Annotated in this window: 100 protein-coding genes, 1 tRNA gene and 1 riboswitch (2 of these 102 running past the window's edge); of the genes, 44 read left to right on the forward strand and 57 right to left on the reverse strand. The window is 64.9% G+C overall.

Annotated features, from left to right (window positions below; genetic code table 11):
• On the reverse strand, positions 1-1,478 hold the 5' portion of the coding sequence (locus AC3RCJ_RS17565) for a methyl-accepting chemotaxis protein (protein WP_492958396.1). It extends 184 nt beyond the left edge of the window; 1,478 of the gene's 1,662 nt are visible here — the first part of the coding sequence; the start codon lies at positions 1,476-1,478; its stop codon lies off the left edge, out of view.
• 219 nt (positions 1,479-1,697) lie between these two features.
• Positions 1,698-3,098, reverse strand: coding sequence for a purine-cytosine permease family protein (locus AC3RCJ_RS17570; RefSeq protein WP_492958394.1), 1,401 nt, complete (start codon positions 3,096-3,098; stop codon positions 1,698-1,700).
• 179 nt (positions 3,099-3,277) lie between these two features.
• On the opposite strand from AC3RCJ_RS17570, the gene AC3RCJ_RS17575 reads away from it, so the two are divergent.
• The 3 genes from AC3RCJ_RS17575 to AC3RCJ_RS17585 all read left to right on the forward strand — a co-directional run bounded on the left by AC3RCJ_RS17575 (position 3,278) and on the right by AC3RCJ_RS17585 (position 4,774).
• The gene (locus AC3RCJ_RS17575) at positions 3,278-3,889 is read left to right on the forward strand and encodes a hypothetical protein (protein ID WP_492958392.1); all 612 of its coding nucleotides are present in this window, start codon (positions 3,278-3,280) and stop codon (positions 3,887-3,889) included.
• Positions 3,886-4,320, forward strand: a complete 435-nt coding sequence (locus AC3RCJ_RS17580; protein WP_492958390.1) for a hypothetical protein — start codon at positions 3,886-3,888, stop codon at positions 4,318-4,320. The genes AC3RCJ_RS17575 and AC3RCJ_RS17580 overlap by 4 nt, the downstream gene beginning before the upstream one ends.
• Before the next feature lie 202 nt (positions 4,321-4,522).
• Positions 4,523-4,774: a hypothetical protein gene (locus tag AC3RCJ_RS17585; protein WP_492958388.1), complete on the forward strand. Its 252-nt coding sequence runs from the start codon at positions 4,523-4,525 to the stop codon at positions 4,772-4,774.
• A 143-nt stretch (positions 4,775-4,917) separates the two neighbouring features.
• Here the strand turns inward: AC3RCJ_RS17585 and AC3RCJ_RS17590 are convergent, their stop codons facing one another.
• On the reverse strand, positions 4,918-5,160 hold the full coding sequence (locus tag AC3RCJ_RS17590; RefSeq protein WP_492958386.1) for a hypothetical protein: 243 nt from the start codon (positions 5,158-5,160) through the stop codon (positions 4,918-4,920).
• 176 nt (positions 5,161-5,336) lie between these two features.
• Between AC3RCJ_RS17590 and AC3RCJ_RS17595 the strand changes: the two genes are divergently transcribed.
• Genes AC3RCJ_RS17595 through AC3RCJ_RS17605 form a run of 3 tightly spaced genes read left to right on the forward strand, consistent with a single transcriptional unit; the run spans position 5,337 to position 6,915 of the window.
• Positions 5,337-5,666: a hypothetical protein gene (locus AC3RCJ_RS17595; RefSeq protein ID WP_492958384.1), complete on the forward strand. Its 330-nt coding sequence runs from the start codon at positions 5,337-5,339 to the stop codon at positions 5,664-5,666.
• On the forward strand, positions 5,663-6,025 hold the full coding sequence (locus tag AC3RCJ_RS17600) for a helix-turn-helix transcriptional regulator (protein WP_492958382.1): 363 nt from the start codon (positions 5,663-5,665) through the stop codon (positions 6,023-6,025). The genes AC3RCJ_RS17595 and AC3RCJ_RS17600 overlap by 4 nt, the downstream gene beginning before the upstream one ends.
• A complete protein-coding gene (locus AC3RCJ_RS17605) occupies positions 5,911-6,915 on the forward strand; it encodes a tyrosine-type recombinase/integrase (protein ID WP_492958380.1) in 1,005 nt (334 codons plus the stop codon). The genes AC3RCJ_RS17600 and AC3RCJ_RS17605 overlap by 115 nt, the downstream gene beginning before the upstream one ends.
• Positions 6,916-7,005: 90 nt before the next feature.
• Here the strand turns inward: AC3RCJ_RS17605 and AC3RCJ_RS17610 are convergent.
• From AC3RCJ_RS17610 to AC3RCJ_RS17625, 4 genes are all read right to left on the reverse strand, one after another.
• Positions 7,006-7,080, reverse strand: a tRNA-Val gene (locus AC3RCJ_RS17610).
• Positions 7,081-7,159: 79 nt separating this feature from the next.
• Positions 7,160-7,876 (reverse strand): DNA polymerase III subunit epsilon, encoded by a 717-nt coding sequence (gene dnaQ, locus AC3RCJ_RS17615; protein WP_492958378.1) that lies wholly within the window; start codon positions 7,874-7,876, stop codon positions 7,160-7,162.
• 103 nt (positions 7,877-7,979) lie between these two features.
• Positions 7,980-8,417: a ribonuclease HI gene (gene rnhA, locus AC3RCJ_RS17620; protein WP_298405753.1), complete on the reverse strand. Its 438-nt coding sequence runs from the start codon at positions 8,415-8,417 to the stop codon at positions 7,980-7,982.
• Positions 8,410-9,186, reverse strand: coding sequence for a class I SAM-dependent methyltransferase (locus AC3RCJ_RS17625; RefSeq protein ID WP_492958376.1), 777 nt, complete (start codon positions 9,184-9,186; stop codon positions 8,410-8,412). The genes rnhA and AC3RCJ_RS17625 overlap by 8 nt, the downstream gene beginning before the upstream one ends.
• A 19-nt stretch (positions 9,187-9,205) precedes the next feature.
• On the opposite strand from AC3RCJ_RS17625, the gene gloB reads away from it, so the two are divergent.
• The gene (gene gloB / locus AC3RCJ_RS17630) at positions 9,206-10,015 is read left to right on the forward strand and encodes a hydroxyacylglutathione hydrolase (protein ID WP_492958374.1); all 810 of its coding nucleotides are present in this window, start codon (positions 9,206-9,208) and stop codon (positions 10,013-10,015) included.
• A 198-nt stretch (positions 10,016-10,213) separates the two neighbouring features.
• Here the strand turns inward: gloB and aceB are convergent, their stop codons facing one another.
• Positions 10,214-11,812 (reverse strand): malate synthase A, encoded by a 1,599-nt coding sequence (aceB, locus tag AC3RCJ_RS17635; protein WP_492958372.1) that lies wholly within the window; start codon positions 11,810-11,812, stop codon positions 10,214-10,216.
• A 216-nt stretch (positions 11,813-12,028) separates the two neighbouring features.
• On the opposite strand from aceB, the gene AC3RCJ_RS17640 reads away from it, so the two are divergent.
• Complete coding sequence (locus AC3RCJ_RS17640) at positions 12,029-12,940, forward strand: LysR family transcriptional regulator (protein WP_492958370.1); 912 nt, start codon at positions 12,029-12,031, stop codon at positions 12,938-12,940.
• Between the two features lie 334 nt (positions 12,941-13,274).
• On the opposite strand, the gene AC3RCJ_RS17645 is transcribed toward AC3RCJ_RS17640, so the two are convergent.
• From AC3RCJ_RS17645 to AC3RCJ_RS17665, 5 genes are all read right to left on the reverse strand, one after another.
• Positions 13,275-13,478: a cold-shock protein gene (locus tag AC3RCJ_RS17645; protein ID WP_010398811.1), complete on the reverse strand. Its 204-nt coding sequence runs from the start codon at positions 13,476-13,478 to the stop codon at positions 13,275-13,277.
• Positions 13,479-13,776: 298 nt separating this feature from the next.
• Positions 13,777-14,139 (reverse strand): Hpt domain-containing protein, encoded by a 363-nt coding sequence (locus AC3RCJ_RS17650; protein WP_492958368.1) that lies wholly within the window; start codon positions 14,137-14,139, stop codon positions 13,777-13,779.
• A 24-nt stretch (positions 14,140-14,163) separates the two neighbouring features.
• Entirely contained in the window at positions 14,164-14,814 is a 651-nt protein-coding gene (gene upp, locus AC3RCJ_RS17655; protein WP_492958366.1) for a uracil phosphoribosyltransferase, read from the reverse strand.
• A gap of 184 nt (positions 14,815-14,998) precedes the next feature.
• The gene (locus AC3RCJ_RS17660; RefSeq protein ID WP_492958364.1) at positions 14,999-16,678 is read right to left on the reverse strand and encodes an isovaleryl-CoA dehydrogenase; all 1,680 of its coding nucleotides are present in this window, start codon (positions 16,676-16,678) and stop codon (positions 14,999-15,001) included.
• A gap of 194 nt (positions 16,679-16,872) precedes the next feature.
• Positions 16,873-17,043, reverse strand: coding sequence for a hypothetical protein (locus AC3RCJ_RS17665; protein ID WP_492958362.1), 171 nt, complete (start codon positions 17,041-17,043; stop codon positions 16,873-16,875).
• A gap of 1 nt (position 17,044) precedes the next feature.
• Between AC3RCJ_RS17665 and AC3RCJ_RS17670 the strand changes: the two genes are divergently transcribed.
• Positions 17,045-18,784 (forward strand): putative bifunctional diguanylate cyclase/phosphodiesterase, encoded by a 1,740-nt coding sequence (locus AC3RCJ_RS17670; RefSeq protein WP_492958360.1) that lies wholly within the window; start codon positions 17,045-17,047, stop codon positions 18,782-18,784.
• Positions 18,781-20,277, forward strand: a complete 1,497-nt coding sequence (locus tag AC3RCJ_RS17675; RefSeq protein WP_492958359.1) for an HDOD domain-containing protein — start codon at positions 18,781-18,783, stop codon at positions 20,275-20,277. Before AC3RCJ_RS17670 ends, AC3RCJ_RS17675 begins: the two co-directional genes overlap by 4 nt.
• A 207-nt stretch (positions 20,278-20,484) precedes the next feature.
• Here AC3RCJ_RS17675 and aroC read toward each other — a convergent pair whose 3' ends face one another.
• Positions 20,485-21,579: a chorismate synthase gene (aroC, locus tag AC3RCJ_RS17680; protein WP_492958357.1), complete on the reverse strand. Its 1,095-nt coding sequence runs from the start codon at positions 21,577-21,579 to the stop codon at positions 20,485-20,487.
• Positions 21,580-21,999: 420 nt separating this feature from the next.
• Here aroC and AC3RCJ_RS17685 point away from each other — a divergent pair, with 420 nt between their 5' ends.
• Positions 22,000-24,261, forward strand: coding sequence for a putative bifunctional diguanylate cyclase/phosphodiesterase (locus AC3RCJ_RS17685; RefSeq protein WP_492958355.1), 2,262 nt, complete (start codon positions 22,000-22,002; stop codon positions 24,259-24,261).
• Positions 24,262-24,336: 75 nt separating this feature from the next.
• On the opposite strand, the gene AC3RCJ_RS17690 is transcribed toward AC3RCJ_RS17685, so the two are convergent.
• Together AC3RCJ_RS17690 and AC3RCJ_RS17695 are read right to left on the reverse strand one after the other, a co-directional pair.
• On the reverse strand, positions 24,337-24,783 hold the full coding sequence (locus AC3RCJ_RS17690) for a CBS domain-containing protein (protein WP_010398828.1): 447 nt from the start codon (positions 24,781-24,783) through the stop codon (positions 24,337-24,339).
• A gap of 208 nt (positions 24,784-24,991) precedes the next feature.
• Entirely contained in the window at positions 24,992-25,615 is a 624-nt protein-coding gene (locus tag AC3RCJ_RS17695) for a 2OG-Fe(II) oxygenase (RefSeq protein WP_492958353.1), read from the reverse strand.
• Between the two features lie 361 nt (positions 25,616-25,976).
• Here AC3RCJ_RS17695 and AC3RCJ_RS17700 point away from each other — a divergent pair, with 361 nt between their 5' ends.
• Genes AC3RCJ_RS17700 through AC3RCJ_RS17715 form a run of 4 tightly spaced genes read left to right on the forward strand, consistent with a single transcriptional unit; the run spans position 25,977 to position 31,555 of the window.
• Positions 25,977-27,287 carry an O-acetylhomoserine aminocarboxypropyltransferase gene (locus AC3RCJ_RS17700; RefSeq protein ID WP_492958351.1) on the forward strand — a complete coding sequence of 437 codons (1,311 nt, stop codon included), beginning with the start codon at positions 25,977-25,979 and terminating at the stop codon, positions 27,285-27,287.
• A gap of 1 nt (position 27,288) precedes the next feature.
• A complete protein-coding gene (locus tag AC3RCJ_RS17705; protein ID WP_492958349.1) occupies positions 27,289-28,101 on the forward strand; it encodes an alpha/beta fold hydrolase in 813 nt (270 codons plus the stop codon).
• 23 nt (positions 28,102-28,124) lie between these two features.
• Positions 28,125-29,522, forward strand: a complete 1,398-nt coding sequence (locus AC3RCJ_RS17710; RefSeq protein WP_492958347.1) for a PoNe immunity protein domain-containing protein — start codon at positions 28,125-28,127, stop codon at positions 29,520-29,522.
• Between the two features lie 29 nt (positions 29,523-29,551).
• Entirely contained in the window at positions 29,552-31,555 is a 2,004-nt protein-coding gene (locus AC3RCJ_RS17715) for a DUF6630 family protein (protein ID WP_492958345.1), read from the forward strand.
• A gap of 79 nt (positions 31,556-31,634) precedes the next feature.
• Here AC3RCJ_RS17715 and AC3RCJ_RS17720 read toward each other — a convergent pair whose 3' ends face one another.
• Positions 31,635-33,011, reverse strand: coding sequence for a YihY family inner membrane protein (locus AC3RCJ_RS17720; protein ID WP_492958343.1), 1,377 nt, complete (start codon positions 33,009-33,011; stop codon positions 31,635-31,637).
• 67 nt (positions 33,012-33,078) lie between these two features.
• Here AC3RCJ_RS17720 and wrbA point away from each other — a divergent pair, with 67 nt between their 5' ends.
• From wrbA to AC3RCJ_RS17765, 9 genes are read left to right on the forward strand one after another with little or no spacing between them, the layout of a single operon-like run.
• Positions 33,079-33,687 carry an NAD(P)H:quinone oxidoreductase gene (gene wrbA, locus AC3RCJ_RS17725; protein WP_492958341.1) on the forward strand — a complete coding sequence of 203 codons (609 nt, stop codon included), beginning with the start codon at positions 33,079-33,081 and terminating at the stop codon, positions 33,685-33,687.
• Complete coding sequence (locus AC3RCJ_RS17730) at positions 33,687-34,097, forward strand: DUF2069 domain-containing protein (RefSeq protein WP_492958594.1); 411 nt, start codon at positions 33,687-33,689, stop codon at positions 34,095-34,097. Before wrbA ends, AC3RCJ_RS17730 begins: the two co-directional genes overlap by 1 nt.
• Positions 34,094-35,509 carry an FAD-binding oxidoreductase gene (locus tag AC3RCJ_RS17735; protein WP_492958339.1) on the forward strand — a complete coding sequence of 472 codons (1,416 nt, stop codon included), beginning with the start codon at positions 34,094-34,096 and terminating at the stop codon, positions 35,507-35,509. The genes AC3RCJ_RS17730 and AC3RCJ_RS17735 overlap by 4 nt, the downstream gene beginning before the upstream one ends.
• Positions 35,506-35,934, forward strand: a complete 429-nt coding sequence (locus AC3RCJ_RS17740) for a DUF4124 domain-containing protein (RefSeq protein WP_492958337.1) — start codon at positions 35,506-35,508, stop codon at positions 35,932-35,934. The genes AC3RCJ_RS17735 and AC3RCJ_RS17740 overlap by 4 nt, the downstream gene beginning before the upstream one ends.
• Positions 35,922-38,528 carry an ABC transporter permease gene (locus AC3RCJ_RS17745; RefSeq protein ID WP_492958335.1) on the forward strand — a complete coding sequence of 869 codons (2,607 nt, stop codon included), beginning with the start codon at positions 35,922-35,924 and terminating at the stop codon, positions 38,526-38,528. Before AC3RCJ_RS17740 ends, AC3RCJ_RS17745 begins: the two co-directional genes overlap by 13 nt.
• On the forward strand, positions 38,528-39,604 hold the full coding sequence (locus AC3RCJ_RS17750; protein WP_492958334.1) for a lipocalin-like domain-containing protein: 1,077 nt from the start codon (positions 38,528-38,530) through the stop codon (positions 39,602-39,604). Before AC3RCJ_RS17745 ends, AC3RCJ_RS17750 begins: the two co-directional genes overlap by 1 nt.
• Before the next feature lie 36 nt (positions 39,605-39,640).
• Positions 39,641-41,503, forward strand: a complete 1,863-nt coding sequence (locus AC3RCJ_RS17755) for an ABC transporter transmembrane domain-containing protein (RefSeq protein WP_492958332.1) — start codon at positions 39,641-39,643, stop codon at positions 41,501-41,503.
• Between the two features lie 2 nt (positions 41,504-41,505).
• Positions 41,506-42,180 carry a leucine efflux protein LeuE gene (gene leuE / locus AC3RCJ_RS17760; RefSeq protein ID WP_492958330.1) on the forward strand — a complete coding sequence of 225 codons (675 nt, stop codon included), beginning with the start codon at positions 41,506-41,508 and terminating at the stop codon, positions 42,178-42,180.
• Positions 42,181-42,207: 27 nt separating this feature from the next.
• The gene (locus AC3RCJ_RS17765) at positions 42,208-43,299 is read left to right on the forward strand and encodes a threonine aldolase family protein (protein WP_492958592.1); all 1,092 of its coding nucleotides are present in this window, start codon (positions 42,208-42,210) and stop codon (positions 43,297-43,299) included.
• A gap of 277 nt (positions 43,300-43,576) precedes the next feature.
• On the opposite strand, the gene AC3RCJ_RS17770 is transcribed toward AC3RCJ_RS17765, so the two are convergent.
• Both AC3RCJ_RS17770 and AC3RCJ_RS17775 read right to left on the reverse strand, forming a co-directional pair.
• On the reverse strand, positions 43,577-45,019 hold the full coding sequence (locus AC3RCJ_RS17770; RefSeq protein WP_492958328.1) for an OmpP1/FadL family transporter: 1,443 nt from the start codon (positions 45,017-45,019) through the stop codon (positions 43,577-43,579).
• Between the two features lie 159 nt (positions 45,020-45,178).
• Positions 45,179-47,962: a bifunctional diguanylate cyclase/phosphodiesterase gene (locus AC3RCJ_RS17775; protein ID WP_492958326.1), complete on the reverse strand. Its 2,784-nt coding sequence runs from the start codon at positions 47,960-47,962 to the stop codon at positions 45,179-45,181.
• Between the two features lie 159 nt (positions 47,963-48,121).
• Here AC3RCJ_RS17775 and AC3RCJ_RS17780 point away from each other — a divergent pair, with 159 nt between their 5' ends.
• On the forward strand, positions 48,122-49,096 hold the full coding sequence (locus AC3RCJ_RS17780; protein ID WP_492958324.1) for a thymidylate synthase: 975 nt from the start codon (positions 48,122-48,124) through the stop codon (positions 49,094-49,096).
• Positions 49,096-50,139, forward strand: a complete 1,044-nt coding sequence (locus AC3RCJ_RS17785) for an SMI1/KNR4 family protein (RefSeq protein ID WP_492958322.1) — start codon at positions 49,096-49,098, stop codon at positions 50,137-50,139. Before AC3RCJ_RS17780 ends, AC3RCJ_RS17785 begins: the two co-directional genes overlap by 1 nt.
• On the opposite strand, the gene AC3RCJ_RS17790 is transcribed toward AC3RCJ_RS17785, so the two are convergent.
• The 4 genes from AC3RCJ_RS17790 to AC3RCJ_RS17805 form a co-directional block, all read right to left on the reverse strand.
• Positions 50,136-52,421, reverse strand: a complete 2,286-nt coding sequence (locus AC3RCJ_RS17790) for a TonB-dependent receptor domain-containing protein (protein WP_492958320.1) — start codon at positions 52,419-52,421, stop codon at positions 50,136-50,138. The two genes, AC3RCJ_RS17785 and AC3RCJ_RS17790, sit on opposite strands and share 4 nt — an antisense overlap.
• A gap of 185 nt (positions 52,422-52,606) precedes the next feature.
• Complete coding sequence (locus AC3RCJ_RS17795; RefSeq protein WP_492958318.1) at positions 52,607-53,941, reverse strand: VWA domain-containing protein; 1,335 nt, start codon at positions 53,939-53,941, stop codon at positions 52,607-52,609.
• Positions 53,942-53,950: 9 nt separating this feature from the next.
• Positions 53,951-55,201 carry a TerD family protein gene (locus AC3RCJ_RS17800; RefSeq protein ID WP_492958316.1) on the reverse strand — a complete coding sequence of 417 codons (1,251 nt, stop codon included), beginning with the start codon at positions 55,199-55,201 and terminating at the stop codon, positions 53,951-53,953.
• Between the two features lie 87 nt (positions 55,202-55,288).
• Positions 55,289-55,864, reverse strand: coding sequence for a TerD family protein (locus AC3RCJ_RS17805; RefSeq protein ID WP_076571516.1), 576 nt, complete (start codon positions 55,862-55,864; stop codon positions 55,289-55,291).
• Between the two features lie 218 nt (positions 55,865-56,082).
• Between AC3RCJ_RS17805 and AC3RCJ_RS17810 the strand changes: the two genes are divergently transcribed.
• From AC3RCJ_RS17810 to AC3RCJ_RS17830, 5 genes are all read left to right on the forward strand, one after another.
• The gene (locus AC3RCJ_RS17810; RefSeq protein WP_492958313.1) at positions 56,083-56,847 is read left to right on the forward strand and encodes an alpha/beta fold hydrolase; all 765 of its coding nucleotides are present in this window, start codon (positions 56,083-56,085) and stop codon (positions 56,845-56,847) included.
• Complete coding sequence (locus AC3RCJ_RS17815; RefSeq protein WP_492958311.1) at positions 56,844-57,329, forward strand: dihydrofolate reductase; 486 nt, start codon at positions 56,844-56,846, stop codon at positions 57,327-57,329. The genes AC3RCJ_RS17810 and AC3RCJ_RS17815 overlap by 4 nt, the downstream gene beginning before the upstream one ends.
• A gap of 239 nt (positions 57,330-57,568) precedes the next feature.
• Entirely contained in the window at positions 57,569-59,821 is a 2,253-nt protein-coding gene (locus AC3RCJ_RS17820) for an Orn/Lys/Arg family decarboxylase (protein WP_492958309.1), read from the forward strand.
• Positions 59,822-60,090: 269 nt separating this feature from the next.
• Positions 60,091-61,470, forward strand: coding sequence for a sigma-54-dependent transcriptional regulator (locus AC3RCJ_RS17825; RefSeq protein WP_492958307.1), 1,380 nt, complete (start codon positions 60,091-60,093; stop codon positions 61,468-61,470).
• 33 nt (positions 61,471-61,503) lie between these two features.
• Positions 61,504-62,673 (forward strand): acyltransferase family protein, encoded by a 1,170-nt coding sequence (locus AC3RCJ_RS17830; protein WP_492958305.1) that lies wholly within the window; start codon positions 61,504-61,506, stop codon positions 62,671-62,673.
• Here AC3RCJ_RS17830 and AC3RCJ_RS17835 read toward each other — a convergent pair.
• From AC3RCJ_RS17835 to AC3RCJ_RS17870, 8 genes are all read right to left on the reverse strand, one after another.
• Positions 62,633-63,367: an amidohydrolase family protein gene (locus AC3RCJ_RS17835; RefSeq protein WP_492958303.1), complete on the reverse strand. Its 735-nt coding sequence runs from the start codon at positions 63,365-63,367 to the stop codon at positions 62,633-62,635. The two genes, AC3RCJ_RS17830 and AC3RCJ_RS17835, sit on opposite strands and share 41 nt — an antisense overlap.
• Positions 63,368-63,383: 16 nt before the next feature.
• A complete protein-coding gene (locus AC3RCJ_RS17840) occupies positions 63,384-64,034 on the reverse strand; it encodes a hypothetical protein (RefSeq protein WP_492958301.1) in 651 nt (216 codons plus the stop codon).
• Positions 64,035-64,068: 34 nt separating this feature from the next.
• Positions 64,069-64,911 carry a hypothetical protein gene (locus tag AC3RCJ_RS17845; protein WP_492958299.1) on the reverse strand — a complete coding sequence of 281 codons (843 nt, stop codon included), beginning with the start codon at positions 64,909-64,911 and terminating at the stop codon, positions 64,069-64,071.
• Positions 64,895-65,941 carry an aminotransferase class I/II-fold pyridoxal phosphate-dependent enzyme gene (locus AC3RCJ_RS17850; RefSeq protein WP_492964660.1) on the reverse strand — a complete coding sequence of 349 codons (1,047 nt, stop codon included), beginning with the start codon at positions 65,939-65,941 and terminating at the stop codon, positions 64,895-64,897. The genes AC3RCJ_RS17845 and AC3RCJ_RS17850 overlap by 17 nt, the downstream gene beginning before the upstream one ends.
• Before the next feature lie 20 nt (positions 65,942-65,961).
• Positions 65,962-68,100 carry a hypothetical protein gene (locus tag AC3RCJ_RS17855; RefSeq protein WP_492964661.1) on the reverse strand — a complete coding sequence of 713 codons (2,139 nt, stop codon included), beginning with the start codon at positions 68,098-68,100 and terminating at the stop codon, positions 65,962-65,964.
• 10 nt (positions 68,101-68,110) lie between these two features.
• Positions 68,111-69,475, reverse strand: coding sequence for a hypothetical protein (locus tag AC3RCJ_RS17860; protein WP_492964662.1), 1,365 nt, complete (start codon positions 69,473-69,475; stop codon positions 68,111-68,113).
• 4 nt (positions 69,476-69,479) lie between these two features.
• Positions 69,480-70,202: a hypothetical protein gene (locus AC3RCJ_RS17865; protein WP_492964663.1), complete on the reverse strand. Its 723-nt coding sequence runs from the start codon at positions 70,200-70,202 to the stop codon at positions 69,480-69,482.
• 63 nt (positions 70,203-70,265) lie between these two features.
• A complete protein-coding gene (locus tag AC3RCJ_RS17870; protein WP_492964664.1) occupies positions 70,266-70,838 on the reverse strand; it encodes a hypothetical protein in 573 nt (190 codons plus the stop codon).
• Positions 70,839-70,891: 53 nt separating this feature from the next.
• Between AC3RCJ_RS17870 and AC3RCJ_RS17875 the strand changes: the two genes are divergently transcribed.
• The 3 genes from AC3RCJ_RS17875 (at position 70,892) to AC3RCJ_RS17885 (ending at position 74,489) form a co-directional block, all read left to right on the forward strand.
• On the forward strand, positions 70,892-71,173 hold the full coding sequence (locus AC3RCJ_RS17875; protein ID WP_492964665.1) for a hypothetical protein: 282 nt from the start codon (positions 70,892-70,894) through the stop codon (positions 71,171-71,173).
• 75 nt (positions 71,174-71,248) lie between these two features.
• On the forward strand, positions 71,249-73,039 hold the full coding sequence (locus AC3RCJ_RS17880; RefSeq protein WP_492964666.1) for a DUF1800 domain-containing protein: 1,791 nt from the start codon (positions 71,249-71,251) through the stop codon (positions 73,037-73,039).
• A 10-nt stretch (positions 73,040-73,049) separates the two neighbouring features.
• Positions 73,050-74,489, forward strand: a complete 1,440-nt coding sequence (locus AC3RCJ_RS17885) for a DUF1501 domain-containing protein (protein ID WP_492964667.1) — start codon at positions 73,050-73,052, stop codon at positions 74,487-74,489.
• Here the strand turns inward: AC3RCJ_RS17885 and AC3RCJ_RS17890 are convergent.
• Genes AC3RCJ_RS17890 through AC3RCJ_RS17905 form a run of 4 tightly spaced genes read right to left on the reverse strand, consistent with a single transcriptional unit; the run spans position 74,486 to position 76,250 of the window.
• On the reverse strand, positions 74,486-75,340 hold the full coding sequence (locus AC3RCJ_RS17890) for a dioxygenase family protein (RefSeq protein WP_492964668.1): 855 nt from the start codon (positions 75,338-75,340) through the stop codon (positions 74,486-74,488). The two genes, AC3RCJ_RS17885 and AC3RCJ_RS17890, sit on opposite strands and share 4 nt — an antisense overlap.
• Positions 75,298-75,456: a hypothetical protein gene (locus tag AC3RCJ_RS17895; RefSeq protein WP_492964669.1), complete on the reverse strand. Its 159-nt coding sequence runs from the start codon at positions 75,454-75,456 to the stop codon at positions 75,298-75,300. The genes AC3RCJ_RS17890 and AC3RCJ_RS17895 overlap by 43 nt, the downstream gene beginning before the upstream one ends.
• A 3-nt stretch (positions 75,457-75,459) precedes the next feature.
• Positions 75,460-75,726, reverse strand: coding sequence for a hypothetical protein (locus AC3RCJ_RS17900; protein WP_492962986.1), 267 nt, complete (start codon positions 75,724-75,726; stop codon positions 75,460-75,462).
• Positions 75,723-76,250 carry a Spy/CpxP family protein refolding chaperone gene (locus AC3RCJ_RS17905; protein ID WP_492962988.1) on the reverse strand — a complete coding sequence of 176 codons (528 nt, stop codon included), beginning with the start codon at positions 76,248-76,250 and terminating at the stop codon, positions 75,723-75,725. The genes AC3RCJ_RS17900 and AC3RCJ_RS17905 overlap by 4 nt, the downstream gene beginning before the upstream one ends.
• 207 nt (positions 76,251-76,457) lie before the next feature.
• Between AC3RCJ_RS17905 and AC3RCJ_RS17910 the strand changes: the two genes are divergently transcribed.
• On the forward strand, positions 76,458-77,147 hold the full coding sequence (locus AC3RCJ_RS17910) for a response regulator transcription factor (protein WP_492962990.1): 690 nt from the start codon (positions 76,458-76,460) through the stop codon (positions 77,145-77,147).
• 2 nt (positions 77,148-77,149) lie between these two features.
• Positions 77,150-78,649, forward strand: a complete 1,500-nt coding sequence (locus tag AC3RCJ_RS17915) for a sensor histidine kinase (protein ID WP_492962992.1) — start codon at positions 77,150-77,152, stop codon at positions 78,647-78,649.
• Between the two features lie 26 nt (positions 78,650-78,675).
• Here the strand turns inward: AC3RCJ_RS17915 and AC3RCJ_RS17920 are convergent, their stop codons facing one another.
• The 5 genes from AC3RCJ_RS17920 to AC3RCJ_RS17940 form a co-directional block, all read right to left on the reverse strand.
• Positions 78,676-79,023, reverse strand: a complete 348-nt coding sequence (locus tag AC3RCJ_RS17920; RefSeq protein WP_492962994.1) for a FlxA-like family protein — start codon at positions 79,021-79,023, stop codon at positions 78,676-78,678.
• Between the two features lie 176 nt (positions 79,024-79,199).
• Positions 79,200-79,769 carry a dCTP deaminase gene (dcd, locus tag AC3RCJ_RS17925; RefSeq protein WP_034755486.1) on the reverse strand — a complete coding sequence of 190 codons (570 nt, stop codon included), beginning with the start codon at positions 79,767-79,769 and terminating at the stop codon, positions 79,200-79,202.
• 133 nt (positions 79,770-79,902) lie between these two features.
• The gene (locus AC3RCJ_RS17930; protein WP_492962996.1) at positions 79,903-80,703 is read right to left on the reverse strand and encodes an alpha/beta fold hydrolase; all 801 of its coding nucleotides are present in this window, start codon (positions 80,701-80,703) and stop codon (positions 79,903-79,905) included.
• Between the two features lie 58 nt (positions 80,704-80,761).
• Complete coding sequence (locus AC3RCJ_RS17935) at positions 80,762-81,469, reverse strand: HAD family hydrolase (RefSeq protein ID WP_492962998.1); 708 nt, start codon at positions 81,467-81,469, stop codon at positions 80,762-80,764.
• 21 nt (positions 81,470-81,490) lie between these two features.
• Positions 81,491-82,252: a sulfite exporter TauE/SafE family protein gene (locus AC3RCJ_RS17940; protein ID WP_492963000.1), complete on the reverse strand. Its 762-nt coding sequence runs from the start codon at positions 82,250-82,252 to the stop codon at positions 81,491-81,493.
• 151 nt (positions 82,253-82,403) lie between these two features.
• On the opposite strand from AC3RCJ_RS17940, the gene AC3RCJ_RS17945 reads away from it, so the two are divergent.
• Positions 82,404-83,327: a LysR family transcriptional regulator gene (locus AC3RCJ_RS17945; RefSeq protein WP_492963002.1), complete on the forward strand. Its 924-nt coding sequence runs from the start codon at positions 82,404-82,406 to the stop codon at positions 83,325-83,327.
• A 3-nt stretch (positions 83,328-83,330) separates the two neighbouring features.
• Here AC3RCJ_RS17945 and AC3RCJ_RS17950 read toward each other — a convergent pair whose 3' ends face one another.
• Genes AC3RCJ_RS17950 through AC3RCJ_RS17960 form a run of 3 tightly spaced genes read right to left on the reverse strand, consistent with a single transcriptional unit; the run spans position 83,331 to position 87,140 of the window.
• Positions 83,331-83,852, reverse strand: coding sequence for a GNAT family N-acetyltransferase (locus tag AC3RCJ_RS17950; RefSeq protein ID WP_492963004.1), 522 nt, complete (start codon positions 83,850-83,852; stop codon positions 83,331-83,333).
• A gap of 60 nt (positions 83,853-83,912) precedes the next feature.
• On the reverse strand, positions 83,913-84,677 hold the full coding sequence (locus AC3RCJ_RS17955) for a hypothetical protein (RefSeq protein WP_492963006.1): 765 nt from the start codon (positions 84,675-84,677) through the stop codon (positions 83,913-83,915).
• Between the two features lie 39 nt (positions 84,678-84,716).
• Positions 84,717-87,140, reverse strand: coding sequence for a DNA internalization-related competence protein ComEC/Rec2 (locus tag AC3RCJ_RS17960; protein ID WP_492963008.1), 2,424 nt, complete (start codon positions 87,138-87,140; stop codon positions 84,717-84,719).
• Between the two features lie 336 nt (positions 87,141-87,476).
• On the opposite strand from AC3RCJ_RS17960, the gene AC3RCJ_RS17965 reads away from it, so the two are divergent.
• A complete protein-coding gene (locus AC3RCJ_RS17965) occupies positions 87,477-89,462 on the forward strand; it encodes a helicase-related protein (protein WP_492963010.1) in 1,986 nt (661 codons plus the stop codon).
• Positions 89,463-89,465: 3 nt separating this feature from the next.
• Here AC3RCJ_RS17965 and AC3RCJ_RS17970 read toward each other — a convergent pair whose 3' ends face one another.
• The 14 genes from AC3RCJ_RS17970 to AC3RCJ_RS18035 all read right to left on the reverse strand — a co-directional run bounded on the left by AC3RCJ_RS17970 (position 89,466) and on the right by AC3RCJ_RS18035 (position 105,354).
• A complete protein-coding gene (locus tag AC3RCJ_RS17970) occupies positions 89,466-89,939 on the reverse strand; it encodes a T6SS effector amidase Tae4 family protein (RefSeq protein ID WP_492963012.1) in 474 nt (157 codons plus the stop codon).
• Positions 89,940-89,993: 54 nt separating this feature from the next.
• Positions 89,994-90,242, reverse strand: coding sequence for a hypothetical protein (locus AC3RCJ_RS17975; protein ID WP_492963014.1), 249 nt, complete (start codon positions 90,240-90,242; stop codon positions 89,994-89,996).
• A gap of 102 nt (positions 90,243-90,344) precedes the next feature.
• Complete coding sequence (locus AC3RCJ_RS17980; RefSeq protein ID WP_492963015.1) at positions 90,345-90,752, reverse strand: STY0301 family protein; 408 nt, start codon at positions 90,750-90,752, stop codon at positions 90,345-90,347.
• A gap of 68 nt (positions 90,753-90,820) precedes the next feature.
• Positions 90,821-91,207 (reverse strand): BPSL0067 family protein, encoded by a 387-nt coding sequence (locus AC3RCJ_RS17985; protein WP_492963017.1) that lies wholly within the window; start codon positions 91,205-91,207, stop codon positions 90,821-90,823.
• 143 nt (positions 91,208-91,350) lie between these two features.
• Positions 91,351-92,586: a PQQ-dependent sugar dehydrogenase gene (locus AC3RCJ_RS17990; protein ID WP_492963019.1), complete on the reverse strand. Its 1,236-nt coding sequence runs from the start codon at positions 92,584-92,586 to the stop codon at positions 91,351-91,353.
• Positions 92,583-93,389, reverse strand: a complete 807-nt coding sequence (locus AC3RCJ_RS17995; RefSeq protein WP_492963105.1) for a TatD family hydrolase — start codon at positions 93,387-93,389, stop codon at positions 92,583-92,585. The genes AC3RCJ_RS17990 and AC3RCJ_RS17995 overlap by 4 nt, the downstream gene beginning before the upstream one ends.
• 14 nt (positions 93,390-93,403) lie before the next feature.
• The gene (gene lolD, locus AC3RCJ_RS18000) at positions 93,404-94,129 is read right to left on the reverse strand and encodes a lipoprotein-releasing ABC transporter ATP-binding protein LolD (RefSeq protein ID WP_492963021.1); all 726 of its coding nucleotides are present in this window, start codon (positions 94,127-94,129) and stop codon (positions 93,404-93,406) included.
• A gap of 16 nt (positions 94,130-94,145) precedes the next feature.
• Positions 94,146-95,411 (reverse strand): lipoprotein-releasing ABC transporter permease subunit, encoded by a 1,266-nt coding sequence (locus AC3RCJ_RS18005; protein WP_492963023.1) that lies wholly within the window; start codon positions 95,409-95,411, stop codon positions 94,146-94,148.
• Positions 95,412-95,513: 102 nt separating this feature from the next.
• Complete coding sequence (locus tag AC3RCJ_RS18010) at positions 95,514-96,791, reverse strand: lipoprotein-releasing ABC transporter permease subunit (RefSeq protein ID WP_492963025.1); 1,278 nt, start codon at positions 96,789-96,791, stop codon at positions 95,514-95,516.
• A 105-nt stretch (positions 96,792-96,896) separates the two neighbouring features.
• Positions 96,897-98,177, reverse strand: a complete 1,281-nt coding sequence (locus AC3RCJ_RS18015) for a TolC family protein (protein ID WP_492963027.1) — start codon at positions 98,175-98,177, stop codon at positions 96,897-96,899.
• A gap of 11 nt (positions 98,178-98,188) precedes the next feature.
• Complete coding sequence (locus AC3RCJ_RS18020; RefSeq protein ID WP_492963029.1) at positions 98,189-99,511, reverse strand: HlyD family type I secretion periplasmic adaptor subunit; 1,323 nt, start codon at positions 99,509-99,511, stop codon at positions 98,189-98,191.
• Positions 99,508-101,661, reverse strand: a complete 2,154-nt coding sequence (locus tag AC3RCJ_RS18025; protein ID WP_492963031.1) for a type I secretion system permease/ATPase — start codon at positions 101,659-101,661, stop codon at positions 99,508-99,510. Before AC3RCJ_RS18025 ends, AC3RCJ_RS18020 begins: the two co-directional genes overlap by 4 nt.
• A 110-nt stretch (positions 101,662-101,771) precedes the next feature.
• Positions 101,772-102,443 carry a PEP-CTERM sorting domain-containing protein gene (locus AC3RCJ_RS18030; RefSeq protein WP_492963034.1) on the reverse strand — a complete coding sequence of 224 codons (672 nt, stop codon included), beginning with the start codon at positions 102,441-102,443 and terminating at the stop codon, positions 101,772-101,774.
• 97 nt (positions 102,444-102,540) lie between these two features.
• Positions 102,541-105,354 (reverse strand): SdrD B-like domain-containing protein, encoded by a 2,814-nt coding sequence (locus tag AC3RCJ_RS18035; RefSeq protein ID WP_492963036.1) that lies wholly within the window; start codon positions 105,352-105,354, stop codon positions 102,541-102,543.
• 432 nt (positions 105,355-105,786) lie between these two features.
• On the opposite strand from AC3RCJ_RS18035, the gene AC3RCJ_RS18040 reads away from it, so the two are divergent.
• The 6 genes from AC3RCJ_RS18040 to AC3RCJ_RS18065 form a co-directional block, all read left to right on the forward strand.
• The gene (locus AC3RCJ_RS18040) at positions 105,787-106,839 is read left to right on the forward strand and encodes a hypothetical protein (RefSeq protein ID WP_492963038.1); all 1,053 of its coding nucleotides are present in this window, start codon (positions 105,787-105,789) and stop codon (positions 106,837-106,839) included.
• Positions 106,836-108,536 (forward strand): single-stranded-DNA-specific exonuclease RecJ, encoded by a 1,701-nt coding sequence (gene recJ, locus AC3RCJ_RS18045; RefSeq protein ID WP_492963040.1) that lies wholly within the window; start codon positions 106,836-106,838, stop codon positions 108,534-108,536. Before AC3RCJ_RS18040 ends, recJ begins: the two co-directional genes overlap by 4 nt.
• A 191-nt stretch (positions 108,537-108,727) precedes the next feature.
• Positions 108,728-109,135, forward strand: a complete 408-nt coding sequence (fos, locus tag AC3RCJ_RS18050) for a fosfomycin resistance glutathione transferase (RefSeq protein ID WP_492963042.1) — start codon at positions 108,728-108,730, stop codon at positions 109,133-109,135.
• Positions 109,136-109,405: 270 nt separating this feature from the next.
• A riboswitch (cyclic di-GMP riboswitch) is annotated at positions 109,406-109,492 on the forward strand.
• Positions 109,493-109,571: 79 nt separating this feature from the next.
• The gene (locus AC3RCJ_RS18055; protein WP_492963044.1) at positions 109,572-112,190 is read left to right on the forward strand and encodes a S53 family peptidase; all 2,619 of its coding nucleotides are present in this window, start codon (positions 109,572-109,574) and stop codon (positions 112,188-112,190) included.
• Between the two features lie 141 nt (positions 112,191-112,331).
• Positions 112,332-112,769, forward strand: a complete 438-nt coding sequence (locus AC3RCJ_RS18060; RefSeq protein WP_492963046.1) for an antitoxin Xre/MbcA/ParS toxin-binding domain-containing protein — start codon at positions 112,332-112,334, stop codon at positions 112,767-112,769.
• Between the two features lie 2 nt (positions 112,770-112,771).
• Positions 112,772-112,864: the 5' end (the start) of an RES family NAD+ phosphorylase gene (locus AC3RCJ_RS18065; RefSeq protein WP_492963048.1), read on the forward strand. 606 nt of this gene lie beyond the right edge of the window; 93 of the gene's 699 nt are visible here — the first part of the coding sequence; its start codon is at positions 112,772-112,774; the stop codon falls past the right edge of the window.

The following is a 112,864-nucleotide window of genomic DNA, read 5'->3' on the forward strand; positions in this document are numbered from 1 at the left end:
TCTTCCACCAGCGCGGCGTTTTGTTGCGTCATCTGGTCCATTTGGCGGATGGCGCCGCCGACCTGCCGAATGGTATGGCTTTGCGCCAGCGTCGCCGCGTTGATCTCCTCGACGATGTCGCCGACGCGTTTGATAGCGTCCACGGTTTCCTGCATGGCGCCGCCCGCCTGCCCTGCCAGCACGGCGCCCCGCGCGACCTGCTCCATATTTCGGCTAATCATGTTTTTAATTTCCTTGGCCGCCTCGCCGCTACGGCCGGCGAGCGAACGCACTTCCGTCGCCACCACGGCAAAGCCACGGCCCTGCTCGCCGGCGCGCGCCGCCTCCACTGCCGCGTTGAGCGCGAGGATATTGGTCTGGAAGGCAATGCCATCGATGACCCCGATAATATCGCCGATCTGGTGGCTGAAATCCGAGATGCTTTGCATGGTACCGACCACTTGCCCCACCACATCGCCACCACGAATTGCCACAGAACACGCCGTCTGCGCCAACTGGTTCGCCGTCTGAGCGCTCTCAGTGTTGTCACGCACCGTTTTACCAAGCTCATCCATTGATGCCGTGGTTTCTTCAAGCGCGCAGGCCTGCTGTTCCGTACGATTGGAGAGATCGAGTGTGCCCTGGGCAATTTCCGCCGAGGCGCTGGCCAGGTTGTCACTGGCACCGCGCACACCTGCCACGATCCCAGCCAGACTGGCATGCATGCGCGCGATGTTTGACATCACGCTTACACTATCGCCTGGCCGAACCGTGATCGGCTCACCGAGATCGCCCGCCGCGATCTGCGCAGCATACCGGGCCAAATCACGCGGCTCGGCGCCCAATTCCTTGTGCAACACTCTCAACGAGGTCACGGCCGCCACTACACCGCTGATCAGCGCCAGCAGGAACGCCCCGCCGCTGATGCGCTTCGCTAACTGATAATTATTCTGCGTCGTATCACGAAGTCTCAGGTTCTCATCTGACTGGTATTGCACCAATTTTTTAAGCCTGGCCTGCAGCTCCGCCATGGCCGGCTTGGCCCTTGAAATCAACCAGGCACTGGCCTCGTCGCGCTTGCCTTGATTGATCAGTTCAATAAACCGATCAAAATCCGGCCCGGAACGGGCCCGCGTCCATTCGAGCAATCCCTTTACCTGCCGACCGCCTTCGGGATCGCCGAGGCTCAACACGCGCAACTCCTCGATCTCTTCCTTATAGACAGTGTACGCCTGACCGCCCGCGTGCACTGCCGCCTTCACCGCCGCGCTGTCATTTGTGATCATCGTGATCAGTGTCGATTCCACGCCAATATGAAGTAAATCCGCGAGGTTCTGTGTCAAATATAGTTTTCTATTGTTTTCGTTCACCACTAACTTCAGATTCGCGTTGGCTTCTTGTAACTGCCATAAAGTCAGCATACCGGCGACTAAAAACAGCACGACGGTGACACCAAGTCCCGAAACAAGCCGCGTGCGAATGGTCATATGATTTGACATGGATGCTCTCGAATTAAATGAACGATAGATCTTGAAGCAACATGCATCGCGGTTCGCCAGGAATCATTCAAGATTCCTGGCGAAGAGATCGTGCCCAAAGCAGGGAAGCGTGCATATCATGGTTTTCGCAGCGCCACCGGCGACGCTGTTTTTTCCACCACGCGCACACGCCAGCCCCGGCCCCTGCAATTGCTTCAGTACGCGATGTAAGGCGCCGGCTCAGCGCGGGCGGCGAAAAACAAACGCACGCAGTGCCGGATACAGAACCAGACAAGCGACCAGGGCGGTGAAGAATTCGACTGGCAAATGCTCCTTGAGCACATAGTGCGCAAGCGCCGTTGCGACGATGGTCGTGATCACGCCGGCCCAATTGACGGACTGGACGCCTTGCTTGAGCGCGGCGCTGCGGTCGGCGAAGAAGAAGTAATCGCAGATAATGATTGCGCTCACGCAGGTGGTCAGCACGCCGAGCAGAGTGATCCAGGCATTCACCAGCGCCAGCAACTCTCCGTACAGCATGACCAGGCCGATGATGTTCGCCAGAATAACGAACGTGACGCGGCCAGGACGCCAGCCGACGGTGGCGTCAAACAGATTGGACAACGACAGCGAGGCGCTATAGGTATTGAGCACTTGCGCCTTGCCCTGCGCGAGCACCATGAGCAGGCTGCCGATGACGCCGCCGAACACGATGAAGGCGGCGGCGATGGAATCGGGGCTCTCGAGCACCATCTTGTGCGCCACATCGGGGGCCATGCCCTTGGCGATATAGAACTCGACCAGGGCCGGCACGCCGGCATACATGAACACACCGCCGATGGCCACCATCACCACGTCCATGGCGATGTTGCCGATCAAGGCCGCGATGCCGATTTGCGACGAGCTTTTTGCATAACGGCCGATGTCGGCGTCAACCAACGCCAGGGCGCCGGCCGAGCCGATCAGGATGTTGACGGCAAAGATGAATTTACCAAGATCGCTATCGGCCCCCATCGCCTTCAGGACATCGGCGGGAAACTGGGAAGTGAACGACATCAGCGTGCCGATATCGGCCGTCGATTGCTCCATCACCCGCGCCGTCATGTAGACCAGGACCAACAAAAAGGCAACCAGCGTGATGGAAGACACCTTCGACACCAAGGCAAAACCATAAGCGGTCAGCAAAATCCAGCACACGGTGAGTATCCCGTAGATGATCACTTTCATGGCCAGCGTGTCCTCCAACCCGAAATAGAAAATCAGCCCCTTGTACAACAGGGCGTTTTCCAGCGCCAGGAAACCGATAATCATGAAAGAGAAGATCAGCGACGCGACGACCGAACCTTGATTGCCGAAACCGAAATAGCGGGCCAAAACCGTGCTTGACAATCCCGTCTTGTACGCCACATGTCCCGTCAACCAACCCATCAAAGCGCCGACACAGGTGACGAACAGGCCAGCGAGCATCGCGATCTGAAAGCCGGCAACGAAGGTGATCAGGGCACCGAAAAACAACTGCACCAGCGTGGTAGCGATGCCCGCCGTATTCCAGCTCAAGGTGAGCCAGTTCTGTCGTTCCCCGATAGGAACGCTCTCCAGAGCATGATCTTCCTTGTTGCTCTGTAATGTCTGCACTGCCATTGTTGTCTCCTTTTTCATTATTTTATTAAAGCGATCAGGCCGGCAATCGGGATTTGAGCGCGCTCAAATCGATCTCATGCAACCGAATTCAGTATAGTCAGGGGGTAAAATATTAGTCAAATAAATGGCGCTTAGAATTGGAATTAGTCTGGCAAATATCCTGCCCATGCGCAGACGGCATGGCGGCAGCTACGCGGTCAGCCGGGAGCACTCCAGATCTCGCCATCGCCGTCCAGACTCACCAATTCGACGCTACGGCTTTGCCCTGGCTCAAAGCGCAAAGCAGCGCCCTCCCCGAGATTCAGGCGCATCCTTTAAGCCTGCCAGTGCGGGAAAAGCAAGGCGTTGTTCACTTCGAAGAAATGGCATCGCGCCCCGACCAGCACTGGGCGCTCGCCCCGATGCTCCACCGTCAACTTGACGGCGGCCCGCGCCGGCGGGCGAGCGCTGCCACTCATGCTGCTTCCTTGGTAGTCGCGCTAGCAGGCGCCGGTCCGGCAAGCACCGCTGCGGATGTGGCGCTGCTTGAAGTATTCGACGCCAAGTTTTCCGGCGCCACCATGCTGCACGCATACGCCAATCTCGACGGCCGCCGCTTGGAGGCTGGAACGCAGTTCGGTAGCCGCCATAGCACCGGAAGCGTGGTCACCTTCAAATTCCCCGGCGGCGCGGGCGTGGCCCGCTGGGTCTTCGGCGACGAAGACGTGACGGTGGACCGCGATGACATTGCGGCTTTCTGCGCCTGGCGCGGCAAGCCCGCGCCGGAGTACCTGCGCGAGGTTCTGCCATGAGCCCACGCATCTACAAGAAGCAGGCCAAGCGCGCGGTGCAGCTGCTGCGCAGCCATGGCGATACGACGAAGTACATACCGTCGAGCGAGCCTGGCGTCACCGACGATCCATTTCCTTGGAAGCGTGGCAAGTGGCTGCGCCGGCACCGGCCAGCTGAATATGCCCTGTGGCAGCGCATCAGTGGCATCCCGGAATTTGGCCGTCAGGACTTTGATGGCGAGTGGTACGGGCATGATTCCCGGGTCGGCTGGGTGCGGCATTACGATCACGCCCGTTTGCCGGCGGATTACTGGGAAGGGCCGGAATGGGAGTCTGGCGGCAAGCCGTGGCCGCGCATGACCACCAGCGATCGCATGGGCATGTGGCGCTACAGCCAAATTGCGCCAGGCTGGCGGTGGCGCGGCGGCCGTGCTGTGCAGGTGGCGTCATGAAGCCGGCGGCCGCAGGGTGCGTGCATGGGGTGCACGGGGTCGGAAGTCGAAACCCTAGAGGTAATGCGCAATGACCGACAACGACGAAGTGCCGAACAGTGAACGCTGACCCGGCGCCGCGCGCGTGGCGGCGGCCCTGATCCTGATTTACGTGGCGGCGACCCTGGCGGGCGTCCTGGCCGCGACAACCTGAAAGGTAAATATGAGCAAGCTTATTGAATGGGCGCCGGTCGTGCGCGATGCCAACGGATCATATGCGCATCCGGACCTGCCGGCTATTGATGATGGCGACGTCGAGAATGTGAAGAAATGGCTCCATTCCCATGGGCTACTGATGCAGATGGTATGGATGGAGAGTGACGCGCCGGCCATGTTCGATAGCTACGGTGATGGTGATCCATGTGCAATTGCCGCCTGGCAGCCCGCGCCGCCATGCTTGCACGAGTTCCAGTGATTCCTCAAGGAAGCGGTGACTGCGCTCGGCGCCATCGGCCGAAATTTCGGCGCCGAAGCACGCTATCATCCAAGGCTGCACGCGGCCCTGGAATGAATCGGTGGGCGTTGCGCGGGCAGGTGGATTGCGTTGCTCGTTGTTGATCATTCTGCATGCTCCAAAAAGGTTACTTCACCGGGCTGGCGCGCTGTCGCGTCACCCATCAGGTAAATCACGGAAGACACACCACCGCCCAGCACCTGGGCGCCCATGGCGCGCAAGTGGTGCTGCTTGCCCTCGAACAGTACGGGCTGGCAGGTGTGGATCGCGCGCAGCACTGCACGGTCCAACTTGTAGGCGGCCTCGGCCGGGGTTTCCGGCGGCGGCGCTGGGTTGCGCCCACTCATTGCGCCACCGGCGCACGGCGGGCGAACCATGCCACCGGGCCGTCCTCGCTTTCGTGCAGAGCCAGCAGGAACCAGTCATCGCCAGCTGTGGTTGCACGGCCAGCGAGGCGCACCAGCTGGTCGACTATGTTTTCGGCCGCCCAGTCGGCGAGCGCGCGCAGGAAGTAGGCGGCGTCATGGTCACGCTAGCCGCCCTATGCCTGGCCCAGGGCCTGGATATGCATGCGGCCGGCGAGACTGAGCTGGCCAGGATCTGGACGAAGGTGGAGGTGATCCGCGCCAAGCAGGCGGCGAAGCCGAAGCGCTCACCGCTGCCGGCGGCTGCACCCCAGCCGATCATCGGGCGGCTGATGGATCAAATATCGGCGCTGCCTGTCCTGTGGGGCTTGAATGAGCCAGGCGCGCTGCTGCGCAACAGCGACGTATTCCGCGTACTGGTTGCTGCTGGCCGTGAGCAAGCCACCCCGGAACACGCTGCTGACGTGGCGGCCGGGAGCGCGCCATGAACATGAGCGAAGTCGAAATGCGCCACATCGCCGAAATGGTGGCGGCACTGGACAAGGCTGGCGGCAAGCGCACCGCCAACACGGCCGGCGAACTCAACAGGCAACAGATCTGCGCCGCACTCGGCGTCAGCGAATCTACGATCCGCCGCCTCGAGCAGGCCGGGCTGCCATATACACCGGTCGGTGCGCGCTCCAAGCGCTACGACCTTGAAGAATGCAAGAACTGGTTAAAGGAGAACAACCAATGTCCATCTGGGACGACAAGGACGGAAGGAAGCACATCGGCTTTATGGTCGGCGGCAAAAGATTTCACCATATCCTGCCGCAAGGCACAACTGCGCGTGATGCCAAGCGAATAGAAGCGGAAATGCGCGGCTCCGTGGCGCGTGCGCCAACAAAGCCCGTAATTATTCAGGGCGACCCACCCATGCTTGCCATTCTGGCTATCTATGTGGAGCACTCAAAAACTCTTCGTAGTGCCGAGACGTCCGAACATCACGCAAAGCGACTTGAGCCATGGGCTCGTAAGTATAAGGCAAGCCAAGCACAAGAATTCTCGGATCACGTCATCAAAGATATGAGCCAGAAGATACTGGACAAAAAGACTGGAAAAATGAAGCACGCATATGCACCCGCCACCATCAATCGCTCTCTGGCCTGCGCAAAAAAAGGACTTGCAATTGCGTGGCGCCAACGATTAATTTCCGAAAATTTCGGATTAAGAATTGAGAACGTGCAAGTGAACAACAAGCGGGAGGTATTTCTTTCGGTGGATGAAGTGCAGCAAATTGCTCAGCATTGCACGGCCCAGGTACAGGCCGCCATCTGGGCTGCACTTTTGACGGGCGCCCGCCGCGGCGAGTTGTTCCAAATTCGTGAAGAGGATATTGGCGTTGACACGATCACCTTGCCTTCGAGTCACACAAAGACCTTACGGGCGCGCGTAATTCCAATCATCCCCGCGCTGCGACCTTGGCTCGCCCACTTTCCGCTTGAAGTGAGTGTTGATGGGCTGAAATCCGCTTGGCGCCGAGCGCGCGTGAAGGCGCGTATGGAGCATGTGAACTTTCACGACCTACGCCACTCATGCGCCAGTATCATGCTCGGCCTGGGTGTAGACCTTTATACAATAAGCAAAATTCTCGGTCACAGCAATGTGCAGACGACTCAGCGCTATGCGCACCTCCAGGTCGATGCGCAGCGTGCTGCGTTGGATAAGCTATCGATGCTAGTACAAAACAAAAAATAAAATTACACAGGCTAATTACACAGGCACAAAAAAAGCCGATCACGCAATGTATCGGCTTTAATGTAAGTACTTGATTTTACAGCGAATTCTTGGTGGGAAGTGCAAGTTTCGAACTTGCGACCCCTGCAGTGTGAATGCAGTGCTCTACCCCTGAGCTAACCTCCCGAAGCGAGGCGAATTATCGCATAGGTATTGCGGCATCTGCAAGGGCTACGGCAGGAAATTTATCCTGCCGGACGCTTTCTCAGGCGGCAGCGGCAGGCGCGGTGACGGCGGTCCAGATGCATTGTCCCTTGGCTGCCTTGTCGAGGCCGGCGATGGTGGCTTCGTGGGCGGCGATTTCATCGGCGCTGGCGGGCTGGAAAATGACTTCGGCCAGGGGGACGATTTCCAGCACGGCGCCGTCGGCGGCCACTTCCACTTCTTCTTCCATGCTCAGGCTGTTCTGTCCGCGCGTCATGGCCAGGTAGACGTCGGCCAGCAATTCGGAGTCGAGCAGCGCGCCGTGCAATTTACGGTGGGCGTTCGAGACGCCGTAGCGGTCGCACAGGGCGTCGAGCGAGTTGCGCTTGCCCGGATGCATTTCCTTCGCCTGCACCAGGGTGTCGATCACGCCATGCACTTGCTCGTGGACCGGCGGCAGGTTCAGGCGCTTGAATTCCGCGTTCAGGAAGCCGATGTCGAACGGGGCATTGTGGATGATCAGTTCGGCGCCGGCGATAAACGCGCGGAATTCTTCCGCGATTTCCGCGAATTTCGGCTTGTCGCTGAGGAATTCCGTCGTCAATCCGTGGACGGCCAACGCGCCCTCTTCCGAGTCGCGCTCGGGATTGATGTATCGGTGGAAATTATTCCCCGTCAACATGCGGTTGTTCAGTTCGACCCCCCCGATCTCCAGGATGCGGTCGCCCGTGCGCGGGTTCAGGCCGGTGGTTTCAGTATCGAGAACAATTTGACGCATGGCAGATTCAGTCGTAAAAGCAAAAAGCGAAGGGCACAGTATAGCAAACCTGTGCCCTGCGATTGCGCCCCGCCCACTGTTTAGCGACAGGAATTTTTCACCGTCAGGCGCGCACGGTTTCCACGCCCAGGTTGGCCAACTCATCGGCACGCTCGTTGCCCGGATGGCCATTGTGACCGCGCACCCAGCGCCACTCCACTTCATGGACGGCCTGGGCCGTGTCGAGCGCCTGCCACAGGTCGACGTTTTTCACCGGGGCCTTGGCCGCCGTTTTCCAGCCGCGCGCTTTCCAGCCGTGGATCCATTCGCTGATGCCCTTTTGGACGTACTGGCTATCGGTATACATCACCACCTGGCATGGCCGTTTGAGCGCCGTCAAGGCTTCGATCACGGCCTTCAATTCCATGCGGTTATTCGTCGTATTGCGTTCGCCGCCGTAAATCTCTTTCTTGGCGCCATCGGCCACCATCAGCGCGCCCCAGCCGCCCGTGCCGGGATTGCCCTTGCATGCGCCATCGGCATAAATTTCAACCTTATCCATCTTGCTGTTCCCGCCTTTTATTCGTGACCGGTGCGCCTGCGGGCGCCGTCGCCGGTTTCCTGGTCCACGCCGGACCGATCAAACGCATCCCTTTGACGCGCTTGATTGCCTGCACTATATACACTGCCCCCAGATATGGCCACCAACGCGCGCCCGCCTTGTCCATGAAAGCGTTGCGGCGCAGCCATTTTTCTGTCCTGCAGGCAGGTGCGTAGCAGCCGAAGTGGCTTTGGCTGACGCCCATGTTCAGCAATTTTAACCAGTCTTTCATGCGCGGCATAGAGATCAGCTCGCCCGCCTGCGGCAGGTAGTGGCGTCCCGTGATTCGCCCCAGTCCCTGGCGCATGCCCCACAGGCTGGCCGGGTTGAAGCCGCAGACGATCACGCGCCCCTCGGGGATCAGCACGCGCTCGACTTCGCGCAAGACCTGGTGCGGCTCGGCGGCAAATTCGAGCACGTGCGGCAAGACCACGAGGTCCAGGCTTTGCGAGTCGAACGGCAGTTCGTCGAAGGCCGACACCAGGGTCAGGCGGCGCTCTTGCGGCGGAAGCAAAGGCAGGCGCGCATCGAGCAGCCATTTGTTCGGCATGCGGTTGGCGGCCAGGGCGTCGAGCTGCGGCAAGCCGATCTGCACGGCATTGTAACCGAAGATATCGGCCGTCAGGCTGTCGAGGCATTGCTGCTCCCACGCGCGCGCATACAGACCGGCCGGCGTTTGCAGCCAGCCATCAAGCGCTATAATGGATTTTTCGGATGCCACACTGTCCATTCAGTTTTCTCTTTTACACATGACATATTCCCCTGAACACGCTTTATCGGTACTTGCCGTGCCCGCCTTTGCCGACAACTACCTGTGGCTGATCCATGACGGCCAGCATGCCGCCGTGGTCGACCCCGGCGATGCGACGGCCATCCTCGATGCGCTCCAAGCCCATCAGCTGACCCTGTCCGCCATTTTACTCACGCACCACCACGCCGACCACACGGGCGGCGTGCCTGAATTGTTGCAGCATTTCGCCGTGCCTGTCTTCGGCCCGCGCAATGAGGCTATCACAGCCATCACGGAACCGCTTGCCGAAGGCGATGTCGCCCAGGTGCCGGAACTGGGCTTGCAGATGACGGTCATCGACGTGCCCGGCCACACCAAGGGCCATATCGCCTACGTGCGCCAGCGCGACGACCGCAACGGTGCGCCATGGCTGTTTTCCGGCGATACCCTGTTTGCCGGCGGCTGTGGCCGCCTGTTCGAAGGCACGCCAGGCCAGATGGCCGATTCGCTGGGCAAGCTGGCCGCCCTGCCTGACGACACCCAGGTATTCTGCGCGCATGAATACACCTTGTCCAATCTGCGCTTCGCCAGCGCCGTCGAGCCGGGCAACCAGCTTCTGCAGGAGCGCATCGCCATCGACACGGAAAAGCGCCAGCAAGGCTTGTCGACCGTGCCGTCGACCATTGCCCTTGAAAAGGCCACGAATCCCTTCCTGCGCTACCGCGAACCGGCAATTTTGACCAGCCTGAAGGTCGAGGGCAAGCTGGCTAGCGATGCTTCGCCCGTGGAAGCATTCGCGGCCTTGCGTATGTGGAAGAACAACTTTTGAGGACAGCTGACCAAACCTGCTGCGCGTCGGCATAGGCGGCCTGCGATGCTCAGCGTACTTCAAGTACGCTTGCGCTTCTCGGCCACCTCTCCCTTCCGCTCGCTACGGTCTTGTCAGGCGTTGCGGACTTCCATACAAAAATCCCGGCAGTGCCAAAAAGCATCTACCGGGATTTTTTATCGATCTATTTGATCAGGATCAGATTTCTTCGTACAGCGGCAGGGTCAGGAATTCAGCGAACGATTCCGAGGTCGACATTTCCTCAAAGATTTGTCCGGCGCGCACATAGGTCGGACCGTTGCCGCCTGGCGCATCGCGCTGCACCTTGGCCAGCTCTTCCGGAATCATGGCGCGCACCATCTCGGCCGTGACCTTGCGGCCGTCTTCCAGCACGCCCTTGCTGGAACGAATCCATTGCCACACCTGCGAGCGGCTGATCTCGGCCGTGGCCGCGTCTTCCATCAGGTTGTGGATAGGCACGCAACCATTGCCGGCCAGCCAGCTGCCCAGGTAATGGATGCCCACGTTGATGTTGTAGCGCAAGCCCGCTTCCGTGATCGGCGCTTCCGGCTGGAAGTTCAGCAGATCCGACGCCTTCACATCGATGTCGGGACGCTGCTTGTCGATCTGGTTCGGCTTGTCGCCCAGCACCTTGGTGAACTCGCCCATGGCCAGTTCGACCAGGCCCGGGTGGGCGACCCAGCCGCCGTCGTAGCCATCGGTGGCGTCGCGCGCCTTGTCGTTGCGCACGCCACCCATGGCGATGTCGTTCTTTTCCGGATCATTCTTGATCGGGATCAAGGCTGCCATGCCGCCGATGGCTGGCGCGCCCCGTTTATGGCAGGTTTTCAGCAGCAGCAAGGCATAGGCGCGCATGAATGGCGCCGTCATGGTGACCTTGGCGCGGTCGGCCAGGCAGAAATCCTTGTCCAGCTTGAATTTCTTGATGCACGAGAAGATGTAATCCCAGCGGCCAGCGTTCAGGCCCGAGCTGTGCTCCTTCAGTTCGTACAGGATTTCATCCATCTCGAAGGCGGCCAGGATGGTTTCGATCAGCACGGTCGCCTTGATCGTGCCTTGTGGCAAGCCCAGCTCGTTTTGCGTCATGACGAAGATATCGTTCCACAGGCGCGCTTCCAGGTGCGATTCCATCTTCGGCAAGTAGAAATACGGGCCGGCGCCGCGCGCCAGCTGTTCCTTGGCGTTATGGAACATGAACAGGGCGAAATCGAAAATGCCGCCGGAAATGCGCTTGCCGTCGACCAGCACATGCTTTTCATCGAGGTGCCAGCCGCGCGGACGCACGACGAGTGTCGCGATCTTGTCGTTCAGCTTGTAGGACTTGCCGTTTTGCTCGAGCGAAATCGTCTTGCGCACGGCGTCGTACATATTGATCTGGCCCGTGATCTGGTTATCCCAGTTCGGCGTGTTCGAATCCTCGAAGTCCGTCATGTAGCTGTCCGCGCCCGAGTTGAAGGCGTTGATGACCATCTTGCGCTCGACGGGACCGGTGATTTCCACGCGGCGGCATTCCAGCGCCTTCGGAATCGGCGCGATCTTCCAGTCGCCGTCGCGGATGTGCGCGGTTTCTGGCAGGAAATCAGGACGCTCGCCCGCGTCGAGGCGCTTGGCCCGCTCCACGCGCACGGCCAGCAATTGCTGGCGGCGCGGCTCGAATTCACGCGTCAGTTTGGCCACCAGGGCCAATGCTGCCGGCGTCAAAATCTGTGCGTAGCCGGGGGCGATGTCTGCCGTGATTTGCATGCCTTCGGGAAGTGCGATCGTGTTCTGCGTCATGAAGTTCTCCGGTTTTTAATAAATATAAGCAAAGATAATCTGGTGATCCAAGTATAAGCGCAAGGACTGCGCAAGCAAGCCGGACTGAGGCGCAAAAACACTCTGCCGGGCGGCGCGTTTGTTCTATAGTATTGCACTATAAGGCATGGAAACGAGATTAAAAATCACTTCATCTATGCGTTTTTATCACAAGTGACAATATAGCGAGCACAGCATATGGGCCAGTTCAGACAAATATCGACCTTCGTGGAAGTGGTGGCCAAGGGCAGCCTGTCGGCCGCCGCGCGCGCCGAAGGCATCGCCCCGGCCATGATAGGCCGGCGCCTCGATGCCTTGGAGCAACGCCTGGGCGTGAAACTGCTGCAGCGCACGACGCGCAAGCTGGCGCTGACCAACGAGGGCGCGGCCTTCCTCGAGGATTGCCAGCGCATCCTCGGCGAACTGGAAGAGGCGGAAGCGGCCGTGGCCGAGCGCAGCGTGAAGGCCAGCGGCCATTTGCTCATTTCCGCGCCGGCCGGCTTCGGGCGCCAGCATGTGGCGCCTTTAATCCCCTCGTTTGTCGCCGAGCACCGCGACGTGACGGTGTCGCTGAACCTGAACGACCGCCTCGTCGACCTGATCGGCGAAGGCATCGACGTGGCCATCCGCATCGCCAGCCTGTCGGACTCGTCCCTGGTGAGCACCAAGCTGGCCGGCAACCAGCGCGTGCTGGTCGGCTCGCCCGCCTATTTGAAACGGGCGGGCACGCCGCGCACCCCGGCCGACCTGGCGAAACATAATTGCCTGGCGATCAGCAGCGAGGGCAGCCAGCGGGGCTGGACCTTCCGCGAAAACGGCAAGAATGTCATTTTGAAGGTGGCGGGAAACATGGTGTGCAACGATGGCGAAGTGCTGCACGACTGGGCGCTGGCCGGCAAGGGCCTGGCCTGGCGCTCGATGTGGGAAGTGGGGGCGGAAATCGCCTCGGGGCAGCTGGTGACGGTGCTGGACCAGTTTGCCGCGCCGGGCAACGACATCTACGCCGTGTTTGCCCAGCGCCGCCACTTGCCGCTGCGCATACGGGCATTTGTGGATTTCCTGAGGCATTCCTACTCGCAGCCTGACTACTGGCGCGAGCGCGCTATCTGAAGATGCCGGACCCAAGCTGCTGCGCGCCGGTTTTACCTCCCCCGTCGTGACGCATGAGGGAACAACTTCAGCCCCCTGATCGTGCGTAGGTCGGCGTTGGTCGGCGTTGGTCGGCGTTGGTCGGCTTAGCGCAGCGTAAGCCGACACCACCAGCTCAAGCACCTCGCCAGCAGCACCATTGTCGGCTTACGCGCAAGCGCGAAGCGGACCGACACGGCGACGCAAGCACGCCAAAAGAGCGCGCAGGCCACGCAAAACCCATACCTCACGGAAATTCAGGCGAAAAAAAATCCTCGGAGACCGAGGATTTCTTTATTTCGTTTGATCCAGCGTATTAGATTGGCTGAATGTTCGAAGCTTGCTTGCCTTTAGGGCCAGCGGTCACTTCAAAAGAAACGCGTTGGTTCTCTTGCAGGGACTTGAAGCCGTTCGACTGGATAGCCGAGAAGTGAGCGAACAGATCTTCGCCGCCTTCGTCAGGGGTAATAAAGCCGAAACCCTTCGAATCATTGAACCATTTTACGATGCCAGTTGCCATTACAATTTCCTATTTCAGTTAAGTTGGGCTTGCGCCCGTTATATCGTTTGAAGCAAGAAAGAAATGACAGACAAACTGCACTACTACCTCGAATCCAACGATGCCCAATTATACCAACAAAACTGAGAAAAACCATTCTTTCGCAAAATAAACTTACGAACACTACTTTAATAGCCAAATCCCCGTCTTGCGGCGCCCTGTACGAGCGGCATGGAGACACTATATCCTAATCTGCGACGCAGATGCTTTGCGTTGTATCAAATGAATCATTGCAACCACAGGCCCTGGATATGCTCATTCAGGCACTGAAGTGGGTGGCGGCCGCATCGCTTGCCGCCCAGCGCAACAGCGCCGCCACCTGCCCGCTCAGCGGCGGCCACTCCGCCAGCACCTGGCCCGGCTCGTTCAACAGCAGGCGTACCTGTTGTTCGAGGCGCCGGCATTCCTGCCCCAGCGCGGCAAAGCCGAAGGTGGCGGCCGAACCGGCCACGGCATGCAGGGCGCGATGCAGCTGCGTCAGGGCATCCAGGCGCGGCCCTTCGCTGTCGCAACGTTCTTGCGCAGTAGCAATTGCCTGCATCAGGGACGGCACGCCGGCCGCATATTTGTCATTCAATGCGCGCAAACGCGCGCGGAAATCTGGATCGATCAAGGTTGCCATTGCGCTGGTCGCCGTGAACGTCTGTTACTTGGTGCCGAAGATGCGGTCGCCGGCATCGCCCAGGCCAGGCACGATATAGGCATGGTCATCCAGGTGCGAATCGAGCGCGGCGGCAAACATCTTGACGTTCGGATGGGCTTTCTGGAAGACGCTCACGCCTTCCGGCGCGGCCACCAGTGCCAGGAAGATGATCTGCTCGTCCGTCACGCCGCGCTTCTTCAGCACATCGACGGCATACACGGCTGAATTGCCGGTCGCCACCATCGGGTCGCACAGGATGAAGGTGCGCTCGTTCAAGTCGGGCAGGCGCACCAGATACTCCACCGGCAAATGGGTGGCCGGGTCGCGGTACACGCCGATGTGCCCCACGCGCGCCGACGGCACCAGGTTCAGCAGGCCATCGCTCATGCCGATGCCGGCACGCAGGATGGGCACGATGGCCAGTTTCTTGCCGGCGATGACGGGCGCATCGATGGTCACCAGCGGCGTCCTGATTTCGCGCGTGGTCAGCGGCAGGTCGCGCGTGATCTCATAGCCCATCAGCAGGGTGATTTCCTTGAGCAGTTCACGGAAGGTGCGCGTCGACGTGTCGTGTTCGCGCATGTGGCTCAGTTTGTGCTGGATCAGCGGATGGTCGGTAATAAAGAGATTGGGGAAGCGCGGATCTTGTTTCATATTATTGTTTTCTTTCTGTCAGGCGCGGCGGCATGCAGGCACCGCAAGCGCGCTGTGTGTCGATAAAATGATGGATTCCAGCATTATCCCAGCCTGCAGCCCCGCTGTGGATGGAATTTTAGAAATAATTGCATGCAAAAGCGGCTTTTTTCGGCCGCAATGCGCCTGCGGCCGTGCGTGCCGCTCAATATTCACGCAGCGCCCGCGCCAGGATGGCATCGCAGTCCGTGCCTGCCGGCAAGCGGCCATACGCCCCGCCCGGCGCCTGCACCAGGCGCGACTGCAGGAATGCCTGCGCGATGAACGGCGGCGCGTGGCGCAGCAGCAAGCCCGCCTGCACGGCCAGCACGATGCGCTCGGCCAGGCGGCGCGCGCCGAATTCATCGTCCTGCGGGCCGTCGAGATCGGCCAGCAGGCGGGCGCGGTAGCCGGCAAAGGTGGCCTCATCGTCGCCGACCAGCGCCAGCTCGGCCGCCAGCGCATCGCGCGCGGCGGGCGACTTGAGGGCGCGCAAGACATCGAGGCACATCACATTGCCCGAGCCTTCCCAGATCGAATTGACGGGCAGCTCGCGGTACAGGCGGGCCAGCGGCGCATCTTCCACATAGCCGGTGCCGCCCAGCACTTCCATCGCCTCGGCACCGAAGCCGGGGCCGCGCTTGCAAATCCAGTATTTGCCGGCGGGCGTGAGCACGCGCGCCAGCATCGCCTGCCGCGCATCGTGCTTTTCATCGAAGCAGCGCGCCAGGCGCAGCGCAAACGCCGTCGCCGCCTCCGATTCCAGCGCCAGGTCGGCCAGCACGTTCTGCATCAGGGGCTGCTCCACCAGCGGCTTGCCGAAGGCGGCGCGCTGGCGCGCATGGTGCAGCGCGTTGCACAGGGCGGCGCGCATGATGCCGGTGCTGCCCAGCACGCAATCGAGGCGCGTGTGGCTGGCCATTTCCAGGATGGTGGGAATGCCCCGCCCTGGCTGGCCCACCAGCCAGCCGTAGGCATCGGCGAATTCCACTTCCGACGAGGCGTTCGAGCGGTTGCCCAGCTTGTCCTTCAGGCGCTGCACGCGGATGGCATTGCGGCTGCCGTCGGGCAGGTAGCGGGGCAGGAAAAAACACGACAGGCCGCCCTCCTCGGCCTGCGCCAGGATCAGGTGGGCGTCGCATTGTGGCGCGGAAAAAAACCATTTGTGGCCGACGATGCGCCAGGCGCCGTCGGCCTGCTCGCCGAACAGCGCCTGCGCCTCGGCCGGCGGCACCGGCACGGCGCGCGTGGTATTGCTGCGCACGTCGGAGCCGCCCTGCTTTTCCGTCATGCCCATGCCGACCAGGGCGCCCCGCTTCTGCTCCACCGGCAGGGAGCGGGGATCGTATTCGCGCGAGAGGATGGCCGGCAGCCAGCGCGCGGCGACCTGTGGCAGGTTCGTGGCCTGGCGCAGCGCCGGCACCGAGGCATACGTCATCGTCACCGGGCACTGGCTGCCGTTTTCCAGCTGCCCCACTAATAGATAGGCGGCCGCGCGCGCCACCTGGGCGCCCGGCCCCGGCGCGGCCCACGGCGAGGCGTGCACGCCGGCGCCGATCAGGATGGCCATCAATTCATGCCAGGCCGGATGGAACGCCACCTCGTCGACGCGCCGCCCGGCGCGGTCGAACTGCCGCAGTTCGGGTGCATGGACATTCGCCAGCCGCGCCAGCGCCATCGTCTCGGCGCGCCCCAGCCGCTCGCCCAGGGCATCGAGCTCCTGCAGCGCCGCGCCGCCCCCTTCGCGCAGCAGGGCTTCGATCAGCGCGGGATCGCAGGCGAACAGGTTGACGTTCTCGAACGGCGTGGCCTGGTTGAAAACTTCATGCGTGTCAAAGGCATTCATGGCAGGTCTCCATCGCGGTTTGCTATCATGGCGCCCTCGCCGCGGCCGGCGCGCCGAAAAAGCCGTCTGCCAGCCAGACTAGCGCAAACGCCGCGGCGGGGCAAGCATGCAATATGAGCAAACAAAAAGGTGTTCCTGATTTTTTTCAGGGAAGACAGAGATATTTATAAAACCTGAAGTAATGTTGCTCTATTTCATGTAATTGGGTGCTTTTCAATGATACATTTCGTGTAGTTCGCGTTCCAGCCCGGCCATTGAAACAGCGGCAAGCGCGCGACGCCATGCGCAAATTGCAATATGTAATGATTTTGTTGGCACTCCCGCGATGCCGGGACGCCATCACTGATAAAGGTAAAAGCCAGCACGATGTTTTCCAGTACCCCATCCGCCGCCCACCGCGAGGCCCGCCACGAGTTGGATAACCTCATGGAAGAGGCGGGCGACATCGTGTTCCGGCTTGATGCGGACGGCGTGATCCTGTTCGCCAGCAAGCGCGCCGCCACCCTGTTTGCCGCGCCTAGCGGACTGGCCGGCCATTTGCTGCTGCCGCTGGCCACGGAAGCTTCGCGCGCCGCGCTGCAGGCCGCGCTCGAGGATGCACTGGCCGAGCCGGGGCGCCTGGAAGTGCGCCTGCAAACGCCGGACCAGGAAATCTGGTTCGAGCTGCGCCTGTCCTCGTACGTCAACCAGGCCGGCATCGCCGAGTTGCTGGTGGTGGGACGCGACACCTCGGCCCAGCACAATACGGAAGAGCGCTTGCGCCACATGGCCACGCACGATGCGCTGACCGGCCTGCCGAACCGCCTGCTGCTGTCGGACCGCATCCGCATGGTCATCGCCCAGGCGGCCCGCTCGGGCCAGGGTTTTTCGGTCGCCACCATCGGCCTCGATGGCTTTAAAAAGGTCAACGATGGCCTGGGCCACCCGGTCGGCGACGCCGTGCTGCGCCTGGCCGCCGCGCGCCTGCGCAAGACCCTGCGCGACAGCGACACCCTGGCGCGCGTGGGCGGCGATGAATTCGTCGCCGTGCTGCCCGGCAGCGCCACCGACGCGCAGATCAAGCTGGTGACTGGCCGCCTGCTGGCCACGCTGCAGGCGCCGTTCGAAGTCGATGGCCATACGATCTACGTGGGCGCCTCGGTCGGGGTGGCGATCTACCCGCTGCACGCGGAAGACGAAGTGCGCCTGGTGGCGCTGGCCGATGCGGCCATGTCGCGCGCCAAGGAAACGGGCAAGGCCCGCTGCCTGGTCTACAGCCCGCGCCTGAACGGCCCGTCCGAGCATGACATCTCGCTGGAAGCGGCCATGTTCCACGCCGTGCGCGAAGGCGAATTCCTGCTGTTCTACCAGCCCATCGTCGACGCGCGCACGCGCCAGATCCAGGGATTCGAAACCCTGATGCGCTGGAAGCACCCTACCCTGGGCCTGGTGCCGCCCGTGCGCTTCATCCCCATCGCCGAAGCCAATGGCCTGATCAACCTGCTCGGCGCGTGGGCCCTGAAGGCGGCCTGCGTGCAGCTCAAGCAATTCCAGGAAGTGGCCAGGCGGCCACTGTACATCTCCGTCAACATCAGCCCCCGCCAGTTCCGCAACGACAAATTCCTCGAGGTGCTGGACGACGCCATCGCCTTTTCGGGCCTCTCCGGCGAGCACCTGGTGCTGGAAATCACGGAAGGCACGCTGATGATCGACCCCGTGCATGCGGAAACCATCCTCGGCAAGATGACGGAACGCCGCGCGCGCATCGCCATCGACGATTTCGGCACCGGCTATTCCTCGCTGGCGTATCTGAAGCGCTTTCCGATTTCCGTGCTGAAGATCGACCGCACCTTCATCAAGGACTTGCCGGCATCGAGCAAGGATGCGGCCATCTGCAACACCATCCTCGACCTGGCCAAGCACTTGAACCTGTCGGTGGTGGCCGAGGGCGTGGAAACCGAAGAGCAGATGCACTTCATCGAATCGCGCGGCTGCCAGTACGTGCAGGGCTACCTGACGGGCAAACCGATGCCGGCGCATGCCGCGCTATCGGCCTTGAGCGAAAAAACCTATGCGGCGCTGGTGCCCACGCCGCCTGCCAATGAGCCGCGCGGAGGCGTGCAATGAACCCAGGCCACTACACGGCGCCGACGCAGCTCGGCAAGAACACCCTGGAACTGCTGTGGGCGCGTACCCGCCAGCAGGGCGACATGCCCGGCTTCGCGAAAGCCATCAGCGCCATCCTGGGCGCCATGCGCGGCGAGGACGACCACGCATTCGACATGACGCAAACGGTGCTGTCGGACCCTGTCCTCACGCACAAGGTACTGCGCCTGGCCAACAGCGGCATGTACTCGGCCTTCGGCCAGCGCGTCAACACGGTATCGAAGGCGGTACTGGTGCTGGGCATGGACGCCATTGGCCACCTGGCGCTGGGCCTGAAACTGATCGAGGAGCTGTCGCAGGCGACACCCGATTCCGTCAGCGCCCACGTGGAAATGGAAAAGGCCGTGCTGGCCGGGATGGTGGCGCAGCAGGTGGCCACCAGCGCCGGCAGCCTGCAGGCCGAGCAGGCCGTGGTCTGCGCCATGCTGCATACGCTGGGGCGCATGATGGTGACGTTCTACATGACCGACTTCTGGGCGCGCATGCAGGCGCACGCCGGTCCCGGCAACGAGGCGGCCGCCGCGCGCGAAATCCTCGGCCTGTCGCTGCCCGAAGTGGGCTATGCCACGGCGGCCCACTGGGGCCTGCCGCAACACCTGATCAGCGGCATGCGCCCGCTCGACCCGCCCGAGGACGGCACGCCCGTCAGCGGCGCCGACTGGATGGCGGGCCTGTCGACGATGTCGGCCCGTTGCGCCGACTCGCTGTGGCACGACGACGCGGCCGGCGCGCAGCAGGTCGATGCGCTGATCGGCAGCTATGCGGGCATGCTGGGCATCGCCGCCGAGGACCTCGGCGCGGCGGTGGAAAAGGCGAAGGAAATGGCCGCTGCCGACCTGTCGATCGCGCCGCTGTCGAAACCGGCCGAACGGCGCGCGCGCCAGCTGGCCTCGACGCGCATGCGCGCCGAAGGCAACCGCATCCTGATCGGCGGCCTGGCCGACCTGCGCGGCGCCATCGGCAGCGCCAGTCCCGGGCAAATGGTCTCGATGGCGCTCGAGACGCTGCACCAGGGCTTCGACTTTTCGCGCTCCGTGGCCTTCGTGCGCAACCACAAGGACCATTTGTATTCGGCCCGCATCGGCCTGGGCGAAGGCACGGCCGACTTGCAGGACCTGATGGTGTTTGGCGACGCGTATGAGCCGAACGTGTTCCATGCGGCGCTCAACAGCGACCGCGTGATCTTCATCGACAATGCGCGCGATCCGAAATTCGCGGCCAAGCTGCCGCAATGGTGGAAAGCCACGCTGTCGGAGGCGCGCAGCTTCGTCGTGCTGCCGCTGTCGGCCAACGGCCACCCCACGGGATTTTTATACGGCGACTGGGACGACAGCTTCCCGCCGATCCAGCTGAACCAGACGGAATTCAACCTGATCAACGATATCCGGGCGCTGTTGGTGCAGTCGGTGGAGATGCGCCATCAACTGGAGTTGGTGGCGAACAAGGTGGCATGAGAACACCTGACCAAACCTACTGCGCGTCGGTATAGGCGGCCTGCGATGCTCACCGTACTTTCGTACGGTTGCGCTTCTTAGCCACCTCTCCCTTCCGCTCGCCACGGTTTTGTCAGGTGTCGCAAGTGGCGTTGTTAAACGAGACAACGACCATCCAGGTCGCAGGTCGGATTGGGGCCGCAGGCCCGTCATCCGACAACATTCAACTTACTTCAACTTCGGCGTATTCACGCTGACATCGCCGCATTGCGCGCGGTGCATCAGGGCGTGGTCGATCAGCACCAGCGCCAGCATGGCTTCGGCGATCGGCGTGGCGCGGATGCCCACGCACGGGTCGTGGCGGCCGAACGTTTCCACCATCACGGGATTGCCCTCCTTGTCGATCGAGCGGCGCGGCGTGCGGATCGACGACGTCGGCTTGATGGCGATCGAGACGCTGACATCCTGCCCCGTCGAGATGCCGCCCAGCACGCCGCCCGCCTTGTTGCCGATAAAACCTTCCGGCGTCAGCTCGTCGCCGTGCTCGGACCCCTTCTGCGCCACCGAATCGAAGCCGGCGCCGATTTCCACGCCCTTGACGGCGTTGATGCCCATCATCGCATAGGCGATATCGGCGTCCAGCTTGTCGTAGATGGGCTGGCCCAGTCCCACCGGCACGTTTTGCGCGATGACGTCGATGCGCGCGCCGATCGAATCGCCGTCGCGGCGCAGCTGGTCCATCGCCGCTTCCATGCGCGCGATCAGGTCCGCATCGCCGCTGGCGGCAAAGAAGGGGTTCGCATGCACATGGTCCCAGGACTGGAACGGCACGGGAATGTCGCCCAGCTGGCTCATGCAGCCCTTGAAAGTGGTGCCGTACTGCTGCAGCAGCCATTTCTTGGCGATCGCCGCCGCGCCCACCACGGGCGCCGTCAGGCGCGCCGAGGAGCGGCCGCCGCCGCGCGGGTCGCGCACGCCATACTTGTGCCAGTAGGTGTAGTCGGCGTGGCCGGGACGGAAGCTCTCCGCGATATTGCCGTAATCCTTGCTGCGCTGGTCTTCATTGCGGATCAGCAGCGCGATGGGCGTGCCCGTCGTCACGCCCTGGTACACGCCGGACAGGATTTCCACCGTATCCGATTCCTGGCGCTGCGTCACGTGGCGCGAAGTGCCCGGTTTGCGGCGGTCCAGTTCTGGCTGGATATCGGCTTCCGACAGCGCGAGGCCGGGCGGGCAGCCGTCGATCACGCAGCCGATGGCCGGGCCGTGCGATTCGCCGAAAGTGGTAACAGTAAACAGTTTGCCAAAAGAATTGCCGGACATAATAGGAAGTGTGATGGACTGGAAAACCCAATTCTACCAGCCTGCGCGGCAGGCCACCCCGCAAATGCCCCGGCAAGGCCCGATATTCCCACGCCCTTATGGCCATTCCAGCATCTCGCCTTCTTTTTCATGTAAAAAACACAAAATATGAGTTGCAATCATGCAATACAAGAAATATTGCCCCACAGAATAGGCTTAAAAAAACATTTTGCTTATTAAATAGCTATATACTTGGATGATGGGCGAGCCTCGGCGACACTTGAGTGCTGCTTTTTCGATGCGCCCTGAGTGCATCAGAAATGGCCAGGGCTAGGCGCGCCGCCGAAGACAGTACGCAAGTACGGCGAGGCGGTGCAACAACGCCATGGACATTTCTGATGTGCTCACATCCCGTACTGAGTCATCCTGGAGAAGCTATACATGCCCGCACCGATCATCCCCCTTGATGCAAGCAAGGACGATCACGACGACCTGGTATTCCTCGATGAGCAACCAGCACCGCCGCAGGCGGTCGCGCCGCGCAGCGTGTGGCGGGTCATGATCATCGACGACGATGAAGACGTCCACTCCACCACCACCTTCGCCCTCGGCAACCTGGAAATGCAGCACCGCCCGCTGGAATTCGTGCACGCCTACTCGGCGGCCCAGGCGCGCGAACTGCTCAAGCACGAAAGCGATATCGCCGTCATCCTGCTCGACGTGGTGATGGAACAGGACGACGCGGGCCTGCACCTGGTGCGCTACATCCGCGAAACGCTGAAGATGACGGATGTGCGCATCATCCTGCGCACGGGCCAGCCCGGCTATGCGCCGGAAATCGACGCCATCCGCGATTTCGACATCAACGACTACAAGACCAAGTCCGAACTGACGCGCATCAAGCTGTTTACCACGGTCACGGCGGCCATCCGCTCGTACGAACAGATACGCTCGATCAGCAGCAGCCGCCGCGGCCTGGACCAGATCGTCCACGCCAGCACGCAGCTGATGGCGCTGCACGGCGTGCAGAACTTCTCGGCCGGCGTGCTGGCGCAGATCGCCGAGCTGCTGGGCATACGCGCGGACGGCGTGCTGTGCGTGCAGGACCTGCACGACAGCGGCGCCAGGGATCTCGTCGTTTCCGCCTGCACCGGCGCCTTCTCGGGCTTGCCGCACAGCCCCCTGTGCAGCCTGCAAAATCCGCGCGTGACGGCCGCCATCGAGCATACGCTGGCGCAGCGGCGCAATGTGTACGCGCACGACTACGCCACCTTGTACTTCGCCGGCAAGGCCAGCCGCGACGCGGCCGCCTACCTGGTCCTGCCGCGCCCCCTCTCGGCCATCGATGAAAGCCTGCTGGAAGTATTCTGCAGCAACGTCGCCGTGGGCCTGGACAACGTCGAACTGGTGACGCACCTGCATAACGCGGCCTTCTACGACCAGCTGTCGAAGCTGCCCAACCGCACGCGCCTGGTGGAAATCCTCGACGCGACCCTGGCCGGCCCCGCGCGCGACGACGCCACCCTGTCGCTGGTCGACCTCGACCATTTTGCCGAAACCAACGACGCGCTGGGCCACCAGTTCGGCGACATGCTGCTGGTCGCCGTGGCGGGCCGCCTGCAGACCCAGCTGGGGCCGCAGCTGACGGTGGCGCGCCTGGGCGGCGACATCTTTTGCGTACTGGGCGATGCCTCGCAAGTCAATCCGGCCAATATCCTGGCCCTGTTCCAGACCCCGTTCAGCATCGACGGACAGGACGTGCAATTGTCGGCCACCCTCGGCCTGGTGCGCCTGGGCGAGCATGCGGGCACGGGCGCCGACGCGCTCAAGGATGCCGATATCGCCCTGAAGCGGGCGAAGAGCCAGCAGCGGGCCGGCCACTTCTATTTCTCGCGCAGCATGGGCATCGAAATCCGCGAGCGCGTGCGCATGATGCACGCGCTGCGCACGGCCTTTAGCCAGGGGCAGCTGTTCGTGGTGTACCAGCCGCAGATCGACCTCTCCACGCGCCGTCCCGTGGGCGCCGAGGCGCTGCTGCGCTGGCAGACGCCGGACGGCAAGTTCATCTCGCCCGACCGCTTCATCCCGATTGCCGAATACTCGGGCATCATCATCGACCTGGGCGAATGGGTGCTGCGCACGGCTTGCCGCGAACTGGTGCTGCTGCGCGAACAGGGCCACCGCAACTTCGTCATGTCCGTCAACGTGTCGCAAGTGCAGTTCCGCCACCCGCTATTTTTGGAAATGCTGCGCGCGGCGCTGGAAGAGACGCAGGCGCCGCCCGAGTTCATCGAGCTGGAAATCACGGAATCGATGGCCATGGAAGAGCCTGACCTGCTGATCAAGATGTTGTGGCAGATCAAGCAGACGGGCGTGAGCATCGCCATCGACGACTTCGGCACGGGCTTTTCATCGCTGTCCTACCTGCAGCGCCTGCAGGTCGACCGGCTGAAGATAGACCGCGCCTTCGTGACGGAAATCACGGGCTCCGCGCGCGGCAGCAGCATTGCCGAAATGGTGATACAGCTGGGCCGCAACCTGGGCCTGGCCGTGATCGCCGAAGGCGTGGAAGACGAGCGCCAGGCACAGATCCTGCAGGCGCTGGGCTGCCCGATGGCGCAGGGCTTCCTGTTTGCCCGCCCGATGACGGCCGCCGCGCTGGGCACCTGGCTGAGCGACGAAGCGCTGCAGGGCGCCGCCTGACGTATCCATCAAGCAACACTACAAAAACAGCAACGCCGGCAATTGCCGGCGTTGTTTTTACTGCATCAGCGAAGCTTAATCGGTGGTTTCGGCCGGCCAGTCGCGGATATACGCCTTGAGCATCTGGTTTTCAAAGCTTTGCGCCTCGAGCACGGCGCGCGCCACGTCGTAGAAGGAAATGACGCCCAGCAGGGTCTTGGCATTCATGACGGGCAGGTAGCGCGCGTGCTTTTCCAGCATGATGCGGCGCACTTCATTGACTTCGGTATCGGGCGTGACAGTGATCGGATGGTCATCCATGTGCTTGCGCACCGTGCCGCCGCCGATCTGGCCCGCGTTTTCGTGCAAGGCGTTGAGCACCTCGCGGAAGGTCAGCATGCCGACCAGGTCGCCAAATTCCATGACCACCAGCGAACCGATGTCTTTTTCAGCCATGGTATTGGCCGCGTCAAGCAGGGGCTGGTCAGGCGTGACCGTGTAGAGGATGTTGCCCTTGACTTGGAGAATTTCAGATACTTTCATATTGGCCGTCCTGTCCGCGTGATTGGTATTTTAGTTATTCTAAGCCCTTACTGCGACTGTAGCCTATGCCTGCGGAAAAATCCAGCCTTGCGCGCAATCAAATCATACCGCCATTGCCGGCCAGAACAGACACAACAACACGCCTGGCAAAAAGCCTGCGGGCCTCGCCGGCCGTGCTCCGCCACGCGGCAGTCTTGCCTGGCGGTTTTCAGCCACGGCGGCGAAACCAGCCGGCGATCGACAATCGCTCGCGCGCCGTGGGCAGCACTTCGTGCAGCATCTCGCCCGACAGGAACATGGCCATGCGCCCCGCTTCCGGCGCGATGTCCTGGCTGGGGCCGCCTTGAGGGTGGAGGCGCAGCGCGCCGCCGTGCGCGCTCTGCCAGTCGGCGTTCAGGTAGATCACGACAGAAACGGTGCGCTTGTCATCATCGCGAAAGCGGTCCAGGTGCGCGCGATAGAAGGCGCCCGGCGCATACAGGGCGAAATGGCTTTCGTATTCGTCCAGGCCGAGGAACAGCTCACGGTTCAGGGCCAGGCGCAAGCTTTCCATGCTGTCCAGGTAGCGGTCGCAGGCGCGGGAACGGCCCGCTTCCAGCCATTGGATATGGTCGCCGCGGATCTCCGGCTGCTGCAGCGGCGCATGGCCGCTGCCCACGCCGGCCCCCTTCATGTGGCCGCTGCGCATGGCGTGCACGCATTCGGCGGCCAGCCGGGCGGCCAGCTCGGCTGGAAGGAAATGGTCTTGCATGACCCAGCCAGCCTGGCAGAGGCCGTCGGCTATAGACGGTCCGGGCACGGCAAGGGCGCCGTCGAACGAGAATGCGGGCATGAGGTTTCCTGGTGGACATACATTGACAGTGCGTCTAAAGCCCAGGATTTCGCTGAATGCCGCTGGCCACCTCGCGGCGCACGCGCGGACGATGGCACAGCCTGAATATCGCTGACATGCCATCGTACCACCGCCGCGCCCTGTCCTGCGGACTTTTACGGCGACTTTTTCAGGAAGGCGGGCGACGGCGGCGTGCCCGGACACCATGCAGTCTGCCGCTGCCGCCAGCGCGCACTTTGCGCCAGCGCAAACCCGCACCGCGCGCGCCCGCCCAAGCAGCCATGCGCCCTGCACGGCCGCCCTTTTGTTCCTGCCTGAAAAGGGTTACGATCTTGCCACTATAAAACTTGGCGGAGACACCATGAGCGGCCCGAAATACCCCGGTTTCGATACTTTATCCCTGCATGCGGGCGCCGCGCCCGACCCGGCCACGGGCGCGCGGGCCACGCCCATCCATTTCACGTCCTCGTTCGCCTTCAGGAGTTCGGACCATGCGGCCTCGCTGTTCAACATGGAGCGGGCCGGCCACGTGTATTCACGCATCTCGAATCCCACCAACGCCGTGCTGGAAGAGCGCATCGCCGCGCTCGAAGGGGGCGTGGCCGGCATCGCCACGGCCAGCGGCCAGGCCGCCATGCACCTCGGTTTGTCCACCATCGCCGGCGCCGGCTCGCACATCGTGGCCTCGCGCGCCCTGTACGGCGGCTCGCACAACCTGCTGGCCTATACCTTGAAACGCTTCGGCATCGAAACGACCTTCGTCGACCCGCGCGACGTGGACGCCTGGCGCAGCGCGATACGCCCGAACACGAAAGTCCTGTTTGCCGAAACCCTGGGCAATCCCGGCCTCGACGTATTGAACATCCCCCAGATTGCCGCCCTGGCGCACGAGCACCAGCTGCCGCTGATGCTCGACGCGACGTTCACCACGCCCTATTTGCTGCGCCCCTTCGAGCATGGCGCCGACCTGGTGTTCCACTCGGCCACCAAGTTTTTATGCGGGCATGGCACGGCCATCGGCGGCCTGCTCGTCGACGGCGGCACTTTTGACTGGCAGGCCGCCTACGACCAGACGGGCCGTTTCGCCGAGCTGTGCGAGCCGTACGAGGGTTTTCACGGCATGGTCTTCGCCGAGGAATCGACGGTGGCGCCATTCGCCCTGCGCGCGCGGCGCGAAGGCTTGCGCGATTTCGGCGCCGTCATGAGCCCGCACAACGCCTTCGCCGTGCTGCAGGGCGTCGAAACGCTGGGCTTGCGCATGGACCGCCACGTGGCCAACACGCGCAAGGTCATCGACTTCCTGCTGACGCATCCGGCCGTCGTATCCGTGTCCTACCCGGAACTGCCGTCGCACCCCGACTACGCGCTGGCGAAGACCCTGCTGCCGAAGGGCGCGGGCGCCGTCTTCACCTTCAACCTGCGCGGCGACCGCGCGGCCGGCCAGCGCTTCGTCGACAGCCTCAAGCTCTTCTCGCACCTGGCCAACGTGGGCGACGCCAAGTCGCTCGTCATCCACCCGGCCTCCACCACGCATTTCCGCGTGCCCAACGAGCAGCTGGAACAAGCCGGCATCACGCAGGGCACCATGCGCCTGTCCGTGGGCCTGGAAGACGCGGACGATTTGATCGAAGACCTGGCCCGTGGCCTGAAACTGTCGCAGAAAGGCGCCTGACATGCTGCTCACCATCGACAACAGCACGGCCTATTGCTACACGGGCGGCAAAGCGTTTGATCCCAATCAACCCACGGCCGTCTTCATCCACGGCGCGCAGAACGACCATAGCGTGTGGGCCCTGCAGACGCGCTATTTCGCCCACCACGGCTGGAACGTGCTGGCCGTCGACCTGCCGGGCCACGGCCGCAGCGGCGGCGCGGCGAAAACCAGCGTGGAGGAATTGGCGCGCTGGATACTCGCCGTGCTGGACGCCGCCGGCGCACCCAGGGCCATGCTCATCGGCCACAGCATGGGCTCATTGATCGCGCTGGAAGCGGCATTCCTGGCGCCCGAGCGCGTCAGCCACCTGGCCATGCTCGGTTCCACCTACCCGATGAAGGTCTCGCCCGCCCTGCTGGAAACGTCGCTCAACGACGAACCGGCGGCCATCGACATGGTCAACATCTGGTCGCACTCGTCGATCGCGCAAAAGCCCTCGTTTCCCGGCCCCGGCTTTTACGCCATGGGCGGCGCGCGGCGCCTGAAGCAGCGCATCGCGGCCCTCAATCCCGGCCACGTGTTCCATACGGATTTTTTTGCCTGCAATGCCTACGCGAACGGCGAAATCGCCGCCGCTTCGGTACACTGCCCCACTTTATTCATTTTCGGCGCGCGCGACATGATGACGCCGCCCAAATCGACCCGCTTGCTGACGTCTGCCATCGCGCATGGCATGGTGGTACAGGTCGACAGCGGGCACGAATTGATGGCCGAACAGCCCGACGCCGTGCTCGACGCGCTGTTTGCGTTTGCGCAAACAGCGGCGGCATGAACGCTTTTTTAGGATAGATGCACATGTTGTTGAATACCCTGTTTGACGAATTGACTGGCCGCGGCAGCGGCACGGAAGCGCAGCGGCAAGAACGCTACGACTGGCTGGAGCAGCTGCGCTGCGCCAATCCGCAAGCGGACGAAAACGGCCCCATGGCCGGCATCCCCGGCTACCACTGGTTCCGGCTGCCGCAGGCGCTGACGGTGGCGGGCCAGGCATCCGACCTGCTGGCCGGCACCATGAACGCCCAGTACCTGGTCTTCGAGGGCCGCCACGCGGCGGCGTTTGCCGCCGAACTGGGCCTGCAATACGACGCCAACAACCGCATCGACCGCCCCGGTGGCCTCGACGAACTGCTGGACGCCTATGAAGAGCAGGACGACGGCAGCTGGACCACCCTGCCCGGCGGACAGCAGGACCTGCCGCTAGCCGGCTGGGACGATGTGTACTTCCGCGTGCGCGACCTGAGCGACGGCAAGGCCATCCAGAGCGTCACCACCATCGCCTACGAGAGCAGCCGCTTTCCCGGCTACACCCTGCTGGGCACGACCCTGGTGGGCGCCGGCGCCATCGCCCACGACGACGAAACGGCCGCATATTTGCAGCAAGTCTTCGCCGACTGGGCCATCCAGCGCGATTGCGCCGCCGCCTGCCCGCCCTCGTCCGCGCCCTGGCCGTGCGCGCCGCGCCAGGCGCCGCCTGCGCCGTTCGGCACCCCGTTTGATTTCGCCCGCAACCTCGCGTATCTGGACGCCCTGCTGGCGGCCTATGCGCAGGCACAGGCGCAGGCCGATGGCGGCGATGAAGGCTACTGGGCCTGCGCCGCCGCCAGCACGGCCTACCAGGCCTTCTCGCTGCGCTACACGGCGGGCCTGCCCTTGCCTGACGTGGAGACGGCGCTGGAAGCGGCCATCGCCGCCTGCGAAACGGCGCGCGCGGCCCTGGCCGCCGCCTACGATGACGACGCCTTGCCCGCCTTTGATTTCGAACAGTTGACCGATTACGCGCGCACCCTGCAACTGCTGGGGGCAAGCCTGCTGTTCGGCCGCCACGACCTGGCCGCCCGCCTGGCCGCCCTGCAGACGGCCTTCGATGGCGAAGATGGCGTATACGAAGCGCTGCTGGCGGCCATCGACCCACAGCGTCCCGCCGTCGACGAATGGTATTTCGCCGAGCCGTATACCGCCCTGTACGAGTGCCTGGACGCCGACGACCCGGCGGCGCAGCGCGAGCACCTGCAACACTACCTGGCCAGCTGGCACGGCGCGCTGCTGCGCGAGGACTGGTTCAACGGCCATGTGCGCGCGCACGGCCTGGGCGGCTACTACGGCCTGTGGGCCTTCGAGGCGGCCGCCGTGGCCAAACACCTGGGCCTGGAGCGCGGCGCGCTGGCCCACTGGCTCATGCCGCCCGCGCCCTGAGTCCCCCGTTCACTTTCAGACAAATATCAATGATCAACACCGCAGCCCTGTTCAGCACCGCCGTCCTGCCCGGCCAGGCCGGCTTCGACGCCGGCACGGTCACCGGCCTGGCCGAATGGCGGCTGGACGTACCCATGCTGTTCAAGCTGCTCGTCGGCGCCGGCACGCAGGCCGTCGCCTGGCCCATCTACGGCGATGGCGAAGACTGCGCCTGCGTGCTGGCCGCGCCGACGGCGCAGGCGCAGGCCAGCTGGCAAGCGTTATCCGCGCTGCTCGACAGGCCGCGCGACGCGGCCGCCATCGTCGCGCGCAGCGCCATCAGCGCCCTGCTGGCCGGCGGCCAGGCGTGGCTGATCCTCGATTGCGTGCAGCTGGTCCCGCACGATATCGGCACGCCGCACTACGCGGCCGCGCTCGAGGCCTTGCGCGCCGAGGCGCAAGCCCTGCACCTTGCCCTGCTGCGCGGCGACCGGGATGCCCTGGCGCCCCTGCTGGCCGCCGGCGCCGCATCGCCGGCCACCGGCTACTGGTCTGCCACGGCCGATGCGCAGCTGGCCGACGTCGAGGAACGCGATACGCAAGACGTACCGTTCCTGCAGGGCCTGGAAATCGTGGGATGGGAGGAAGACGCGCTGTGCTATGAGGTGAGCGCCGCCGCCGAACCGGCCGTCACCGGCCTGGTCACGCCGTATGGGCGCTGGATCGTGCCGCTGTCACAGCGCTATGTCGACCTGGGCGTTTACTATGCGGACGATGGCTGGATCACCTTTGCCACGGCGCACGCCCCCGACGCGCACGGCGTGCTGGATCTGAACGGCACGGTGGTGCTGCCGCCGTCCCCCGGCGCCCTGTACGTGATCAGCCCCCATCTGCTGCAGAGAATCGATGCGGACGGCGCCAGCCGCCTGCTGCGCCTGCCCGACGGCGCGCTGCTCATCGACAGGGTGGACAACATCTGCCAGCGCGACGATGGCTTGATCGACATCGAACGCCAGACGCACGATGAAGAGCGCAATGTCTGCGGCGTGCTCGACGCCACCGGCGAGGTGGTGGTGCCGCCCGCCTACAGCTCCGTGCAGGATTTTGGCACGAAGAAAAAAATCGCCATCGTCAGCCAGCGCATCGCCGGGCGCTTCCTGTTTGGCCTGGTCAATAGCCAGGGCGAGCTGCTGGCGCCGTGCCAGTATGAAGCCATCGATTGCGCCACCACCTCGTCACCGCCCAAACTGCGCAAGAACCTGATCTTCGCCATCGATGCGCAGGGTCTCGCCTGCATGCTGACCCTGGATGGACAACTGGCGTTCACGCCCCTGTACCCGCCCGCCCACCATTTGCGCGGCGTGGCCGTGCAAGGCGACTTCTTATATGTGGTCAAGGAGGGCATGGCCTGGAGCATGGATTTCACGGGCCGGCTGCTCGAGCAGTTCGACACCGTGGAGAACTTCAAGGCGGCCATCACGGCGCAATTGAGCGAGTCCCTCGGCCTGGGCAAGAAAAAGCCCGAGAAAAAACCCGCCAAGCGCCGCAGCTTCACGCCCGCGCAGATCCTGGCGCAAGCCGACCGCGAGCAGCTGCGCGCCCTGGCAGCCCTGCTCCTGCTGGGCGACGCGGCACTGGCCGCGCGCTGCGTGGACCTCACGCTCGAAGAGCTGGCCGAGGACGACCCGGCAGAGGAATACGAAGGCGATACGCCCGCGGCGGCGTGCTTCTTCCTGCTCTGGTCCACGGCCGCCGATGCGCTGGGCCACGGCACCACCTTGGACTGGAAATCGGTCGACGAAGTGCCGCGCATAGGCCAGCATATCGGCCTGCCCGCGCTGCGCGACTTTACCTGGGCGCAGCGCGAGGATGGCGACGCCATGGCCGAGGGCCTGGCCGCCATCGCCCGCCACCTGGCGCCGCATCAGCTGCGCCTGGTCAATCTGCACGGCGGCGAAGACACGTATTATCTGGGCGTGGTGCGGGCGCAGGATGCGGCCGCGTTCAGCAAGGTGGGGTTGCAGGCGGCCTTGCGGCCAGCAATCTACTCATAAGCTATCCCGGTAGACGAATGCCTCTCCCGCTGGCGCGCCTCAGAAGGCGCTCCCTGCCGGGACAGGCGCCAAAGGCGACTCAGCCGCATTTGACGGCACCGAAATGCTGGGCCAGGCTCATGCCCAGCCCCTCTTCCACGGCGTTTTCCACCTGCGCCGCCAGCGCGGCAGCTTCTTCGGCCGCCTTGATGTCGCGCTCGTTGGTGGAGCCGGCCGGATAGCCGGAATTGACGCGCATGCCGCCGAAGACGAACAGGCGGTAGACGTCGGCCAGGCTGATGCGGTTGACATTGCCCAGCAAGACCCAGTGGTCGGAACTGTCGGCCACGCGCTTGCCCCACTGCACGCGCACGGCGCCCTCCACGTTCACGCGCCCTACCCAGCCCTGCTGCACCATCTTGTCGAGCAGGGTTTCCATCTCTTCGAAGCCCAGGCGGGTGCTGCGGCGGATGTCGGCCGCGCCCACCAGCGCGGAATCGGCGCAGTGGCAGGCGTGGTGCAGCACTTTCAGGATGGCGACAGCGTCGACGAATTCGCTGCCCGGTGCCGCCTCGTACCACCAGCGCTCGTACTTGACGACCGGCAGGGCCGCCACCAGCAAGGCGCCCACCAGGGTGATCATCCAGCTCAGGTAGATCCATACGAGGAACAGCGGCAAGGCGGCCAGCGCGCCATAGATGCGCGAATAGCTGGGAAACTCCTGGATGAATTCGCCGAAGCCCCGCTTCGCCAGTTCGAAGGCCAGCGCCGCCAGCAAGCCGCCCCAGGCCGCGTCGCGCCAGTCCACGTCGCGGTTCGGCACGGCGATGTACAGCAAGGTAAACGCCAGCATGGTCAGGCCGATCGACACCAGCGTGTAGAACACGGTGCCGAGGAAAGGCACGGCGCCCACCACGCCGCTGGTGGCCATGAAGAGGCGCGAGGTCACCGTCAGCGACACGCCCACCAGCAGCGGGCCCAGGGTGACGATGGCCCAGTAGACGAGCAGGCGCTTGGTCCAGCGGCGCTCCTGGCGCACGCGCCAGATGCGGTTGAAGACGCGCTCGATCAGGCCCATCATCGTCACCGACGTGAAAATCAGGGCGCCCGCGCCGATGGCGGACAGGCGCGTGGCCTTCGAGGCGAACGTGGTCAGGTAGTCGAGGATGGTGTTCGAAATGCCCTTGGGCATCACGCTTTGCACGAAATAATCTTCCAGCGCGTGGCGGAAGGTATTAAACAGGGGGAAGGTAGTGAAGATCGCCAGCGCCAGGGTCAGCAGCGGCACCAGCGCGAACACGGTGGCAAACGTCAGGCTGCCCGCCACTTGCGGCAGGCTTTCCTCGCGCACGCGGCGGCGCGCGAACTGCAGCAGGTCGCGCGCTTCGGACCACGTCATGCCGCGCACGACGTCCAGGCCGAGGCTGGCCGTGCGGAACAGGTATTGAAAAAAAGGAAGTATATATTTTGAAAACATGTGCGGAATCAGGACGGCGCCATGACAGCAGTCGTATCAGGCTGTAAAGCGCCCTATAATACCAATGATGAAGCCAACCAATCTGATTATTCTCGTATTGTTTTATTCACGCCATGGCGCCACGCGCCAGTTGGCCGAGCTCATAGCCCAGGGGGTGGAAAGCGTGCCCGGCTGCGATGCCCGCCTGCGCACCGTGCCCGCCGTCTCCACGGTGGCCGAGGCCACGGCGCCCGAGGTGCCGCTGGACGGCGCGCCCTACGTGGAACTCGACGACCTGCAGGAGTGCGCGGGCCTGGCCCTGGGGTCGCCCACACGCTTCGGCAACATGGCCGCCGCCATGAAGTACTTCTGGGATGGCACGGCCAGCGACTGGCTGGCCGGCAGCCTGTCCGGCAAGCCGGCCTGCGTGTTCACGTCCACGGGCAGCCTGCATGGCGGCCAGGAATCGACCCTGCTGTCGATGATGATCCCCCTTTTCCACCACGGCATGCTGGTCATGGGCCTGCCCTACACGCATCCTGAACTGATGACCACTTCCACGGGCGGCTCGCCCTACGGCGCCACGCACTGGTCGGGCATCGCCGGCGACAAGGCCTTGAGCGACGATGAAAAGCGCCTGGCCATGGCCCTGGGCCGGCGCCTGGCGGAAAACGCCGCGAAACTGGCGGGCGCATGATGCACGGCGTACTGCACAAGTATTTTCACTGGGGCGCCATCGCCAGCCTCGCCACCCTGATCGTCTGGTGCGTGCTGTGGGAAACCGTCGCCGCGCCGCTGAAGCCGGGCGGCTCCTGGGTGGCCCTGAAGGCCGCGCCCCTGCTCATCCCACTGTATGGCGTCATCAAGCGCGACGTCTACACCCTGCAATGGTCGTCGATGGTGATCCTGCTGTATTTTACCGAGGGCGTGGTGCGCGGCTACAGCGACACCAACCCCACCTCGGCCCTCATGGCCTGGGGCGAGGCGGCCATCGTCTGCATCTATTTCGTCTGCGCCGTGCTGTATCTGCGCCCGTATAAAAAGGCCGCCAAGCGCATGGCCAAAGAACTGCTGGAAAAAGTGACCAAAGTGAGCATCAAGAAATGACTGAAAAAGCCGATTTCCTCGCCGCCTGCCGCGAGCTGCTGGGCGACACCTATGTCCTCACCCAGGCTGCCGACATGGCGCCCTTCCTCACCGACTGGCGTGACCGGTTCACCGGCAAGGCGCTGGCCGTGCTGCGCCCCGCCACGGTGGACGAAGTAGCCGCAATCCTGCGCGCCTGCGCGCAATGGCGCATTCCCGTCGTGCCGCAGGGCGGCAATACGGGCCTGGTGCTGGGCAGCATCCCGGATGCCGCCGGCACGGCCGTCGTGCTGTCGCTGGCGCGCCTGAACGCCATCCGCGCGCTCGATCCCGTCAACCGCACCATCACGGTCGACGCGGGCTGCATCCTGCAAACCATCCAGGAAGCGGCAGCCGCCGCCGGTTGCCTGTTCCCCCTGTCGCTGGCGGCCGAAGGCAGCTGCACCATCGGCGGCAACCTGGCGACGAATGCGGGCGGCACGGCCGTGCTGCGCTATGGCAACACGCGCGAGCTGTGCCTGGGACTGGAAGTGGTCACGCCGCAGGGCGAAATCTGGAGCGGCTTGCGCGGTTTGCGCAAGGACAATACCGGCTACGATTTGCGCGACCTGTACATCGGCGCCGAAGGCACCCTGGGCGTCATCACGGGCGCGGTGATGAAGCTGTATCCGCAGCCGAAAGCCTGCATCACGGCGCTGGCCGCCATGCCCTCGCCCGCCCACGCCCTGCGCCTGCTTTCGCTGATGCAAGACCATTGCGGCGCCAGCCTGACGGGTTTTGAACTGATGTCGCAGTATTGCCTGCAACTGGTGGCGCAGCAGTTCCCGCAGCTGCCGCGTCCCTTCGCCGAGCCGCATGGCCAATATGTGCTGCTCGAATTATCGAGCAGCCAGTCCGAGGCGCATGCCGTGGAATTGCTGGAAGCGAGCATAGGCGCGGCCCTGGAAGACGAATTGATCGCCGACGCCGTCGTCGCCAGCTCGGTGGCGCAATCGGAAGGCCTGTGGCAGCTGCGCGAACACATTCCGCTGGCGCAGGCGCAGGCGGGCAAGAACATCAAGCACGATATCTCGCTGCCCATTTCCCGCATCGCCGACTTCATCGCCGTCACGGATGCGGCCCTGGAAAGCGCTTTCCCCGGCTGCCAACTCGTGTGCTTCGGCCACCTGGGCGACGGCAACCTGCATTACAACGTGGCGCCGCCAGCCGGCATGACGGATGGCGACTTCCTCGCCAACCAGGACGCCATCAACCGCATCGTGCACGACCAGGTCCACGCTTTTGGTGGTTCCATCTCGGCCGAACACGGCATCGGCGCCCTGAAAAAGGCCGATCTCGCCCATTACAAATCGCCGCTGGAAATGCAGCTGATGCGCGCCATCAAGCAGGCGCTGGACCCGCACAACATCATGAACCCGGGGAAAATCCTGTGAAAACGCCAGCGCTGCTGCTGTGCGCCATGGCCCTGCTGTCCGGCCATGCCGGCGCGCAGGACGTCTACAAATGCGTAAAGGATGGCCAGACCAGCTATGGCGCCACGCCGTGCACGGGCGGGCAGCTGCAGATCCTCGAAGTGCCGCCGCCCCCGCCCGCCGTCGACAAGGGCGCGGCCACGCGCCAGGAGCGCGTGGCCAGCCAGCTGGAATTTGCCCGCAAGCAGCGCGAACAGCGCGAGGACGATGCCCGTGCGCGGGCCGCGAAACAGGCGCAGGCGCGTGAAAAACACTGCGCCCAGCTGCGCCTGGAGCAAAAATGGGCGGCCCAGGACGCCGTCGGCGCCGGTGACAGGACCCGCGACGCGGCGCAAACCAAGGCGCGCCGTGCCGGCGAGCGGCTGGCCGTCGAATGCCTGAATTGAACGTGCCGAACGTGCGCCAGGCAGCGCGGGCATCGCAAGCCCTGCTGTCGCGCTGGCTGCTGCTGGGCGAATGGCGCGCGCATCCCGTGCGCGCCGTCGTCGCCATCGTCGCCATCGCCGTCGGCGTCTCGCTGGGCTTTGCCATCCACCTGATCAACGCGGCCGCCTTCAATGAATTTTCCACGGCCGTGAAAAGCCTGTCCGGCCAGGCCGACGTGCAGGTGGCCGGGCGCGAAGCGCTGTTCGACGAAGCCGTCTATCCGTGGCTGGCCCGGCGCGACGGCGTGGCCATGGCCTCGCCCGTGCTGGAACTGCAGGCCGGCGTCACCGGCAAAAGCGGCCAGGATGGCGCCCCGCTGCACATCCTGGCGCTCGACGTCTTCCGCGCCGGCTTCATCTCGCCCGACCTGATCGGCGCGCCCGCCGACGGCCAGCCCTTCGACACCCTGGCGGACGACGCCATCTTCCTGTCGCCCGCCGCCTTGCGCTGGCTGCATCTGGCCCAGGGCGACAATCTCTCGCTGCAATCGGGCACGGGCAGCGTGTCGCTGCGCGTGGCCGGTTCGCTGCAGCGCGCGCGCGCCGGCCAGCGCATCGCCGTGATGGATATCGGCGCAGCGCAGTGGCGCTTCAACAAGCTGGGCAAGCTGTCGCGCATCGACCTGAAACTGCGCCAGGGCGTCAACCGCGACGCCTTCCAGGCCGCGCTGAGCAGCGCGCTCGAAGCGCAGTACCCGGGGCGCTTCCGCGTCGGCCAGCCCAACGACGAGAACCAGAATAGCCGCAACAATAACCTGAGCCGCGCCTACCGCGTCAACCTGACGGTGCTGGCCCTGGTCGCCCTGTTTACCGGGGCCTTCCTCGTGTTTTCCACGCAGGCGCTGTCCGTCATCCGCCGCCGCAGCCAGTTCGCGCTGCTGCGCGTGCTGGGCATGGAACGGGGACCATTGCTGCGCCAGGTGCTGTTAGAGGGCGCCAGCCTGGGCGTGGTCGGCGCCGGCCTGGGCATCGCCGGCGGTTACGCCATGGCCGCCGTCGCCCTGCGCTTCTTCGGCGGCGACCTGGGCGCCGGCTATTTCGCTGGCGTGCAGCCGCAGGTGCAGTTCACGCCCGTCGCCGCCTGCGTGTATTTCGCGCTGGGCCTGGGCGTGGCCTTGCTGGGCTGCGCCGCGCCCGCGCTGGAAGCGGCGCGCGCCGCCCCCGCGATCGCCCTGAAATCGGGCAGCGAGGAAGTCGTGACGACGCGCCTGGCCAAGACCTGGCCGGCGCTGGCCTGCCTGCTGCTGGCCGGCGCCTTGACGTTGCTGCCGCCCGTCTTCGAGCTGCCCCTGTTCGGCTATCTGTCCATCGCCCTCCTGCTGATCGGCGCCATCGCCCTGATGCCGCAGCTGGCGGCCGTCGTCTTCCGCGCCGCGCAGGCGGCATGGCTGCGCACGGACGCCAGCGGGTACGCGCCCGTGCGCAGCCTGACCCTGGCGCGCCTGGCGAATGCCTCGGGCCAGGCCGGCATCGCCCTGGGCGGCGTGCTGTCGAGCTTTAGCCTGATGGTGGCCATGGCCATCATGGTGTCGAGCTTCCGCGTTTCCGTCGACGACTGGCTGCTGCAGATCCTGCCGGCCGACGTGTATGCGCGCACGGCCGCCGGCGGCAGCACGGCGGGCCTGAATCCACGCGAGCAGGACGCCATCACCGCGCTGCCCGGCGTGGCCAAGGCGGATTTCCTGCGCACGCGCTCGCTCTCGCTGGCGCCCGACCGGCCCAACGTGGTATTGCTGGCACGCCCCATCCATTTGCAGGACCCGGGCAAGAGCATGGTGCTGGTGGGCGTATCACTGCCCGTCCCGCCAGGCAGCAAACCCGTGTGGCTGTCGGAGGCGGCCGCCGACCTGTATGGCAAACAAGCGGGGCAAATGATTTCCCTGCCGCTGGCGGGCGGCCTGCACCAGTTCTTCATCGCCGGCATCTGGCGCGACTACGCGCGTTCCAGCGGCTCCATCCAGATGCCGCTGGCCACCTACCGCGCCCTGACGGGCGACCTCGATGTCAGCGATGCCGCCCTGTGGCTGGACAAGGACGTCACGGGAGAACAATTGCAGCAGCGCCTGAAAACCCTGCCCTTCGGCGCCAGCCTGGAAGTGTCGAATCCGTCGGCCATCCGCGCCCTGAGCCTGCAGATCTTCGACCGCAGCTTCGCCGTCACGTATTTACTGGAAGCGATCGCCATCGTCATCGGCCTGTTCGGCGTGGCCGCCACGTTCTCGGCCCAGACGCTGGCGCGCGCGCGCGAATTCGGCATGCTGCGCCACGTGGGCGTGACCAAGGGGCAGATATTGTCCATCCTGGCGCTGGAAGGCGGCGCGCTGACGGCGCTGGGCATCGCCACCGGTTTTGTCCTGGGCCTGTTGATCAGCTTTGTGCTGGTCTTCATCGTCAACCCGCAATCGTTCCACTGGACCATGCAACTGCACCTGCCCTGGCCCTTGATCGCCAGCGTGGCCGCCGCCCTGCTGGCGGCAGCCGCCCTCACCGCCCTCGTCGCGGGCAGGCAAGCCCTGTCCGCTGGCCCCATCCGCGCCGTCAGGGAGGACTGGTAATGCGCCGCTTGACTTGTTTATTGATGTTCTGCGGCGCCGCCGCCGTCGCCGCGCCGCCCGTTTTCGCCCCCGTCACGCCGCTGCCTGCCGGCCAGGCCCTGCGCCTGCCGCACGACTTCGGCGCCCATCCCGCGTATAAAACGGAATGGTGGTACGCCACCGGCTGGGTCAAGACCGCCGGCGGCGAGCAGCTGGGCTACCAGGTGACCTTCTTTCGCAGCGCCACGGCCGCCGATACCGACAACCCCAGCGCCTTCGCGCCGAAGCAGCTGATCATCGGCCATGCGGCCCTGTCCGACCCGAAGGTGGGCAAGCTGCTGCACGACGAGAAAAGCGCGCGCGAGGGCTTCGGCCTGGCCTACGCCAAGGTGGGCGACACGGACGTGAAACTCGACGACTGGCGCATGCAGCGCCAGGCCGACGGCAGCTACCGGGTCAGCCTGGCCGCGCGCGATTTCAATTTGCAGCTGACCCTGGCCCCCACGCAGCCCGTGCTGCTGCAGGGAGAGAAAGGCTATTCGCGCAAGGGCGCGCGTCCCGCGCAATCGAGCTACTATTACAGCGAGCCGCAGCTGCGTACCACGGGCACCATCGCCCGCGCGGGCGGCAAGCCGGAAGCCGTGACGGGCACCACCTGGCTTGATCACGAGTGGTCGAGCCAGGTGCTCGATGCGGACGCCAGCGGCTGGAACTGGATAGGCGCCAACCTCGATGACGGCGGCGCCCTGATGGCCTTCCAGATCCGCAGCAAGACAGGTGCTAAACTATGGGCGCACGCGACATGGCGCGATGCGTCCGGCAAGATGACGCAGTTCGCGCCCGGGGACGTCGATTTCACGCCCACGCAGCTGTGGCGCTCGCCCCGCACGCAGGCCGAGTACCCGGTCGCCACCGAGATCCGCACCGGTGCCACGCGCTGGCAGATCAAGCCGCTGCAAGCCGACCAGGAACTCGATTCGCGCCGCTCGACGGGGGCCGTGTACTGGGAAGGCGCCGTGACGGTGGAGCGCGACGGCCAGCCCGTGGGGCGCGCCTACCTGGAAATGACGGGCTACGTGCAACCGATGAAGTTATAAGCAGTACAAAATACAGTAAATCCTAAGCGAAAAACAATGACAACCAGCACAGAAACAGGCAGCACGAGTACAGCAACCGCCACACCGACTCTCGACACCGGCACCAGCCGCGAACTGAAGAAAGGCAGCCTGGCCGCCTTCCGGGGCTTGATGCCCTTTCTGACGCCGTACCGCAAGCAGTTCTTCCTGGCCGGTATCGCCCTGGTGGTGGCCGCCGCCTCGACCCTGGCCATTCCTGCCGCCTTCAAGCAGATGATAGACCTCGGTTTCGGCGGCGCGGCCGGCTCGAAAAGCATTCAGCACGTCGACCTGGTCTTCCTCGCCCTGTTCGGCGTGGCGTCCATCCTGGCGCTGGCCACGGCGGCGCGCTTTTATACGGTGTCGTGGCTGGGCGAGCGCGTCACGGCCGACATCCGCAGCGCCGTGTACCGCCACGTCGTCACGCAAAGCCCCGCATTCTTTGAAACCACGCAGACGGGCGAAGTGCTGTCGCGCATCACCACCGACACGACCCTGATACAGGCCGTGGTCGGCACCAGCATCTCGATGGCGCTGCGCAATGTGCTGCTGTTCCTCGGTGGCCTGGTGATGCTGTTCGTCACCAGCGCCAAGCTGGCCGGCATCATCATCGGCCTCTTGATCCTCGTCGTCGTGCCCATCATCGTGTTTGGCCGCCGTGTGCGCAAGCTGTCGCGCGATTCGCAGGACCGCATCGCCGACGCCTCGGCCATGGCCGGCGAAATCCTCAACGCCATGCCCACCGTGCAGGCGTTTACGCACGAGAAGATCGAGTCGAAACGCTTCGGCGACTCCGTCGAAGGCGCCTTCATGACGGCCATGCGCCGCATCCGCGCCCGCGCCCTCTTGACCATGATCGCCATCTTGCTGGTCTTCGGCACCATCGTGTTTGTCCTGTGGCTGGGCGCGCGCGCCGTGCTGGAAGGTTCGATGACGGGCGGCGACCTGGGCCAGTTCATCCTGTATGCGTCCATCGTGGCCGGCGCCATCGGCGCCCTGTCTGAAGTCATGGGCGAAGCGCAGCGCGCCGCCGGCGCCACCGAGCGCCTGCTGGAATTGATGGCCGTCAAATCGGAAATCGAGTCGCCCGCCCGGCCCCTGCCGCTGCCCGCGCGCGCCGCGAACGGCGCTTCGCTGTCGCTGGACGACGTCATGTTCTCGTATCCGTCACGCCCCGACACCCATGCGCTGGACCACGTCAGCCTTGACATCCGCGCCGGCGAAACGGTGGCCGTCGTCGGTCCTTCCGGCGCCGGCAAGACCACGCTGTTCCAGCTGTTTTTACGTTTCTATGACCCGCAAAGCGGCAGCATCCGCCTCGACGGCGTCGACATCAAGCAACTCGACCTGCACACCCTGCGCGACGCCATCGGCATCGTGCCGCAAGATACGGTGATCTTCTCGGCCGACGCCATGGAAAACATCCGCTACGGCCGCGCCGGCGCCAGCGACGAGGAAGTCATCGCGGCCGCGAAAATGGCGGCCGCCCACGAATTCATCGAGCGCCTGCCGAACGGCTACAAATCCTTCCTCGGCGAACGGGGCGTGCGCCTGTCCGGCGGCCAGCGCCAGCGCATCGCCATCGCCCGCGCCCTGCTGAAAAACCCGCCGCTGCTGCTGCTCGACGAAGCGACCAGCGCGCTGGACGCGGAATCGGAACGCCTGGTGCAAAAGGCGCTGGAAGCGGCCATGGTGGGCCGCACCACCGTCATCATCGCGCACCGCCTGGCGACCGTGCAGCGCGCCGACCGCATCGTCGTCATGGAAGACGGCAAGATCGTCGAGACGGGCACGCATGCGTCGCTGGTTGCGCTCGGCGGCATCTATGCGAATCTTGCTGCACTGCAATTTCATCACGTACAACTCCATCCAGCGGAATAATCATGAACGCACTTTTCCACGCCAACCTGGGCATCACCGATTTCTGGACCTTTTTACTGGGGACCATCTTCATCGTCATCCTGCCCGGCCCCAATTCCATGTACGTGCTGTCGGTCGCCGCCCAGCGCGGCGTGCGGCCCGCCTACCAGGGCGCCTTCGGCATCTTCGCCGGCGACCTGATACTGATGGTGCTGTCGGCCTGCGGCGTGGCCTCGCTGCTGAAAGCCAGCCCGGCCCTGTTCTATGTCGTGAAATACATCGGCGCGGCCTACCTGGGCTGGATCGGCCTGCAGATGCTGATAGGCTGCTGGCGCAAGCTGCGCGCCCCCGCACCGGCCGACGGTGTCGCGGCGACCGAAGCGGCTCCCGTCAAGGAAAGCGACCCGTTCCGCAAGGCGCTGATCATCAGCCTGATGAACCCGAAGGCGATTTTGTTCTTCATCTCGTTTTTCATCCAGTTCGTCGATCCGGCCTTCCCGAATCCCGTGCTGTCCTTCATCGGCCTGGGCCTGATCTGCCAGGTGATCAGTTTTACCTATCTGACGGCCATCATCTTTGTCGGCGCCCGCCTGGCCGAGACCTTCCGCCGCCGTCGCCGCCTGTCGGCCGGCATGGGCGGCGGCGTGGGCGCCATGTTCATCGGCTTCGGCGCGAAGCTCGCCACGGCCACACTGTAACTGTACCGGAGACGCGCCGTGACCGCCTTGACCGAGATTGAGCTGCGCCAGCGCTGCCATACCGTGCTGCCGGGCCACCGCCAGCCGACGCCAGCGGCCACCTTCGCCGCCATGGCCGCCTGGTGCGAGGCCAACGACGTTGCGCACGACACCTATGGCGAGGGCGCGCTGATCGAGCGGTTCGAGAACAAGGTCGCCAGCCTGCTCGGCGTCGAGGCGGCCGTATTCTGCATCACGGGCACCATGACGCAGGTCACGGCCCTGCGCCTGGCCTGCCAGGACCGCGGTTCGCGCCTGGTCGCGCTGCACCCGACGTCGCACATCCTGCGCCACGAGCGGGGCAACCATGAATTGCTCGATCACTTCAAGGGTTTGATGATCGGCGACCCGCACCGCCCGTGGACGGCGGACGACCTGCGCGCCGTGCCCGATGCGCTGGGCGCCGCGCAGCTCGAGCTGCCGATGCGCGAGATCGGCGGCCAGTGCCCCGGCTGGGATGAATTGGGCGAGATCAAGCGGCACTGCCGCGAGCACAATATCCACCTGCACATGGATGGCGCGCGCCTGTGGGAGGCGCAAGCCGGTTTTGAGCGGCCCCTGTCCGCCATCTGCGACGGCTTTGATTCCGTGTATGTGTCGCTGTACAAGGGCATCGGCGGCCTCGGCGGCGCCATGCTGGCCGGCAGCCGTCCGTTTGTCGAGCGGGCGCGCGAATGGTTCCGCCGCCAGGGCGGCAACATCGTGCACCGCACGCCCTACGTGGTGGCCGCCGCCATGCAGTTCGAGGCGCGCATCGCCGCCATGCCCCGCTATTTCGCCCGCACGCAGTGGCTGTACGCACTGCTGCGCGACTTTCCGGCGATCGCCGTCAACCCTGCCCGGCCGCAGGCCAATATGCTGCACCTGCACCTGCCCGTCTCGCGCGAGCGGGCCATCGCCATCCGCAACCAGCTGGCCGAAAAGCACGGCATCTGGCTGTTCGGCCGCGCCAGCCACGCGGCGCTCCCCGGGCACAGCGTGGTGGAATGGTATGTGGGGGATAATGTGCTGGACATGCCGGACGACAGCGTGCGGCATGCCCTGAGCCTGCTGGACCAGGCCATGCGCGCCAGAACATGAGCAACGCAGGTCGGGTAGGTCGGGTTAGCGCACAGCGCGTAACCCGACAACACCACAGCCACAGCCATAGCCATAGCCAACAATACCGTCGGATTACGCGCGGCTTCGCCACGCTAATCCGACCTACACCCTACCGCGCCCAACAACGCGCCACCTGCGCAGGTCGGGTTAGCGCGTACCGCGTAACCCGACACCACCACCGCCGTCGTCACCAAAAAAAAGCGCCCGAAGGCGCTTTTTTCATTTCATGGCGGCCGGGTTGGCCGCCACTACCTGCTTAGAACTTGTAGTTATAAGCGAGACCGATCAACTGCATGCGGGTCTTGAACAGGCCCTTGGTGGTTTCACCGTTGCCGGTGCAGCCGTTAGACAGCGGCGGCACGGGGCCGCAGCCATTCTTGTAATTGACGTCAGCATCCTTGAAGTCGATATAGCTGTAGGCCAGGTCGAGCGAGGAATTGGCGTTCAGCTTCCAGTTCGCGCCGATCGAATACTGCATGCGGTCGCTGTCCGGCAAGGCCGGGTGGCGCAGTTCCGCGCTGCGCACGGGCGCCTGGTCGTGGGCGATACCGGCGCGCAGCAACAGGCTTTCGCTGTACTTGTAGTTGGTGCCCAGCGAGACGCGGTAGGTGTCTTTCCAGTTCTGGCGGATGCGTTCCGGGCCTTCGGCCGTCGGCGGGAACTGGATGTCCAGGTTCTGCAGGCGCGAAGTACGGGTCCAGGTGACGTCGCCCATCAAAGCCCACTTATCGTCCATCTGGTGGAAAGCATTGATCGATACGGTTTCCGGCGTGCGCAGTTCGACCAGCGCCTTGGAGTTGACCTTGCCCGATGCGGCGCTGATGAAGCCATTCACGGCCGCATTGTTCGACACTTGCGAGAAGTCCCAGATCGTGTCGCCTTTCAGCTTGTGCGAAATCGACGAGCGGTAGGAGATACCGAAGCGCGTGCCTTCATTCATCTGGTACAGGTAGCCCAGATTGAAGCCGAAGCCCCAGTCGTCGCCATCCATCGAGGCGTGGCCATCCTTGGCTGTAAACAGGGCGGTTTTGGCGGCATTAAAGGCGTCCATGCCTTGGGTCTTGAGGATATTCGTAAGGAAAGCGGTCGATGCGGCTGGCGCATGCTCCCGCAGGAAAGAGACCGAACCTGGCACGTCCACGGCCTGGCCCAGTTCCGCCTTCATGTATTCGGCCGTGATACCGAAACCGAACGAGTGATGCTGGTCCAGCTTGAACGCCACGGAAGGATTCAGGGCGATGGCTTCGAGCTTGATGTTGGTGATCGCATAGCGGCCGCTCCAGCTGTTGCCATAGTCGAGCTTGGCGCCGTAGGGCACGAACAGGCCCATGCCGACGGTCCATTGCTCATTGATCTTCTTGCTGGCGTACACGGCTGGCGCGAAGACCGCATCCGGCGCGTAGTCCTTGGTCGTGCCGCCCGTCGGCGTGCGCAGGAAATTGAAGGAATCCTTGTCCTGGAACGTCGAATGCGGTACCACCAAAGTGCCACCGCCCACGAACTGCGTGCCTTCCAGGCGCGACATGCCGGCCGGGTTGTAGAAAATGGTCGAGGCGTCGGCCGCTTCGGCGCCGCTGGCGTCGGCCGTGCCCTGGGCGGACACGCTTTGCGAACCAAAACGGTAGCCGGAAGCCTGGGCGGTGGAAGCGAAGCCGGCGCATGCGACGGCGATGAGGAGGGGCAGATATTTATGTTTCAAGTTAGTCTCTCTTTATTATATGAAATGTCTTCGTCACATTGTCCCGGGTAGCTCAACCTCACCCGTCTTGCGCTGTTCTTGCCGCTGCGAACTCCAATTCACTGACGGCATGAGCGAAGCATATAATATTTTTTAGAAAAAAGCGAACGTTCGCTCTTTTTATGAAACAGTGTTGTTTTCCTCACTCTGCGCCATGCCATACGGGGACAATACCGGGGCTGGCAGCGGTATCAAAAAGCGCTTGCGCATCAGCTCCAGCATCTGCTCGGCAGGCACGGGACGCGAGATGAAATAGCCCTGCACTTCATTGCATTGGAGCACGCGCAAGATGTCGAGCTGCTCGCGCGTTTCCACGCCTTCGGCCACCACGCTCATGCCCAGCGCATGGGCCATGGACAGGATGGCGCGCACGAAGACCTCGCCCTGCTCCGAGCGGCCCAGCTCCATAGTGAAGGCGCGGTCGATCTTCAGGCCGTCCATGGCGAACTTCTGCAGCTGCGACAGCGAAGAGTAGCCGGTGCCGAAATCGTCGACCAGCAGGCGCACGCCCAGCGCGCGGATGGCCGACAGCTGCTCCACGGCGCGGTTCTGCTCATCCATCATGGCCGATTCCGTGATCTCGACCTCGATCAGGCGCGCATCGATGCGGTGGCGCGCCAGCGCGGACGCCAGCACCTGGTGCACGTCGCCGCGCCCGAACTGGCGCGCCGAGACGTTGATCGACACGGGCACCAGTTCGAGGCCGCAGGCCTTCCAGTACGCCATCTGCTGGCACACCTTTTCGATGACGACTTCGCCCAGCTGCGAAATGAGGCCGCTGCTTTCGGCCACGGGGATGAATTCCAGCGGCGGCACCATGCCGTGCACGGGATGGCGCCAGCGCACCAGCGCCTCCATGCTGCACAGCTGGCCGCTGACGGCATCGACGCGCGGCTGGTAGACGACGAGGAACTGGTCCTGTTCCAGCGCCGCCACCAGGCTTTGCTCGAGTTCGCGGCGGTTGCGGATGGTTTCGAACAGCTCGGGCTGGAAAAAGCGGTGGTGGCCCTTGCCCGCCACCTTGACGGCATACATGGCGATATCGGCATTCTTCAGCAGCACGTCCGTCTCGGCGCCATCGCGCGGATACAGGCTGATGCCGACCGATGCGCCCATCTTGTGGCGTTCGCTGCCCAGGTAGAACGGCTCGTCGAAGGCGATGGCGATGCGCTGCGCCACCTGCTCGGCGCGGCTGTCATCCTCCACCGGGTCGAGCACGACGACGAATTCGTCGCCGCCCAGGCGCACCACGTGGTCGCCCGGCCGCAGCACGGCCTTCAGCCGCAGGGACGCGGCGCGCAGCACCTTGTCGCCCTCGGCGTGCCCCTGCGTGTCGTTGATGTCCTTGAAGCCGTCGAGGTCGATGAACAGCAGCGCCAGCATCTGCTGCGCGATGGCGGCGCGCGCCAGCGCCCCGGGCAGGAACTGCTGCAGCCAGTAGCGGTTGGGCAAGCCCGTCAAGCCATCTTCATTGGCCAGGCGCCGCAAGTCGCGCTCATGCTCCTTGGCGCTGCTGATATCCTGCAAGGTGACGGCCAGGCGGTCGCCGCTGCGCACCAGGCGGCGGCGTATCCAGCGCAGCTTGAACGGATTACCGTCCGGCAACTCAATCTCTTCCTCGGAAAAGCCGGACTGCATGGCGGCCCGGTAGTTATGGATGAGGTCGCGGAAATACGCTTCATGCGCGCGCGACTGCAGCCGCATGCCCAGCAACTGCTCGCGGCGCACGCCAAAATAGCCGGCGCCCGGCTCGTTGCAATCGACGATCTCGAAGTCGGCGATGGCGCCATCGTCGCCACGCAGGGCGGCAATGATATAAAAGCCGTCGCTGGTGCCTTCGGTGGCCATGCGGTAGGCGTTGCGCACCCCTTCGGACTGGTGGTGGCGCCAGGCCAGGCGCAGGGACAGCACCGTCGCAATCACGGTAAAGGCCAGCAGCAAGAGGCTGACGGCCGCCGCGATGCCCATGTAGATGGTGCGCGTCTCCTGGTAAGGATGCAGCATTTCCCCCTCCGCCAGCCCCACCAGCGCCGTGAAGGGATAGGCTTTCAGCGCCTGCCAGCCGACGAAGCGGTCGTGCTTGTCGGAAAAAGCCACCCTGCCGCCCGATTGCAGGGCGCCGCTGTCCGCCTCCAGGAAACTGGTATCGAGAAAGGGCGTGCCTTGCCTGGCATGGACGGGCAAGACCTTGGAACCGAGGCGCATGCTGAACAGCTCCCCCTCCTCGCCCACCATGGCGGACATGCCGAACTTGCCGAAATTGACACTGTCGTAGAATTCCGAAAAATAGCTGGAATGGATGGAAATGAGCAGTACGCCATCGAAATTGCCGTCTTCGTCTTCGAGGCGGCGCGTGAAATGCACGAGGCGCTCTTCCCCGGCCTTATCCACGGCATCGTTTTGCCTGCCCAGCGCGATGCGCAGCGCACTGGAATTGCTGCGCCAGTGGCGCAACAGGAAGTCGCTGCGCTCGTTCGCGCGCAGCCGCTGCAAGGGCGCCGTGGCCGTCACGGCCTGGCCCTTGCGGTCGAGGATGGCGACGATGGCAAATTGCGGCAAAGCATACATGCCCTGCGTCTTCAACTGGTCCAGGCGCAAGTGGTCGTGCGAGTTTTCCCATTCATACTTGAGCTGCAGGGTCAGCTGGTCCATCTGCTCCAGGGTGCGCAGCAGATACTGGCTATACGCCTTGGCCTGCGAAGCGACGCTGTCGAGCGCCTGCTGCTGCGCCACCTTCTTTTCCGCTTCCAGCTGCAGCAGGGTGGCCGTCCACAGCACGGCGCACAGGGCCAGGCCCAGCAGGGGCCAGGCCAGGATCAGGCGCAGGTTGGCCTTGAAGAAATCGGCCCTGCTCATTTCCACCATGGCGGCGTTATTATTGTTTACAAATTGTCGCAAGAACATGGTGCCAGTTTCTACCGTTTCTATATTATTTCTTTAGGGATACACAAATTACCACAGAGTCATGTATGCAGGTGACGCGACGGTGTAATTATGTGTGCGGCCCGCTGTCCGCCTGATGCTCCTGCGTTACAATCACCATCCTTACCGTTGGAGAAATACATGCAGCAATATCAAGATTTGATCAAGACCGTCCTCGAAACGGGCAGCTGGCAAGACAACCGCACGGGCATCCGCACCCTGAGCGTGCCGGGCGCCATGATGCGTTTCGACTTGGCCAACGGCAATTTCCCTGCCGTAACGACCAAGAAACTGGCTTTCAAATCCGTGATCGGCGAATTGTGCGCCTTCCTGCGCGCCTCGCGCAATGCGGCCGAATTCCGCGCGCTCGGCTGCAAGGTGTGGGACCAGAACGCCAATGAAAACGCGCAATGGCTGGCCAATCCCTACCGCGAAGGCGAGGATGACCTCGGTCCCGTGTATGGCGTGCAATGGCGTCAATGGCCCGCGTATAAACTGCTGGCCGCCGACCAGCCGGCACAGATCGCCGACGCGCAAGCGAACGGTTTTACCTTGATTGCCCCCATCGTCGAGGACGGCGTGCAAAAAGTCTTGCTGTACAAGGCCGTCGACCAGCTGCGCGAGTGCCTCGACACCATCATGACGAACCCGGGCAGCCGCCGCATCCTGTTCCACGGCTGGAATCCGGCCGTGCTGGACGCCGTCGCCCTGCCCGCCTGCCATTTGCTGTACCAGTTCATCCCGAATGCCAGCACGCGTGAAATCTCGCTGTGTCTATATGTGCGCAGCAACGATATCGGCCTGGGCACGCCGTTCAACATCGCCGAAGGCGCGGCCCTGCTGCACCTGGTGGCGCGCCTGACGGGCTACACGCCGCGCTGGTTCACGTATTTCATCGGCGACGCCCACATCTATGAAAACCACCTCGACATGGTGGAAGAACAACTGAAGCGCACGCCGTTCCCCGCGCCGAAGTTCATCATTTCAGACCGCGTGCCCGACTACGCGAAGACGGGCAAGTACGAGCCGGAATGGCTGGAAAAGATCGAACCGTCGGATTTCTCGCTGGAAGGCTATGAACACCACGCGCCCATCAAGGCCGCGATGGCCGTCTGATGGCGGCACCGCCGCTGGCCGCCCTGCACCGCAAGCTGTTTGACGAAACGGACGGGGTCAAGTTTTCCAAACTGAAAGACCGGCTGCTGAAAAAACACGCCGGCGAGGACCGGCTGGCCGTGCTCGATATCCTGACGGCGTATGCGCGCGACGGGCAACTGCTGCACTGGCGCGCCTTCCTGATGAGCGATATCGTGCACCTGGTGGAAGGCAGCCAGCATGCGGCCTTTTTCGCCTGGGCACTGGAGCAGCCCGAGCTGGCCTACCGGGCCGTCGATGGCTTGCTGAAAAGCATAGGCGTGGAGGCGTATGCGCCGCTGGTGGCGCTGGCAGCGTCCGGCGCCACGCGCCTGGAAGTGCGGGCCAGGGCGATCAAGAGCCTGGCCGTGTTCAGCCGCCAGCCGTTCGATGCGGGCTTGCCGTCCGATCCCGGCCACTGGAAGGCGGAACAGCTGCGGCTCGACGCCGTGCTGGCCTGGCAAGCGGATGGCTACCCTGACGGCGCAGGCTACAAGGCGCCCGCCAGGCATGAGGCGCTGACCCGGCCGCTGTCGCGCCTGGAAATGGCCGCCGCCTTCCTGGAGCGCAACCTGGCGCAGCGGCGCCAGCGCGCACAGGACCTGGCACAACCGTCGAACTGGCTGACGCTCGCCAGCGCCGCGGACATGGCCGGGATCGACGCGCACTGGGTCTTGCCGGAGATCTACCGCCGCTTCCTGGAATGGTATTCGCCGCTGCGCGTGCATGTCGACGGCAAGCGCTTCCCCCAGGGCCTGCACCTGTACGGTGCGGCCGAGCTGGTGAAGGCCCAGCACGGCTACGCCGTCGATGCCGTGAGCCTGCGCACTATCGCGGCCTGGCCGCCGAAGCTGGTGGTGATAGCCGATGCGGGCGGCGACCCGTACTGCGTGCACCTGGAAGAAAGAAGCATCGACGGCGACTTGCCCGTGTACCGCGCCGAACATGGCACGGGCGGATGGCGCTTCGAGCTGCACACGGACGATTTCATCGACTTCCTGCACCAGATCGCGCTGGCGGCCTAGCCTGCCTCACCACCCGGCCCGCCCGGGCCGGGACCGCCAGGGCCGCCCGGCCCCCGTCCGCCCGGCGGACCGAAACGCGGTTCCCGCTCACCCTCTTTCGCCGCCGACGTGGCGCCGCCGAGGCGGTACGACAGCCCCACGTAAATCATCCGCCCATCGAAGCGCCGCGTGCTCGTCTCGCGCAGGGAGGCGCTGTTGATGACGGTTTCCATCTTGTTGCTGCTGAACACATCGGTCACATTCATGACCAGGCTCAATTGCGGCGTCACCGTGTGGCGCAAACTGAGGTTCAAGGTATTGTTCGGCGAGCGGTAGCCTTGCCCCGACAACATCTTGCCCTGCATTTGCAGGGCCAGTTGCAGCTGGTTGGCCGGATCGATCTGGTAATTGAGGCGCGCGCGGCCGCTCAGGGCATTCGCCGTGCGCGTGCTGCGGTTGCCCAGGTCGTCGGAACTCGTTTGCTGGCTGCGCGCCAGGTTGCCGCTCGTGTTCAGGGTCAGCGATGGCGTGAGCTTGCCGCTGACGCTGAACTCCAGGCCGCTCGAATGGCTGCCTGCGCCGTTTTCGCGCGTCGTCAGCAGCACGTTGTCGCTGATAAAGTAGCGGTAATCGACGATGGCGTCCGTGTCGCGCCGGTGGTAGGCGCGCAAGCTGCTTTCCAGGCCGGCGATCTTCGTTTCATAGCCGATTTCGAACGAGTCCGTCTGCGTCGGTTTCAGCTTCGGGTTGCCGGCCGACACATTGAATTCGTCGCGGTAGACCACGTAGGGGTTCAGGTCGCCCGCGCTGGGGCGGCGCAGGCGGTGCGCATAGCTGAAGCGCAAGTTGCTCTCGTCGCTGACCTTATAGGTGGCGAACAGGCTGGGAATGTAGTTGACGTAGTTGTTGCCGGCCTCGACGCCGCTGGTGATCTGGCGCACGGTCAAGTCCGTGTATTCGGCGCGCAAGCCGGCCAGCGCGCCCCAGCGCTCGCTCAGGCGCATCTGGTAGGAGCCGTACAGCGCGACGGTGCGCTCGTCGAGCTCGAAACGGTTGCTGCGCATGGGATTGACGGTGGCAAGCAGGCTGGCCGGGTTAATGTCCGTATATACCGTGTCGAAACTGCTCTGGTTGTCGGCCACCTTGTAGCCGAGCTTGGCCGTGCCGCCCGCCAGCGGACGCTCGTAGTCGCCGCTGAAGTCGACGATGCGGTTGCCCGTCTCGCTGTGCTGGCGCGCGCGGCTGTCGAAGGCGTTCACGGGCGCAACCGCATAGGTATTCGCGTAATCGCTGTCGCTCTCGTTGGTCGAGGAAGACACGCGCAGGTCGATCTTCAGGGTTTCGCCCGGCAATTCTCCCTTGTGGTCGTAGCGCGCGCCCCAGCTGTAGTTACGGCTGTCGCCGTTGCGCACGGTGCTGCGCACATAGTCGGCTATGGTGCTGCCCGTGCTGTCGCCATTGATATACCGGTCCAGCGAGCGCTGGTCGTTGCTGCGGCCGTTGTACGACATGCTGGCGGCCAGCGTGTCATTCGTGTTCAGGTTGTAATTCACGGTGCCGTGCAAGCCCAGCGCATCGTTCAAGCCATTGCTGGTGGACTGCTGGCTGCTGGGAGCGAACGCGCCGGTGCCACGCTCCAGGCGCTCGCGGCTGACCTCGCCCACGGAATTACGCCCGTCATGGCGCACATTGATGCCGCCCTGGTAGCCCCACGGCCCTTCATTGTAGCTGCCGGAGACGGAACTGTTGTAGCGCCCGGCGATGCCCGCATTCGCGTTGACGGTGGCAAAGCCGCCTGGCTTGCGGTTGCGCCGCATCACCAGGTTCAGGATAGGCCCGCCACCGGCCTCGTTGCCGAACTGGGCGCCGGGGTTGTTGATCACTTCCACGGACTCGATATCGTCGGCCGCCATGGCGTTCAGGGTGGCGCCGCGCGCATCGCCCTGCAGCATGGCCGACGGCTTGCCATCGATCAAGATCTGCACATTGCTGCTGCCGCGCAGGGACACGGCCCCGTCGGGATCGACGGCCACCGACGGCACATTGTTCAAGGCATCGGCCGCCGTGCCGTTGCTGCTGCCCACGTCGGACTTGACGTCGTAGACTTGGCGGTCGATGCGGCCCGTGGGACGTTCGGCCGTCACGCTGACGGAAGGTGGAGACTCGGCAGCCGGCGCCTTGGCCGGTGCTGGTGCTGGTGCGGGCTTGACGACGGTATCGCCGTTGACGGTTTGCGCCTGGACGGCGGCGCCGGAAACGAGCAGGCCGCCGCCCGCCAGGCAATGGAAAAGAAGTTTATGCATTTGGCTAAAAAGTAATCGAGACGCTACGGATGAAGCACTACGCCGCAGCGTGAGAGCACATTGAAAGCATGCCATGACCCCGATACGCAAAGCAAATGCGAACCATTGTTATTTACTTCAATTTACAAATCTCTTACGCTTGTGGCATTCCAGCATCATCCGATCCCCCTTGCGCTACCTTGACGCTATCTGAGCAAGCCATTGCCCCGTGCCAGCTTCAGCCAGCCCGGATATTCCGTCATCAATAAATCATACAGTTCTGCATCGCTGTGCTCGTCGGGCGAGCTGACGGAAAAGTAATTGGCATTGTCGACCAGGCGCCCCTGCAATTCGTCGAGCTTTTCCAGAAACGGGAAGTCGGAATCGGCAAAGGCGGCAAGAAATTTGCTTTTCGACTTGCGCCCCTTGCCGATGCCCATGAATTGCCAGAAGATCGGTTCATGGCTGGCCCAGCGCAATTGCTTCTCCGTCGTCGCCTGGTCGCTGGTGCCGCCATCGGTGACGAACATCACGTACACGGGCAATTCCGCCGCGACGGGCCGCGTGCGCTCGCCGCCACCCGCATCGGGGAAATAGAAGGCGCGGATGGCCTGCATGGCGGCGCCGTAGCGCGTGTCGCCCTCGAGCGGATGGCGCTGTATGGCCTGGCCCACGTAGGTATTGCAGTTGCTCAAGGCCATCGGCGCCGGATGGTGGACGTTCTTGCCGAACAGAAAAACGTCGATTTCGCCATCGTCGTCGAACTTGCAGCCCAGGGCCAGGATGCGCTCGGCAAAGCGCTGCACCAGGCCCTCTTTATATAGCCGCCCCATGGAGCCGGAAATGTCGAGACATAAACACACCTTGGCCCGGTGCTCGGACAAGCCCACTTTTTGCAAGGATACGCCCGCCTGCTTGACCAGGCTGACCAGTTGCGGCGCCTCGCGTTCGACCCGCTTTTCCAGATTGATCTTCGCCTGCATGACGGCCGAAGCCGCCGCAGGCGCGGCAGGGGCGGCCTGGTCGACTTCGCCGCCGAAGTGGCGCACCAGCGCATCGAGTCCCCCATTGAAGCCTTGCCCCACGGCCATGCAGCGCCAGCCGCCATCCTTGCGGTAAATTTCTGCCAGCATCACGGCTTTTTCCTGTGCGAAATCACTGCCTGCGAACGCAAAGCGGGCCAGCTCGCGCCCACCCGCCTGCAGGCGCACGTGGCCAGCTTGCAGCTGCGACATCACGCCGCCGCCATCGATGGACGCCGTCACGACGAGGCGGTCCATGTTCGCCGGCAGGCGCGCCAGCTGCAAGGCAAATTCAGCCGTGTCGCCGCCGCTGCCGGCGCGCGCTTCCACGCCGCCGCACGGCGTGCGCGGCTGGTTGAAAAAGGTCATGTAGCGCTCGTCGGACAACTTGCCCGCCGCATCGAGGCCGAAGCAGGCCACGTCCAGCGCCAGGCCCTGCGCGGCGACGCCGATCTGCAGCACGCCGTCGGGAACGAGATTGGCCAGCGGCAAGCGCTGTCCCTTGGACAAGGTTTCCATCAGTGCCTCCTAGGCGATATAGCGGCGTGGGTTGTCGGCATTGCAATCTTCTTCGTCTTCCTTGTCCTCGCCCTTGAAGACGACGGGACCGTTGAAGGCCAGCTGCAGGTTCTCGCCCTGCCAGCTCAGCCACGGCGTCGCTTCGCTGCCCGGCTCCGACGTCTTGCCCGATGGCTCGAGGATGATGCTGTCGGGCGTGATGCGCGCCATGCCGATCACATAGGTGTAGACCGTATCGTCCCCGGCCGCCTTGGACAGGCGGAAATCGAAGTCGCACTCGACGATCTGCTGGCCATACTGCATGACCATCTTCGGCCGCATGGACGCGACCGAGACGGCGCCATTGGCCACCGCCGAATACACGCTGAAGACGAGGCCCACGGTGCCGCCGTAATGTTGCGCCAGCGCAGGATTGACTTCCACCGTTTCCGTGGCCGGCTCCTTGCCGGATGCCCCGGCCACGTCGCCCAGGTGGCGCACGAAAGGCATGCTGTCGAAGTTGCCGGCCGCGTCCGGTGCCTGGATGAAGCGCATCTGGCCGTTCGGCAAGAGGATGCCCACACGCAGGTCGAGATCGTCGTTATCGTCGTCGCCATCGCCGTTATCGACCCAGGTGGCCTTGACGGTGAGTTTGCTCGGCGCGCCCGCGCCCTTTTCCAGCGACACCTTGTGCGTCTGGCCCGCCTTGGTCAGCGAGATTTTCGACAGGGAAATCTTGGGTGCCGGCGCCGGTTCCGCCGCCTGCGCCACTTCGCCGCCGAAATGGGCGACCAGCGCATCGAGGCCGCCGTTAAAACCCTGGCCCACGGCCATGAAGCGCCAGCCGCCATCCTTGCGGTAGAACTCGCCCAGCATGACGGCTTTTTCTTGCGCAAAATCCGCTCCCGCATACGCAAAGCGGGCCAGTTCGCGTCCGCCGTCGAGCAGGCGCAGGTAGCCGCTGTCCAGTTGCGCCATGGTGGCCGCGCCATCGATGGCGGCCGTGACGACCAGGCGTTCGATGGACGCGGACAAGCGCTCCAGCTGATAGCGGAAACCGGCCGCATCGCCGGACGGCGCTGCCGTTTCCACGCCGCCGCACGGCGTGCGCGGCTGGTTAAAGAAAGTCATGTAGCGGTCGTCGGACAATTTACCGGCGGCATCGAGGCCGAAACAGGCAAAGTCCAGCGCCACGCCGGCGCTGGCGAGGCCCAGTTGCACGACATTGCCCGTGACGAGGCCGGACAGCGCCAGGCGCTGCCCCTTGATCAGGTTTTCCATGGAGTCAGGTAATAAGAAGGGGGATACAAAGGAGAAGCAAAACCGGGCAGCGAGGCCACCCGGTACATTTATGCGAACAATTGCTTTTTATGCATTAATACCAAAGGAACGTGCCAGTGGCCCCAGGCCGCCTTTGAAACCCTGGCCGATGGCCTTGAATTTCCATTCGCTGCCGGCGCGGTAGATTTCGCCGAAGATCATGGCCGCTTCCGTCGAGCCGTCTTCCGACAGGTCGTAGCGGGCGATTTCCGCGCCGTTGTCGCCGTTCAGGCAGCGGATGTAGGCCTTGCCCACCATGCCGAAGTTCTGCTTGCGGTTTTCCGCGTCGTGGATGGTGACGGCCACGGCGATCTTGTCGATGTCGGCCGGGACGTTGGCCAGGTCGACGGCGATTTTCTCGTCGTCGCCATCGCCGCCGCCCGTCGTGTTGTCGCCCGCATGGACGATGGAGCCGTCAGCCGACTTCAGATTGTTGTAAAAAATGAAATCAGCGTCGGAACGGGCCTTGCCGTCCGTTTTCAGCAGGAAGGCGCTGCCGTCCAGGTCGAAAGCGGCGCCATCGGTGGCGCGCGGGTCCCAGCCCAGGCCAATCACGATTTTCTTCAAGCCGGGAGCTTCCTTGCTCAGGTTGACATTACCGCCTTTTTGCAAACTGATCGCCATGGTGTTTCCTCTTTAATGTGTGGGTTGCATTCGGTGTTTCAGGTGACGTCGCCGGTACCCCGGCTTGACGAGCCATGAGCCTACCATAAAGTGCCGGCTTGTCAGCCGCGCACTATTGAAAATAATGCCATGCGGAAAAGACTACGCCGCTGCCCGCATGCGCAAAATGACGGATAATGCCGCTCGACAAAAATTTTCACTATCCTCCAGGTTTGTCCTTGAACAAGATACGACTCGACTGTATTCCCGGCACCCTGTGCGATGAACGCCTGTGGTCGCGCCTGGCGCCGGCCCTGGGCGACGCCTTTGATCTACGGCACGTGCCCCTGCACCAGGTGCGCACGCGCGCGCAGATGCAGGCGCTGATCGCCAGCCACAGCGCGCCCAAGGCCCACCTGGTGGGCTTTTCGCTGGGCGCCTACCTGGCGCTCGAACACGCGCTGGCGCAGCCGCAGCGCGTGCAGTCCTTGACGTTGATCGCCAATTCCGCCCAAGGTTTGCTGCCGGCGGAAGTCGAAGCGCGCCAGCGCATCGTCACCATGCTCGAGCGCAACACCTATGCGGGCATCACGCGCCAGCGCCTGCGCGAACTGCTGCACCCCTCGCACCTGCAGGACGCGGCCATCACGGACCTGATCCGGCAAATGGGGCTGGACCTGGGCAAGGACGTGCTGCTGGCGCAATTTCTCACCACCATAGACCGCCCCGACCTGATGGAGCGCCTGCCGGAACTCGATTTCCCCGTGCTGATCGTGGGCGCCGAAGACGACAAGCTCGTCAACCCCAACGAGCTGCGCGCCATGGCCGCGCGCCTGCCGCAAGCCACCCTGGCTTTACTCAAAGACAACACCGGCCACATGATTCCGCTGGAAGCACCTAGCAAGCTGGCACACGCCATGCGTGCGCATCTGGAGGCTGCCGGCAATTTCAACGATAATGACGGGCATCGGGCCATGCCCCCACCTTTTTCACAGAACCCATGAGCCATTTGACCATCATCGTCGCCACCGACCAGCAAGGCGGCATCGGCATCAACAATACCTTGCCGTGGAAACTGCCGGAAGACCTGGCGCACTTCAAGCGTTTGACGACGGGCCACCCCATCCTCATGGGCCGCAAGACCTTCGATTCCATCGGCCGGCCGCTGCCGAACCGCCGCAATATCGTCATCACGCGCAATGCCGACTGGCGCCATGAGGGCGTGGAAGCGGTGTCGTCGGTGGCAGCAGCCATCGCCCTGCTCGATGGCGCCGAAGGCTATGTCATCGGCGGCGCCGAGATTTACCGGCAGTCACTGGCCCTGGCCCAGCGCTTGATCATCACGGAAATCGGCCAGACCTTTGATTGCGACGCGTTTTTCCCTGCCGTGGACCATGCCGTGTGGCAAGAAACCGCGCGCGAGGAGCATGTTTCGGAGAAATCCGGCCTGCCATACGCCTTCGTCACGCTGGAACGCAAAGCCTGATAAGGTTGATAGTTATTGCCAGAATGTTGCTGTAATACCCCTGTCACACCCATGCGTCACGCTAGCGTACGCTTGTGACGCTTTGGTGCGATATTTTTTTCCCGCAGACGCCGCATTTCTGCGAGAATCCCGTTCTTATTTTTTTTCTGCGGCTGCCGGGTTGTACGACCGCCTGACCGTCGCGCCCTAGTCCGCCCCTTCACATCTGTCAGGGGCGGCTTGCTTTTTTGGAGACATGCATGAAATTTCGTTTCCCCATCGTCATCATTGACGAGGATTTCCGTTCTGAAAATACGTCCGGCCTGGGCATTCGCGCCCTTGCCGCCGCAATGGAAAAAGAAGGCATGGAAGTGCTGGGCGTGACCAGCTACGGCGATTTGTCGCAATTTGCCCAACAACAATCGCGCGCATCGGCCTTCGTGCTGTCGATCGACGATGAAGAATTCGGCGGCGGTTCCATCGAGGAAACCGATCATGCCTTGAAATCGCTGCGCGCCTTCGTCGAGGAAATCCGCTACAAGAACGCCGACATCCCGATTTATCTGTATGGCGAAACGCGCACCTCGCGCCACATCCCCAACGATATCCTGCGCGAACTGCATGGTTTCATCCACATGTTCGAAGATACACCGGAATTCGTCGCGCGCCACATCATCCGCGAAGCCAAATCCTACCTGGATGGCCTGTCGCCGCCGTTCTTCCGCGCGCTGGTGCACTACGCCAACGACGGCTCCTATTCGTGGCACTGCCCCGGCCACTCGGGCGGCGTGGCCTTCCTGAAGTCGCCGATCGGCCAGATGTTCCACCAGTTCTTCGGTGAAAACATGCTGCGCGCCGACGTCTGCAACGCCGTCGAAGAACTGGGCCAGCTGCTCGACCATACGGGCCCGGTCGCCGCGTCCGAGCGCAATGCGGCGCGCATATTCAATGCCGACCATTGCTATTTCGTCACCAACGGTACCTCGACCTCGAACAAGATGGTGTGGCACTCGACCGTGGCGCCGGGCGACATCGTCGTCGTCGACCGCAACTGCCACAAGTCGATCTTGCATTCGATCATCATGTGCGGCGCGATTCCCGTGTTCCTGATGCCGACGCGCAATCACCTGGGCATCATCGGTCCGATTCCCCTGCATGAATTCACGCCGGAAAGCATTGCCCGCAAGATCGAGGCGAACCCGTTCGCGCGCGAAGCGAAGAACAAGAAGCCGCGCATTCTCACCATCACGCAATCGACCTACGATGGCGTGATCTACAACGTGGAAACCCTGCGCGAAATGCTCGACGGCAAGATCGACACCCTGCACTTCGATGAAGCATGGCTGCCGCACGCCACCTTCCACGATTTCTACAAGAATATGCACGCCATCGGCAAGGACCGTCCGCGCGCCAAGGAATCGATGATCTTCTCGACCCAGTCCACGCACAAATTGCTGGCCGGCCTGTCGCAGGCCTCGCAAATCCTCGTGCGCGAATCGGACACGGTCAAGCTGGACCAGGACGCCTTCAACGAGGCTTACCTGATGCACACCTCGACCTCGCCGCAGTATTCCATCATCGCCTCGTGCGACGTGGCCGCGGCCATGATGGAAGCGCCGGGCGGCACGGCCCTGGTGGAAGAATCGATCATGGAAGCGCTCGATTTCCGCCGCGCCATGAAGAAGATCGACCAGGAATGGGGCCAGGACTGGTGGTTCCAGGTGTGGGGCCCGTCCAGCTTCAACGACGAAGGCATGGGCCAGCAGGAAGACTGGATGATACGCGCCGAGGATGACTGGCACGGCTTCGGCGACCTGGCTCCCGGCTTCAACATGCTCGACCCGATCAAGGCGACCATCGTCAACCCGGGCCTGTCGCTGGACGGCCAGTTCGGCGAGACGGGCATTCCCGCGTCCATCGTCACCAAATACCTGGCCGAGCACGGCGTCATCATTGAAAAATGCGGCCTGTACTCGTTCTTCATCATGTTTACCATTGGCATCACCAAGGGCCGCTGGAATACCTTGCTGACGGCCTTGCAGCAGTTCAAGGACGATTACGACAAGAACCAGCCGATGTGGCGCATCCTGCCGGAATTCGCGGCGGCCAACCCGCGCTACGAAAAAATGGGCTTGCGCGACCTGTGCCAGCAAATCCACGATTTCTACAAGGCCTACGATGTGGCCCGTCTGACGACGGAAATGTATTTGTCGGACATGATCCCCGCCATGAAGCCGTCGGACGCCTTCGCCAAGATGGCGCACCGCGAAATCGAGCGCGTGGCCATCGACGAGCTGGAAGGCCGCATCACGTCCATCCTGCTGACGCCGTATCCGCCGGGCATCCCGCTCCTGATCCCGGGCGAGCGCTTCAACAAGACCATCGTCGACTACCTGCGCTTCGCGCGCGACTTCAACGAGCGCTTCCCGGGCTTCGAGACGGATGTGCATGGTCTCGTGAAACGCGAAGTCGATGGCAAGCGCGGCTATTTTGTTGACTGCGTCCGTCAGTAACGGTTCATCCAATCTACTGCGCGTCGCGACTTGCGGCCGGCGATGCTCACCGTACCAGAGTACGGTTGCGCTTCTCGGCCACAATTCGCTTCCGCTCGCTACGATTGAATGAACCGTCGTGACGTTCCTTGAACTTCATTAATAGCGCCGCCTGATGTGAGTCAGGCGGCGTTTTGCGTTGCAGGCTACCGCGCACGCTTGTGCCAGATCAAACGGCTGGGGTATCTGCCTTCTAAGATGGCGACTCGTGCCCTCGTGATGGCTGGCATATGACGCTCAAGGTGTGGCTGGAAATCGTGCAGCAGGCGGCGGCTGGCAGTGGCGCCTTGCTGATGGCAGCCTTGAAGCAGGCTCAGGTAACTGTAGCCCGGCGGCACGATGGCGAGGAAGCAAGCGCGGGCATCGTGCTGTTTGCCGAGGCCGATGCCGCGCTGCTGCAAGCGCTGCCTGCCCTGTGCCGTCACGCCCACGTGCTGGCCATTGCCGCCTGCGGCCGCCCCCCGGACTGCGCGCAGCAGCGCGCCCTGATGGCGGCGGGCGCGCTCGATGTGCTGCCGTGGCCGGCTGGCACCACCGATGCCGGCCCCGTACTGGCGCGCCTGCGGCGCTGGCAGGCCGTGGCGCAATTGCTGGAATCGGAAGCCGTACATGGCAGCCTCGTCGGCAATAGCCAGCGCTGGCGCTGCCTGTTGCACCAGGTGGTGGAAATGGCGGCCTTCAGCCAAGCTTCCGTGCTGATCACGGGCGAAACGGGCACCGGCAAGGACTTGCTGGCCCAGCTGATACACCGCCTGAGCGCCTGCCGCGGGGAATTGACCGTGCTCGACTGCACCACCCTGTCGCCGGAACTGGCGGGCAGCGAACTGTTCGGCCATGAACGGGGCGCCTACACGGGCGCGGCGGGCGCGCGCGACGGCGCCTTCGCCCTCGCCGACGGCGGCGTGCTGTTCCTTGACGAGATAGGCGAATTGCCGCTGCCCCTGCAGGCGCAGCTGCTGCGCGCCATCCAGGAACGCAAGTACAAGCGCGTCGGCGGCAGCACCTGGCAACCGACGCAATTCCGCCTCGTGTGCGCCACCAACCGCGAGCTGGAAGACGAGGTGGCGCGCGGCGCCTTCCGTGCCGACCTGTATTACCGCATCGCGGGCTGGCGCTGCCAGACGCCGCCGCTGCGCGAACGGCAGGACGACATCTTGCCGCTGGCTCGGCATTTCTTCGCCGAACTGGCGCAGCAAGCACCGCCCCCGCTGGACCCCGCCGTGCGCGAATACCTGCTGCTGCGCGACTATCCGGGCAATGTGCGCGAACTGCGCCAGACGGTCGCCCGCATCTGGCACCGCCATTGCGGCCCCGGCCCCATCACCATAGGCGCGCTGCCGCCCGAGGAAAGGCTGCAGGCGCCGCACTGGCCCGACCAGCAGTTTGAGGCGGCCATCCGGCGCGCATTGACGCTGGGCCTGAACCTGTCGTGCATCACCCGCTGCGCCACCGACATGGCCATCCGCCTGGTGCTGGCCGAAGAGCACGGCAACAACCAGCGCGCCGCCGCCAGGCTGGGCGTGACCGACCGCGCGCTGCAGATACGCCGCAAGGCAGCGGCCTGCGCGGCGCGGCTGGCACGGGCGGACAACGATGTTGCGCGGCCATAATACCGGCGCCCGGCAAGCGGCTATAGTCGGGGCATGGCCCGCCCACTCCGCCCTCCGCCAGCGCGCCTGCCGCGCCTGTCCGCCCGCCTCGGCGCCAGCTTCGAGCTGGTCCGCGCCGGCGCGGCGCCCCAGCTGCGCGCCATGGAAGGCTTGCGCGGCCTGGCCGTGCTGCTGGTATTCCAGGTCCACTATGCCAGCCTCGCCGCGCCGTGGCGCGGTCACGGTAGCGCTACGGCCGCGCTGGCCACGGCCCTGCACGCGATGGGCAATGCGGGCGTCGACCTGTTTTTCGTCCTCAGCGGTTACCTGATCTATGGCTCGCTGATCAGCCGTGTGCAAGCGCCCCTGCCCTATCTGCGCCGGCGCCTGCGCCGCCTCTATCCCGTCTACGCCTGCGTCTTCAGCCTCTACCTGCTGCTATCCTGGGCCTGGCCGTCGGAAAGCCGCATTCCCGCGCCATGGCCGCAGGCATTGGTCTATCTTGCCAGCAATTTTCTCTTGCTCAGCGGTTTCAGCGCCGCACCGCCCTTCATCAGCGTGGCCTGGTCGCTCAGCTACGAACTGCTGTATTACCTGCTGATTCCTGCGCTGATTGCCTTGTTCCGCTTGCGCCGCCGCAGCCGCGCCTGGCGCTGCCTGTTCTTCGCCCTGCTCGCCGTCCTGGCGGGCGGCGCTTTCGCCCGCTATGGCGGCCCCGCGCGGCTGCTGCTGTTTGTCGCCGGCATACTCGTGCATGAAGCGCTGGCGGCGCCCGCCTGGCCCGCGGTGCCGCCCGCACTGGCCGCGTCCGCCGTCTGCGCGGCCCTCGCCTGCCTGCTGCTGCCGCTGGCGCTGCTGCTCAAGCTGGCGCTGCTGGCCCTGGCTTTCTTCCTGCTGTGCCACTGCTGCTTCCAGGCGCGCGGCAACTGGCTGGCGCGCCTGTTTTGCTGGACGCCCTTGCGCTGGCTGGGCAATATCAGCTATTCCTATTACCTGATCCACGGCCTGGCGCTGAAGGGCGCCTTCCTGGCGCTGGCCCTGGCCTGTCCGCCCCAGCCGCAGGGCCTGGCCTTCTTCTGCCTGCTGATGCCCGCCATGTTCGCCCTGACCCTGCTGCCCGCCGGCGCGCTGTTCCTGCTCGTCGAGCGGCCGTTTTCGCTGCTTCCCGCCCAGGCGGGCGCCGTCACGCCAGCCCTGCCAGGCGCCGGAAGTTCCCGCCCGTGATGAGTTCCGTATCGCTGGAAGGCAAGCCCAGCAAATGTATCTTGTGCAACTCCAGTCCCGGATGCAGCCAAGGGCCATCCGAGCCGAACAAGACCTTGTGCGGCCCCGCGCGGCGCACGGCCTGTTGCAGCAAATCGAAACGGCGCACGCCGGAACTGTCCGTGTAAATGTTGGCGTGACGAACAAGGTGGTCGATCAGCGCCAGCTGCGCCGCCCAGTCGTCGCCGAAGCTGCCCAGGTGGGGCAGGATGAAGTTGACGTCGGGATACTGCTGCGCCAGCAACTCGGCCACGGCCACCTCGCCGGCCGGGTCGTACAGCACGGGCAAGCCGAAAAAGCGCGCCGCGTCGCACACTTCGCCGCTGATGCGCGCATCGAAGCGGTGCGCCTTGATGCCGATGAAACCATAGCGTTCGACGGCCGTGCGCACCAGGTCCATGATGCGGCCGCGGTCGCGCCGCGCATGCACAAAGGCAAAGCCGTAGAAGCGTTGCGGATCGCCCGCCACGATGCGCGCCACGCCGTGGTTGGCGATCGCATAGTCGGAATGGAAGGCGGCAAACAGCACGCTGCGGGCGATGCCGGCCGCCTGCGCCCGGCGCAGATACGCGGCCAGGCCGGCATCGCTGTCCCATGGCCCGCTCAGGCCGTCGCCCGGCCCCGCATGGCAATGGCAATCGATGACCAGCGCCATGGCCGCCTCCCTGCGCTCAGTTCCAGTCGCCCATCACGACGATGCGGTTGCCGCGCCGGCGCCAGCGCCCGCTTTCCTCTTCCTGCTGCGGCGCGGCCGAACGGAAATGCGGCAATTGCTGGTGCAGGGCCCGCGTCAGCGCGCTTTCCACGGCGCGCGCGCTGCCATCGCCGTCGGCCGCCAGGCGCGCCGCCTGGCCCGCGATGCGCACGAAGCGGCGCGCCATTTCCAGCTCGCGGTCGGCCGGCGCCCCGGCCTCCATTTCCAGCTCCAGCGCGCTGCTGGCGGCCCGTCCCAGGGCCGTGCCCAGCGCCGTGCCCACGCCCGGTATCGGTATCATCGAGCCGAGGGCGCCGCCGACAAAGGGCAAGGCCGTCTTGGCCATGGCCTTCAAGGCGCCGCCCAGGGGCTTGGCCACCTTGGCGATGCCAGCCCCCACTTTCTTGACACCCTTCCACACGCTCTTGAAGACATTGCCGAGGAATTGGTCCAGCTCCGCCTCGCTGGACACGCCCAGCAATTCCATGGCCAGCTGCAATTCTTCCTCCTCGCCGAAGATGGCCGGCGCCGTACCCTTGCCGGGCCAGTCCCGGCCGAATTCCAGCACTTCAAACGTGACGCCGGCCCGCTGCCGGCATTGCGCGCATGCGCATTCGAGTTGGTGCATGATGCTCTCCTTCGCAGTGGTCAAGGCGTGGCTGTCAGGCCCACATTTCGCCGAGCACGGCCAGTTCCAGTTCGCGCCGCTGGTTGGTCAGCACGCCGCGCTGGTTGGCAAACATGTCGTCGTGGATGCGCTGCTCGATACGGCGCCGCTGCGCCGCCGAGGACAGCGGCGCCACGTACACCTGGTGTCCGCTCAGGTCCACCCCCATCATCTGGCCGCACAGCCGGTGCTGCAGCAAACGCCGGTGCAAATCATCGGTCTGGCCGCTGTAGGCGCGGCGCCGTCCGCCCGCATCGAATTCGATCACATACAGGCCCGGCCCACGGCCATTCGGATCGCGCAAGGCAGTGGCCAGCGTCCCCAGCGCCAGGTAATTCAGGGCGGCCGCCTCCGGCACCCGGCCCATGGTAGCGGCCAGGGTCGGCGGGATTTCGCCCTGCGTCTGGCCGTCGTCCTGCCCCTGCTCCGGTCCCGGATCCTGGCCCGCGTCGGCATCCTGCTGGTCGCCAAAGGCCGGTTCCGCCACGGGATAGGGCGCCGGATAAATCGTGGGGTAGATGGCCGGGTAGCCGCCCCAGCCCCGGTAGCGCGGCGGCAGATAGGGCAAGGGCTGGGGAGCAAAGCGGGGCGGCCGGCGGCCAGGCGCCTGGTAGCGCGGCGGCGCGGGACGGCGCTGTCCGCGCAACGGTGGCCGCGCGCGCATGCCGCCGCCGCGCATGCCGCCGCCGCGCATGCTGCCGCCAGGGCGCCAGCGCTCGCCCTCCCATTCGGCCTCGTCCTCCCCTTGCCACTCCTGCGACCACTGCCCCTGCCATTCCTGTTCGCCGGCCGCTCCTGCCTGCCCTGCGAAGGGCAGCATTTCAAACGCTTCGTTCATATCGCCTCCTGATGTGATGTTCAAGCAAAGCCATCGCCTGCTCCAGTTGCCCGGGCGTCTGGTCCGCCCGCAGCAGAAAAGTCAGCGCCCCGCCACCGGCGCCCGCCTGCGCCAGCGCCAGCACGCCCGCTTGGTGCAGCACCTGCTGCAAATGGCCAAGGCCGGGCAGGCGCTGCACGGGGAAGCTGCCGCCCCGGCAAGCGATGCCGGCCGCCGCCATCCCGCCGCGCCATTGCGCCACCCTGCCGGCCAGCGTGGCGCGCAAGGCGTCGCCGTGCCGCGCATTGAGCGCCAGCGCCCGCCGCGCGGCCGCCAGCACGGCCGCCGAAGGCGGGCTGGCGTGCACGCGGGTCTGGCTGTGCGCGACAAAGCGGCGCAACATGCTGGCGCCGCCAGACAGCACCGCCAGCGGCACGCCCAGGCCCTTGGCCAGCGAAGCGCCGACGATCAAATGGCCGCCCGCCTTGTCGTAAGCGCCCTGCAAGCCGTGCAGCCGTGCCGAGCCGCCACCGGACGCGCCCATCACACCCAGCACCTGCGTGTCGTCCAGCAGCAGATAACCGCCCCCCTGGCGCGCCAGGGCCGCATAGCCGGCCAGCGGCAAGACCTGCTCGCTGCCCGGCACATAGCCGTCGGCCAGTATCAATGGACGCCGCCCCTGCCTGCCCCAGATCGTCACCAGACGCCGTAGCGCCGCTATCTCGCCGCTGGGAAACAAACGCAGCGGCAAGCCCAGCGCCTGCGCGCGCTCGGCGCCCCAGCGGGCGATGGCGTAGCTGCCGCCATCGACGAGGATCACCAGCCGTTCGGCCGCCAGCATGCCGAACAGGTCCCAGAACAGGTGCAGGGTCGACGGCAGCACGCAAGCCGCCTCGCAACCTTGCAGGGCAGCCAGGTCCGCTGCCAGCGCTTGCGCGCCCGGCGGCTCGCGCAGCGCCGCCGGCTGGCCCAGGCTCAAGCTGCTCCACGGTGCCAGCAGGGCCGAGGGGTGGCGCATGCCCAGGTAGAGGGCGCTGGTAAAGTCGAGCATGCACGCGCCCCGCCCCCGCCCTAGACGCTGCGCAGCTGCTGGCTCAGGCGCTGGCGCAACAGCACCGAGGGCATGGTCGCTTCGACCACCGGGTCGCTGCTGTCGACCGACAGGTCGACCCCCGTGGCGGCGCGGTAGCCGTGGATATAGCCCTGCACCTGCGGGCGCCAGAAGCGCGCCCAGTTGAAGGCCTGCGTGGGCTCATAGATGTCGCTCCAGTTGCCGTAGCGCACGGACAGCAGCAATTGCTCGCCAAAGATGGCCAGGTTGCGGAAGTGCATCACGCTCGTGTCCGTCCAGCCTTGCAGTTTCTTCATGGCATCAACGCGGTCCATCCACGGTTCCGGATACGCCACCATCACGCGCGTGGGCAGGAATTCACGGAACTCGGGCCGTGCCAGCATCCATTGCTGCATCAGCATCTCGATGCGCGCCGTCGACGGCAAGTCGCCGAACTGGTTGTGCGCGCCCTGCGACAGGATCAGGTGTATCTCTTTCAATGCATTCAGCACGGGGAAGGCATCGGCCTTGACGGTGGTGTCGTCGTCCTGCTTGTAGAACGAGGTGAGCAGGCGCAGCAAATGATGGAAGGCCTCGAGGAACTTCGAGCGGCTGTCGGCCGGCCGGAAATGCTGGACCGCCTTGCCGTCGAGGCGCACGCCGTAATGGTGGTCGTACTCGTAATTGCGGCGCACCACGGTCAGGCGGTGCTGTTCATCCTGGGTATACCCCCACAGCAGGTTGTTCAGCGGACGCAGCATGTCGATTTCCGTGTTCGACAGGGGGTCGAGGCCGCCGCCCGCCGCGCGCAGGTTCTGGAAGCGCTGCGTGATGGCATTCATGGTCTGCACCAGCATGCCCTCTTCGTGCCAGTAAGACCAGATCAGTTCCAGCAGGCAAGGATTGGCCAGCTTTTCCTGGATGATGCCGAAACACAGGTCCACCTCGCCTTCCTGGCCGCGCGGGATGCTGATGGGGATGTCGGGCAGCTTGCGGCGGATCACGGCCAGGTAGGGCAAGGTCTGGAAGCCGTCGATGTTTTCCAGGTAGTCGTTGCGCAGCACGGTTTCCAGGTCGCGTCCCTGCGGAATGTCGCGCCGGTCCAGATAGGCGTTGTCCTCGGCCGGATTGAAGGCCAGGGGCTGGTTCAGCACGCCGCAATTGACCATCACGAACGCTTCCGTCGCCACCTTCAGCACGCGGTAGGAATCCGAGTCCGAGAACGGCAGCGCGCGGCGCTGCTTGAGCTGCTGGAACATGTCGGCCTTCTTGACGAAGCGCTCCTGCTCGAAGCCGCGCACACTGGCCAGGTCGCCGCAAAACAGGCTGTCCATGAAATGCAGGTAATTCGTAAACGACATGGCCTCGGTGCTGTTGCGTATCAGGGTCCACAGCGGCAAGTCCTCGGTCGGCTCCGTTTCCGTGCGCGTCAGCGAGACGCCCACGTTGCCGGAAATGGGCGTGGGCTGGCGTTCCTCGGTCTCGTACTCGGCATTCACGGCCAGCATGGCGTTCGGGCTGAGTCCCTCGGGCACGGGCAGGGCGCTGCGCAGTTCCGGCCGCTGCGACAGCATCATCTGCGCCGCGAAGCGGTGCGTGCCGGCGCGCCGCACGCCGGTGGAAAATGCATGCGCCGCGCCGCGCATGGGCACCCATGGCGAGGCCGCCAGCACCTGCACCAGGTCGCGCCCATCCGCGCTCTGGTCGCCATCGAAGGACACGGTGGCGACGGCGCGGTCGCCCACCCTGCCGAAGTGGCAGTCGCTGGGCTGGCAATCGGGCGTCTCGAATACCAGCCCCACCTGCGGATTGAGCTGGGGCTTGAAGCACAGCACGGCGCTGCAGCCGGCCTGCACCTGCACGCACTGCGGCGGCGTGGCGGGAAAGTTGCCATACACGCCGACATAGCTGCCCGTCGCCAGATCCGAAAACACGGTGCAGCCGCTGCCATCGGTCCAGCGCACGCCGACCAGCATGGCCGGATCGGGCACCCAGCTGGCCGGATTGAACAGATGGCAATCGGCTTCGGCACCGCGGTACAGGCTGATGGCGGCATTGACGACCATCGTCCCGCTGTCCTGCTCGTGCACGGTGACGGCGATGCTGCCGCCCCGGTTTTTCGGGCCCGCTTGGCCCGCCGCCCTGTGTTTGCTGCTCATGTCATTCTCCTCAGTGGATAATCAAACGGGATGCCAGTGGCGGCAAAGTCGCCCCGGCTTGGCGGTCACGGCGCCAGACCGTGGGCAGCTGCGCGCACAGCTCCGAAATGTCCAGCGTGCTGCGCAGGGCCCAATGACTGAGCAAGCGCCCCAGCAGCTCGCTTTCATCTTCCGGGCTCAGGCTGCCGCTGGCGCGTGCCTGGCCCAGCACGGCGAACACCAGCGTGGGCGTGGCCTCGTACATCCGGCGCGGCGCCAGGCTCCAGTGGCGAAACAGGTGGGCCAGCCTGGCGGGCTGGCGCGCATGCACGGCCATGGCTTCCACCAGCGAAGCGCCGCGCAGGGCGGGCGGCCGGTGCTGCACCAGCAGGCCCACCAGGGCTGCCATGCTGGCCTGCAGCTGCAGCAGCAGGCGCTGCTGCGGCGCGGGCACGCCATCCAGCGGGTAGTAGGATAGCCACAGCTGTTCCAGGCGGTTCCATTGCGGGTGCGGATACAGCGCGCGTCCCATCGCGCAACTGAGCCTCACGCGCAGCCAGGGCACGGGATGGGGGTCGTCCACGTTGAGGCGGAAGACAAAGACGCGCGGCAGGCTGACCACGCCGATCAGGCCCAGGGTCGCCGCCACGCCGACCCGCGCCAGCGACCAGAAGTCGGCCACGATCTCGGAAATCCACCGTTCCCACAGCTGCCACACGTGCACAAGGCCGCTGCCGCCATGCTGCATGGCTTGCAGCACGGGCCGCAGCGAGGCCACCAGGTCCAGCAAGGCCGCGCCCTGGTGGCCTATCTCGTGCACCAGCGACGAGGCGATGCCGCTGCCTATCATGCGTTCGCGCGGCAGGCGGATGATGGCGACGGGATTGTCGCCGCCGCCCGGCAGGCGCGTGCGCGCGCGGCGGATGGCCGCCCCCGGCCCCCGGTCCAGGTAACAGATCACTGGCGGCGCCCGGTACACCTCGCCGGGCAGCGCCAGCGCGTCGGCGGCGACGACATCGAGCCCGGACAGCCACACGCCCGTCTTGTGCTCGCTGCGCTGCGTGATGACCTCGTTGAACAGGTCGAACTGGATCAGGGCCGCGTTGAACTTCAGGCGCAGGAAGGTGAAGCGGCGCTGCGCTTCGGCGGCGGTGGCCGTGCTGGCGCCATTGGCCGCTTCGCGCCGCAGCCAGTGCTGGAACTGGGCCACCATGTGCCGCAGCGCGCGCCGGCCTTGCACCAGCTGGCTTTCGATGGCCGACTGGGCGCTGGGCATCAGGGCCGCCGCCGGCACCGTTGGCTCGATCAGGGCGAACGGCTCCAGGCGCGCCAGGCGCGTCAGCAGCGAGCGCGCCTCCTGCGCCAGCATCCAGGCAGCGTAAGCGCCGATGGCCATGATCTCAGACGCCGTACAGGACGATCTTGTGGCCCTGGCGCGCCCAGCGGCCGCTGGCAGGGCGCATGCCGCCCTGCCCCCGCGCGCCGCCCTGCGCCAGGCTGGTAGCGCCTGCGCTGCCATTCTGCGTGGCGACCTGGCTGCCGGCGCGGCCCAGCAGACCGGGCGCGAACTGGCGCGCCGCCGCGCTGGCCGCTGCCTGCGCGATGGCGCGCGGATCGCCATTGCCGCGCGCCTGGGCCGCGCGGTTGACCGTATCGGCCGCCAGGCGCACGAACTGCTTGGCCCCCTCGAATTCGCGGTCTTCATTCGACGACGCTTCCGCCTCCAGCCCCAGCGCATTGCCGGCCGCCGACGCCAGGCCACTGCCGATCTTGGCGCCCAGCGGGCCGCCGAAATAGCCGCCGATGGCGCCGCCAGCGAGCGGGATGGCCTTCTTGGCAACGCCCTTGAGCACGCCGCCTATGGCTTGCCCCACGGGCGACTTGATGATGCCGCCCGCCACCGAAGCCGCCTTGCGCAGGAAATTGCCGAGAAACTGTTCCAGCTCCGCTTCATTGCTGACCGATAACAGCTCATTCGCCAGCTCCATCTCTTCGGCCTCGGAGAACATGGCGTTCGTGCCGCCTTCGCCGCTCCATTCGCCCTGGCCGAATTCAAACTGCTCCGCTTCAAAGCCGGACATTTCCTGCCCATATTCCAGGGTCGTACGATCTAAGTCATGCATGATGAGCTCCTGTAAGTTGACACCTCAGTTGACACAACAGTGCCGGAAGGCCAGTCCTTCCGGCTAACAATCGAGCACGACGATGTGCCCGCCCTCGCGGCGCCAGCGGCCACTGCCTGGCATCGCCCGTGGCGCCTGCGCCGCATGCTTGAGCAAGCCCGGCGCCAGGGCGCGGGCCGCCTGCCGCAGCGCCGTCGCCACCCGCGCGCGCGGGTCGGCGTCCGCGGCCATCGCCTGCTGCGCCAGTTCCGTGTTGACGGTGTCGATCAGGTGCACGACATGGCGCGCCAGCTCGAATTCCTTGTCTTCCGGGCTCAGCCCTTCCAGTTCCATGCCGAAGATGCGGGCGGCGCGCTGCTTGAGCATGTGCGCCGAACTGCCATGCAGGGGCAGCAGCGGCGCCATCGCCTGCCCCAGCAACTGGCGCAGCGGCCATTCCAGCGGCGTGCCGCGCACCTGCCGGCCCGCCGCCGTGCCTGCCAGCTGGCGCGCCAGGAAGGCATCGAACTGGGCGGGTGCCTCCACCTCCAGCAAGTGGGCCGCCAGGGCCAGCTCGTCTTCCTGCGGCAAAGGCAGTTCGCCCATGGGCATGGGCATTTCCATTTCGGGTCGATAGGCAAGCAGACGGCTGGTCATGGCAGGCTCCGGCAAAGGGCGGCTATGGCCCATGCCCCCTTGATGCAAGGGCTATGCCAGCCGTTTTCACGGGCGCTGCGGCCCGGCCGGGCGAACGGCGTTTCGGCGATAGCGTAAAAACCATGGTTTCCGGCGAAGCTAGTTTCGCCATCAATATGAGCTTCCAGGCAAGCTTAATTGGCAGAAATAATTGCGTCGCCTATCCGCCACAACGGCCGCGTCCGCCAAAAAATATTTTCCATTTTCAAAAAATAAAGTTCGCGCTACCGCATCGAAAACACCCCGAACGCCATGCCAACGCACGTCAAATAAAAACGTGGCCAACACGTAAATAGTTAATTGAAAACAGATTTCCGACAGCTAGGCTCTACAATTAGCGGGCTGAAATTTAATTGCTCGAGAGAAACTAAATGAACCACCCAACTTTGCGCCGCTTGCTGGCCGCAACATTAATGAGTTTGCTTGCCGCCTGCGGGGGCGGCGGCGACAGCGGGAACGCATCATCACAACAAGCCGAAGTTTCCACCGAGCCTGCGGCGCCCACCGCCCCGACCGGCCCGACAAGCCCGGGAGCGACTGTCCCGCCGCCGCCCCTGACCATTCCGCCAGGCGCGCAGGCGGTGACCTTTACGCGCCAGGCCGCGTCGCGCTTCCTGGGGCGGGCCACGTTCGGGCCGAACATGGCCGCCATCGATGCGCTGGCGGCGAGCGACAGCGATGCCTGGTTCACGGCCCAGTTTTCCAAACCGCAAACCTTGCACCGCAAATACATCGACGGCAGGATAGCGGCGCTGGGCCAGAGCGGCGCCAAGCCCGTCATTACAGATTTTTATGAATCGTTCTGGCAACAAAGCGTGCGTGGCGAAGACCAGTTGCGGCAACGCATGGCCTTTGCGCTGTCTGAAATTTTCGTCATTTCGACGCAAAACGACGCCGTGGGGCCACAGGTCAGGGGCACCGCCAGCTACTACGACATGCTGGGGCACTACGCTTTTGGCAATTTCCGCGACTTGCTGCAGGCCGTGGCGACGCATCCCATGATGGGTTTGTACCTGTCGCACCTGCGCAACCAGAAGGAGTCGCCGACGCGCACCCCGGATGAAAATTTCGCGCGTGAAGTAATGCAGCTATTTACCATCGGCCTGTACCAGCTGCATGCGGACGGCAGCTTGAAGTTGTCTGATGGCAAGCCTATTGATACTTACACGCGCGACGACGTGGCGGGCCTGGCCAAGGTCTTCACCGGCTGGAGCTGGGCCGGCCCGGATCAGAGCGCCACGCGTTTCTATGGCGGCACGCCCGATCCCGAGCGCGACTGGAAGCCGATGCAAAACTACCCGGCCTTTCATTCCAGCAGCGAGAAACATTTCCTGGGACAAAGTATTTCCGGCGCCACCAGCGGCGAAGCGGACCTGAAGCTGGCGCTCGACACCCTGTTCAATCATCCGAACGCGGGGCCGTTCTTTGGCCGCCAGCTGATCCAGCGCCTCGTCAGCAGCAATCCCAGCCCCGCCTATGTGGGCCGCGTGGCCGCCGCGTTTGCCAACAATGGCAGCGGCGTGCGCGGCGACATGCAGGCCGTGATCCGCGCGGTCCTGCTGGACCGTGAAGCGCTGGCGCCCGCCGGCACGAGCTTGCGCACGGGAAAACTGCGCGAACCCCTGCTGCGCCTGGGCCACTGGATGCGCGCCTTCAATGCCGGCGATGGCGCCCTGCGCTACCGCATTTACTACCTGAACGACCCGTTGACGGGCCTGGGCCAGACTCCCTTGCATGCGCCATCCGTCTTTAACTACTTCCGCCCTTCCTATGTACCGCCCAACTCGGCATTGGCGACCGCCGGCCTGCTGGCGCCTGAAATGCAGATGACCTCGGAGCCGTCCGTGACCGGCTATCTGAATTTCATGCAGGAAGCCATCAATAGCGGTGTCGGCGAGAGCCGCGAAGTCAAGCCCGACTACACGCGCGAACTGGCGCTGGCCGGCGACACGGGCGCCCTGCTCGACCGCATCGACCTGCTGCTGCTGCATGGCAGCATGCCCGCCCGGCTGCGCGGGCAAATCCTGACGGCCGTCAATGGCATCGGCATCCCCGCGGCCACGGCCGGCAATGCCGCCCAAGTCGCCACGGCCCGGGCCAACCGCGTCAAGCTGGCCATTTTCCTGACCATGGCCTCACCGGCCTACCTGGTGCAAAAGTAAGAGCGATCCCATGCAAAATTTTCCATTTTCCCGCCGCCGCTTCCTCGGCTCCATGCTGAGCCTGGCCGGTACCACGGCCGCGCCCTTCGCCCTGAACCTGGCCGCCATGCGCCATGCGGCCGCCGAATCGGCCGGCGACTACAAGGCCATGGTGTGCCTGTTCCTGTCCGGCGGCAACGATGCCTTCAATACGGTGCTGGCCACCGATCCCGCTTCCTGGAATGAATACTTGCGTCTGCGCAATACGGGCGGCGCCGATTCCATCCATCTGCCCGGCGTGGGCGAGACGGGCGGCGTCCTGCCCGTCGTGCCGGCGACTGCGCAAGCGGGCCGCAACTTCGCCCTGCATCCGCAGCTGGCGCCGCTGAAAGACCTGTTCGACCATGGCCGCGCCGCCATCGTGGCCAATGTGGGCACCCTGATCCAGCCGGCCACCCTGGCGCAGTACAAGGCCGGCAGCGTGGCCTTGCCGCCCAAGCTGTTTTCGCATAACGACCAGCAATCGACGTGGCAATCGGGTGCGCCGGAAGGGGCCGGCACGGGCTGGGGCGGACGCATCGGCGACGTCGCCGGCACAGGCAATGCACATGCCATGTTCACGGCCATTTCCGCGTCCGGCAACACCATCTTCCTCAGCGGCCGCCAGGTGCGGCCGTTCCAGGTGGGCCAGGCGGGCGCCGTGCCCATCCGCGGCCTGGGCGGCAGCCTGTACGGCAGCACGGGCGGCGCGGGCGCGCTGCAAGCCATCATCCTCGATGCGGGCGGCGACCTGATCGAGCAGGAACACGTGGCCGTGGTCCAGCGCGCCATTGCCAGCCAGGGCATCCTCAGCGGCGCCATGCTGGCGGCCGGCGCGGGCGGCGTGCCCAATCCGCCGCCCTACGTCAACCCGAACACGGGCGCGGCCGGCGTCAACCCGCTGGCCGTGCAATTACAGACGGTGGCGCGCATCATCGGCGGGCGCGGCGCCCTGGGGGCGAAGCGGCAAGTGTTTTACGTGACCCTGGGCAGCTTCGATACGCATGACCGGCAAAAGGTGCTGCACGGCGACCTGATGGCCCGCCTGGCCCACGCGCTCGCATATTTCGACACGACCCTGGCGGCCCTGCAGGGCGCGGACCTGCGGCGCCAGGTGACGACGTTTACGGCGTCGGACTTCGGCCGCACCTTCAGCAGCAATGGCGACGGCACGGACCACGGCTGGGGCGCGCACCACTTTGTCGTGGGCGGCGCCGTGAAGGGGCGCGACATCTACGGCGCCTTTCCCGCCACGGGCCTGGGCCACGAGCTGGACGTGGGTTCCGGCGCCCTGCTGCCAACGACGTCCGTCGACCAGTACGGCGCCACGCTGGCAAAATGGTTCGGCGTGGCCGACGGCCAGCTGGCCGGCGTGTTCCCGAATATCGGCAACTTCGGCCGGCGCGACCTCGGCTTCATGACGGCAAGCTAGCCGTTCACGGCGATAGTCACCGTGACGACATAGCCATCCGTGACGTTGCCCGTCACCGTGGCCATCTGCAGGCTGCTGCCATCGCTGAAGACAGCGTCGGTGGCATAGCTGGCTTGCGCCAGCTTGCGCACGCTGGCCGCGTAGCCGCTGGCCGTGTAGGCCTCGTTCAACGTTGCCATCGGGAAAGTAAACTGCGAGGTCTTGAGGCGCTGCGCGCCACTCGCCGCCGTCGCCAGGCTGGGATAGACCTCGAAATGCACGTGCGGCATGCGCCCCGCATAGCAGCCGGGAAAGATGCTCGTGAAGCGGAGCTTGCCGGCGCCATCCGTTTCCTGCACCCCGCGCAGGTAATTCTGCGCCGTCACGCCGCCCGAATACAGCGAATACAGGCCATCGCGGTCGCAATGCCACAAATACACGGCATGGCCGGCCAAGGTGGCGCAGCCGCCGTTGGCATTGAGCAATTGCAGCTCGATGGTCAACGGCACGCCGGCCGCCACGCCCGTGGCGCCGTTAAAGCTGGCGCGGATGTCGCCGCGCACCACGCCCGCCTGGTTCAGTACGTTGACGATGCTGCCGCCATGCGTATTGCTGCCATCGGCCGGGTATGGCCCGCCCGTTTCGTCGGGCATCAGCGTGCAGGCGCCCGCCGTCGGGCGCGCGCCCGTGGCGGCGCCGGCACTGTCCGCGCCGCCGGAGGTGGCGCCACTGGCGGCGTCCGAGCCGCCGCAGCCGGCCAGCGGCAAGGTGGCCGCGCCGGCCAGCAGCCGGCGCAGCACCTGCCGGCGCCGCGCCGCCAGTTGCCGCATCATTTCGAGGTCGGATGCCAGGCCGTGATCATGCAAGTCCATAAATACTCCATCCAGTGAGGCAAGCCCGCCAGCGCGGGACTGAGGCTGGCGCACAGGAACAGGCAGTGCAGCACCCGCGCCGAAAGCGCCGTGCCGGCGGCAGGCTTGCGGTCCATGCTTCAGGCCGTTGTATTGACGAGCTTGCCGCTGGAAGACAGGCTGCCGCCCGCGTTCGCCGCGCCCAGGCGGCCAGAAAGCGCCTGCAGGAAACCGCCCAGCTTGCTGCTACCGCCGCCCTTCGCCCCGCCGCCCAGCGCGCTCGGCAAGCTGGAACAACGCGATTGCAGGTCGGCAACGCCGGCGTCCTCGCCATCGCTGGCGCTCAGGCGGCTGAAAGCGCCGGCCTGGCTGGCGGCGCTGCTGGCATTCAAGGCACTCATGCTCATGGATAATCCTCTGCCTGGCTAAAAGTGCAATCGGCGCGGCGCGGGCCGGGACGGCCTGCGCGCTGCCGCGCCACCTGCTGGCGCTGTTCCGGCGTCAGCACGGCCAGCAACTGCTGCTCCAGCCGCGCCTGCTGCAAGCTGATCTGCGCCATCGCCTGGGCGGCGCTGCCGGCCAGCGCACCGGCCCGGGCGTCGTCGTAGGCGCTGGAGGCGGCCAGCGCACGCAGCTGTTCATGGGCCTTGAAGGCGATCTTTTGCTGCTCCCGCAGCAGCGGTGCCTGGGCGTAGGTGGCGGCAAAGACCTTGTCCTGCTGCGCCTCGCTCAAGTCGATGCCGCGCAGGAAGGGCGGCAGGTCCGCATCGGCGCCGTCGCTGGCCGGGGCGTCTGTCCGCAAGCCCGGCGGCGGCCCTTCCATGCCCTGCGGCGGATGGTCATGGGGCGGCGCCTGCTGCGCCAGGGCGAACAGCGGCATGCTGCAGGCGGACAGCAGCAACAGGGTTACGGCGATACCGAGATATTTCATGGGAGCTTCCTTTCGTGGCGATCAGCCCAGATTGTCGGCGTCTGGCGTGTAAAACAACGTTAGGGAGGCGTAAAAGTGGGTAAAGGGATGCCGGCGGAAATGCCGGCGGGACAAACCCTCGCCGGCATGTAAAAGCGCGTAAAACGCTGCGTGGCGGCCGCGTTTGGCTGCTATCATCGGGCGCTGACCCTCTGGAAAAGTACAAGCATGAGCAAGGTATTATTAATCGACGACGACATCGAACTGGTCGGCATGTTCCAGGACTACCTGACACAGGAAGGCTTCCAGGCGAAGGCCGTGCATGACGGCGAACGGGGCGCGGCCGAGGCGCTGACGGGCCTGTATGCGATCGCCATTCTCGACGTCATGATGCCGCGCATGAATGGACTGGAAACCTTGCGCCGCATCCGCTCCGGCAGCAGCATGCCCATCCTGATGCTGACGGCGCGCGGCGACGATACGGACCGCATCGTCGGACTGGAGCTGGGCGCCGACGATTACGTCGCGAAGCCATGCACGCCGCGCGAACTGACGGCGCGCATCCGCGCCATCCTGCGCCGCTCGCAGGCGCTGCCGCACGACAGCTCGGGCGTGGCGCCCATGACCGTGGGCCAGCTGACGATGTGGCCCGAGCAGCGCCGCGCCGCGTGGGCCGGCGCCCATCTGGAACTGACGAGTACGGAATTCAACCTGCTGGAAGTGCTGGTGCGCAATGCGGGCAAGCCCGTCAGCAAGAACCAGTTGTCCGAGCTGGGGCTGGGACGGCCCATGGCCCGCTTCGACCGCAATATCGACGTGCACCTGAGCAGCCTGCGCCGCAAGCTGGGCAGCCTGGCCGATGGCCGCTCCTGCCTGCAGACCGTGTACCGGCTCGGCTATCAGCTGATCAAGGAGTAAGCGTGGGCCGCCTGTTCTGGAAGTTTTTCCTGTGCATCTTGCTGGCCCAGGTCACGGCCACGATCGGCATCGGCGGCACCTTCTGGCTGAAAAACCGCGCCGCCCAGCAGGAGCGCGCGCTGGAGATCGATACCAGCCCGCCCGCGCAGATGGCGATCGAGGCGGCGACGGCCACCCTGGAGGCGGGCGGCAACCGTGCATTGCGCCAGTTCCTGGGCCGCATGGAGCGCCTGCGCGTGTATGCGATCGATGCGCAGGGGCACGAACTGATGGGCCGCACCGTCCATCCGGCCATGCTGAACAAGGCGCGCGCCTTGCTGGCGCAGCAGCCGCCGCGCCCCGTCGTGCGCGAAGCGACCGGCAGCGATGGCGTGCGCTATCTGCTGTTCCTGCCCACGTCCGAACATTTCCGCAATGCCGAGACAGGAGCCGCGCGCGACACGCTCAACGCCGTGACCACGGCGGGGCCGCGCCCGAATGCGGCCGGCATGCCGCCGCCCCGCCGCGATGCGCGGGGCCAGCCGGGCGACGGTCCCATGCCGCCCGGACCCCGCATGGACGCGCCCTACCGCACCTTCATCCCGCTGGCCGCCGCCACCGTCGCCAGCCTGCTGTTTGCCTTCCTGCTGGCCTGGTATTTTGCGCGCCCCATCCGCGACCTGCGCCAGGCTTTCGAGGCCGCGTCGGGCGGCGACCTGGCGCCGCGCTTCCGCGCCTGCGGCAAGCGCGGCGATGAATTGACGGACCTGGGCCGCGATTTCGACCGCATGACGGGACGCTTGCGCAATCTCATGGATAGCCAGACGCGTTTGCTGCATGATGTGTCGCACGAACTGCGCTCGCCGCTGGCGCGCCTGCAGGCGGCCATCGGCCTGGCTCACCAGCAACCGGACAAGCTGGCGGCCTCGCTGGAACGCATCGAGCGCGAAAGCGAACGCATGGATAAACTGATAGGCGAGCTGCTGACCCTGTCGCGGCTGGAAGCGGGCGCCGTGCACGCGGGCGCCGCGCACCCGCACAGCGAAGACGTCGGCATTGCCGACCTGGTGCACGACATCGTCGAGGACGCCCGCTACGAAGCCGGGGCGCGCCAGGTCGGCATCGCAGTGGCGGGCGATGCGGGCCTGGCCGACAGCAGCGTCACCGGTCAGCCCGAGCTGCTGGCGCGCGCCGTGGAAAACGTCGTGCGCAACGCCGTCAAGCACAGTCCCGATGGCGCCACGGTAGAAGTGCGGCTGTCGCTCTTGCATGACGGAAAACAGCCGCAGCTGTGCATTGACGTGCTGGACCGGGGGCCGGGCGTGGCCAGCGCTGACCTGAACACCATCTTTGAACCATTTTTCCGCGCCAGCAATACCGAACACAGCACGGATGGCCATGGCCTGGGCCTGGCCATCGCCCGGCACGTGATCGGCGCCCATGGCGGCACGATCAGCGCGCGCAACCGCAGCGGCGGCGGCCTGTGCGTGCGGATGCTGTTGCCGGCGGCGACGCCAGGCTGAGCCTTGCAGCGCCGCCTGGCGCGCGCCTAAGCCTGCGTATCGATGATGCTGCCCAGGGTCGACGCGGCGGCGCGGGCGGGGCTGACCGCCGTATCCGCACTCGATGCCGCCTGGCTGCCGCCTTGCCGCTGCGCCGCCTGCTGCGCCGCCGCGGCCTGCAGCTGGGCGATCTGCGCCTGCAGGGCCTGGATTTGCTGGGCCAGCTGCTCCTGCAGCTTTTGCGACGCTTCCGTCTGCTCGCCCTTCTGCGATTGCGTCAATTGCTTTTGCGCCGCCGTGATCTGCTTTTGCAGGGCCGCGATCTGCGTCGCGCTGCCCGAAGTCGTGCTGCTGGCCGCGCCGACCGCGCTGCCCGAACCGATTGCCGCTACCATGATGCCTCCTGTATGTTTCAATACTGTAGTTAACGGCAATGCGTGGCGCGGATGAAGAGGGGCAAGTGTAAAGGCAGGTAAAGACGCGACGGGACAGTCGATGGGCTTGCGGCGGCCGCGACAGGCTCGCGGCCGGGCCAGGGACAGGGCGGGCGCCCTGCTCCCTCGAACAACGCTCAGGTTTTTGGCAGCGTGACGCCAACCTGGCCCTGGTATTTGCCGCCGCGGTCCTTGTACGACGTTTCGCACACTTCATCGGATTCGAAGAACAGCACTTGCGCCACGCCTTCGTTGGCGTAGATTTTTGCCGGCAACGGCGTCGTATTCGAAAACTCCAGGGTCACATAACCTTCCCATTCCGGCTCGAACGGGGTGACGTTGACGATGATGCCGCAGCGCGCATACGTGCTCTTGCCCAGGCAAATGGTCAATACATTGCGGGGAATGCGGAAATACTCGACCGTGCGGGCCAGCGCGAAGGAATTGGGCGGGATGATGCAATAGCCCTTGCCGGACACGTCGACGAAGTTGTTCGCGTCAAAATCCTTCGGGTCGACGATGGTGGTATTGATATTGGTAAACAACTTGAACTCGTCGGCGCAGCGGATGTCGTAGCCATAGCTGGAGGTGCCGTAGGAAACGATGCGGTTGCCGTCGCGTTCCTTGACCTGGCCCGGTTCGAACGGCTCGATCATGCCCGTTGTTTCCGCCATGCGGCGTATCCATTTATCGCTTTTAATCGTCATCGCAGGGGTATCTTTCTAGAATATCGGAATGGCGGGGGCGACGCGCCAGGTGCAGGCGCGGCCCGAATGGCAGGATTTTACGCGAAAAACCGCCGCTGTTGGCCCCCTGCCCCTGAAAATCCCTGGCGGAAGGCTATTGTTTCGCCAGCAATGCCGTGATCATCTCGCGCAGCACTTGCGCCGTCATCTCGGGGTTTTCCATGGGAAACAAATGCCCGCCCGGCACCTGGCAGAAAAACTTGCCAACCAGCTTGCGCGTGGCCTTCAGGCCCGCCTGCCGGCATTCCACCGACTCCGCGCCGCCGATAAAGCCGATGGGCACCGGCAAACCATCCTTGACGAGGCTGCCGATATGATGCGGCAGGCTGCGGTAGACCTGCGTTTCCACTTCGCGCGTAAAGCGCAGCTGCACCCCTTGCGGATGGGGCGCCAGGCCGCTGTCGATGTAGTCGCGCAAGACTTGCGGCGCCCAGATGGCGAACATGTCCTTGGCCGCGAAGTGTTCGTACGCGGCTTGCGCATCGGGCCACAGCTTGCGCCGCCGGGCGGAAAAGCGGGCGGGAGAGTAACGCTCGCCCAGCGCCGTGTTGCGCGCCAGGCGCACCAGCAAGGCGCGCCAGCCCGCCACCACGGGCGAATCGAGCAAGACCACGCAGCGCACGAGATCCGGCCGCTGCTTGGCCACCATCACGCTGAGCATGCCGCCCAGCGAATGGCCGACGAGGATCACGGGCGCGCTGTAGCGGCGCTCCAGGTCGTCGATATACTCGCGCACCAGCTCGGGCCAGCCCGTGCTGACGGGGTAATCGGGATCGTGCGCATGCATGTCGAGCGCCTGCACATCATAGTGCCGGCCCAGCAAGCCGAACAGCTTGCGGTAGGTGCCGGCGGGATAACTGTTGGCGTGGGCAAAGTGCAGCTGCGGGAGTGTCATCGTGGGGCCGTGCCGGTGAATGCGATGGGCAATTGTAATGGCATGCCGGCAAGACGTATCAGAGGAAGACCTCTAATTTCCGAGGTGGCAGCGGGCGCGCCGGGGCCAGGCCGGGCACGAAGGAAGCCAGTACCTCGCCCAGCTCGGCGTTGGAATCGACCACGCAAAAAGCGCCGTCAAACGCGTGGTGACGGTTCATGGGATTGCGCACGACGATGCATTCCAGTCCGGCCGCATTCGCGGCACGCAAGCCGCGCGGCGAGTCTTCCACGGCCACGCAGTCGGCGGCGGCCAGGCCCAGGCGCTGCAGGCCCAGCTGATAGCCGTCGGGCGCCGGCTTGCTTTCGCCATACATTTCACGCGTCAGCACGAAATCGAAGTGGCTCAACAGGTCCGTGGCCGCATGGCTGACGTCAAAGTGTTGCGCATACGCACTGGTCACCACGCCCATGGCCACATGCGGGCGCAGCGCCGCCAGCACCTGTTTGACGCCGGGGATGGCCAGCTGGCGCGCCTGGCGCAGGCGTTGCGCAAACAGCACGCTGCGCTCGGCCCGCAGGCGCTCGACCAGTTCGATGTCGTGGCCCTGCCCCAGCAGCAAATGCCAGGCGCCGTAGTTATTGTCGAGGAACCAGTCAAAAAATTGCTTCGGCGTCAGGTCTATGCCATAGGGCAAGAGCAAGTCGCGGTTGCTTTCGTAAAACAGCCGTTCGGTATCGACCAGCACGCCATCGTTGTCCCACAGTATGCCTTGTATGGTTTTCATGGCCAGGCTCTGCGTTCAGAATTACTTGAAGAAAATGTCGTAGGACAGTTTCACGATCAGCATCAGCAGCAGCACCAGGAACAGCATGCGCACGAAGGCGGCGCCACGGCGCACGGCGATCCAGGTGCCCGTCAGGGCGCCCAGGATATTGCACACGGCCATGGGCGCGGCCACGGCGTAGACCACGTGGCCGGCGGGAATGAAAAAGGCCAGCGCGGCCACGTTGGTGGCGATATTCACCAGTTTGGAGCAGGCCGAGGCGAGGATGAAATCGAAGCCGAACACGCGGATGAACAGGAAAATCAGGAAACTGCCCGTGCCCGGCCCGAACAGGCCGTCATAAAAACCGATGGCGCCGCCGATGACGATGGCCAGGATGCGTTCGCGCGGCCCGATGGGACGCGGCTCGCGCAGGGTGCCGAAATCCTTCTTGATGAAGGTGTAGATGGCCATGACGATGATCAGCACCAGCACCATCGGGCGCACCACCTGCTGCGGCACATACGATACGGCGGCCGCGCCGATGAAGGACATGATAAAGGCGCTGGCCACGGCCGGCAGCACCAGCAGCCAGGGAATGCTGACCTTGCCGACAAACGAGCGGGCGGCAAACGTGGTGCCGCAGGCGGACGCCAGCTTGTTCGTGCCCAGCAAGGAAGTCGAGGCCATGTTCGGCATCAGGTTGAACAGGGCCGGCAACTGTATCAGCCCGCCCCCGCCCACGGCGGCATCGATCAGGCCGGCAAAGAAGGCAAATAAACACAGCAGTGAGATGGTCAGCATGATAGGCAAGGGGGAATGGGCGACAGCGGCAGTATAGGCGTCGGTCACTTTTTCGGATGCAACTTCAAATTGCGGAAAACGCAATCAGCCGTAACGCTTGACGGAATGCGCCTCATGCGCTCTACTGGCCTCTTTTGCCGGGAGTCACGCAATGTCGATGAAACTGATGTGGGAAATCCGCGCCTTTTGCACCGTCGTCGAGAAGCGCAGCTTCATCCACGCGGCCCGCATGCTGGGACGCTCGCCGTCGGCCGTCACGCGCGCCATCCAGTTCCTCGAAGAAGCCATCGGCGCCGAGCTGATCCTGCGCACGCAAAAACAGTTCACCCTGACGACGGCCGGCGAAACCTATTACGCGTCGGCCCGGCATTTGCTGGAAACGCAGGCCGAGGCGGAAGAGCAGTTGGCCGAGCTGAGCAACTCGCCGCAAGGCTGGGTGCGCATCTCGGCGCCGGAAATCCTCTCGCTGGGCTTTTTGCCGAAAGCGGTGGCGCAATTTTCGCGCGACTATCCGAATGTCTCGGTGGACATCCATTTCTCGGACAAGTCCATCGACCCCATCCAGGAAAAGCTCGATTTCGCCATCCGCGGCGCCTTCCCCCAGTCCAGCGAGCTGATCGGCTATCCCCTGTGGAACTACCGCCGCTACATGTACGCCTCGCCCGGCTATATAGAGCGCATGGGCGCGCCCGACGAACCGGAAGAGCTGGCCGGTCACGACATCATCATGCACTCGGCCCCGCGCATCCTGCGCGACTGGCATTTCGTCTCGGCCACGCGCAACGTGCGCTACCAGGTACAGCCGCGCTTCCGCTTCACTTCCGGCATCGCCACTTTCCAGGCCGCCCTGGAAGGCGCCGGCATCGTGCGCCTGGCCAGCTGGCTGGCCGAACCGGCAGTGGCCGCAGGCACCTTGCGCCGGGTCTGCACGGCGTACCGGCTGACGTCGTCGAAGGAGCTCGATCCCAGCATCCATGCGGTCTACGGCACGTCGCGCATGGCCAAGGGGGCAAGGCTGTTTCTCGAATATGTGAGGACAAGGGGGATGGAGATACCGGATGAGCGGGGAAGCTAGCACCTATGTCGGGGCGATGGCATCGCTATACACGGCGAACTGTGCGCCATCGAAGTCAAAGCCGGCCACCTCGCGCATGCCCAGCCGCTCATGCGCGCGCCGCGAGCCGAGATTGTCGCGGCGAATGAACAGCACGGCTTCCGCGCCCCCATGCAACTGGCGCATGGCAGAGTACAACAGCGCCAGCAGGCCCTGTCCCCGTTCCGACGCCGCAATGCAGACGGGACCATAGACATAGGCGTTTTCGCTGCCCGCATGTGCGGCCAGCATGGCCTGCAGCACGGGCGCCTGAACGGTGGCGGGCGCCGCGCTGAACAGCACCCCAACGACAGGCCCATCACTCACACGCCGCGCCACGATGACGGGCGAGCCACCATCCGTCATGCTGGCCACCTTGTCGTGTGAAAACTCGCCCGTCAAGCTGCCTCCCTGCGAGGGGGAGTTGCCCTGCAGCAAGATTGTGATGGCCTCGATATCGGTGGATTGGGCCGGCCTGATCAGATAATGGCTGCTTGGATGCAACAATCAACGCTCCTCGATTGGCTTCTTCCGTTGAGATGCCGGCTGAAGCGAATATGAAAACAGCTAGTGGGCAACCGCACAAGCCGCCACCTCGCCGGCCTTGGCGCCATCCGCCACTTGTACGGCGCTTCGCTTGACATCCCCCCACAGGTAAAAGATGAGAAAAATTCCCACCAGTGGAAAAACAAAGTGCAGGACCTCATACTTTTTTTGCGGTGCAGGACAGTCTTCGCCAGCGCAGCTCTTGTTTCGCCATAGCCCCACCACGCCGTAGCGGCACAAATAAATAACGACGTTCATCGTCACTGCGAGTAGCCACACTGTCGCAATAATAATGAGGCTGAATAACCATGCTCTGACATGCGGTAGAAAACTCTTCGTCAGCACCTCCGAAAAGACGAGCGACAATAACATCCCGGTGGTGATCGACACTGTATGCGAGATGCCATGTATGACAGGCACCAGCACTTTCTGCCTGAAAAAATGCCCCCACTCGGCGGTCAACAACATGGTGCATGCCACCAGAAACAGGACAAGATTGAACAACGGTGCTGGAATATCCTGGTAATGCACAATAAATTTGCACTGTAGCGACTTGGCCAGGTCATTGACAGGCTGATCGCTCGTGAATTGCAATCCAAACAAGATCAAGCCAGTAAACAAGCCACTCGCAATACCAATGCCCGTATGCTGTATCGCCTGCGCCAACGCTGGCGAACTCCCCTCTACATGACGTAACCATTGCCCCCAGCGAATCGAACGCAGGTACCGGTAAGCAGCGTCGGCTTTCGCCAACCAGCGCTCGCAGGGATTGCATTCATCGCACACGATGGGTCTCCTGTCCGGCATCCGTTGAGGCGCACTGCCTTAGCGCCCATGCCAGTACCGCGGCCGGCTGGCCCGGTACTGCGTTATCTCAATCCGCTCCCCAAACGCCATCACCACCGCCCCCTCCACATCCGTGCGCAACCGCGCAACGCCCATGTCGCCATAGCGCGCATACACTTGCGGCTTTGGATGCTTGTAGCGGTTGCGGTGCCCGACCTGGAAAATCGCCAGGGCAGGATGGACGGCGTTCAAGAATACTGGCGTGGAAGACGTGCCGCTGCCATGATGGGGCGCCAGCAGCACGTCGGCCGCCAGCTCGCCCTCCGCCGAGCGCGCCAGCAATTGCGCCTCTTGCGCCGCCTCGATGTCGCCGGCCAGCAAGATGGCATGCTTGCCGGCCGTGATCTTCACGGTGCAGCTGCGGGCGTTCGGCGTCAGGGAAATGTCCGCGTGGCTGGCGGGCAGCGGGTGCAGCATGGCGAAGTGCACGCCTTCCCAGGTCCAGCGTTGACCGGCCACGCAATGCAGATACGGACGCCGGGCTTGCCGCCGCGCCTCGACGGCCGGGTGGCCATCGAACAGCGACGAAGCCAGCCAGCCCACCTGCACGTTTTCCAGCAGGGACATGGCGCCGCCCGCGTGATCGAGGTCGCTGTGGGAAATGATCACGCCATCGAGCTTGCTGATGCCGCGTGCGCGCAGATACGGCACGATGACACGGCTGGCGCCGTCGGCATCGAGGCTGTAGGCGGGCCCCGTGTCGTACAGCAGGCGGTGGCCATGGGTTTCCACCAGCACGGCCATGCCTTGTCCCACGTCAAAGGCCGTGATCCACATCTGGCCCGGCGGCGGGCTGGACGGCAAGGCCGTCAGCAGGGGCAGCCAGCCCAGCATGCCGGCCCACCTATGGGGCCACCCGCGTGGCGCCAGCAGCCAGGCCGTGCCGAACAATGCCCAGCAAAAACTCCACATTGGGGGCGCGGGCGCCGTCCACACGGCAAAGCGGCGCGCGCCGAGCCACTCGAGCACCTGCGCCAGCATCTGCACGATGGCGTGTGCCAGCAGCAACAGCCAGTCGCACAGGGGCGCCGGCAGCAGGCTGCCCGCCAGGGACAAGGGCGTGACGACCAGGCTAATGACGGGGATGGCCAGCGCATTGGCCACGGGGGACACGAGCGAGACTTGCGAAAACAGCAGCATCGTCAACGGTACCAGCCCCACCGTCACCACATACTGCGTATGGGCGCCCAGCGCCACGGCCGCGCGCAGGCGGCGCCAGCGGCCGGCGCTCTCCGGCAACGGTGCCGCCGTGCGGCCCGCCGTCGCGTACAGCATGGTGGCGACGGCGCCGAACGACAGCCAGAAGCCGGGCCACAGCACGGCCCAGGGATCGAGCAGCACGACCACGCCCAGCGCCAGGCACAGAATGTGGACGACGCTGGTGATGCGCCCCAGCCACAATGCCAGCGCCACCACCAGCAGCATATACAAGGTACGCTGCGCGGGCACGCCGAAGCCGGCCAGCAGCACGTACAAGAACGCCGCCAGCGCGCCGGCCAGCGCCGCCACCTTTTGCGCCGGCAGCAGCAAGGGCAGTTGCCGGTCGGTAAAGAACGAGCGCCGCCACAGGGCGCCCGCGCCCAGGGCGAACAGTCCCGCGATCATGGTGATGTGCAGGCCGGAAATCGAAATCAAGTGGCTCACGCCCGTGCGGTTGAAGACTTGCCAGTCCGACTGGGGGATGGCGCGCTGGTCGCCCACCACCAGCGCCACGATCACGCCCGCATACTGTTTATCTTCCAGGCTGCGCAGTATGCGCGCGCGCAACACTGCGCGGCTCGCTTCCACCACATTGCCGAAAGCGGGCACGAAGGCGGCCAGGCGCACATTGGGCGTGTCCGCGCGCGGCTGCGGCCGCACATAGCCGGTGGCGCGCACGCCCTGCTCCAGCAGCCACGCCTCGTAGTCAAAACCCATGGGATTGGCATTGCCGTGCGGACGCTGCAACCGCACCGTCAGCCGCCAGCGTTCGCCCGGCTGCACGTCGCCCACGGCGTTCGTCACTTCATCGCGAAAACCCGCGTACCAGGACAGGGCGATCAGGGCAGGCACCTTTGCCCCAAGCGCTTTTTCCACGGCAAAATTGAAGCGCACGCCCTGCTCGAAGCGGTACGGCAGGCTGGCGATGGTGCCCGTGACGGTGATGTCCTGCCCCTCGTCGGCTGGCGCCAGCTGCGGCGCCATGGCCGCCTGGGCCAGCCAGGCGGCCCAATAAAAGCCCAGTCCCACGCCAGCGCCAAGCGCGACAGCCGAGCGCCAGTGCGCGTGACGGCGCAGCAGCCACGCCATCAGCAGCGCCGCACCCGCGACCACCCACAGCAGCGCGCCCGCATGCGGCGGCAGGCTGGCCTGCGTCTGCAGCCAGGCGGCGCCGGCGGCGAAGCCGAGTATGAGGGTGCGCATGGAAAGGCTGGATCAAGGCGGGATCAAGGCGGGATCGTCGCTCGCGGCAAAAGGACTCAACTACTATGATCGCCTTCCCCTCCTTGCCCTCTGATCTGGCGCAATGGTGGCGTGGATAAGGACGCTCAAGCACGCCATCGATCGCCAATGCTGGCGATGCTTTCGCCATGCTGCCGCGGCGCCGCTGCAAGGCAGCGACGGATTGATCGCCACCGGCTGGGGCCTGCGCCTGGTGCGCGCGGGCCGCGTAAGCATGCGAGCGCCAGGGCCTGCCACCACCGCCCGCCCCCATCGACGGTATAATCGGCCTCGCTTATTTCAACACCCAGGCACGACATGACTTCCTCCGCACTCCCTCCCGACACTTCCACCGACCTTTCCGACAGCAGCGAAGACAATAACGACGCCACCCTGGTCGCGGAACTGGGGGAGCTGGCCGAGCATGTCCGCCTGGTCAAGATGGAAGGCCGCGTCTTCGTGCGCTTTTCCGGCGTCGTCAAGGCCGGGCACCTGGTGGTGCCGTATGCGCTGGTGCCAAGCCAGGGTGTGCTGGCGCGGCCGGCCAAGTGGCGCAAGATGGACCGCGAGACCAGGCTGGCCCTGGTGCGTGAACGGGCCAGCGCGGCCGTCTTCGAGGAACTGCGCCAGCACGTGATCGATTTCGTCGCCGATATCGCGGGCCTGAGCGAGGATGTGGATACGGACCCGATGGTCTTCCTGCATACGCTGGCCGACATGCAGACGTCGGAGCCGGCCGGCATGGTGTTCGACCGCATCCGCCAGCGCTTCAACCACGCCATCGAACGCCAGCAGGAAGAGCAGCACGCGGCGCGCACGCGCCAGAGCATCAACCTGGCCGAGTATCCGGCCTCGTTCGAGATGGCGCGCCGCCTGCCGCGCCGCTTCATCGCCCTGCTGGGACCGACGAATTCCGGCAAGACGCACCGCGCCATGGAAGCGCTGGTGAAGGCGAAGAGCGGCATCTATCTCGCGCCATTGCGCTTGCTGGCCCTGGAAAACTACGAACGCCTGCAGGAAGCCGCGCCGCATGGCAAGCCGCTGGCCGTGAGCCTGCTCACGGGCGAGGAACGCCGGGTCGTCGACGGCGCCACGCACGTAGCCAGCACGGTGGAAATGCTGGACACGAAAACCGTCGTCGAGGTGGCCGTCATCGATGAAATCCAGATGCTGGCCGACCCGGACCGGGGCGCCGCGTGGACGGCGGCCGTCTGCGGCGCGCCCGCCCACACCGTCTACCTGGTGGGGGCGCCGGAAGCGCGGCGCGCCATCGAGGCGCTGGCCGAGCGCCTGGACTGCCCGCTGGAAGTGCACGTCCTGAAACGCATGGCGCCCCTGTCGATGGAGCCGACGGCCGTGCGCAAGGTGCGCAACCTGCGCCGCGGCGACGCCGTCATCGCCTTTTCGCGCCGCGAAGTGCTGATGTGGCGCGACATGATCACGGAAACGGGGCTGTCGGTGGCGACTGTCTACGGCAACCTGTCGCCCGAAGTGCGGCGCGCGCAGGCGCAGCGCTTCCGCGACGGCACGGCCGACATCGTCGTCGGCACGGATGCGCTGGCGATGGGCCTGAACATGCCGATCGCGCGCATCGTCATGACCACCTGCGTCAAATACAATGGCCGCGAAGAGGAAGAGATTTCGGCCGCGCTGGCGCGCCAGATCGCCGGGCGCGCGGGCCGCTACGGCGTGCATGAAGAGGGCCTGGTGGCCGGCTACGACAACGAGACGCATGAAGTGATGCGCGCCCTGCTGAAAGAAAAACTGCACCCGCTGAACACCAGCGGCTTTGCCGTGGCGCCCTCGCTCGAGCACCTGCACCGCATTTCCTCGGTGACGGGCGAGCTGTCGCTCAGTAAACTGCTGCGCCGCTTCATCCACAATATCGACGTGCCGGACGGCTTCTTCTTCCCGCGCATCACGGAAGACCAGAAGGAACGCGCCATCTGGCTCGACACCCTGCCCCTGTCCGTGGCCGACAAATTTACGCTGTCGCTGGTGCCGATCTCCAGCAAGGTACCGTCCCTGCAGACGGCGTGGGAGCACTGGGCGAAGAATCTGTCGCAGGGAAAAACCAGCACCTTGCGCCAGCATGCCTACGGCGGCGGCACGCAGAACCTGCAGCAGGTGGAAGACACTTGCCGCTACTATTCGGCGTATGCGTGGCTCAGCTACCGCCTGCCCGAATTCTTCCCCGATATCGCCGTCGCGCAAAACCTGTCGCGCGACGCGTCGGAACGGGTCGACTCCATCCTGCGCGCGCACAATGCGGCCTCGCGCGGACGCTCGAAGAAGTTCAAATAAGCGTCAACTGACAGGCCAGAACCAGACCTCGCCGCAATTCCAGTAGCATTCGGTGCCGCATACCTTCACGCCGATGGACGGCAGCAGGATGTCGATATGCCCGCCCGCGCCGCCCAGGTAGCCGGGAATGCGGAAGAAGGCGACGACGCCCTGGCGCTGGCCGATGCCTTCCATGGCCTCATCCCGCGTAAATTTTTCGGGCGCGCCAAACAACGCCGGGCTGGCCAGCATGTGCGACAGCCTGGCTTGTCCAGGCTCGATCAGCGCGCCCTTGAACGGCCCCTTGCGTATCGCCATGCGCCCCTTGACCTGGACCCCGGCCTTGATCAGGGCCAGGCTGACGCGGATGGCGCAGGTGTTGGCAAAACTGTCCTTGCCGATCAAATCCTCCCAGCCGATTTCGCCAAACAGGGCCGCCTGGTCGACGGCCGCCACGCTCGAGTAATTTTCACGCAGCTTGATGAATGCAGGTTTCACGCCAGCCTCCCACGGTTATCGGAGTGGAACAGGGATAACGCCGCGCCAGGATGGTCACGATCGGCGCCGACGCCTCGCCCCGGCGCGCCCGGGCCGGCAGCTTGTCCCGTTCAGAGATAAGCTGCGCGTCGATTTCCACCGTTTGCCGGCGGCCCGTGTCGCACCATTGCCGTCCTGCACCGCATCGGCCACGCCGCTCAGGTAACTCTGGGAATAGCGCTGTTTGAGCAGGAAGGCGGGATCGGCCGATGCGCCACGAAGCGGCACGTCGTGAAAACAGGCGATCAGCAAGGAGTACGACATGGCGCATGACCAGCCCTGGTCAGTGGTGGAGTTACTGAGCGATTGTAGGGCGCTGCGGCCACCTCGCACTGAGCGAGGTCAAGCGGAAGGCGGCAGGCCAGTTCATTTGCAATCGATATGTATTACTTGCTGGCCGGCCTTCGGTCCCTTGTCATACGTGAAACGGCATTCGCGTATGGCGTCGTCCAGTTGGCGCGACAAGGTGACCTGTCCATGCTCGCCATAGGCGCATTGCAGCCATTTACCCTCCGGGAAAGCGCCGACAAGGCGATAGGTATAGCGCGCCTGGCCATGCTGCTGCTTGACCGTGTAAGTGGCCAACACACCACGACGCTGCGGCGGTCCGTCGATGGGCGCCGCCGAATGCAGATACAAAGGCCGTTCCACCTGCGACGTCCAGCCTGGCGGCGTATCCACGACGCGCAGCGAGGCAGCAGGCACGCTCGGCGGGCAAACGAGATCAAACGATGGCGTTTGGGCGTTGACCGGCGCCTGCAGTGAAAAAAGCATGCTGGCCGGCAGACAGTATTTTGCACGCCGAAGCAAGGCAGCAAAAATTATCGTGGACATTTTGGCCTCTAGTCAATCACAAAGAACGCATCGGCATTGTCGCTCGGATGGATATAGCTGCCATTCCGGTTCTTTCCTTTCGAGCGGATTGTGCGCGAGGTGATCAGGGCGTCTTTTTTGGTTTTCCACTGATCCATCACAACGATGCCCCCGGGGACATGGGCGATAAAGAGTGCGGCATGATTGCCGTGGCTTTGATTTGCGTACCTGCCATTGACGAACGTGGCAATCGCCGTCCCCTTGGCGAGAAAACGATTTCCCAGGACAGCCGCGCCTTGCTTCCAGGATGACGTCACTGGCGCTCGGGCATAGTGCTGAACCAAGGCGACGCATTGGTGCGACCCCACCATGGCGGAGTCCTCCAACGCATCAACCTTTGCATAGATATATGGCATCGGTATCTCCTTTGGAAAACATATCCAAAGGTAAGCCCAATCGCCCGAGCTACTTTTGTACTAAAGCAAATGTAGCTTCGTCATCTGGCACCTCCTTGCGCACAGACAACAACTCCCTCGCGTCGCTACGCCGGGCGCTCCCGTTACGGCTTGCCCGGTGCCGCATAATGCAGCTTGAGCACCAGGCCATTATGATCGTCGGCCATATAGATATCGCCGTCCTGGCCCTGCTTGACGTCGACGGGCGCGCCCCGGCCCTGCTTGCCCTTGCGCTCCCAGTTGCCGATCAACTCGACGGACTTGCCCAGCGGCGCGCCGGCCTTGTCGGGCAGCAGCGCCACCAGGCGATGGCCATTGCTGCGGTAGCCGTGGTAGCCGATGATCAGGCTGTTCTTGTACAGCTCGGGGTAGCGGCTGGCCGTATAGAAGGTCATGCCCAGCGGCGCGGCGTGGCCGGGCAGCAAACGCTGCGGCGCCACGTACTGGGCGGCGCACGCCGTCTTCGGGTATTCCGGGCTGGCCACATTGTCGTCGTAGCAGTAGGGCCAGCCGTAGTGCCGGTCGGCCTTGATCAGATTGAGTTCCTCATGCGGCAGGTTTTCGTCGCTTTTCAGTTGCGGCATGGCGGCCTGGATGGCGTCGCGCGCGTTTTCCGCCTGCCACAGCTCGCCCGTGGCCGGGTGGAAGGCCAGCGCCATCGAATTGCGCAAGCCGCGCGCATGCGTGCGCCAACCCGTCACCGTGCCGGCCGGCCAGGCCATCTTGTATTCGCGGATGGCGCCCAGCGCCTCCGGGCCTTCCGCCGGGGCACAAGGCTTGCTGGCATCGGGCGCCTTGCCATCGCTCTCGCAATGGTCGGTGCTCGAACCCACGTTCACATACAGGTCGCCCGTGGGGCCAAAGCGCATGTTCGTCAGCAGGTGCAAGCCCAGGCCCGGCAGGCGCGGCGTCCTGGCCGTGCCGCCGATCACGTCGGTGGTGGCGCGGGCGGGATCGCGCAGGTCGAAGCGGAAGATGCGCCCCACCTCGCCCACGTAGACCATGCCGTCCGGTCCCTGCACGATGCCGTTCGGGCGATCGAGCTTGTCGAGCAGCAGCTTGCGCTCGTAACCGGCGCCGGCCACCTTGCGCTGCAACAGCCACAATTTGCCCAGCTTCGGCGCCCACCCCGCCATGTCCGTGACGAGGATGTCGCCATTCGTCAGCGGCAGCACGCCACGGGGGAATTTCAGGCCGTCGGCCAGTACGGCCACGCAAAAGCCGGCCGGCGTGGTGACGTCGAGGCGCGGCATGCCGTCGCACTGGGCGGCCGCCATGGCGGGAGTGGCGGCGCTGGCCAGGCAGGCGGCCAGGGCGCCGGTGATGATCTTCTTGTTCATGAGGGTGTTTTCATCAGGGGTAATCGGGGCAGCACGGCGCGCGCATTGGCGCTGGTGGCCGCCGCCACTTGCGTAATATCAAGGCCGCGCAGTTCGGCCAGCACGGCGCCGATGCGCGGCAGTTCTTCGGGGCTGTTGCGGCCCGGGTGTATCCAGGCGGGGGAAATATCGGGCGCATCCGTCTCCAGCACGATGGCGTCCAGAGGCAGGTCCGTGGCCATGCGGCGTATCTGCAAGGCGCGCGTAAACGTCATGGCGCCGCCGAAGCCGAGCTTGAAACCGAGGGCTATATAGCCCTGCGCCTGCTGGAAGCTGCCGTTGAACGCATGGGCGATGCCGCCGTTCGGGCGGATCTGGCGCGCGTGCTTGAGGACCATGTCCTGCGAGCGGCGCACGTGGGCCAGCACGGGCAAGTCGAAGTCGCGGGCGATTCTCAGCTGCTCGCGCAAAAAATGCTCCTGTTTGGCGCGCATGGCCGGTTCGCACAGCATGGGAATGAAGAAATCGAGGCCGATCTCGCCGATGGCGACAAAGCGCGGGTCGTTCATCGCCAGCGCCACGGTTTCGCGCAGGGCCAATAAATCGTCCTCGGTGGCCTGCGGCACGTAGATCGGGTGGATGCCGAGCGCATAGCAGGCGTTGGGCGCCGTTGCCGCCAGATCGCGCACGATGCTGAAATTGGCCCGTTCGACGGCGGGGACGACGATCATGCCCACGCCCTGCTGCTGCGCGCGCGCCGCCACCTGCAGCGATTCGTTGCCGAATTCATGCGCGTCGAGGTGGCAATGCGTGTCGATCCACAGCATGGCGAAGCTCCTTAATATTGGTACGGCTGCAGCCCTTCGTCCGTCAGGCGCAGCACGCGGTCGCAGCGCTTGGCCAGTTCGATATCGTGGGTGACGATGACGAAGGCCGTGCCCAGGGTGCGCGACAGTTCCAGCATCAGGTCGAAAATCTGTTCGGCCGTGGCGTGATCGAGGTTGCCCGTCGGTTCATCGGCCAGCACGCAGGCAGGCTGCGTGACGAGGGCGCGGGCCAGGGCCACGCGCTGGCGCTCGCCGCCCGACAATTCGCCCGGCGTGTGCGTGACCCTCTTGGCCAGGTTCACGCGCGTGAGAATCTGCTGCGCCAGCTCGGTGGCGGGCGCGCGCTTCATGCGCCGTATCATCAGCGGCATGGCGACGTTGTCGAGCGCGGAAAACTCGGGCAGCAGGTGGTGGAACTGGTAGACGAAGCCCAGCGAGGCGTTGCGCAAGTCACCGCGCGCCTTTTCGCTGAGGGTGGCGAAATCCTTGCCCAGCAGGGTGACCTTGCCGCTGGTGGGCGTATCGAGCCCGCCCAGCAGGTGCAGCAGGGTCGATTTGCCGGAGCCGGAAGCGCCGACGATGGCGACGCGCTCGCCGCGGTGGACGTCGATATCGATGCCGGCCAGCACCTGCACCTTGTAGGTGCCCTGCGTGAAAGTCTTGCCCAGGCCACGGCAGCTAAGGACGGCGGAATCGGCGGCAGCGCCGTTGGAGGCAGGTTTGTTCAGATCGGTCATGGTAGTCGTCAGTGGTTTATTCATAGCGCAGGGCTTCCGCAGGTTTGACGCGGGCAGCCCACCAGCTCGGGTACAGGGTCGCCAAAAAAGCGAGGATCACGGCCAGCACGCCGATCTTCGCGACGTCGGGCCAGCGCAGGTCGGACGGCACGGTGCTGATGAAATAGATGTCCTTGGAGAGGAACTGCACGCCCAGCAAATGCTCGATGAAGGGCACGATGACGTCGATGTTCATGGCCACCAGCACGCCGCCGCCCACGCCCAGGATCGTGCCCAGGATGCCCACCAGCGCGCCCTGGATCATGAAGATCTTCATGATGGAACGGGGCGAGGCGCCCAGGGTGCGCAAAATCGCGATATCGGCCTGCTTGTCCGTCACCGTCATCACCAGGGTCGAGACGAGGTTGAAGGCCGCGACGGCGATGATCAAGGTCAGGATGATGAACATCATGCGCTTTTCCGTCTGCACGGCGGCGAACCAGTTGGCGTTCAGCTTGGACCAGTCGCGCAGCCACAGGTCGCCCGGCATGGTTTTTTTCAGCTCCGCCGCCACTTGCGGCGCCTGGTTCATGTCGGCCAGGCGCAAACGCAGGCCGGACGGGCCGTCGAGGCGCAGCAAACGCTGGCCGTCCTCGATATTGATGAAGGCCAGGCCGGCGTCGAATTCATTGTGGCCCGCCTGGAAGATGCCGCTGACGGTGAAGCTGCGCATGCGCGGCAGCACGCCGGCCGGCGTGACCTGGCCCTGCGCCAGCATCAAGGTGACTTTTTCGCCGAGGTTGACGCGCAAGGCGCGCGCCAGCTCGATGCCCAGCACGATATTGAAGGTGCCCGGCTGCAGGGCCTTGAAGCTGCCCATGCGCGTCTGGCCGGCCACGTCGGACACGTTCGGTTCTTCCTCGGGCAGCACGCCGCGCACGATGGCGGGGCGCAGCGCATCGTCGCGCAGCAGCATGCCTTGCGTTTCCACAAACGGCGCGGCGCCCTTCACTGCCGGATTTTTAAAGGCTTGCGCCGCTTCCGCGCGCCAGTCGGGCATGCTGCCGCTGTTGTCGAACACTTCCACGTGGGCCAGCACGGACAGCATGCGGTCCGTCACTTCCTTCTGGAAGCCGTTCATCACGGACAGCACGACGATCAGCGCCGCCACGCCCAGGCCGATGCCGGCCATGGAAATGAGCGAGATGAAGGAGATAAAACTGTTACGGCCACTGCGCTTGCCGGCCCGCGTGTAGCGCAGGCCGACCAGCCATTCGAAGGGAAGATTTTTTAACATGCTCATTAATTCGTTAATTCTTATGTATGCAACATATCATCGCGTTAGCCCGTGCAACGAAGGGCTGGCGTCAAACCCGGCGGGTCTGACCCCGGTTTTACAAGCCGCTTATTCGTAGCGCAGCGCCTCGGCCGGCTTGACTCTGGCGGCGCGCCAGCTCGGGTAGATGGTCGCCACCAGCGCCAGGCCAAAGGCGATCAGGCCGATCTGCGCCACGTCCAGCCAGTGCACGTCGGACGGCACGGCGCTGATCTGGTAGATTTCCTTGGAAATGAAGTGCAGGCCGAAGATGCCTTCGATGAAGGGCACGATGACGCCCACGTTCAGCGCCAGCACCACGCCGCCGATCACGCCCAAAGCACTCCCCAGCAAGCCCACCAGCGCGCCCTGGATCATGAAGATCTTCATGATGGAGAACGGCGAGGCGCCCAGCGTGCGCAAAATCGCGATGTCGGCCTGCTTGTCGGTCACCGACATCACCAGCGTCGAGACGAGGTTGAACGCGGCCACGGCGATGATCATGCTGAGGATGATGAACATCATGTTCTTCTGGCTTTGCACCAGCGCATACCAGCTGGCGCTGGCGCGCGACCAGTCGCGCATCCACAGCTGGCCCGGCATCGACGCCTTCAGTTCGCGCGCCACCTGCGGCGCCTGGTTCATGTCGTGCAGGCGCAAACGCAGGCCGGACGGGCCGTCGAGCTGCAGCAGCTGCTGCGCATCCTGCATGTTCACAAACGCCAGGCTGCCGTCGAGTTCATTATGACCTGCCTCAAAGATGCCCGACACCTTGAGCGCGCGCATGCGCGGCATGACGATGCCGTTGGCCGGATCGCCCGCCCTGGGCTCGCGCTCGAGCATCAGGGTGACGTTCTGCCCCACTTTCACGCCCAGCGCCTTGGCCAGGTCGATGCCGAGCACGATGTTGTAGGAACCGGGGGTCAGCGCATCGAAACTGCCCTGCTTCATCTGGCCTGCCACGCTGGAGACGGTGGCTTCCTGCTGCGGCAGCACGCCGCGCACGACGGACGGGCGCATGGTTTCGTCATTGAGCAGCATGCCCTGGGTTTCCACGAAGGGCGAGACGGCTTTTACTTGCGGGTTGGCGTAGGCGGCGCGCTCCTGCGCCTGCCAGTTGGGCATGGAGCCGCTCGTGTCGAACACCTCGACGTGGGCCAGCACCGACATCAGGCGGTCGGTCACTTCCTTCTGGAAGCCGTTCATGACGGAGAGGACGACGATCAGGGCGGCCACGCCCAGGCCGATGCCGGCCACGGAAATGAGGGAGATGAAGGAAATGAAGCTGTTGCGGCCACTGCGTTTCCCGGCGCGCGTATAGCGCACGCCGACCTGCCACTCAAAAGGAAATTGTTTGATGATGCTCATGCGCTCCCGCGACAACGATGATATGCGAGCGCGCAGTGTGCCACACAATGGGCATTTCATGCATGATCTCTGCGTCATCTCTGTGTGAAACGGCGCACCTCTGCCCTATTTTGCCTCCCGCGCCAGGCCAAAAACCTGCAACAGCTGCCCCGCCAGTGCATATTGCCGCATCTGCGCCAGGGCCAGGCGGTGCGATTGATCGATGCGCCGCTGCTGCAGCGTGAAATAGCTGTCGCGCGTCTGGATGACCTGCTGCAGGTTGCGCCGGCCGGCCTCGTACTGGATGGTCCCGCCGCGCACGACAAAGGCCAGCTTCTTTTCCTGCTCGTCGAGCAAGGCCAGCGTGCGCTGCGCATTGGCGATGCGCGGCAGCATGCTGGCCAGGTCGGCGCGCGTGCCCTGCTCGGCGCGCGCCACGTCCGCCTCGGCCGCCTGGGCGCGGCTGATGCTTTCGTCGCGCTGCGCCAGGCTGCCCCCGCCGAGCGGGATTTCCCAGGAGACGCCCACCGACCAGCCCCGCTGCTGGATGGTCGACGGCGGCGGCGTGGTCTTGTTATTGAGCAGATGGCTGACATTCAGATCGATTTTAGGGGCCAGGGTGGCCGCCACGCCGCGCACGCGCAGCCGGGCCGCCGCAGCCCGCTCGCGCGCGGCGCGCAACTGCGCCTGCTGCGTGTCGGCGTTCTCCAGCGCCTGCGCCGGCAGCGGCGCGAAGGCAAAATCGGCAAACTGCGCCACCGGCTCGAAAGCCAGCGCCTCGAGCTTGATGCGCGCCGCCTGCTGGTCCGTCAGCAAGCCGTCGTGCACCAGTTCCGCGTCCAGCTGCGAACTTTGCGCCAGTTCGCGGTCCACTTCCGACGATTTACCCAGTTCCGCCTGGCGCGTCACCTGCCGCACCAGCTGCGTCACGTCGCGCAGGCGTTCCTGCGACTGCTGCAGGCTGCGTTCCAGCCGCTGCATGTCGAAATACGCTTCGGCCAGCTTTTCCGCGCTTTCCGCGCGCGCCCGCTCCACGTCGAAGGCGGCGCCCGCCATGTCGCGCTCGGCCGCATCGAGTTCGGCGCGGTCGGCGCCGCCGTTGTACACATTCCAGCGCACGCTCGCTTCCACCTGGTGCGTGCGGCGCTCGACCTCCTGCGTCCCATCGAGATCGTTGCTGCGCCCCCGCGTCGCCTGCAGGGCCGCGGTGGGGAACAGGCGTGAACGGGCCTGTTTGTAGCGCGCTTCGGTGGTGGCCAGCGTCGCCTGCGCCGCAATCACCTGCGGATCGCGCGGCACGGCGCGCGCCAGCAAGGCGGGCAAGCCGCGCGCGGCCTGGACCGATAGCGTGCCCGGAAGCTGCGCCTGCGCCGCCATGCCGGCGCACGCCAGTGTGATAAATATCAAGAAAGCACGCATCACCGCTCCTGCAGGGAAGACTGCAGGCCGCGCAGCACGGGCTTGAACACATATTGCAGCACCGAGCGGCGCCCCGTCAGGATGCCCACGTCGACCGGCATGCCTGGCGTCACCGGCAATACCTTGCCGTGCGCCGTCAGCTGGCTGCGGTCGGTGCTCAGTTGCACCTCGAAGTACGGTTCGTTGCGCTCGTCGGGGATGGCGTCCGCCCCCACGCGCACCACCTGCGCCTGCATGCGGCCATAGGTGGTGGCGTCGTACGCCAGCACGTTCGCCGAGGCGCTCTGCCCGACATGGATAAAACCGATGTCCGACGGTTTCACGCGCACAGAGATCAGCATTTCCGAATCGGCCGGCACGATTTCCAGTATCGGTTTGCCCGGCTGCGCCACGCCGCCCACGGTCGCCACCAGCACGCGGTTGACGACGCCGTCGACAGGTGCCGTCACGTCGCGCCGGCTCACCTGGTCCTGCTGGCCTTTCACGGTGCTGGCCAGGGCGCCGGCCTTGGTTTCATATTCGCTGCGCTGCGCGCCCCACTGGCCGCGCATGCGCGCTTCCACTTCGCCCGCCTGCGCCTGCGCCTCGGCCAGGGTGGCCGCCAGGCGTGGCATCGAGCTGCGCAGGCCGTCGAGTTCCGTGCGCTGCTGCTGCACGCGCTGCTGCGCATTCAGATAGTCGCCGCGCGAACCGGCACCCTCCTTGAACAGCCGCTCCTCGATGGACAGGCTTTCCAGCGCGATCTTCAAGCCCGCGTCCAGCTGGGCGATGCGGCTGTGCGCCTCGGCCAGCTCGCCACGGCGACGCGTCACGCCCTCGCGCGCGGCCGCCGTGGCGGACGCGAATTCGCGCTGGCCGTCGCGCCACAGCTGCGTTTCCTTGGCGATCAGCTCGGGCGCCGCTTGCTGCCATTCCGGCGCGAACCGGGGTGTGCCGCCGGACAGCAGCGCGTCCAGGCGCGCCCTGCCCGCCAGCGCCGCCAGGCGGTTTTGCACGCTGGCGCCCAGGTTGGCCTCGTACTGGGCCGTGTCCAGGCGCAGCAGCAAGTCGCCACGGCGCACGCGCTGGCCCGGTTTCACCAGCATTTCGCGCACGATGCCCCCTTCCAGGCTTTGCACTTCCTGCAGGTGCGATGGCGGCGTGATGGCGCCCCGGCCATTCACGGACACGTCGAGCTGGGCGAACATGGCCCAGGCCAGCACCAGCACCAGCAATACGGCAATCAGGGCCAGCATGCGCATGACGATGCGCCGCGGTTCCCTTTCCGGATCCGGGTGGGCCGCCGGCAGCGGGCGGGCGTTCGGGGCGTTCACGGCGCTCATGCCGCCACTCCCTGTTCCACCGCAGGCCTGGCCGCCTGGCCATTGAGCACCCGCATGACCTCGTCGCGCGGGCCGTCGGCCACGATGCGCCCCTTGTCGAAGACGATCAGGCGGTCCACCAGCGCCAGCATGGCCATGCGGTGCGTGACGAGCACGATGGTCGTCCCTTTCAAGGTCCGCAGCCGGCCGATCAGGCGCTGCTCGGTGGCCGGGTCGAACATGCTGCTCGGCTCATCGAGCAGCAGCATCGGCGGTTTGGCCAGCAAGGCGCGGGCCATGGCCACGGCTTGCCGCTGGCCGCCGGACAGGCGCTCGCCCCGCTCGCCCACTTCCGTCGCCACGCCGTTGGGCAGCTCGGTGATGATGTCGTCGAGGCAGGCCAGGCGGATGGCGTCGAGCAGGCTGGCGTCGTCGGCCTGGCTGCGTCCCAGTTCGATGTTTTCGCGCAGGCTGCCGTGGAACAGGGTCACGTCCTGCGGCACGTAGCCGATCTGGCGGCGCAGGCTCAAGGGGTCCAGCTGGGTGCTGGCCAGGTCGTCGAACAGCACGCTGCCGCTTTGCGGGCCGTACTGGTTCAGCAGCAAGCGCAGCAAGGTGCTCTTGCCGGAACCGAGCTTGCCGATCACGCCGACCCGTTCGCCGGGGCGGATGTGCAGGTTGAGCTTATCGAGCAGCGGCGGCGAGTTCGGGTAGGCAAAGCCCACGTCGCGGAACTCGATGCGCCCGGACAGGGGCGGCGCCTGCAGGCTGGCCGCGTCGTCGTCGGTGGGCGCTTCCATGATTTTATTGAGTGCGTGGTAGGACAGCTTGGTCTGCTCCCAGCGCATGATCAGGCCCGCGATCTGGCTCACGGGCGCCAGGGCGCGTCCCGTCAGCATGCTCACGGCGATGATCTGGCCCAGGGTCAGCAGGCGTTCGCCCATCAGCAAGGCACCCGTGGCCACCACGGCCACGCCGGACAGGGCCAGCACGGCCGTGTTGATATAGTTGACGCGGCTGACGATTTCGCGCGTCTCGACGCTGTTGGCGGCGATGGCCACCGTCAGGCTTTCCCATTTGCGCTGGCTCCACGCTTCGGCGCCCAGCGCCTTGATGGTGTCGAGGCCATTCATGGTCTCGAACAGGTGCGCCGTGCGCTGCGCGCTTTCCTGCATCGAGGCGGCCACGTGGCGCGCCAGGGCCGCGCGCGAGGCAACAGCCACCAGCAGCAGGATGGGAATGGCGGCCAGGGGCACGAGCACGAGCCAGCCGCCGACCAGGGCGACCACCAGCAGGAACAGCAGCAGGAATGGCAGGTCGCCCAGGGTCGTCAGGGTCGTGGAGGCAAAGAATTCGCGCACGGATTCGAAATCGCGCACGGTATTGGCCAGGGTGCCCCCGGAAGCGGGCCGGCTGGCCGCGCGCAGGCGCAAGCACTGGGCGAAGATGTTCGACGACAGCGCCACGTCCATGCGGCGCGAGGCCGTTTCCACCAGTTCGCCGCGCAGCAGGCGCAGGGCCAGCTCGAAGCCCGTCAGCACCACGACGGCGATCGTCAGCACCCACAGGCTGGACGTGGCATTGTTCGGGATCACGCGGTCATACACGGCCATCGCATAGAACGGCACCAGCGCGCCGATGACATTGAGCACCAGGGTGCCCAGCAAGGCCCAGCGGAAGACCCAGCGGTTGCGGTTGAAGACATCCCAGAACCAGCGCCCCGCCACCGGCATGCTGTAGAGCAAGCTGCGCTGGTCGAAGAACAGCACGGGCCGCACGGCCACCCAGCGCCCGGCCGGCACTTCCCGCGCCAGCGCGGCGGCGTCAAACCAGGCACTGCCGACGATGCCGGGCACGTGGCATTCATATTTACCATCGTCCATGGCCAGTACCACCAGCACCCGCCCTTCCCCGTTGAGCAGCAAGGCCGGCATTTCCGTGGGACGGCGCGGCGTGTCCGCTGGCAACGCCGTGCCGGCCAGGCCGGCCTGCGCCAGCGCCTGGTCGAGGACATCGGCGGCGGCCGGGTCGCCATGCGCGGTCACGCCGGCGCGCAGGCGCTCGGCCGGCACGGCCGTGCCGAAAAAGCGCGCCAGGAAGATGATGGCCTCGGCAAGGGCATCGGTGGACATGCCGGCGGAAGCGGTGGAAGTGTCGGGAGGTGGGGTCATGATGGATTCACAATAAAACGCTGCGGCGCGCCGGTGGGGCACGCCGCAGCGGGAACGCTATCGCTTGCGCGACGGGCGATGAGCGATGAGCGCTGATTAACGAGTCATAATCAAGTCAGCGCGGAGGCGCCCTTGCGGCGGCGCGCCATGAAGCCCAGCAAGCCCAGGCCCGCGACCAGCATGGCCCAGGTCTGCGCTTCCGGCACCGGCGAGACGCTGAGCAAGGTTTGCGAAGCCGGATTGACGCTCGTCAAGCTCGTGTAGCTGTACAGGTTCTGGATGGCGCCATTGCCCGTGGCCACGCCCAGCATGGTGTTGGCCTGGCTGACGACGGCATTGCTCAGGTTCTTGAAGCGCAGTTCGCCCGTCAGCAGGTTCGTGTTGTCGTTATTCAATTCCCACAGGGCCAGCTGGAAGGCGGCGGCGCTGTTGGCGCTGGTCGACACGCTCGCGACGGACGAGGCGTAATAGCCCTCGTACAGGCGCTTGACGGCATCGCTGGCGGCAAAAGCGCCGCTGCTGTAGCTGTTCGAACTGTTGCTCAGTGCGACATGGGGATCGAGGCAAAACGCCAGGAAGGTGTTGCTGTCGTACTTGACTTCCCACAAGGTCGGCGAGATGGCGCTGCCCGAGCCGAAGGCGCCGCCGGCCGCCGTAAACAGGCTGACGCTGTGCGAATCGACGACTTGCAGGTTGGAAGCGGCCAGGGCGCTGCCGCTGGCGAGGGTGAAGGCGGCCGCGGCGATGCTGGCGCGGACGAGCAGGTGCAGGGATTTTTTCATTGCGGATTCTCTATATAAAATGGTTGGAAAGCGCCGGCGCCCTGGATCAGGGGCGCCGGCGCAGGTCGGCCAGGCGGATGGGGCCTGGCAAGGGACATCAGGCAGCCATTTCCTGGGGCTGGACATTCGCGTGGGCCATGGCGCGGCGCAAGAGGTCGGCCATTTCGCACTGGGCCTGGGCGTCGGCAGCAGGGGCCGCGGCGGCCGGCGCGGCCACCGTGGCGACGGTGGCCGCCTGGCCCAGGGCCGTGTCGAGGGCATGGTCGTCGCGCAGCAGGTCGGCCATGTTCGGCAAGGCGATGCCGGCCTTGGCCGCGTCCTTGGCGTCGACGTTGAAATACACGTCCGTCATGTCGACCGCCTTGCCGTCGGCCAGGGTGGCGCTGCTGCGCTCGAGGTGCAGATTGCTGTTGGCGTCGAGGAAAGGCAATTCCGTGTAGGCCACCGTCAGGCTGGCCACGCCCGCGTCGTGCAGGGACATCAGCTCGCCGTCGTCGGTGACGCCATTGCTGTTGGCGTCGCGCCAGATGCGCAGTTCGGCAAACTTGTCATCGCGCGCATCGACCACGCCGTCGTGGTTCGAGTCGTAGCTGGACAGCTTGGCGAAGCCCGTGCCCTTTTCGTTGCCACCGAACAACTCATTGATGTTGTCGATTTTGCCATTGCCATTGCTGTCGATGGCCAGCAAGCCGTCCTGGGCCGAGACCCAGCCCGTCTGGATGGCGCTGCCCGTGCCCAGCAGGTCGAAGCTGCCGTGGAAGTCGGCGCGCGCGATCGTGTGCACGCCGTCGCCGTTGAGGTCGATGACGATGGGCGTGATGGCCGCATCCCAGCTCATGTCGTTCTGGCCCGACGCCAGTTTCAATAGGTCCGTGTAGACCACGTTGGCCGTCGTGCCATTGCTGTTGACGTCAGAATCGATGTTGTCGTTCGTGCCCACGTTCTTCGCGCCCCAGCGCCACGTATCCATGGCGTAGCCGGCGTGATACACGCCCGACTTGTCGAATTTCAAGGAATAGCTGCCCGGATCGAGGTTGCTGAACAGATAATTGCCGTTGGCATTCGTGTAGGTGGTGGACAGCAGCACGCCGCTGCCCGAGTACAGCTGCACCTTGATGTTGGCGATGCCCGCCTCGTTGTAGTCCTGCACGCCATCATGGTCGGCGTCGCGCCACACCTTGTCGCCCAGGCTGGCCTTGCGGTAGATGCCCGCATCCCAGCTCATGTCGTTCTGGCCGGCGGCCAGGTTGATCAGACCGGAACGGCCCGTGCCGACATCGACGTCGGAATCGGCCGTATCGCTGCCCAGGTTGGCCTTGGTGTAGTAAAAGCCCGATGGACGGACGACTTCGACCTTGTAGCCGCCGGCCGCGAGCTTGTCGAACAGATAATTTCCGCTGGCATTCGTCGTCGTCGTGGCGATGACCTGGTTGTACGCATTGAGCAGGTTGACTTTCACGCCCGCCACGCCCAGTTCGCCCACATCCTGCACGCCATTGTAATTGTTGTCTTCCCACACGCGGTCGCCGATGCTGCCGGTGAGCGGCGCGCATTTGACCAGGCCCGCATCCCAGTCCAGCTGCACGTCGCCCGATTTCAGGACCGCCATGGCGGTGGTCAGGCCGGTGGCCGGATTGACGTCCGAATCGGTGGCATAGCCGCCGATATCGGCCTTGGTGAAGCCGTAGCCGGCCGGCGGCACGAAGCCCAGGTAATAGTTACCCGGTACCAGGTTGCTGAACAGATAATTGCCGCTGGCATCCGTGGTGGCGCTGGCCACGACGGCGCCTTGCCCGTTGTACAGGTTGACTTTCACGCCGCCCACGCCCGCCTCGCCCGCATCCTGGCTGCCGTTGCCATTCGCATCGAACCAGACGCGGTCGCCGATGGATGCCGTCTTGTACAGGCCGGCATCGAGATCCTTGTAGTCCTGGCCGGCGGCCACCGTCACCTGGCCGCTGTTGCCCAGCGCGTTGATGTCGCTGTCGAGACCATCGTTGCCGCCCGCATCCTTGACCGTCGTCAAATAGCCAGGAGGCGCGACGACGGCGATCGCATACGTGCCCGGATCGACATTAAAGTGGTAATAGCCGGTGGCGTCCGTGACGGTCGAGCCGATCACGCTGCCGGCCGCGTTCTTCAACTGCACGGTGACGCCGCCGATGCCCGCCTCGCCCGCGTCCTGCACGCCGTTGGCGTTGCTGTCTTCCCAGACGAAGTCGCCCAGCTGCGCCATCGGCACCTTGAACGTCAGGTGATGGGCCACGCTCAGGTCCTGCGCATTGCAGCCGGCCGTGCCGCCGTCATCGCGCACCTTGAAGCCGAGGTCGAAGTCGCCGGCCACGGTCTGGCTGGGCACGAAGACCAGGTGGCCCGCGCGGATGTCGTCGATCGACACTTCCGTGCCCACCGCCACGGCTACGCCGTTGAGCAAGACCTGGCCCGCCGTGGTGGTATTGGTGATGACGATGGACTTGAAGCCGTCGTGCTCGACGTCGTCGTGGAAGCCGAAATCGCCTTCGCCCAGCACCACGCTGTTGCCGTTGATCAAAATAAACGTCTTGTCGGCCGCGTCGGGCGCGTCATTGACGGGATCGATGATGACTTGCAGGCTGAGCTGGACGATGTCGCCATTGCCCTTGTCGATCGTCACCTCGATGGTGGAAAAGCTGCCGTTGTAGTTGAGGGCCCAGTCGCCGGGACGCACGTACACGGTGTCCGCGTCGAGCATGCCGAACAGCGGCGTATTCTCGGTCGACTCCGTATCATCGGGCAAGAGCACGGTGAAATTCTTGATGTTCAGTTCGCCTTGCACCGCATAACCGGCCTGGATCAGCAGGTCGCGGATGTCGAAATTCTTGTCGGTGTCTTCGCACACGTGGACCGTGGTCGACAGGTTGTAGGTAGTCATGCGGCCTCCTGACGGACGGCAGGAGCGGCGGCGGGAACGGCAACGCAAATGGCCTGGCCGCAATCAGCCTGGCCACGTGGAGTGGCAAATGTATACATGGTATGGGCTTCCAAGAAAAAGGACTTGTGTATAAAAACGTGAAGCCGGCAGCATCTTGTATACAGTTTCGAGGGACACAGAAGCCAGACGACGCAACCATACGGCAGGGGTATGATTGTCTTTCTGATATTAATCCAACACAATTATAGCCACTATCTTTTCAAAAGAGAATTATTTTCCATCGATAAAAATAAACTTTCGATAATTATGATGTTTTAATGGTATTTTTAGCGTGGCGAACAGCCGCCGTGCCCGTGCCCATCTGTGGCGGCGATCGCGGAGAAAACGCAGGCGCCCTTCTCGCGCGGCGCCGCAATCGCCTACAATCTCGGGATGAATCAATTGACCCTCGTCCTGCCCTTCGCCTTGCCCAATGCCGAACTGGCCGCCGACCTGCTCAAGGTCTTGCAAGCGCCCGCGCTGGCGGCCCTGCTGTCGCGCACATCCACTTGCACCCTAGAAAGTTTTGACAGCGCCAAACGCGTGCTGCCGCACGAAGCGTGGCTGGCGCACGCGCTGGGCCTGTCGCCCGCGGCCAATGGCGCGGCGGCGCAGGCCGCCTTCGCGGCAGAAGCCATGCGCGGCTACGGCCTCGTGCCGCAGCCGGGCGCGCGCTATTTCCTGCTGCATCCGGCCCACCTGGCCATCGCCCGCAGCCACATCAGCCTGGAAGACTTGCGCCAGCTCAAGTTGAGCGAGGAGGACGGCCGCGCCCTGTTCGACATGGCGGCCCCGTATTTCGGCGAGATCGGCCAACCGCTCGCGTATGGCGACGCGGGCACCTGGTTCATGCGCGCCGATGCCTGGAGCGACTTGCAGTGCGCTTCGCCGGACGCCGCCACCACGCAGGACCTGTCCGTCTGGATGCCGGAAGGCGAGCACGCGCGCGCCGCGCGCCGCCTGCAAAACGAAGTGCAGATGCTGTGGCATGAACACCCGATCAATGCGGCGCGCGAGGAACGCGGCTTGAAAGCCGTCAATGCGTTCTGGCTCTGGGGCGGCAGCCTGGCCACGGCGCAAGCTCCCGGCTGCGCCGCCCGCCTGCATACCAGGGACGCGCCGGGCTGGCTGGCCGCGCTGGCGGAACCGGCGCGGCGCGCTGCCAGTCCAAACAGTGTGCTGGCGGAGCAAGCCGACGCCATCGTCGTGCCGGGCGGCCTGGTCGAAGCGGCGCAGGCGCAGGAATGGGGCATGTGGCTGCAACAGTTGCAAGCATTGGAAGCGGACTGGTTCGCGCCCCTGCTGGCGGCCCTCAAGGATGGCCGCCTGGACCGGCTGCGCCTGGTACTGAGCCACCGCGACGCCTGGCTGGACGTCACCACCAGCAAGCATGCGCAGCGCAAATTCTGGCGCGCGATTACCCTGAACAAGTTGAAAACATCATGACCCGTACCCGCATCGCCACCCGTCCCTGCCCCTACCGCGAATCCGAGCTGCTGCGCCAGGGCGGCATCCATCCCGTGCTGGCCCGCCTGTACGCGTCGCGCGGCCTGTCCGACGCGCAAGAACTGTCGAGCGAACTGGCGGCCCTGATGCCGCCGTCCGGCCTGCTGCACATCGGCGCGGCCGGCGTCTTCCTGGCCGACGCCATTGCCGCCAAGAAACGCATGGTCATCGTGGCCGACTACGATTGCGACGGCGCCACCGCCTGCGCCGTGGCCATGCGCGGCTTGCGCGCCATGGGCGCCGACGTCGATTTCATCGTGCCCAACCGTTTTGAATACGGCTACGGCCTGACGCCGGAAATCGTCGAGCTCACTGCCCGCGAAAAGTCACCCGACATCATCATCACCGTCGACAACGGCATCGCCAGCATCGACGGCGTGGCCGAGGCGAACCGGCGCGGCATCGAGGTGGTCGTCACCGACCACCATTTGCCGGCCGACACCCTGCCCGACGCGGCCGTCATCGTCAACCCGAACCAGCCCGCCTGCGGTTTCCCGTCCAAGAACCTGGCGGGCGTGGGCGTCGTGTTCTACGTCTTGCTGGCCCTGCGGGCCGAGCTGCGCCGCCGTGGCGTCTTTGATGCGCAGACGCAACCCAAGCTCGACAACCTGCTCGACCTGGTGGCGCTGGGCACGGTGGCCGACGTGGTGCGCCTCGATACCAACAACCGCATCCTCGTCGCCCAAGGCCTCAAACGCATGCGCAAGGGCAATATGCACGCGGGCGTGGCGGCCCTGTTCCGCGTGGCGGGCCGCGAAGCGCGCAGCGCCACGCCGTTCGACCTGGGCTTTGCCCTCGGGCCACGCCTGAATGCGGCCGGCCGCCTGCAGGACATGTCGCTGGGCATCGAATGCCTGATCACGGACGACGAAGGCCGTGCCTGGGCGCTGGCCCAGCAGCTGAACGACATCAACCTGAAGCGCCGTGAAATCGAGGCGGAAATGCAGGATACGGCCCTGCTGCACCTCGACGACTTCGAGCCGGCCAACAGCAGCACCATCAGCGTCTTCGATGCATCCTGGCACCAGGGCGTGATCGGCATCGTCGCCTCGCGCCTGAAGGAAAAGTTTTATCGCCCGACGATTACCTTCGCACCGGGCGCCGACGGCTGGATCAAGGGTTCCGGCCGCTCGATTCCCGGTTTTCACTTGCGCGACGCGCTCGACCTCGTGTCGAAACGGGCGCCTAGCCTGATCGACAAGTTCGGCGGCCACGCCATGGCGGCGGGCCTGACCATCCGCGCCGACGCCTTCGACGCCTTTTCCCAGGCCTTCGAAGCCGTGGGCCAGGCCTGGCTCAGCGCCCAACAGCTGGAACGGGTGGTGGAAACGGACGGCCCGCTGGAAGACGCGTATTACACGACGGCCTTCATCGAGCTGATGGATGGGCAGGTGTGGGGCCAGGGCTTCGCCCCGCCCGTCTTCTGCGACGAATTCCGCGTCGTCAGCCAGCGCATCCTCAAGGAACGCCACTTGAAACTGCTGCTGGAAAAGAACGGCGTGCGCTTCGATGCCATCTGGTTCGGCCACACGGACGCCCTGGGCGAACGGACAAGGGTCGCCTTCCGCCTCGATGCGAATGAATACAATGGCACGACCAAGGTGCAGCTCATGGTAGAGCACGCCGAACCTGTGTAGTGACACCTGACACAAGCTACTGCGCGTCGGTATAGGTAGCCTGCGATGCTCACCGTACTAGAAGTACGGTTGCGCTTCTCGGCCACCTCTCCCTTCCGCTCGCTACGCTTCTGTCCGGTGTTGCGACGTTTGTGGTCTTATTCCTGCGCACAAAACTGGAACAGCCCTACACCACACCTGAAAGCAACGCCATGTTGACCGGCCTGAACCACCTCACCCTGTCCGTGCGCGACCTTGATCGCAGCGTCATCTTTTATCGCAACACCTTGGGTCTGCGCCTGCATGCGCGCTGGGACCGGGGCGCCTACCTGTCGGCCGGGGATTTGTGGCTGTGCCTGTCGCTCGATGCGGCGGCGGCGACCGGCGCGGGCGGCTACACGCACTACGCGTTTTCCATTTCCAAGCAAGACTTTCCCGCCTTTGCCACCGGCCTGCGCATGGCTGGCGTGGCCGAATGGCAGCAAAACCGCAGCGCCGGCGATTCGCTGTACTTTCTCGACCCGGACGGCCACCGGCTGGAAGCCCACGCGGGCAGCCTGGCGCAGCGGCTGGCCGCCTGCCGCGCGGCGCCGTACCAGGGCATGACGTTCGACGATTGATGCTAAATTCGGTAAATTCGGTATTTTCATTAAACAAAGAAAAAATCAGTCGCCGTTACACGGAGAAAACGCCGTTATCCACCGATGCAGCCCTGACAAGCTTGCTTTTAAGGCTTAATCAAGCTGGCAAGATTGCATCAGACCATGGTGAAATATGCGACAAATAAATGTGTAAATGGAAATATTAATTGAAAATAGTTAACACATGATTTGGCGTATTCGCTAGAATTGATTTCGTAGCGGACGACTTTCACGCGGCCGTTACGCAATCAATTCTGAGGGCAAACCCGTCGAAAGGCGGGGACGCAAAGCCACCGGCCTACCGCGCGCAAGCGCCACGGCAGCGGGGTTGCCAATGCCAGCGAGCAGCCGCCAGCGCGGCCCGCCCTGCGGCATTGTCGAGATGTGGCCCTCGCCCAACTCGGAGAGTCTCGCCATGAAGAAGCCCTTATCCCTACGCCCGGCGCCCGCCCGCCTGCTGCTGGGCGCCAGCCTGATCGCCGCGCTCGGCGCCTGCGGCCCCGGCCAGGAGACCGCCCAGCCGCCCGCCCTGCTGGCCACGGCGGCCACCGTGTTCCAGGTGGACGTGCCGGTCCTGCCTGCCTCGGTGGGCACGCTGGTGGTCCAGCCCATGTTCCATGCAGCACCGGCCCTGCTCGATACGCCCGACGACAGCGACAGCCGCTACAGCAGCGAATCGGCGCACCGGCGTCCGCATCGGCAACGCCTGGAAGGCGGCATGGCGACCCTGCCGACACGGCGCCTGACGGCGCAAAAGATCGCCGCCTCGGAACAAACGGCGCAAGATATCGCGCCGCTGCTGGACGGCGGGACGAGCGACACCGCCGCGCCGCTGGCTGGCAGCAGCGTGGTGGCCACCTATTCTCCCGCCCAAATCCGCGCCGCCTACGACCTGCCCGCCCTGCCGGCGGCGGGCACGGCGCTGACCGCGGCCCAGGCGGCCCAGCTGGGCGCGGGCCAGACGATCTACATCGTCGACGCCATGCACAACCCGAACGCGGCCGCCGAACTGGCCATCTTCAACCAGAAATTCGGCTTGCCCGCCTGCACCACCAAGGCCATCGCCACGAATGCCACCCTGCCCCTGCCGCCCGCCCCGGCCAGCGGCTGCGAATTCTCCGTCGTCTACAACACGCCGTCGAGCGCCATGACGGCCACGGCGCCCGCCTATAACTCGGGCTGGGCCATGGAAATCGCGCTCGACGTGCAGTGGGCGCATGCCACGGCGCCGCTGGCCCGCATCGTCCTGATCGAGGCGCCCGACGCTTCCGTCAACAGCCTGCTGGGCGCGGTGCGCCTGGCCAACCTGATGGGGCCGGGCGTCGTCTCGATGAGCTTTGGCGCGGCCGAAGGCAGCTGGACGGCTTCCGTCGACAGCGCCTTCACGGGCAAGAACATGAGCTACCTGGCTGCCACGGGCGACTCGGGCAGCGGCGTATCCTGGCCGTCCGTGTCGCCCAACGTGCTGGCCGTGGGCGGCACCACGCTCAGCTACAGCGGCAGCGGCGCGCGCAGCGAAGCTGCCTGGTCCGGCACGGGCGGCGGCATCAGCGCCTATACGGCATTGCCCAGCTACCAGACGGCCAGCGTGCCCGGCCTGACCAATCTGCTGCGCCGCAACGTGGCCGACGTGGCCTTCAATGCCGACCCCGCCACGGGCCAGTACACGGCCGTGATGACACCCGGCAGCAGCAGCGCCAGCTGGCTCAGCATCGGCGGCACCAGCCTGTCCACGCCGCAATGGGCGGGCCTGGTCGCCATCGCCAACGCCAGCCGCGCACTGCAAGCCAAGGCGGCACTGGGCTTGCCGCACAGCATGCTGTACGGCCAGATCGCCGCCGTGCCCGGCACCTTTGCCAGCAGCTTTGCCGACATCACGCGCGGCAGCAACGGCACGTGCGGCGTGTGCACGGCCAGGGTCGGCTATGACCCGCTGGGCGGCCTGGGCACGCCGAACGTGAAAAGCCTGCTGGCCAGCCTGTCGGGCACGCAGATCGCCCCCGCCGCACCCGTGGTGGCGCCGGCCGGCATCAGCGGCGCGGCCGGCAAGCCGCTGTCGTTCACCGTCTCGGCCACCGCTTCCAATCCACTCAGCTACACCATGCTGGGCGCACCGGCCGGCATGAGCATCGCCGCCACGGGCGTCGTCAGCTGGGCCGCCCCCATCGCCGGCACGTATGCCGTGACCATGGTGGCCAAGGATAGCGTCACTGGCCTCACCGGCCAGGGCGTGTACAGCATCGTCATCGCCCCCGTCGCGCCGCCCGTCGTCGCGGCCGGCGCCATCACGGGCAAGGTCGGCACGGCACTGGCGTTCACCGTCAGCGTCACCGCGCCGAATCCCGTCAGCTACACGCTGGCCGGCGCGCCGGCCGGCATGACCATCAGCAGCGCCGGCCTCGTGAGCTGGACCGCGCCCGTGGCCGGCACCTATGCCGTTACCGTCACGGCCAAGGACAGCAAGACTGGCCTGAGCGGCAAGGGCCTGTACACGGTGGCCATCGCCGCCCCGCTGCCGCCCGCGGTGACAGTGCCCGGCGTCAGCGGCAAGCCGGGCGTGGCCCTGTCGTTCACGGCCACGGTGGTGGCGCCCAACCCCGTCACGTACAGCCTGTCGGGCGCGCCGTCCGGCATGGCCGTCAATGCCGCCGGCGTCGTCAGCTGGGCCAGCCCCGTGCTGGGCAACTACAACGTGACCGTCATCGCCAAAGATACGAAAACGGGCTTGACGGGCCAGGCCGTGGCCACGGTGAAAATCGCCGCCGCCGGCCCCACGATCAGCGCCGCCGCCATGACGGGCGTGGCGGGCAAGGCCATGAGCGGCAGCATCGTGCTGACGGCGCCAGGTGCGACCTCGCTGCGGATCTCGATCGACGGCGCGCCGCTGGGCATGCAGTTTTCCATGAGCGGCCTGACCATCACGGCCTACTGGCCGCAACCGGTGGCCGGCAGCTATGCGCTGAAGGTGGTGGCGCTGGATAGTAACGGCTTGACGGCGCAGCTGACCGTGCCGGTGAGCGTCACGGCAAAATAGACTGCCGCAACGCGGCCTGCCAACGGGGCGCAGCGGGACACACGTCCGCTGCGCCCCGTTTTTCATGCGCGCGGCCGTTGCAACGAATCCGAAAAAGGAGTATAAATAGTCCTTAAACAGAGTTTTATTGAAGGACATATCATGAATCTCGCCTACGCCTATCCCAAGAGCCGCTTCGAGCCGGCCGTGCTCGTCGACCTGAACGCCAGGGCCGAGCGCGAGCGCCTGTCGCAGGCGGCACTGAAGGGATTCTTCAGGCTGGCCGCCGCCTGGAAGCTGCGCGACGACGATGCGCGCGAATTGCTGGGCGGCCTGTCCAGCAGCGCCTACTACGAGTGGAAAAAGCACCCGGACCGCGTGCTGGAAGTGGACCGCATCACGCGCATTTCCTACCTGCTGGGCATCTACAAGGCGCTGCACATCCTGTACGGCGACAAGCTGGCCGACGAATGGGTCGGCCTGCCCAACAGGAATCCCATCTTCGGCGGCCGCACGCCGCTGTCGCAAATGCTGGCCGGCGGCCTGCTGGCCATGCAGACGGTGCGCAAGCTGCTCGATGCGCGCCGCGGAGGGCTGTAATCTTGCCAGCCGGTCCCCACGCCCACCTGCCGCCGCTGGCCGCCCTGCGCCAGATCGACACCTGCCGCCTGATCCCCTCGCGCTTCGCCGACATG

Source organism: Janthinobacterium sp. GW822-FHT07H11, from assembly GCF_058798615.1.

Bases quoted from the DNA above. Each gene is read 5' to 3' on its own strand.
- AC3RCJ_RS17570 (WP_492958394.1), bottom strand. From the start codon at position 3,098: ATGGCAGTGCAGACATTACAGAGCAACAAGGAAGATCATGCTCTGGAG.
- AC3RCJ_RS17575 (WP_492958392.1), top strand. From the start codon at position 3,278: ATGGCGGCAGCTACGCGGTCAGCCGGGAGCACTCCAGATCTCGCCATC.
- AC3RCJ_RS17580 (WP_492958390.1), top strand. From the start codon at position 3,886: ATGAGCCCACGCATCTACAAGAAGCAGGCCAAGCGCGCGGTGCAGCTG.
- AC3RCJ_RS17585 (WP_492958388.1), top strand. From the start codon at position 4,523: ATGAGCAAGCTTATTGAATGGGCGCCGGTCGTGCGCGATGCCAACGGA.
- AC3RCJ_RS17590 (WP_492958386.1), bottom strand. From the start codon at position 5,160: ATGAGTGGGCGCAACCCAGCGCCGCCGCCGGAAACCCCGGCCGAGGCC.
- AC3RCJ_RS17595 (WP_492958384.1), top strand. From the start codon at position 5,337: ATGGTCACGCTAGCCGCCCTATGCCTGGCCCAGGGCCTGGATATGCAT.
- AC3RCJ_RS17600 (WP_492958382.1), top strand. From the start codon at position 5,663: ATGAACATGAGCGAAGTCGAAATGCGCCACATCGCCGAAATGGTGGCG.
- AC3RCJ_RS17605 (WP_492958380.1), top strand. From the start codon at position 5,911: ATGTCCATCTGGGACGACAAGGACGGAAGGAAGCACATCGGCTTTATG.
- dnaQ (WP_492958378.1), bottom strand. From the start codon at position 7,876: ATGCGTCAAATTGTTCTCGATACTGAAACCACCGGCCTGAACCCGCGC.
- rnhA (WP_298405753.1), bottom strand. From the start codon at position 8,417: ATGGATAAGGTTGAAATTTATGCCGATGGCGCATGCAAGGGCAATCCC.
- AC3RCJ_RS17625 (WP_492958376.1), bottom strand. From the start codon at position 9,186: ATGGACAGTGTGGCATCCGAAAAATCCATTATAGCGCTTGATGGCTGG.
- gloB (WP_492958374.1), top strand. From the start codon at position 9,206: ATGACATATTCCCCTGAACACGCTTTATCGGTACTTGCCGTGCCCGCC.
- aceB (WP_492958372.1), bottom strand. From the start codon at position 11,812: ATGACGCAGAACACGATCGCACTTCCCGAAGGCATGCAAATCACGGCA.
- AC3RCJ_RS17640 (WP_492958370.1), top strand. From the start codon at position 12,029: ATGGGCCAGTTCAGACAAATATCGACCTTCGTGGAAGTGGTGGCCAAG.
- AC3RCJ_RS17645 (WP_010398811.1), bottom strand. From the start codon at position 13,478: ATGGCAACTGGCATCGTAAAATGGTTCAATGATTCGAAGGGTTTCGGC.
- AC3RCJ_RS17650 (WP_492958368.1), bottom strand. From the start codon at position 14,139: ATGGCAACCTTGATCGATCCAGATTTCCGCGCGCGTTTGCGCGCATTG.
- upp (WP_492958366.1), bottom strand. From the start codon at position 14,814: ATGAAACAAGATCCGCGCTTCCCCAATCTCTTTATTACCGACCATCCG.
- AC3RCJ_RS17660 (WP_492958364.1), bottom strand. From the start codon at position 16,678: ATGAATGCCTTTGACACGCATGAAGTTTTCAACCAGGCCACGCCGTTC.
- AC3RCJ_RS17670 (WP_492958360.1), top strand. From the start codon at position 17,045: ATGTTTTCCAGTACCCCATCCGCCGCCCACCGCGAGGCCCGCCACGAG.
- AC3RCJ_RS17675 (WP_492958359.1), top strand. From the start codon at position 18,781: ATGAACCCAGGCCACTACACGGCGCCGACGCAGCTCGGCAAGAACACC.
- aroC (WP_492958357.1), bottom strand. From the start codon at position 21,579: ATGTCCGGCAATTCTTTTGGCAAACTGTTTACTGTTACCACTTTCGGC.
- AC3RCJ_RS17685 (WP_492958355.1), top strand. From the start codon at position 22,000: ATGCCCGCACCGATCATCCCCCTTGATGCAAGCAAGGACGATCACGAC.
- AC3RCJ_RS17690 (WP_010398828.1), bottom strand. From the start codon at position 24,783: ATGAAAGTATCTGAAATTCTCCAAGTCAAGGGCAACATCCTCTACACG.
- AC3RCJ_RS17695 (WP_492958353.1), bottom strand. From the start codon at position 25,615: ATGCCCGCATTCTCGTTCGACGGCGCCCTTGCCGTGCCCGGACCGTCT.
- AC3RCJ_RS17700 (WP_492958351.1), top strand. From the start codon at position 25,977: ATGAGCGGCCCGAAATACCCCGGTTTCGATACTTTATCCCTGCATGCG.
- AC3RCJ_RS17705 (WP_492958349.1), top strand. From the start codon at position 27,289: ATGCTGCTCACCATCGACAACAGCACGGCCTATTGCTACACGGGCGGC.
- AC3RCJ_RS17710 (WP_492958347.1), top strand. From the start codon at position 28,125: ATGTTGTTGAATACCCTGTTTGACGAATTGACTGGCCGCGGCAGCGGC.
- AC3RCJ_RS17715 (WP_492958345.1), top strand. From the start codon at position 29,552: ATGATCAACACCGCAGCCCTGTTCAGCACCGCCGTCCTGCCCGGCCAG.
- AC3RCJ_RS17720 (WP_492958343.1), bottom strand. From the start codon at position 33,011: ATGTTTTCAAAATATATACTTCCTTTTTTTCAATACCTGTTCCGCACG.
- wrbA (WP_492958341.1), top strand. From the start codon at position 33,079: ATGAAGCCAACCAATCTGATTATTCTCGTATTGTTTTATTCACGCCAT.
- AC3RCJ_RS17730 (WP_492958594.1), top strand. From the start codon at position 33,687: ATGCACGGCGTACTGCACAAGTATTTTCACTGGGGCGCCATCGCCAGC.
- AC3RCJ_RS17735 (WP_492958339.1), top strand. From the start codon at position 34,094: ATGACTGAAAAAGCCGATTTCCTCGCCGCCTGCCGCGAGCTGCTGGGC.
- AC3RCJ_RS17745 (WP_492958335.1), top strand. From the start codon at position 35,922: ATGCCTGAATTGAACGTGCCGAACGTGCGCCAGGCAGCGCGGGCATCG.
- AC3RCJ_RS17750 (WP_492958334.1), top strand. From the start codon at position 38,528: ATGCGCCGCTTGACTTGTTTATTGATGTTCTGCGGCGCCGCCGCCGTC.
- AC3RCJ_RS17755 (WP_492958332.1), top strand. From the start codon at position 39,641: ATGACAACCAGCACAGAAACAGGCAGCACGAGTACAGCAACCGCCACA.
- leuE (WP_492958330.1), top strand. From the start codon at position 41,506: ATGAACGCACTTTTCCACGCCAACCTGGGCATCACCGATTTCTGGACC.
- AC3RCJ_RS17775 (WP_492958326.1), bottom strand. From the start codon at position 47,962: ATGTTCTTGCGACAATTTGTAAACAATAATAACGCCGCCATGGTGGAA.
- AC3RCJ_RS17780 (WP_492958324.1), top strand. From the start codon at position 48,122: ATGCAGCAATATCAAGATTTGATCAAGACCGTCCTCGAAACGGGCAGC.
- AC3RCJ_RS17785 (WP_492958322.1), top strand. From the start codon at position 49,096: ATGGCGGCACCGCCGCTGGCCGCCCTGCACCGCAAGCTGTTTGACGAA.
- AC3RCJ_RS17790 (WP_492958320.1), bottom strand. From the start codon at position 52,421: ATGCATAAACTTCTTTTCCATTGCCTGGCGGGCGGCGGCCTGCTCGTT.
- AC3RCJ_RS17795 (WP_492958318.1), bottom strand. From the start codon at position 53,941: ATGGAAACCTTGTCCAAGGGACAGCGCTTGCCGCTGGCCAATCTCGTT.
- AC3RCJ_RS17800 (WP_492958316.1), bottom strand. From the start codon at position 55,201: ATGGAAAACCTGATCAAGGGGCAGCGCCTGGCGCTGTCCGGCCTCGTC.
- AC3RCJ_RS17805 (WP_076571516.1), bottom strand. From the start codon at position 55,864: ATGGCGATCAGTTTGCAAAAAGGCGGTAATGTCAACCTGAGCAAGGAA.
- AC3RCJ_RS17815 (WP_492958311.1), top strand. From the start codon at position 56,844: ATGAGCCATTTGACCATCATCGTCGCCACCGACCAGCAAGGCGGCATC.
- AC3RCJ_RS17820 (WP_492958309.1), top strand. From the start codon at position 57,569: ATGAAATTTCGTTTCCCCATCGTCATCATTGACGAGGATTTCCGTTCT.
- AC3RCJ_RS17825 (WP_492958307.1), top strand. From the start codon at position 60,091: ATGACGCTCAAGGTGTGGCTGGAAATCGTGCAGCAGGCGGCGGCTGGC.
- AC3RCJ_RS17830 (WP_492958305.1), top strand. From the start codon at position 61,504: ATGGCCCGCCCACTCCGCCCTCCGCCAGCGCGCCTGCCGCGCCTGTCC.
- AC3RCJ_RS17835 (WP_492958303.1), bottom strand. From the start codon at position 63,367: ATGGCGCTGGTCATCGATTGCCATTGCCATGCGGGGCCGGGCGACGGC.
- AC3RCJ_RS17840 (WP_492958301.1), bottom strand. From the start codon at position 64,034: ATGCACCAACTCGAATGCGCATGCGCGCAATGCCGGCAGCGGGCCGGC.
- AC3RCJ_RS17845 (WP_492958299.1), bottom strand. From the start codon at position 64,911: ATGAACGAAGCGTTTGAAATGCTGCCCTTCGCAGGGCAGGCAGGAGCG.
- AC3RCJ_RS17850 (WP_492964660.1), bottom strand. From the start codon at position 65,941: ATGCTCGACTTTACCAGCGCCCTCTACCTGGGCATGCGCCACCCCTCG.
- AC3RCJ_RS17855 (WP_492964661.1), bottom strand. From the start codon at position 68,100: ATGAGCAGCAAACACAGGGCGGCGGGCCAAGCGGGCCCGAAAAACCGG.
- AC3RCJ_RS17860 (WP_492964662.1), bottom strand. From the start codon at position 69,475: ATGGCCATCGGCGCTTACGCTGCCTGGATGCTGGCGCAGGAGGCGCGC.
- AC3RCJ_RS17865 (WP_492964663.1), bottom strand. From the start codon at position 70,202: ATGCATGACTTAGATCGTACGACCCTGGAATATGGGCAGGAAATGTCC.
- AC3RCJ_RS17870 (WP_492964664.1), bottom strand. From the start codon at position 70,838: ATGACCAGCCGTCTGCTTGCCTATCGACCCGAAATGGAAATGCCCATG.
- AC3RCJ_RS17875 (WP_492964665.1), top strand. From the start codon at position 70,892: ATGCCAGCCGTTTTCACGGGCGCTGCGGCCCGGCCGGGCGAACGGCGT.
- AC3RCJ_RS17880 (WP_492964666.1), top strand. From the start codon at position 71,249: ATGAACCACCCAACTTTGCGCCGCTTGCTGGCCGCAACATTAATGAGT.
- AC3RCJ_RS17885 (WP_492964667.1), top strand. From the start codon at position 73,050: ATGCAAAATTTTCCATTTTCCCGCCGCCGCTTCCTCGGCTCCATGCTG.
- AC3RCJ_RS17890 (WP_492964668.1), bottom strand. From the start codon at position 75,340: ATGGACTTGCATGATCACGGCCTGGCATCCGACCTCGAAATGATGCGG.
- AC3RCJ_RS17895 (WP_492964669.1), bottom strand. From the start codon at position 75,456: ATGGACCGCAAGCCTGCCGCCGGCACGGCGCTTTCGGCGCGGGTGCTG.
- AC3RCJ_RS17900 (WP_492962986.1), bottom strand. From the start codon at position 75,726: ATGAGCATGAGTGCCTTGAATGCCAGCAGCGCCGCCAGCCAGGCCGGC.
- AC3RCJ_RS17905 (WP_492962988.1), bottom strand. From the start codon at position 76,250: ATGAAATATCTCGGTATCGCCGTAACCCTGTTGCTGCTGTCCGCCTGC.
- AC3RCJ_RS17910 (WP_492962990.1), top strand. From the start codon at position 76,458: ATGAGCAAGGTATTATTAATCGACGACGACATCGAACTGGTCGGCATG.
- AC3RCJ_RS17920 (WP_492962994.1), bottom strand. From the start codon at position 79,023: ATGGTAGCGGCAATCGGTTCGGGCAGCGCGGTCGGCGCGGCCAGCAGC.
- dcd (WP_034755486.1), bottom strand. From the start codon at position 79,769: ATGACGATTAAAAGCGATAAATGGATACGCCGCATGGCGGAAACAACG.
- AC3RCJ_RS17930 (WP_492962996.1), bottom strand. From the start codon at position 80,703: ATGACACTCCCGCAGCTGCACTTTGCCCACGCCAACAGTTATCCCGCC.
- AC3RCJ_RS17935 (WP_492962998.1), bottom strand. From the start codon at position 81,469: ATGAAAACCATACAAGGCATACTGTGGGACAACGATGGCGTGCTGGTC.
- AC3RCJ_RS17940 (WP_492963000.1), bottom strand. From the start codon at position 82,252: ATGCTGACCATCTCACTGCTGTGTTTATTTGCCTTCTTTGCCGGCCTG.
- AC3RCJ_RS17945 (WP_492963002.1), top strand. From the start codon at position 82,404: ATGTCGATGAAACTGATGTGGGAAATCCGCGCCTTTTGCACCGTCGTC.
- AC3RCJ_RS17960 (WP_492963008.1), bottom strand. From the start codon at position 87,140: ATGCGCACCCTCATACTCGGCTTCGCCGCCGGCGCCGCCTGGCTGCAG.
- AC3RCJ_RS17965 (WP_492963010.1), top strand. From the start codon at position 87,477: ATGACTTCCTCCGCACTCCCTCCCGACACTTCCACCGACCTTTCCGAC.
- AC3RCJ_RS17975 (WP_492963014.1), bottom strand. From the start codon at position 90,242: ATGTCGTACTCCTTGCTGATCGCCTGTTTTCACGACGTGCCGCTTCGT.
- AC3RCJ_RS17980 (WP_492963015.1), bottom strand. From the start codon at position 90,752: ATGCTTTTTTCACTGCAGGCGCCGGTCAACGCCCAAACGCCATCGTTT.
- AC3RCJ_RS17985 (WP_492963017.1), bottom strand. From the start codon at position 91,207: ATGCCATATATCTATGCAAAGGTTGATGCGTTGGAGGACTCCGCCATG.
- AC3RCJ_RS17990 (WP_492963019.1), bottom strand. From the start codon at position 92,586: ATGAACAAGAAGATCATCACCGGCGCCCTGGCCGCCTGCCTGGCCAGC.
- lolD (WP_492963021.1), bottom strand. From the start codon at position 94,129: ATGACCGATCTGAACAAACCTGCCTCCAACGGCGCTGCCGCCGATTCC.
- AC3RCJ_RS18005 (WP_492963023.1), bottom strand. From the start codon at position 95,411: ATGAGCATGTTAAAAAATCTTCCCTTCGAATGGCTGGTCGGCCTGCGC.
- AC3RCJ_RS18010 (WP_492963025.1), bottom strand. From the start codon at position 96,791: ATGAGCATCATCAAACAATTTCCTTTTGAGTGGCAGGTCGGCGTGCGC.
- AC3RCJ_RS18020 (WP_492963029.1), bottom strand. From the start codon at position 99,511: ATGAGCGCCGTGAACGCCCCGAACGCCCGCCCGCTGCCGGCGGCCCAC.
- AC3RCJ_RS18025 (WP_492963031.1), bottom strand. From the start codon at position 101,661: ATGACCCCACCTCCCGACACTTCCACCGCTTCCGCCGGCATGTCCACC.
- AC3RCJ_RS18030 (WP_492963034.1), bottom strand. From the start codon at position 102,443: ATGAAAAAATCCCTGCACCTGCTCGTCCGCGCCAGCATCGCCGCGGCC.
- AC3RCJ_RS18035 (WP_492963036.1), bottom strand. From the start codon at position 105,354: ATGACTACCTACAACCTGTCGACCACGGTCCACGTGTGCGAAGACACC.
- AC3RCJ_RS18040 (WP_492963038.1), top strand. From the start codon at position 105,787: ATGAATCAATTGACCCTCGTCCTGCCCTTCGCCTTGCCCAATGCCGAA.
- recJ (WP_492963040.1), top strand. From the start codon at position 106,836: ATGACCCGTACCCGCATCGCCACCCGTCCCTGCCCCTACCGCGAATCC.
- fos (WP_492963042.1), top strand. From the start codon at position 108,728: ATGTTGACCGGCCTGAACCACCTCACCCTGTCCGTGCGCGACCTTGAT.
- AC3RCJ_RS18055 (WP_492963044.1), top strand. From the start codon at position 109,572: ATGAAGAAGCCCTTATCCCTACGCCCGGCGCCCGCCCGCCTGCTGCTG.
- AC3RCJ_RS18060 (WP_492963046.1), top strand. From the start codon at position 112,332: ATGAATCTCGCCTACGCCTATCCCAAGAGCCGCTTCGAGCCGGCCGTG.